The following is a 114,920-nucleotide window of genomic DNA, read 5'->3' as shown; positions in this document are numbered from 1 at the left end:
CTGATCTTCATCAGCCACGACCTCAACCTCGTGTCGAGTTATTGTGACCGTATTCTGGTGATGAACACCGGCAAGATCGTCGAGGAATGCAAGGCGGGCGAATTGCGCAACGCCGTGCATCCTTATACGCGCGGGCTGATTGCCGCCATTCCTCGGCTTGATGAAACGCGTGATGAACTGCCCGTTCTCGACCGCAGCGCATGGGTGGCACAATGATCGCGCTTTCCCTCACGGATCTCGATATTTCCTATGGCGAGACGCAGATCACCCACGGCATCAGCCTCGACATCGCGGAGGGTGAAAGCTTTGCGCTGGTCGGCGAAAGCGGTTCCGGCAAGTCAACGGTCCTGAAGGCGATTGCCGGGCTTGCTCCGCAATGGACCGGCTCAATGACCGCTTTCGGCCAACCACGCAGCCACGGCATCGACCAGCATTTCGCCCGGCATTGCCAGATGGTGTTTCAGGACCCCTACGGCTCGCTGCATCCGCGCAAGACCGTCGATGCCATCCTGAGCGAACCACTGGCCATCCATGGTATCGGCAATCAGAACGGCAGGGTCGAAGACATTCTTATGGCGGTAGGGCTCGATCGCAAATTCCGCTTCCGCTATCCGCACCAACTATCCGGCGGTCAGCGCCAGCGCGTGGCCATCGCCCGCGCACTGATGCTTGAACCCAAGCTTCTGCTGCTGGACGAGCCGACCTCGGCGCTTGATGTCTCTGTTCAGGCTGAGATTCTCAACCTGCTGAAGCGTCTGCGCCGCGAACAGAACCTCACCTTCCTCATGGTGACCCATAACCTGCCCGTCGTATCGTTTCTCTGCGACCGCCTGGCGGTGATGCGCCATGGACGGATCGTTGAAATAGCCGATGTGACCGAACTCAAGCGCGGTGCGCTCAAGCAAACCTATTCGCGGGAACTGATGGATATCAGCGTCGCGCATGCCGGTTGAAATTGACATTCCCAAGGAAATGAAAATGACACATGATGAAATAGCAACTGCATTGGCCGAGTTTGATGCACGCATTGCCAATGATACGCAGGCTGATGGACCCTGGCAGGCGCTGCAAGTGCTCTCACAAAAGCTGATCGGCGCGAAATTGTTCACCATCATGACCGTCGACATGAAGAACGAGCTGGCCCGCCGCGAATACACCTCCGATGCCGAGAGCTATCCGGTGTCCGGCACCAAGCCGATCCACTACGACCGCTGGTTCGACACGGTGCACAAGGACAGGCAGTCATTCGTTGCCAATACGATTGCCGACATTGCCACCGTGTTTTCCGATCATGAAACGATCTGGGCGCTCGGTTGCGGCTCGGTCATCAACATTCCCGTGGTGATTGCAGGCGAGCTGCTCGGCACCGTCAATTGCCTTGATGTCGAACACCACTACACGCCGGAACGGGTCGAGCGCTCCAAGCTGCTGGCCATTCCGGCCAAGTTGGCATTTCTTGCAGCCAGCAAGGCAGCATAGGAACCATCCAGTCATTCCTGCCCGAGTAATCAGCGGGCAGGAATGACGGCCGTTGCCTCGATCTCAATCAGGGCGCGGTCTTCCAGCAGGGCAACAACCTGTACCAGGGTCATGGCCGGATAGTGCCGGCCGAAGACACGGCGGTAAGCTTCGCCCAACCGCTTCTGTTCCGCCACGTAGGTCTTCTTGTCGGTGATGAACCACGTCAGCCGTACGAGATCGGTCGTCTCAGCACCCGCACTTGCCAGCACATCGGCAATGTTGCGCATGGCCTGCTCGGCCTGCTCAACGAAATCATCGGTCTCGAACATCTGGTCCTTGGTCCAGCCGATCTGTCCGCCGACAAAGATGACCTTCCCCTCGGCTGCCATACCGTTCGAATATCCCTTTGCCGCTGGCCAGCCCTGCGGATGTATGATCTCTGCCATTCCGGTTTCCTACCTGATTTCTCTTTGAGCCGCGTCCTGTGCCTGACGCTATTGCTGATATGCCTTGCGCAATTGAAAACGCTGTATTTTCCCCGTAGCCGTCTTCGGCAGCGCATCGAGGAATTTGATGGAGCGTGGATATTTGTACGGCGCTATGACCTGTTTGACGTGGTCCTGCAAGCGCTTGACCGTTTCGTCACCGGCCGCAACATCGGCCCGCAGCACGACATGGGCCTGGACGATCTGGCCGCGCTCCTCGTCGGGAGCGCCAATGACAGCACATTCGCTGACATCGGGATGAGCGAGCAATGCCGCCTCCACTTCCGGACCGGCAATGTTGTAACCGGCAGAGATAATCATGTCGTCGGATCGGGCGGCAAAATGGAAATAGCCATCCTCGTCCTCAAAGAAGGAGTCGCCGGTCAGGTTCCAGCCGTCGCGCACATAATTCGTCTGGCGTTTGTCCGCCAGATAGCGGCAGCCAATGGGCCCGCGTACAGCAAGCCTGCCAATCTCGCCGCGCGGCATTTCCTGCATCGCCTCATCGACGATAACGGCCTGATAACCGCTGACCGGCTTGCCCGTCTTGCCCGGCCCCGAATCCTCCAGCCGATTGCTGATGAAGATGTGCAGCATTTCCGTTGCACCGATGCCGTCCAGCAGCGGCTTTCCCGTCTTCTGCATCCATGCTTCGTAGATAGGCGCCGGCAGTGTCTCGCCCGCCGACACTGCAATCCGCAGCGAGGAAAGGTCGGCGCCCTCGTTCATCGCCTGCAGCATGACCCGATAGGCGGTCGGCGCCGTGAAGCTGATCGTTGCCTTGTAAGTCTCGATGATGTCGATCATCTTGGGCGGGGTTGCCTGTTCCAGCAGGGTCGCCGCTGCGCCGAACCGCAGGGGAAAGATAGCCAGTCCACCAAGACCGAAGGTGAAGGCGAGTGGCGGCGATCCCACGAATATATCATCGGGGCGAACACCCAGCACTTCCTTCGCATAGCCATCGGCGATGATCAGAAGATCGCGGTGAAAATGCATCGTCGCCTTTGGCTCGCCCGTGGTGCCCGATGTGAAGCCAAGCAGCGCAACATCGTCACGGCCGGTCCTCACCGCCTCGAAACGCACGGATTTGTCGAGCGCGATCCGGTCCAGTTCCGCCTCGTGATTGGCCGTGCCGTCAAAGCCGACAACGCGTTTGAGGAATTGGCTTGTTTTCGCGCAGGTTTCCATGTCTTCCAGCAGACGCGTGTCGCACAAAGCAAGGGATATCTGCGCCTTGTCGACAATCTGGGTGAGTTCGCCGACCCGCAGCATCGGCATGGTATTGACGACGACGGCACCGACCTTCGTCGCCGCCAGCCAGCAGGCAACCATGGCCGGATTGTTGGCGGAGCGGATGAGAATACGGTTACCCGACTCAACGCCGTAATTTTCCACCAGCGCATGGGCGATGCGGTTGGTCCAGTCTGTCAGTTCCTTGTAGGTCCGGCGGCGGCCATTGCCGATCAGCGCCGTATTGTCACCGAAACCCTTGGCCACCATCGCGTCGGTCAGTTCCACGGCAGCGTTCAGCCATTCCGGGTACTGGAAATTATCCATCAGCAGTTCCGGCCATTCCTCGAACGGAGGAAGATTATCCCGCGTAAAGTGATCCGTATGCGCCGATGGTCCCAACATTCGCTTTATCCCCTTGCAAGTTCATGCCTTGCGATGATTATTTTTTGTACGTCCGACGCACCTTCATAGATGCGCAATGCCCTGATTTCCCGGTAGAGGCGCTCGACGACACTGCCTTTGCGCACGCCATCGCCGCCATGAATCTGAACCGCCTTGTCGATCACGCTCTGCGCGCGGTCCGTGGCATAGAGCTTGGCCATAGCGGCTTCCCGGCTGACCCGTTCAGCGCCGCTGTCCTTCAGCCACGCCGCCCGGTAGACCAGCAGCGCGGCCGCATCGATATCCAGCGCCATATCGGCAATATGCCCCTGCACCATCTGCAACTCGGACATCGGCGCACCAAAGAGGTGGCGGCCATTGGCCCGCTTGACCGCTTCCTCGAGCGCCCGGCGGGCAAAACCCAGAGCGGCCGCAGCCACAGTCGAGCGGAAAACATCAAGCACCGACATGGCAATGCGGAAGCCCTGCCCCGGCGAACCGATCAGCGCGGATGCCGGTATCCGGCAATTGTCGAAGACCAGCCGCGCCAGCGGATGCGGCGCGATAACTTCAAGACGTTCGGCAATGATCAGGCCCGGCGTATCCGCAGGGACGACGAAAGCAGAAATGCCCTTGGCACCCTCCCCCTCGCCGGTGCGGGCAAACACCGTATAGACGTCGGCAATGCCTCCATTGGAAATCCAGGTCTTTTCGCCGTTGAGGACAAAACTGTCCCCATCACGCACGGCCGACAATTCAAGATTGGCGACGTCGGATCCAGACTGCGGCTCACTGAGTGCGAAGGCTGAAAGCGCCTTGCCTGCCCGCGTTTTCGCGAGCCACTCCTGCTTCTGCATATCGCCTCCAAACAGGGAGAGCGCGCCGGTGCCGAGCCCCTGCATGGCAAAGGCAAAATCCGCCAGACCGTCATGCCGCGCCAGCGTTTCACGAATGATGCAAAGGCTGCGCACGTCGAGCTTGCCACCGGCAACAGGATCAACTGCAGTGTGTTTGAGAAGACCGGCCTCTCCAAGCTTGGCAACCAGCCCTCGGCAGGCATCATCGACATTCTCGTGATCAATGTGACCTGTATTGTCGGTGGCCCATTGCTCCACCTCATCGGCAAGCTGGCGATGGATATCATCGAAGAAAGGCCATGAAAGGAAGCTGCGATCAATCATCTCAATCGCCCTTGAACACAGGGATCTGATGCGCAACGAAGGCATCATAGGCCCGCTGGAAATCCTGGGTCTGCATGCACAGGGCCTGCGCCTGGGCTTCCGCCTCGATGGCCTGATCGATCGACATGGACCATTCCTGGTTCAGCATCGTCTTGGTCATCATATGGCCGAATGTCGGCCCGTCGGCGAGCCGCCTCGCCAGTTTCAGCGCCTCGTCGTCCAGCGCTTCCGCATCGACAATGCGGTTGTAAAAGCCCCAACGCTCGCCCTCTTCGGCGGACATGCTGCGCCCGGTGTAAAGCAGCTCAGCTGCCCGACCCTGACCGATGATCCGTGGCAGGATGGCACAAGCACCCATATCGCAGCCGGCAAGTCCGACGCGCGTGAAAAGAAATGCGGTTTTGGCTGCGGGCGTTGCAAGACGCAAGTCAGACGCCATGGCGATGATGGCTCCGGCCCCCACGCACACACCGTCTACGGCAGCGATAACAGGCTTGCCGCAATGCACGATGGCCTTGACCAGATCCCCCGTCATGCGGGTGAATTCGAGCAGGCTCTTCATGTCCATCTTCAGGAGCGGTCCGATAATGTCATGCACATCGCCGCCCGAGCAGAAATTGCCACCATTGGAGCCGAAAACCACAGCCTTGATGTCATCCGCATAGACGAGCGCGCGAAAACAGTCGCGCAGCTCGGCATAGCTGTCGAACGTCAGCGGGTTCTTGCGCTCCGGCCGGTCGAGCGAGACCACAGCAATGCCGTCTGTGACACGCCATTTGAAATGGGTCGCCTTGTAGTTTGCCATCTCACGCATCGTGTTCCCCCTCGCTGTACAGTCCTTGCGCATGCTCGATTGTATCCAGCGTGGCGAGAAGCCCGGCCGAAATATCCGTCGGCAGACTGCCGAAAATCTCGTTGATCCAGAGCTCATGGGCGGCCGCCATCCGGGCGAACTCATCCCGGCCCCGCTGCGTCAGCCGGACCAGCATGGCGCGTTTGTCGCCCGCAACAGGCACCCGCAGCACCGCGCCATCTGACACAAGCCGCTCGATAATGCCGGTGACATTGCCGTTGGAAACCCTGAGCGCCGAGGAGAGCTCGCTCATTTTCAGCCCTTCCTCGAAGCGGTAGAGCGCCGCCATGACATCGAAACGCGGCAGGGTCGTATCGAACTCGACCCGCAGGTTTTCGCGCACGACCGCCTCGACGTGTTTGGTGGCCTTGAGCATTTTCAGCCAGACGCGCAGGCTCTGTTTCACGCGCTCGGGCTCCGGTTTGCGGGAGGCGGATGGACTGGTCTTGCTGCTCATATTTCGCCTCCTGAAACGGATATTGCCTGCCCTGTGACCGAGCCGGAATGCGGCCCGCACAGCCAGAGCACCGTCTGCGCAATCTCCTGCGGCTGGATCAGCCGTTTCTGCGGATTGGATGCAACAAGCGCGGCAACGGCGTCCGCATGGCTCTTGCCGGTTTTCTGCATGATGGTTTCAATCGAACGCTCGAGCATGGGCGTCTCGGTGAAGCCGGGACAGACAGCATTGACTGTCACCCCGGATTTCGCCAGTTCCAGTGCCAGCGACTGCACCAGCCCGATCACGCCGTGCTTGGCTGCGGCATAGGCCGCCACATAGGGATACCCCTTCAGGCCCGCCGTTGAAGCGATGGCAATCAGCCGCCCGCCATTCTTCGCCAGCATGTCCGGCAATCCATGCTGGAAGGTCAGGAACACGCCGGTGAGGTTGAGGTCGATCTGGCTTTTCCATGTTGCAAGGTCAAGCTTCTGGAATGGCGTGCTGATGGCCGACCCGGCATTGGCTATGGCGATATCAAGTGGACCAACATTGCTGCGGATACGATCAAATAGCTGGCGGGACGAGCCTTCATCAGTGACATCGACGACGATCGGAATAATGCGTTCTGATTGTGCCGCTATCTCATTCAAGGCATCCATCCGGCGCCCCGCGATCACCACCCGGGCTCCCTCATCAGCCAAGGCAAGCGCGATTGCAGCGCCAACCCCGGAACCGCCGCCGGTGACCAATGCGACTTTGCCTTGGAGTGACCGTGTCATCTACGCGCCCTCGATGGGAGCGATGACTTCGGCTCGCTCAGCCAGCCGGTACATCTGGTCGCGTCCGGGATAATAGGGTTTTGGCCAGGCCACGCCCTTGTCACCCAGCGCCACGGCCGCATGCAGGGTCCAGTACGGATCGGCCAGATGCGGGCGGGCAAGGCAGACAAGATCGGCACGGCCCGCCAGCAGGATGGAATTGGCATGATCCGGCTCATAGATATTGCCGACGGCCATGGTTGCCATACCCGTCTCGTTGCGGATGCGGTCCGAGAAAGGCGTCTGGAACATGCGGCCATACACCGGCTTGGCGTCTATCGAGGTCTGTCCGGCCGACACATCGCAGATATCGACACCCGCCTCCTGCAATAACCGCGCGATATCAACGGCATCCTGCGGAGTAATGCCTTTCTCGCCTACCCAGTCATTGGCGGAAATGCGCATGGATATCGGTTTTCCCGACGGCCAGACGAGACGTACCGCCCGGAATATCTCCAGGGGATAGCGCATGCGGTTTTCCAGAGACCCGCCATAGGCGTCCGTGCGGTTGTTCATGACGGGTGTTATGAACGACGACAGCAGATAGCCGTGCGCCGCATGGATTTCCAGCATGTCGAAACCGGCCCGGTCAGCCATTTCGGCCGATGCCACGAACTGGTCCCGCACACGATCCATGTCCGCGCGGCTCATCGCGGTGGGGATCTGGTTGTCCGCTGACCATGGCAGATCGGACGCTGAAAGAACCGGCCAGTTGCCGTCAGGCAGAGGCACGTCCGTTCCCTCCCATCCAAGGCGTGTCGATCCCTTCGCCCCGGAATGGCCAAGCTGGCAGCTGATCTTCGCTTCGGTTTCCGCATGGATGAAATCGACAATCCGCTTCCATGCCGCTTCGTGCTCCGGCGTATACATGCCGGTGCAGCCGGGCGTGATCCGCCCTTCCGGACTGACGCAGGTCATCTCGATGGTGACCAGACCCGCACCGCCCTTGGCGCGCTCGCCATAATGCACGAGATGCCAATCACCTGGTGTTCCGTCAACGGCCTTGTACTGCGCCATGGGCGAGACCACGATGCGGTTCTTCAATGCCATGTCGCGCAGCTTGAAGGGTGCAAACATCGGTGCGCGCTGCGTTCCCCTCTTCGCCCCGGACTTTTCCTGAAACCACGCTTCGGCGCTTCCCAGCCACGTCCTGTCGCGCAGCCGCAGGTTCTCATGGCTGATGCGCTGGGAACGCGTCAAAAGCGAATAGTTGAACTGAACAGGGTCAAGATCGAAATAGCGCTCGACCTCCTCGAACCATTCGAGCGAATTGCGCGCTGCCGACTGCAGGCGCAGTACCTGAAGCCGCCGTTCGTCCTCGTACTTGGCAAATGCGTCCTGAACGGACTTTTCCGTGTGGAGATAATTGGCAAGGGCAATCGCGCTTTCCAGCGCCAGCTTCGTGCCGGAACCAATGGAGAAGTGTGCGGTGGCTGCCGCATCGCCAAGCAGGACCACGTTGTCATGGGACCATTTTTCGCACAGCACGCGCGGGAAACTGATCCAGGCGGAACCTCTGATATGGTTGGCATTGGTCATCAGCGCGTGACCGTCAAGGTATTTGGCGAAAATCCGCTCGCAGACTGCGATCGACTCCTGCTGGCTCATGGCGCCAAAGCCGAATTTATCCCAGGTTTCCTGACTGCATTCGACGATGAAGGTCGCCGTATCAGCATCGAACTGGTAGGCATGCGCCCAGAGCCAGCCGTGTTCGGTTTCCTCGAAGATGAACGTGAAGGCGTTGTCGAATTTCTGGCGTGTGCCAAGCCAGACGAACTTGCATTTGCGTGTATCGACCTCTGGCTTGAAGTGCGTCGCAAATGTTGAGCGGGCACGCGAATTCAACCCGTCAGCGGCAACAACCAGATCGTAATCCTGCGCAAGCGCGGCGATGTCTTCAACAGATGTTTCAAACTGCAGCGTTACGCCAAGTTCCCGTGCTCGGTTCTGCAGCAGCATCAGCAGCGTCTTGCGCCCGATGCCGCAAAAGCCGTGGCCGGTCGACACCGTTTCGGTCTGCTTGAAGTGAACGGCAATATCGTCCCAATAGGCGAAATGTTCGCGGATCGCATCGGCGCTCACGGGATCGTTGGCAGCAAGGTTGGATAGCGTTTCACTTGAGAGAACCACACCCCAGCCGAATGTGTCGTCGGCCTTGTTGCGCTCGATAACCGTGATGTCGTGGCCGGGATCGCGCAGCTTCATGCTGATCGCGAAATAGAGACCGGCGGGTCCTCCTCCAAGACAAGCGATCTTCATCAGGCACACTCCCGTTTGACCTTGCTCATGGTGTCACCGCATCAAAATAATTTCAAGCATGAAATTTCAAGCTTGAATAATTTCCAATTTATGGGGATAGTCAATTCAAGCGGAACAAACTGCAGGGGGGATGCGATATGGAAAACTATATCCAAACCGATGTGAAGGATGGTTACGCCATCCTGACATTGACACGCCCCGACGCACGTAATGCACTGAACACCAGCATGCTCAAACAGCTGGCAGACAGCCTTTCACGCTTTGACCGCGACCCCGAAATCCGCACCATCATCCTGACAGGCGCCGACGGCAATTTCGCGTCAGGCGCTGACATCGGCGAGATCGCCGACAAGACCGCCGTCGATGGCGTGCATGATCTGCGCCTCCATGCGTGGGACGCCATCGCCAAAGTTCGCAAGCCGCTGATTGCAGCTGTCGAGGGCTATTGCCTCGGCGGCGGATTTGAACTGGCACAGCGCTGCGACCTGATCATTGCTGCCAACAATGCCACATTCGGGCAGCCGGAAATCCGGCTCGGCCTCATTCCCGGTGCTGGCGGTGTCCAGCGATTGACATCGCTTCTCGGAAAATCCCGAGCCATGCGGCTGCTTCTGACAGGTGAAACACTCACCGGTGCCGCTGCGTTCGACTGGGGGATAGCATCGCACAGCACGCCTGCCGGAGAGAGCCTTGCGATGGCGAAGGATATCGCCGCCAAACTTGCCAAAGGCGCACCGCTTGCCCAGCAGTTCATCAAACAGGCGGTGCTGACGGCTCTGGAAGATCAGAATGCCCTGGCGCTGGAACGCCGGTCGTTCGAGCTGCTTTTGTCGACCGAAGACAAGGCCGAGGGCATTGCGGCCTTCCGCACCAAACGCCAACCCGAGTTCAGGGGGCGCTAGCGTGGACAACCCGGTCAACATCGCAGGCGTTGCCGGTGCAGGCACAATGGGCCGGGGGATCGCGCATCTGCTCGCGCGATCCGGCATAAAAACCATACTCTATGATACGCAGGAAGGTGTGGCGGCCAAGGCAAAAGCTCTCATTCTTGCCGATATCGACCAGCGTATCGCCCGCGGCAAATCCACGGAAGGTGAGCGCGACGCATGCGCCCGAAATATCAGGATTGCCGGGACCTTGCAGGATATGGCGCCTGCACATCTCGTTATCGAAGCCATCGTCGAGACGCTGGACGCCAAGGCGACGTTGTTTCAGGCACTGGAGTTGATCTGCCCAGAAAATTGTCTGCTGGCCACCAACACCTCTTCCCTTTCCGTTGAAGCCATTGCACGCACGATCCAGCATCCGCAGCGCTTTGCCGGACTGCATTTCTTCAACCCCGCACCCCTGATGAAGCTGGTGGAGGTCGTCGCGGGTCCGCAGACGGAAGCGAGCGTGACGGAGCGACTGTCCGTCCTCGTGAAAACCTTGGGAAAGCAGGCCATCGAGGTGCGTGACAGTCCCGGCTTCCTCGTCAATCGTTGCGCCCGGCCCTTTTATGGCGAAGCACTCCAGATGCTCGAAGACAGCGTTACCGACGCCGCAACCATCGACATGTGCCTCAAATCGTCAGGCGGTTTTCCGCTCGGACCATTCGAGCTGATCGATCTCGTCGGTGTGGATATCAACCTCGCCGCGACAACGTCCGTATGGGAAGGTTTTGACAAGTTGCCGCGTTTCAAACCGTCGCCTCTTCTCGAAACCATGAAGACTGAAGGCAGGCTCGGACGGAAAACCGGAAGCGGCTTTTTCACTTATCCGCGTCAGGACAATGAGCTGGCTGGCGACAGTCCCATATCCACTGTTAAGGCGCTGAAGCGGCAACTGGAAACGCGGACAGGCGTGGCGGTGCATCTCAGTGATGGGCGCACGGCCCGCGAACTGTCCATGGACAGCCGACAGCCGGTCATTGTGCTGGACCGGCAGACCGGCAATTGGCGCGGTCCCGTTTCACTTGCCTTTGCACAGCATGATCTGCGCAACGCCGACATTCAGTCCATCGCGCTTCAGGCCAAGTCATTGGGTGTTGAACTGCACGAGGTGACGGATACGCCGGGTCTCGTATTTTTGCGCGTGGCGGCCATGCTGATCAATGAAGCAGCATTCGCCTTCGGGCAGGGACTGGCCACGGCGGATGGCATCGATACGGCGTTGAAACTCGGCCTGAATTTCCGCCACGGTCCGCACGAGATGCTGCAGGCGCTGGGGATAGCAGCAATCACGAGCACGCTGGAGCGCTGCAGCACAATCCATCCTTCCGGGCGATATGATCCATGCCCGGCTTTGACCAGCTTTGCGGAGGAGCAAACAGAGCGAAGTTAGTTGGAACGGACACTTGCATCGCGGATCAATTTGGAATTGAGATGAACCATAAAAATAAGGGGAACGACGCAATGAAAAGAATAGCAGCAGCGGCATTGATGGTTGGCTTGACCTTTGCCGGTCAGGCCATGGCAGAACCCGTCAAGATCGGCATGATCACGACATTGTCCGGCGGTGGTGCAGGTCTTGGCATCGATATACGCGATGGCTTCCTTCTCGCCATCAAGGAGTCCGGCAACAAGGATATCAAGGTCATCGTCGAGGACGATGCGCAGAAGCCGGAACTCGCCGTGCAGATCGCCGACAAGATGGTCCAGAGCGAGAAAGTCGACATTCTGACGGGCATTGTCTGGTCGAACCTTGCCATGGCCGTCGTGCCTGGAGTTGTCGGCCAGGGCACGTTCTACCTGTCGACCAATGCCGGCCCGTCAGCGCTTGCCGGTGCCAACTGCAATCCCAACTATTTCAATGTGGCCTACCAGAACGACAACCTGCATGAAGCCATGGGCAACTATGCCAATACGGCAAACTACAAGAAGACCTTCATTCTTGCGCCGAACTATCCAGCGGGTACGGATGCACTGACCGGTTTCAAACGCTTCTACAAGGGCGCGCTGGCAGGCGAGCTGTACACCAAGGTCGGCCAGACCGATTATGCCACCGAGATCGCGCAGATCCGCGCATCGGGTGCCGACTCCGTCTACTTCTTCCTGCCCGGCGGCATGGGCATCGCCTTCATGAAGCAGTACTCGCAGTCCGGTATTTCCACGCCTGTCATGGGCCCCGGCTTCTCCTTCGATCAGGACGTGCTCGGTGCCATCGGCGACGCGGCCATCGGCGTGAAGAACTCGTCGCATTGGTCAAAGGATCTCGACAATGCGGCCAACAAGAAATACGTGGCCGCTTTCAAGGCCGAGTACAAACGTCTGCCCTCGCTTTATGCGACACAGGGTTATGACACGGCCAACCTGATCCTCTCGGCAGTCGCCAAGGCCAGCGTCAAGGACAAGGATGCGTTCCGCGCCGCGCTCAAGGAAGCCAAGTTCGATTCCGTCCGCGGCAAGTTCAAGTTCGGCAACAACAACCATCCGATCCAGGACATCTATGTGCGTGAAGTGATCAAGGAAGACGGCGTTCTCACCAACAAGATCGTCGCCACCAGCTTCACCGATCATCAGGATGCCTATGCGGCCAGCTGCAAGATGTGAACGACAGACGGGCGCGCGGGCGGAAAATCCGCGTGCCCCTTACACCTGTGATCGTCTCATCGGATTGGATTGAACCTTGTCGTCGGCCCTCCTCATCGAACAAGCCCTGAACGGCCTGCAGTTCGGCGTCATGCTGTTTCTGATGGCTGCCGGATTGACGCTGATCTTCGGCGTCATGGGCGTAATCAACCTTGCCCATGGCTCGCTCTATATGGTCGGAGCCTTCGCCTGTGCGGCGGTCGCGGCCTATACCGGTTCGTTCTGGCTCGGTCTGGTGGCAAGCCTCATTGCGGCAGCCGCCGCCGGAGCCATTGTCGAAGTCACCGTGATCCGGCGTCTCTACAACCGGGATCATCTGGATCAGGTTCTCGCAACCTTCGCGCTCATCCTGATCTTTTCCGAGGGCACGCGCTGGGTTTTCGGCTCCTTCCCGCTTTATCTCGATATTCCGAAAGTATTGCAGGGAGCCATAAGTCTGCCGGGCGGCGCGCAATACCAGCTCTACCGGCTTGCCATCATCGGCGCCGGTCTCGTGGTCGCCATCGGACTCTATCTCCTGATCGCAAAGACACGGCTCGGCATGCGCATCCGCGCCGGTGAATCCGATCGCGAAATGATCAGCGCGCTCGGCGTCGATATCGCTTCGCTCAACACCATTGTCTTTGCCCTTGGCGCAGCACTCGCCGGTCTGGCAGGGGCGCTTGTCGGTGCACTGCAATCGGTGCAGGTCGGCATGGGTGAACCGGTTCTCATCCTTGCCTTCGTCGTCATTGTCATCGGCGGCATCGGTTCCATCAAGGGTGCGCTGGCCGGAGCCATTCTCGTTGGCGTGGTCGACACGATGGGACGTTTTCTGCTGCCGCAGCTTTTCACCCTGTTCATGCAGCCGTCACAGGCGGCAACAGCGGGTGCGGCCATCGCCTCGATGCTCATCTATATCGTCATGGCTTTCATTCTGGCAGTGAGGCCGAAGGGTCTCTTTGCGGTCAATGCGTGAGGGGCGAAATGGCTGATCGCGAACGCCTTGTAAATATCACCCTTGCCTTGATTGTGCCGGCCTGTGCCCTTGCCGCCTATGGCATGGGCGAGCCATTCTACGTGACACTTGCAACCCGCATTGCCATTCTCGCCCTTGCCGCGACGGGACTCAATCTCGCGCTTGGCCTCGGCGGTTTGGTCTCCTTCGGCCATGCGGCTTTTTTCGGCATTGGCGGCTATGTCGCCGGTATCTTTGCCACCCATGCCTTCAACCAGATACCTCTGCTCGTGTCACCCGTCACGCTGATGGCAACCAACCAGATGCCCGTGATCTGGCTTGTGAGCGCTGTCGTCGCTGGTCTGGTTGCCTGTCTGATCGGCCTGATCAGCCTGCGCACCTCAGGCGTCTATTTCATCATGATCACCCTCGCCTTCGCGCAGATGATCTACTACTTCGCCATTTCATGGCCAGCCTATGGCGGCGAGGACGGCCTGTCCATCACCGTGCGCAATGGCTTTCCCGGCCTGAACACGCTTGATCCCCTGAATTTCTTCCTCATCGCCTATGGTCTGCTCCTGCTCGCGCTGTCCGCCTTCTCGCAGCTCAGGGACTCGCGCTTCGGCGCAGCATTGCAGGCCACACGGCAAAACGAAGTGCGGGTGGCATCCATCGGCATCCGGCCGCTGCGCATCCGGCTTGTCGCCTTCATCATTTCGGGCATGATCACTGCCATTGCGGGCGCGCTGTTTGCTGACCTCAACCGCTTCGTCGGTCCGTCCATGCTGTCGTGGAGCATGTCGGGCGAACTCATCGTGCTGATCATACTGGGCGGCACCGGCCGCCTTTTCGGGCCTGTAGCCGGAGCCATTCTGTTTGTGCTGTTCGAATTTGCCCTCGGCGGGTTGACGGAGCATTGGCAGCTCTTCCTCGGCCTCATTCTCCTCGCCGTCGTCCTGTTCGGGCGCGGTGGTCTCGTTGGTCTCCTCGCCGGGAAAGTGCGTCATGGCTGAACCCATTCTCAGTATCCGGAACCTGTGCAAATCTTTCGGCGCCCTGAAGGCAACGGACGATGTCAGCCTTGATCTCCATCCGGGCGAAATCCATGCGCTGATCGGGCCGAACGGTGCGGGGAAATCAACACTGATCCACCAGATCGCCGGGACGCTGAAACACAATAGCGGCTCGATTCATTTCATGGGTCGTGACGTCTCGGCATTGGGCGTTTCGCACCGCGCGCAACTGGGGCTGGGACGCACCTTCCAGATCTCGTCGCTGACACCGGAATTTTCGGCGCTGCGCAATGTCATGCTGGCCGTGCAGGCCAATCAGGGTTCCAGTTTCCGTTTCTGGAAACCCGTGATGGCCGATGCGTCGCTCAAGGACACCGCGCGGGATGTGCTTGACCGGGTGGGATTGCTGGAGCGGGCCGACATACCCAGCGCCGAGCTTTCCCACGGCGAGCGGCGGCAGCTGGAAATCGCCATTGCGCTGGCACTCGGTCCCAAAGCCTTTCTGCTTGACGAGCCGATGGCAGGCATGGGGCCGGAAGGCTCGAAACGTCTGACCGCATTTCTCGACACGCTGCGGCACGAGGCACCGATCCTTCTGATCGAACACGATATGGATGCGGTCTTTGCCCTCGCCGACCGTATTTCGGTGCTGGTCTATGGCCGCGTCATCGCCACCGGCTCCGTCGACGACATCCGCCGCAATCCACTGGTGCGCGAAGCCTATCTCGGGGAGAGCGTCTGATGCTGCTGGAACTGGCCGGGGTCGAGACATTCTACGGTGCGTCACAGGCGCTTTTCGGCGTCGACCTTGCGATGCGGGAAGGCGAAGCCGTTGCGCTGATGGGCCGGAACGGCATGGGCAAGACGACCACCATCCGCTCGATCTTCGGGCTCTCGCCCCTGCGCCACGGCACGGTCCGTTTCGCCGGCCATGATATCTCGTCGGCAAAGCCCTATCGTATCGCCCGGCTTGGTCTGGGATTGGTGCCGGAAGGGCGGCGCTGCTTTCCCAACCTGACGGTCGCGGAAAATCTGCTGGCTTCCGCGCGAAAGGGATTCTGGACCATCAAAGAGGTCAACGCGCTCTTCCCGCGTCTGGCCGAACGGTCCGGGCAATATGCCAACTCGCTGTCGGGCGGCGAGCAGCAGATGCTCGCTGTCGGGCGCGCCCTGATGACCAATCCGAAGCTGATTGTTCTCGATGAAGCAACGGAAGGCCTTGCACCCGTTATCCGACAGGAAATCTGGAAGGCCATCGCTACATTGAAACAGCAGGGCCAGTCCATTCTCGTCGTCGACAAGACCCTCTCCGAACTTCTGCCGGTGGCCGACCGCTGCTTTGTGCTTGAGCGGGGCTGTACCGTCTGGAGCGGTGTACCGACTGAATTGACCGCTGCAATTCAGGATCGCTATCTTGGCGTCTGACGGCCTCCCCCGACGGGAGGCCGCACATATCATGTCTTACGCACGGCCCTTCCAGCCAAGCAACCGCATGGCATTGGCCGTGACCAGCACCGTCGCGCCCGTATCGGCGAGGATCGCCGGCCACAGACCGGTCAAGCCGATGATGGTCGTCACCAGAAAGACAGCTTTCAGTCCGAGCGCAACACCGATGTTCTGGCGGATATTGCTCATGACTGTTTTCGACAGGTCGATCATGTTGGCAACATCGATCACCCGGCCATGCAGGATTGCCGCGTCGGCGGTTTCAAGCGCCACATCCGTACCGCCGCCCATGGCAATACCGATGTCGGCAGCGGCAAGCGCCGGAGCATCATTGATACCATCGCCGACCTTGGCCACGGTCAGACCGGAGCGCTGCATCTCGCCGACGATCCGCTGCTTGTCCTGCGGCAGGAGTTCCGCCCTTGGCTCGATACCCAGCTTGGACGCGATGGCCTCCGCCGTACGACGATTGTCGCCCGTCAGCATCACAGCCTTGATGCCCTGCTCCTTGAGCACGGCAAGACCACGCTCCGCATCCGCCCGTGGCTCGTCGCGCATGGCGAGCAATCCCGCAAGCTTGCCCTCGACAAGCACGACGGAAACCGTCTTGCCCTGATCGTTGAGCGCTTCGATGGCCGCCGTCTGTTCCACGCTGAGCGGTGCTGTCTCGGCAACCGCCTGCGGGGAGCCGAGGAAGATCGCCTTACCGGCAACAGTGCCCTCGACGCCCTTGCCCGAAACGGCCTTTGCCGCGGTCGACGGAAGAACTGCAATGCCATCGGTCTTTGCCCTATCGAGAATGGCCGTGGCGAGCGGATGGCTGGAACCGGTTTCGAGTGCAGCAGCCAGCGACAGGATGTCCTTTTCCGGCATACCGAATGACACGATATCCGTGACCACAGGCTTGCCTTCGGTCAGGGTGCCGGTCTTGTCGAAGGCAACCGCCGTGATCTTCCGGAAGGTTTCAAGCACGGCGCCGCCCTTCATCAACAGCCCGCGCCGCGCACCGGCGGAGAGGCCGGCCGCAATGGCAGCAGGCGTCGAAATGACCAGCGCGCAAGGGCAACCAATCAGGAGAATAGCGAGACCCTTATAGACCCATTCGCTCCAGATACCGCTCATGAACAACGGGGGTACGACAGCGACAAGTGCCGCGACAACCATGATTGCAGGCGTATAGTAACGGGAGAAACCGTCGATGAACCGTTCAGTCGGCGCTTTACTTTCCTGTGCCTCTTCAACCAGACGGATCACGCGGGCAATGGTGTTGTCGCTCGACGTCGCGGTGACGGCGATCCGCAGGACGCCGTCGGTATTAATGGTTCCGGCGAAAACCGGATCACCTGTATTCTTGCGCTTGGGCGTGCTTTCGCCCGTGACCGGCGCTTCGTCGATCTCGCTTGTTCCCTCGGTGATGTCGCCATCAGCAGGAATACGATCGCCCGGCCGCACGAGAATGATATCGCCGACGGCCAGAGTATCGGCAGGAACTGAAATGGTGTTGCCGCCACGCTCCACCAATGCCGTTTTGGGAACGAGATCGGCGAGCCCCTGAATGCTGGCCCGAGCACGGCCCGCGGCAACACCTTCAAGCAGTTCACCGATCAGGAACAGGAAGACCACGGCCGCCGCCTCTTCACCCGCACCGATGAACACGGCGCCAATGGCAGCGATGGTCATCAGCATTTCGATGGAGAACGGAGTACCCGAACGCGCCGCCATCAGCGCCCGGCGGGCGATGGGAACAAGCCCGACAAACATCGCCACGACAAAAGCCCAGTTGGCGATATCAGGATAAAGCTTGCCGACACCATAGGCCACGATAAGGGCGACGCCACTGATGATGGTCAGAAAGCCCTTGCGGCTCTGCCACCAGCGGGCGGGCTTGGCACTTTGCACGGGAACAGCGGCTACAGCCGCGCTTGTGTCTGCATGTGTATGAGCATGTCCAGAGTGATCGTGCCCGCCATGGTCGTGATCGTCGTGATCATGGTCTGCATGGGCGTGACCGGCATGGTTATGATTGGCATGATCATGACCGCAGCATGACGGAGCCGCCGCAGGGGCAGCGCCTTTGGCGGCCAGCGGTGAAACCTTGTAGCCAAGGCCGTTCACCTTTTTCTGAAGGACACCGAGGTCCGCCGTTTCATCGTGTCTGACGGTCATCGTGCCCGCTGTCACCGAGACGGAAATGTCCGCCACACCCGGCAGGCGGCGCACGGCGGTATCGATCTTGGCTGCACAGCTTGCACAGTCCATGCCCTCGACCCGGAAGCGGGTCTGCGTTGGCGCTGCTGTCATGATTCAACCTCTCTTGACTCTGTTGACGGCAACGCTACATGCTCTAGTGACTAGAGGAGCAAGTGGAATGTTGAAAGAAATTTCAATTGGTGAAGCAGCCAGGCGCAGCGGTGTCAAAGTACCGACCATCCGCTACTACGAGCAGATCGGTTTGCTCGCAGCCCCTTCGCGGACGGACGGCAATCGCCGTCATTATGAAGAAACGCATATTCGCCGGTTGGCATTCATCCGCCATGCGCGGGAACTGGGTTTCGAAATCGACGCCATCCGCACCCTGCTGCATCTGCAGGATGATCCCAACCAGCCCTGCGAAACCGCTGATGGTATCGCCAATGCGCGGCTGGTCGAGATCGAGCAGCGCATCCGCAGTCTGAATGCGCTGAAGGCCGAGCTGGAACTGATGGTCGAGGGATGCAGGCATGGCCGCGTTGCCGAATGCCGCGTGATCGAGATCTTGGCCGACCACGGCAAATGTGCCCATGCCCATCATTGAGCTGCGGTCCGTGGACCGCAGCCATGTTCGCAAGTCCTGTTCCTAAAGGACCAGCAACGGCGTCTTGCTCGGAACGCGATCATACAGATCCATCACGTCCTGATTGAACATGCGCACACATCCCGAGGATGCTGACTTGCCGATGGAGTTCCAGTCCGGCGATCCGTGTATCCGGTACAGCGTATCGACACCGCCCTGGAATATGTAAAGCGCTCTGGATCCCAGCGGATTGCTGACCCCCGGCGGCATGCCCTGCCGCCATTTCTCCAGCTTCGGATCCCGCGCGATCATGGCTGACGGCGGCGTCCAGGTCGGCCACTTGCGTTTCCACTGGACGATGGCGCGACCCTTCCAGGAGTAGCCCTGACGGCCAAGCCCGACGCCATAGCGCATGGCCTTGCCGTTTTTCAGAACCAGATAGAGGAACTTGTCGACGGTATTGATGACGATTGTGCCGGGCTTTTCACCCGTCGGATCGTCGACGATCTGCCGCAGGAATTTCTCGTTGACCTTGGCAAAGGGTATCGCCGGCAGTTTGTAGCCGTCCTCTTCCACCGCCTGATACATGCTGACGTAATCGGGCTTTGCCGGAGCTGTTGCGGCAACCTCAACGGGCGCAGGTTTGTCTGCCGGCAAAGCGTCTGGCGAACCTGCAAGATCAAGCGACTGATTGGGCAATTGAGCGCAGGCTGCGACGGCGGAAACGCCAAGGAGCGACAGGCCGGTCAGGAAAGACCGGCGCGAAACAAGGGAGGACATTCTGTATGCTTTCAAACGATGGGATAGGCAGGGCGGACAGGCGGTCGTGGTTACCGCTTGCCCCTATTCTTTGAAAACCGATCACGGCAACCGTGTGTCAAAAACAAGGCATGACGTAATGTCTGTGGCGCTGTTGCATTATGATCACAGTATATATCAGGATGTAAACTACCGTGATTAACACGCCAGCCTAGTCTTTCGTGCTGCCCTCCCACGTCCCGTGCGAGATGCCGGGCTGTTTTTCCATATAGGCGATAACCGCATCGATCTCGGCCGGATCAATGGCCGTGCTCACCAGCGTGGCAACAATCTCCACGGTCTCGTCATCGCCCTGGTCAGTGATCTCGACATCGCTGACGGGATAGTCTGCATCCTCCAGCTGCTCGACCAGAAGATCGCGCATGGCGGGCATGGCCGCGCGAGTGGATATCAGTTTGACCTCGTAGGTCGCTTCCGCCGCCTGCTCGCTGATGGGAATGCGGTTGATGACATTGACCAGCGGGCGCAGCAGCGTGTTTCCGGCCAGAACGAATACTGTCAGCAATGCCGCTTCGGCAATCATGTCCGTTCCCGCGCAGGCTCCCACGGCCGCGGAACACCAGAGCGTTGCTGCGGTGTTGAGACCGCGCACATTCATGCCCTCTTTCATGATGACGCCCGCACCGAGAAAACCGATGCCGGAAACCACGTAGGAGATGACCCGCACCGCTTCCGTCGTCCCGGCAATCCGCTGTGCCAGATCAACGAACGCCGCTGCACCGATGGCGACAAGCACATTGGTGCGCAGCCCGGCGGTCCGCTGCCGGTACTGACGCTCGGCACCGATCAGCGTGCCGAAAATGAAGGCGGCGACAAAGCTGATGGTTGTATCGAGAAAGGGATAGAGATCGAATGTCTGTATGAATTTCATGGTATCACCGCAACTGGCCGGATGCGCCAGCCTAACACTTCCCCGGTTAACAATGATGACAGTCCTACCCCATCTGCCGCGCAAACGGGGTATTGGCTGTCATCACAAGACAGGCGGCTCGGCACAGCATGTCGCCCTCCGGGCTGTCTGCGCCATAATCCGCGAGGGAACTTGCCTCACCCCGCAACGATTGCTCCATGCTTCGGGCTATGATCACCGGTATGCCTTTCGCCCGGGCGTGCTGCACGAGTTCCTGCAGATGCCTTCCGCCGGGAAATGCAAGCAGCGCATCGGGGCGGCTGTCTTCCAGCATGAACCCGTTGCGCTTTGCATCGGCCTGCTTGCCCAGCAATGACCAATTGGCCGGATAACGAACGATGTGCACATCGTTCTGCCGGGCCCAATCTTCGGCGGCTGAGCCGATTGCCGGCAGGCCGCCATGGATGAGGACAGTGACCGGATATTCCGCATGGATCCGGTTGAGTTCGCTGAGGATGGAGGCCGCAGCATCGAAATGCCGGCCACCCGAAATTAAAAGGCGCATGATTGAGCTCCTTGCTATCTGTGGTTTGAGAAGATGCCGTGAACTACCAGCGCGCTCGGCGCAGGAGCCGGATGGCCGCGTGATTGCAGGAGGATGACCAGCGTATGAGGCGCCAGCTCTGCTGCCGGTTCAGCACGCCCCGGCGGTGAAGCCTCGCTGCAAGCGCGAACAGCCCATGTCCGGTTACCGCAAGAAACCAGCAGACCCACCGCAGGACCTGATCTTTCAGCCAGGAGCGGCGTGGCTCCGGACGTTTCGAAAGCGAGCGGCGTTTGGGCAGGCCACCCCATGAACCATGGGGTGTCTTCCCCGATTGAAATTGAAGAATGAAAAAATTCGTGACCATGGCAGATCTCCTCTGGCGGTCTTTCGGAACGGGAGGATAACGGGCGGCCGATGCCGCCCGTTGCTTGATGACTTAGAACCACTGGCCGAAGCGGCGGATGTAGACAGTCTTCATCGTCTGGGCGACGACGCAGTAGCTGAGCAATGTTGCCGCCAGCCATGGGAAGTAGCTCCAGGGCAAGGGCTGCAGTCCGACCAGCGTGCCGAGTGGCGAGAAGGGAACGTAAATTCCCAGCCCCATGACCAGCATCGACATCAGCAGAACCGGCAGAGCGGCCGTGCTCTGGATGAAGGGGATCTTCTGCGTGCGCAACATGTGCACGACCAGTGTCTGGGACAGAAGCCCCTCGATGAACCAGCCGGACTGGAACAGCGACTGATGCTCTGGCGCATTCGCCGCAAACACGTACCACATCAGGGCATAGGTCGTGATGTCGAAGATGGAGGAAGTCGGTCCGATCCAGAGCATGAAGCGACCGATGTTCCTGGCATCCCACTTGCGTGGCTTGCTCAGGAATTCCTTGTCCATCTTGTCCCACGGCAATGCCAGCTGCGAGATATCGTACATCAGGTTCTGGATCAGCAGGTGGATCGCCAGCATCGGCAGGAACGGGATGAAGGCACTGGCCACCAGCACGGAGAACACATTGCCGAAATTCGAGCTGGCGGTCATGTTCAGGTACTTCATGATGTTGCCGAACGTCTCGCGGCCCTTGACGACCCCTTCTTCGAGAACCATCAGGCTCTTTTCAAGCAGGATGATATCGGCCGACTCCTTGGCGATATCAGCACCGCTGTCGACGGAGATTCCCACATCCGCATCCCGCAATGCCGGAGCATCATTGATCCCGTCTCCGAGAAAGCCGACCGTATGGCCATTGGCCTGCAGGGCCTTGAGCACACGCGACTTCTGCAGCGGTGTCAGCTTGGCAAAGACAACACGCTCTTCCACCAGCAGGCGCAATGCACTGTCATCCAGTTTCTCGATATCGCGGCCGAGCAGCGGTATACCCGCATCAAGCCCGACCTCGCGGCAGATCTTGGCGCTGACAACCTCGTTGTCACCGGTCAGCAGTTTGACCGACACCCCGTGTTCCGCAAGCGCGGCAATTGCCGGCCCAGCGGTTTCCTTGGGCGGATCGAGGAAAGTCAGGAAGCCCTCGACAATCAGCTCGCTTTCGTCGGCGATGCCGTATTGCGCCTTGGTATCCCCCGAGGGGATTTCCCGCGTCGCGACCACCAGAACACGGAAGCCGTCCTCATTGTAGGAACGGGCGATGGCGACCAGTGCCTTGCGGCCTGCATCATCAAGGGCGCGGATATCCTTGCCGTCCCGCATGCGGGTAGCGATACCAAGCATTTCTTCCACGGCGCCCTTGCAGACCAGCAGGTGCTCACCCGCCACTCCCTCGACCACCACCGACAGCCGCCGGCGGATGAAATCGAACGGCAGCTCATCGACCTTGCGATAGAAGGCTGCCGATCGCATGGCGTCGGAAGTTGCATCGGTGAAGCGCAGCACGGCCTGATCCATCAGGTTCTTGACACCGCTCTGGTGATGGCTGTTGAGCCAGGCAAGACGCAGGACATTCTCGTCACGCTTGCCATGCACGTCGACGTGATGCTCCAGGATGATCTTGTCCTGGGTCAGCGTGCCCGTCTTGTCCGTGCACAGAATGTCCATTGCACCGAAGTTCTGGATGGCGTTCAGGCGCTTGACGACAACCTTGCGCCGGGCCATGGCAACGGCGCCCTTGGCAAGGTTGGACGAGACGATCATCGGCAGCATTTCCGGCGTCAGACCGACCGCCACGGCCAGAGCGAACAGCAGGGCTTCAATCCAGTCGCCCTTGGCAAATCCGTTGATGAGGAACACCACCGGAACCATCACCATCATGAAACGGATGAGAAGCCAGCTGACGCTGTTGATGCCCCGGTCAAACGCCGTCTGTGCCCGTGAACCGACAATCGACTTGGCAAGCGAACCGAAATAGGTGCGCGATCCCGTTGCCACGACCACAGCCGTTGCAGTGCCGCTGACCACGTTGGTGCCCATGAAGCAGATGTTGGGAACGTCAAGCATGTCGGTCTGGTCGGAGGCAACGCCCAGCGCCGACTTTTCGGCAATGGCTCCCAATGTGTCGTATTTCTCGACTGGAATGGCTTCGCCCGTCAGGACTGCCTGACTGACATAGAGATCGCGCGATTCGATGAGCCTGATATCAGCCGGGATCATGTCACCAGCCGATAGCCGGACAATATCGCCGGCAACCAGTTCGCGCATCGGGATTTCGAGCGTTTCCGCCGGCATCGTGGCACGGTTTCTGCGTAGTACCGTTGCCGTGGTCCGGACCATGGCTTTCAGCGATTCAGCAGCCTTGCCGGAACGATATTCCTGGACAAAACGCATGATACCGCTGGCCAGGATCATGATTGTCAGAATGATGACCTTGGTCGGATCGGGAGCATCGCCGCTCTGCATCGGAAGCCAGCAATCGGTGAAAACGCTGATAAGGCCGAGGATGATCAGCACCATGATGAAGGGGTTTCTGAAAGCCGTCATGAACTGGATCAGCGCATGCGGGCGTCGGTCATGTGCGACCTCGTTGGCACCGTCCTTGGTCAGACGTTCCATCGCATCGCGGCTTGTCAAACCGTCACGATGGCTTTTGACGTTGGCGAGGGTGATGTCGATATCGTTCTGTGCTTCCCGCACAGCCCGCATGGATAGCTTGCGGCTATCTTTCTTCTCCGCATTCAGCGCGGAATTCTTGAGAATGACGTTCATTTTCTGGTCTCCTGCCGCAACGAGCGACAGCGACACCAGCTCCGGATCACCTGAAATTCAGGCGCAGAGGACCGTGCCGAGCCGTCGCATTCGCGGTCGGTTGTGTTGATTTTGATTTTTGGGACAGCCCGCCGCGCTTGCCAGTCACCGGCAGCACGGCGGGCCTACTAGAATAATCGTCCATGGAATACTCCTTCATTGACGTTGGCGGCGCAAAAGCGCGGGCAAAACGTTTGAGGAAACCAGCCGTCAGACCATGCGGCCCGATTGATACACGGCCAGTACCATCCCCAGTTTTTCAACGGGGGACAAAGCCGGTGCGGGCGGTTCATTGTCGGCATGCCAATGCATTTCAAGCCGGCCGTTCACCGGATTGACCCGCCAGTCTGCATGCAGATTGGAGAACAGGTGTTGTTTTTCAGGAGCAGCGGAAACACTGTTCCGCTGCATGGCAAGCCGCCCGCGAGCGCGGTTGGCGAAGGCGCGAACGCCTGGAAGAGTTGCGAACGTGATGTTCATGGCTCACCTCATTGACCGGAATTGATCCGGCCTGGGTGAGCGACGGCGGAGCTCTAAGCTCTAACGTTGCTCATCCGGTGTACCGGATCGAGTCCTGCTCGTTAGTTGTATCAAGCGCCCGCGCTCCCGCATCAACGGCAGTCAGGGCGCAGCTAGATTTGCTGTCCATCGTCTTCTTTGTGATTTGAAAAATGACCCGGGTAACCCGAGCAAAACCCCGATACGCCTGCCAATCCCGGGTGTCAACCGGAAAGGTTCGGCAGCGCATGCTTTGTGACGGGAAATTGATCAGCAGAGGTAGCCCTGGTGTCCGCGGTGACCGTTTTTATATAAAGTGGATAAAACGGGTTAGCTTACGCGGCATCCCTATGGTAATCCCTCCCGAACCATGTCCTTCGAGCTGAAACAGCCCTTGGCTCCATCCACGCGTGTACCATGATCAAACGTTTTTTCGCTTACTACGCACCCTATAAGGGGCTCTTCGCGCTGGATTTCTCCTGCGCTGTCCTGTCCGGCCTGCTGGAACTTGGTTTCCCGATGGCTGTGCGCGCGTTCATCGACGTGCTGCTGCCCAGCGAAAACTGGACCTTCATCCTTCTGGCTGCTGCCGGTTTGCTGACCGTCTATCTGCTCAACACCGGATTGACCGCGGTTGTGGTGTACTGGGGCCACAAGCTTGGCATCAACATCGAAACCGAAATGCGCCGCAAGAGCTTTGACCATCTGCAAAAGCTTTCCTTCCGCTTCTACGACAACCACAAGACGGGCCACCTTGTCGCCCGCGTGACCAAGGATCTGGAAGAGATCGGCGAAGTGGCCCATCACGGACCGGAAGATCTGTTTATTGCGGTCATGACCTTCATCGGTGCGTTCCTGCTGATGTTCTTCGTCAATCCGCATCTGGCGCTGCTGACCCTGATGATCGTCCCGTTTGTTGCGTGGGTTGCCAGTCGCTACGGCGGTCGCATGACCCGCAACTGGCAGAACCTCTATCGCCGCGTGGGTGATTTCAATGTCCGCATCGAGGAAAATGTCGGCGGCATGCGTGTCGTCCAGGCATTCGCCAACGAGGATCACGAACGCGATCTGTTTGCCCATGACAATGCCCGCTATCGTGAAACCAAGCTCAGTGCCTATCGCATCATGGCGGCAAGCACATCGCTGAACTACATGAGCATGCGCCTGATCCAGCTGATCGTCATGATCGCCGGCAGCTACTTCGTCATAACAGGCAGTCTGTCGAATGGCGGCTTCGTCAGCTTCCTGCTTCTGGTGGCAGTGTTCGTGCGGCCGATTGAAAAGATCAATTCGGTGATCGAGACCTATCCTAAGGGCATTGCCGGTTTCAAGCGCTACACCGAGCTGCTCGACACCGAGCCGGATATTGCCGACCGCCCTGACGCCTCCGATATCAGCGGGCTGAAAGGCAACATCCGCTATGACAAGGTGAGTTTCGGCTACACAGCCGACCGGGCTGCTCTGCGCGATATCGATCTTGAGATCACAGCTGGTGAGACAGTCGCATTTGTCGGCTCGTCCGGTGCCGGAAAGACAACATTATGCTCGCTGCTTCCGCGCTTTTACGAAGTGAATTCCGGCGCAATCACCATCGATGGCATCGATATCCGTGACATGACCCTCGCCTCGTTGCGCAGCCAGATCGGGGTCGTGCAGCAGGATGTATTCCTGTTCGGCGGCTCCATCCGCGAGAATATCGCCTACGGCCGCCTTGATGCATCTGATGAAGACATTGCCCTCGCCGCCCGCCGTGCCCGGCTGGATGAAATGATAGCCGGTCTGCCTGCGGGACTGGAGACGATCGTGGGCGAACGCGGCGTCAAGCTTTCCGGCGGCCAGAAACAGCGGCTCGCAATCGCGCGCATGTTCCTCAAGAACCCGCCGATTCTCATTCTCGATGAAGCAACATCGGCGCTCGATACGCAGACAGAGCGCGAAATTCAGGCATCCCTTGCCGAACTGGCGCAAGGCCGCACAACTCTTGTCATTGCACACCGTTTGGCGACGATCCGCAATGCAGATCGTATCGTCGTGGTTGATGATGCCCAAATCCTGGAACAGGGCAGCCATAGCGCATTGCTGCACGCAAACGGCGCCTACAAGCGGCTCTATCAGGTCCAGTTCGGCGACGCGGGTGCGGAAATCCTGCTTGACCAGGTGAGCGGAAAGGTCTGATCCCGCCTCGGGACCGGAACTGCGAACTTTACAGCACGGGTCAGAAAAGTATGCTCCAATGGCGCAGTGCTTTGGGAGGAGCGATTGATGATCACGGAAAGCTATGTTCACGGTGCGAGCAATCAACCACTGATCGGCGAAACGATCGGACGGCACTTCGATCATATTGCCGGGCGGTTTCCGGACCGGCCGGCGCTTGTGGTCCGCCATCAGGACATACGCCTCAGCTACGCCGAATTGCGGCAAAGGGTCGATACGCTGGCAGCCGGCTTCATCGCCCTTGGCCTCAAACCCGGTGACCGTATCGGCATCTGGTCGCCTAACAATCTTGAGTGGGTCCTGACCCAGTTCGCCACCGCCAAGGCCGGTCTCATTCTGGTGAACATCAATCCCGCCTATCGCTCGCACGAGCTTGAATATGCCATCAACAAGGTCGGCTGCGCCGCCCTGATCCTGTCTCCCGCACTCAAGACAAGCAATTATCTTGATATCCTGCGCGAGATCGCCCCGGAACTCGACACCTGCGCGCCCGGCGAACTCAAGTCCGGAAAACTGCCGACGCTGCGAACCGTCATTCGTTTGGGCACAGACAAAACGCCCGGGATGCTCAACTTCGCCGATGTCGAACAGGCAGCCACCGCGCAGGCTATCGAACAACTGCACGCTTTGGCAGCCGTGCTGCAGTTCGATGACCCGATCAACATACAATTCACCAGCGGCACGACAGGCAGTCCCAAGGGCGCGACGCTCACCCATCACAATATTCTCAATAACGGCTTCTTCATCGGCGAAGCCATGCGTCTGACGGAAATCGACCGCCTCTGCATTCCGGTGCCCTTCTACCATTGCTTTGGCATGGTGCTCGGCAATCTGGCCTGTCTGACCCACGGCTCCTGCATTGTGATACCAAGCGAGGCATTCGATCCGCTGGCCGTCCTGCAGACGGTGGAGGCCGAAAAGTGCACCGGTCTGCATGGCGTGCCGACCATGTTCATTGCCATACTGGGCCATGCCGATTTCAAAAGCTTTGATCTCAGCAGCCTGCGCACCGGTATCATGGCAGGCTCACCCTGCCCCATCGAAGTGATGCGCAAAGTCATACAGGACATGCACCAGAGCGAAATCACCATCGCTTACGGGATGACGGAAACCAGCCCGGTGAGCTTCCAGAGTTCCGCCACGGACCCGCTCGAGCGGCGGGTTTCAACGGTCGGGCGCATCCATCCGCATGTCGAGGTCAAGATCATCGATACGGATGGCGCGATTGTTGCTCCGGGGGTTACGGGTGAACTACTGACACGCGGCTACAGCGTCATGCGCGGCTATTGGGGAGATGATGCCAACACCGCTGCAACAATCGATGCCGCCCGCTGGATGCATACGGGCGATCTCGCGACCATCGATGCGGGGGGCTATTGCAATATCGTCGGGCGCATCAAGGATCTGGTCATTCGCGGCGGCGAAAACATTTATCCGCGTGAGATCGAGGAGTTCCTCTACACACACCCCGGCATCGCTGATGTGCAGGTCTTCGGCATTCCCGACAGCAAATACGGGGAATGCCTTTGCGCCTGGATCAAGGTACGCGCCGAGTCCAGTCTCAGCGAGCACGAGGTGCTCCAGTTCTGCAAGGGCAAGATCGCGCACTATAAGGTTCCGGGACATATCCGCTTCGTCGAGGAATATCCGATGACCGTGACAGGTAAGGTCCAGAAGTTCATCATGCGGCAGGCCATGATCGATGAACTGGGCCTCATGGAGGCGAAAACCGCCTGAACGGTTCACGCCGCCCAATATCCGTACCACCTACTCCGCAGGATGCGCTGCTGCAGGTCCTGTGGATGGTGTTCCGCGTTTGTGGAAAACCTTGCGCCACAGGTTCGCCGAACCGCGCGACATATCTTCCATGTAGAGGAAGATCACCGGTGTGATGAACAGCGTGAGTATCTGCGAGGCAAACAGGCCACCAACCACGGCCACACCAAGCGGCTGGCGCAATTCCGAACTGGCGCCTGCGCCGATAGCAATCGGCAGGGTCCCCATCAGCGCAGCAAGCGTGGTCATCATGATCGGACGGAACCGCACAAGGCAGGCTTCGCGGATCGCATCATGCGGCGTGTCGCCCGCCCTTTGCCGCACAAGGGCAAAATCAACCATCATGATCGCGTTCTTCTTGACGATGCCGATCAGCATCAGCATGCCGATGATCGCGATCACACTGAGATCGAAACCAAAGAGTTCGAGCGTCGCCAGCGCACCGGCCGCGGCGGCCGGAAGACCCGTCAGAATGGTCAGCGGATGGATGAAACTCTCGTAGAGAATACCGAGCACGATGTAGATCGTCAGGATGGCCGCAATGATCAGCAGCCCCTGATTGGAAAGCGCCTGCTGGAACACTTTGGCGGTACCGGTGAAGGTCGAGGCAATCGAATCCGGGACATTCAGTTCCGCCTTTATCTTGTTGATTTCTTCCACGGCCCTTCCCAGGGCGATGCCCTGCGGCAAATTGAAGGAAATCGTCACGGCGGGGAGCTGGCTCAGCTGGCTGACCGCGAGCAATCCAGCCCGCCGCTCCACATGCGCAAAGGCAGAAAGCGGAATGAGCTTGCCGGTGGTGGTTGAGCGTATCTGCATCTGGTCGAGCTTGTCGGTCGTCCAGGGAATGGACGGGTCCAGCTCGAGAATAACCTCATAGCTGTCGCCCGTAGAAAAGATGGTCGACGCCTGATTGGTTCCAAAAGCGTAATAGAGCGAATTGCGCAACTGCGTCGAGGTTATGCCCAATAAACGCGCCTTGTCGGCATCGATTACCAGATTGGCCTGCAGCGCATTGTTCTGCAGATCACTCGTCACGTCGGCAAAATATTGCCTGTCCTGCTGCAGGGCCAGCAGGTATTTTTGCGACCAGGCATAGAGGTCGTCCGCGTTGATACCCTGCAAGACGAACTGATATTGCGCGCGTGATGACGTGCTGCCGATGCGCAGGTTCTGAATGGCGATCGGGTAGCTGTTGATGCCGGGCACTTTGGCGAGGGACTGGCGCAGATCCGTCAGCAATGGATCGAGCGCGAGGCGTTCGGATTTGGGCTTCAGCTCCACGAAGAAACTGCCCTGATTGAGACTGGCAGAGTTGAATCCACCGCCGATGGTCGATGCCACATGCGCGACATAGGGCTTGCTCATCAGAACGTCGGCGACCTGTTTCTGCAATGCCACCATGGCGTCGAAGGAGATATCCTGCCGCGCTTCGGTCGAAATGGACAGCTGGCCGATATCTTCGGTCGGGAGGAAGCCTTTGTCGATCGAGGAAAAGAGATAGAGCGTCGCAATAACCGTCAGAAGAAAGACACCGAGAACAACAATACGGAACTTCAGGCAGATGTCGAGCATGCGCCGGTAACCATCAAGCACCGCATCGAAAACCCGCTCGGTGAAGGGCTTCTTTCCCTTCCCGTTTTCATGCGGTATGGCAGGCATATGACTGCACAGCATCGGCGTCAATGTCAGCGAGATCAGCGCCGAAGCCACAATCGCCACGGTGACGACGACGGCAAATTCGTTGAAGATGCGGCCGACGACACCCCCCATCAGCAGAACGGGAATAAAGACCGCCACAAGGGAGGCGGTGATGGAGACGATTGTGAAGCCGATCTCCTCGCTGCCCTTGAGCGCCGCTTCACGCGGCGACATGCCCTCTTCAATATGACGGGATATGTTCTCCAGCATGACGATGGCGTCATCGACCACCAGACCGACCGAGAGTGTCAGGCCCAGCAGTGAAATATTGTCGATGGAAAAGCCGAAGACATACATCACACCCAAGGTAGCAATCAACGACAACGGCACGGCGACGGTCGGGATAAGCGTTGCCGCGATCCGCCGCAGGAACACGAAGATCACCATCACAACCAGCCCAATGATCAGGACGAGCGTGAACTGCACGTCCGTCACAGCTTGCCGGATCGATGTCGACCGGTCATTGAGCACGTTGAGGCTGGTGGAAGCGCCAAGCTCCTCGGCAAATTTCGGCAGCATGGTGCGGACGCGATCCACCACATCGACCGTATTGGCGCCGGGCTGGCGGAAGACGGCGAGCACAAGCGCCTTTTTGCCATCATAGCGGCTTTCCGTCTGGGTATTGGCGACGGAATCGACGACGCGCGCCACATCGCCCAGACGGACGGGTTTGCCGTTGGGAGATGCGATCAGGATCTGGCGGAACGTATCGGCGTTCTTCGATTGCGTATCGGCTTCAATCGCCATCTGCTGCGTGGGGCTTGTCAGCGTACCCACGGGCGCAATGGAGTTGTTGTCAGCCACGGCATTGGTCAATTCATCAATGCCGATACCACGTGCCGTCATGGCATTGGGATCGACCTCGATGCGCACCGCGAACTGCTTGGCGCCAAACACCTGGACTTCACCCACGCCGTCCACTGTAGACAGCGACGGTGAGATCACCTGTTCGGCATAATCGTCCAGCTTTGACAATTGCGCCGTGTCACTCTGCAGCGCCACGAGCAGGATGGGGGCATCGGCGGGATTAGTCTTGCGATAGCTCGGCGGCGTCGTCATGTTTGCCGGCAGCTGCTTCAGCGTTCGCGCGATCGCCGCCTCGACGTCGGCCGCAGCCTGATCGATGTTCCTGTCGAGCTCGAATTCAATGGTGACGCGCGTCTGACCCTGCGTGCTGGTCGCGCTGATCGTTGAGACAGATGGAATGGTGGCGAACTGTTTGATCAGCGGCGTCGCAACCGCATTGGCCATGGTGTCAGGTGCTGCGCCCGGCAACTGGGCGGAAACCGAGATAACCGGGAAATCCACCTGCGGCAGCGCGGCAACCGGCAGGAACTGATAGGCAAACAACCCGGATGCTGCCATCGCCACAGAGAGAAGGATTGTTGCGATGGGCCGGCGGATGAAGATTGCGGATATGTTCATTGAACGGTATCCGTCTTGATCGGATCCGGTACGCCGGTATCAGCGGCGGAAAGCGCGGGAGCAGTATTGTCCACGTCGGCCACGGTTTCGATCACAGTGGACCCGTCCTGCAGGTGCAGCTGACCATCGATGACGACATGGTCGCCGGATTTCAGACCTGCGGTGGTCACGGCAGTATCACCAACGGTTTCCACCACGGTCACCGCCTGTTTGGTGACCTTCTTGTCGGCACCGACCACAAATGCGAATGTCCCGTCATTGCCCTGCTGAATGGCGATGAGGGGAACGGTCACCGCATCCTTGTGTGTGCCGATTTCCACCGTGGCAGTCACATATTGACCCGGCCAGAGCGCGCCGTTGTCATTGGCCACATCTGCCTTCAAGACGATGGTGCCCGAGGCCGTATCGACACTGGAATCGACAAAATTGAGCGGACCCGATGCCACAACATTCTTGCTGCCCGGAACCTTGATCAGGACATTGAGCGGATGGTCCTTCATTGCGTCCCGCAATGTCGGCAGATCGCTTTCGGCGACCGTGAACGATACACGCAGCGGCGCCATGCGGGTGATTGTCAAAAGGCCGCTACCTGTATCAGCCATCCGCACCAGATTGCCGACAGATGTATTGACCACACCGACACGGCCGTCGATCGGGGCTTTTATGGTCATGTAGGAGAGCTGCACTTCATCCGCCTCGATCTGGGCGGTGTCCATGGCAATCGACGCCTTCAACGCATTGACAGCAGCGAGGGCCTGATAGGCCTGCTGCTGTGTATCGATTTTGCGGTTTGACAGGGCCTGGGCGGCAATCAGATCCTGATTGGCGGAATCAAGATTGGCCTGATCCTTCGCCAACGCCGCCTTGTCCTTGTCGATCGTCGCTCGGATCGTCCGGTCATCAAGCTGGAAAAGCACGTCACCGGTCTTGACCATCTGGCCGTCCTTGACATCGGTTGCCATGACCACGCCATCAGCCTGCGGGCGAATGACAACCGTATCAATCGGCTCGATATTGCCCACGACCGTCTTCGAAATGGGTACGTCCTCGGTCTTGGCTGTGGCTGCGACGATCGAAGGAACGGCTGCAGACCGTCCTTTACCCGAACCTTTGCCCGACGATGCCGTGGCGACTGTCGTCGGGCCCTTGCCAGCCGGCGGGGTATTCGAATGGGGAAAGAAAAACATATAGCCGAGCCCGGCCAATACAACGAACGCGACCAAAAGACCCAGACGTTTCACTGCACACTACCTCCAGGGCAGAGCCCATTAGCCAAACAACGTGTTTGGCTATCGACTTTCTCACCTTCCTCCGATCTTGTCGAATGACCATTTTGTCATGTTTGCTGCCATGCACACGACGATCCTCATGGAGTGAGAAAGCAGGCTGCAACCGCAGAATATCATTTCCTCAGCATTGAGGAAAATAAGGCAAACAGTGCATCGGCTACCGGTTTTGGGTCCTGAGCGCCATTCTCGATGGCGTCGTCAACGGCGCCATGAAAACCCTGGTAGACAACAACGGACACAAATTCGATATCCTGCACCGTCCACGCGCCATCTCTTGCGCCTGCCGCAAGCAGGTCAGCCAGTTGCCCGACAACCGCATTCTTTTCCGCCCTGTATCGCATCCGCCGCCCATGCTGATGAAAAACCACGTCGTGGAGCTTGTATTCGGCCAGATAGATGGACACGCCCGAGATCAGCCATTGCTTCAGGCGGGCCACGTGATCGCCAGCCGGACAGGTTTCGACAGCCGCACCGACACGATCAAGAAACCCTTCAGAAAATGCTGTCCGCAGCGCTTCCAGAATCTCGTTCTTGGTGGAGAAGTAATGATAGAACGTGCCCTTGGCCACGTCAGCTCTGGAGGTGATGGATTCGATCGTCGTCGCCTCTATTCCCTGCTCGATGAACAAAGTAGCAGCCGCGTCCATCAATTCCTGACGTCTGACTTCCGAGGGCTTGGTTCTGGGTCTGATGGTCTGTTTCATCATATTCCTTTGCCGCAGCGCCGCAGGACAATCAACAACTTCCGGTTCGCGCATCCATTTCCTATCACAGAAGGATAAGGAGAAAAAGAAATTTTAGAATTATTCTACAGTGACTTAACTGTATTGACTGACTGTCGGTCAATTGGTAATCAGCACTCTGCAACAACACGGGTGTCGACATCATGAGCAAATACCGCCGTCCTGCACTTATCCTTACAATCTATCTCGGAACATTCATCGCAACGCTTGATATCAGCATCGTCAATGTAGCGCTGCCGCAGATCCAGACAGCATTGCAGACCGATATTGGCGGTTTGCAATGGGTGGTTGACGCCTATGCCCTGTGCCTTTCCGCTTTCATTCTTTCCGCTGGTCCGATCGGGGACCGCTATGGTCGGAAACTTTCCTGGCTGATCGGTGTCAGCGTCTTCATTGCCGGATCGGTGCTTTGCGGCATTGCGGAAAACCTGACGGTCCTGCTCATCGGTCGTGCCATCCAGGGTGTGGCGGGAGCGCTGCTCATTCCCGGTGCCCTTTCCATTCTTGTCCATGCTTTTCCCGATAAAAAGGAACGCGCTCACATCATCGGCGGCTGGACGTCGTTCACCGCAATCTCGCTGATCATCGGACCGATCCTCGGCGGCGTTCTCGTTGAAACATCAGGATGGGCCAGTATCTTCTTTATCAATGTCCCGATCGGACTTTTTGCGATCGCCATCGGCATGTGGGCCATCACCGAAAGCGCCCATCCGGAACATGCAGCGCTTGATCCTCTGGGTCAGATCACCAGCATGATTGCTCTTGGTCTGTTGACGTTCGGCCTCATCACGGCCGGCGGGGCCGGCTGGAGCAGTTGGGAGACCATTCTGCCCCTGCTGGGCGCAGCCATCGCATTCGTCGTCTTCCTGGGCGTGGAGCGCCGGGTTGAACGGCCTCTTCTGCCTCTTGGCCTGTTCCGGAACGTCGAGTTTTCGATGATGAATGCCACCGCCTTCATGATCGGGTTTTCGACCTTCAACAATGTGTTCTTCCTTTCCCTGTTTTTCCAGCGCGCGCAGGGCATGTCCCCCGCGGAGACGGGATTGCGAATGGCACCGGAATTTGTCGCCATGGGTGCCGTTTCGATTCTGTCGGGCTATCTCTGTGCAAGGCTGGGAACGAGGCAGATCATCGTAACTGGCTGTGCGATCATAGCAGCATCTCTGATCCTCATGGGTCTATTTGCTGCAGGCATATCCTATCTTTATCTGGCGTTCCTGCTGGCCGCAATCGGGATCGGCATGGGATTGGTCGTCCCAGCAAGCAGTGCAGCACTGATGGCATCGGTTCCCGCACAACGGTCGGGCATGGCATCGGCAACCATGAACGCCATGCGGCAGATGGGAATGACCGTCGGCATCGCACTTCTCGGGTCGGTCATGAGCAACCACGCGCTCTCTTCCCTCACCGCCCGGCTCCAGGAAACCGGTTTGGACAACGCAACAGATATCGCCGAAGCAGCCATCATCCGTCACGACCTGACAGGCAGCAGCCTGCCTGTCGACACGCTCGGACAGCTTGCCGGTATATCATTCGCCGGGGGCATCGAACTCGCCATGCTCGGCGCAGGCGGTGTTGCCGTATTCATTACGCTGGCGCTGGTTTGCACACACTATGTCAAACAGCCGATCCGGAACTCGTTGCCCGGACAGGCGCCGGAGGAAAAGCCAGTGACACAATAGAACCGGATGCAATCAGCACTTGAAGCCGACCAAGCAATGCGCGTACTCCTATCGTGAGAACGAGGGGGTACCATCATGCTGAACCATGCGGGGATTTTGGCGGCGTTACGCGCAGTTGCTGTTTGTCTTCTGGTCGCGCTGCCCGGTGTTTTCATCGCCAGCACCGAGGTCGCCGCCCAGACCGCGCCGGAGACTGTCACCATCATCCTGCAGCGCGGCCAGAGCGAAACCGACATCAACAATACGTTGCGGGCAGCCTATGCCAGCGGCCGCAACGTGGTGGTTCGCTGGGAAGATCCTGCACCGGCAGGGGCAGCCGCACCGGCGTCTGTCCCTGCAAAGGCACCAGCCGCTCCAGCGAAACAACAGGGTACCCCCCTCGATCAGGCGGAAGTGCTGGCAAACGGACTGCTGGATTCGTTCAGCATGGGACTCTCCGTCGGCATAACAGGGATCGGCCATATCGCTGAACTGCCCTTCATGATGGACAAGGGTCTGCAGAACCAGGGCGGGGACTGGGGCCATGTCACGCTCGTTACATTGGGCGCCCTCCTTGCCGCAGCCGTCGCGGGCTGGATCGCATTCCGGCTTGGCACCGCACTCATCGTGCGTCCGATCAGCCAAGATGCCGATCTTGTCCACCGAGCGCGCGGGTCTTTTGCCCGCACACTTCGCGATGTCGTCGCCATCTGCGCCTTCATCGCCGTCGGACACGTCGTCATCAACGGATTGACTGTCATGTCGCCGATGGCCTCCCACCTCTCGGTTCGGCTGTTGCATGCGGCGGGGCTGACGCTAATCTACGCGGCTGTCGGCAGGCTGTTCCTGTCTCCCGGTGATCCCCGCGCCCGGCTTCTTCCCATCAACAATCCGCAATGGCATTTCCGCATGCTGGTCGCCTACGGTCTCATCGGGGCTGTCATCGGCCAGCTGGTGCGGCTGTCCGTGGAAAGCGGCGTAAGCCGCAGCGTCACCGAAGGCTGGTTCCTGATTGCCGCAACCGTTGTGACCCTTCTGAAGCTCTGGTGGTTCATCGGTGGCCGCACGGATATCGTCAACGTGTTCGCCGGATCGTCGCCGACGATGACACGCAAGATGATTGCGAGCGCACTGCCGGCGTTTCTGTCGCTCACCGCCATCCTGATCTGGGTCGTCGGCTGCATGGCGGCAAGCTCGCCGCAGCGGGCCCATTGGGGCGAAGCCGCCGGTGCAACCCAGGTCATTATTCTCCTGATCCCGATCATTGCCCTGGGCCTGCATGCACTGATTGAGGCGATGCATGAGCGTCATCACAACGAGAGCCATTTGCCCCCTCTGGTCCGGGCATTCATCGCCGCCATCCAGACTCTGGTGGCTGGTGGCATATGGCTTCTTGGCCTTTACATCATCGTGCGCCTGTGGACCACCTACCTCGATGAGAGTGGCTACTCCATGCTGCTGACGCTGATCACCGGATTGCTGCGGGTCAGTGTCGCCATTGTCGTCGGCTGGGCGATCTGGAGTTTCCTGCGTCACTATTTCAGTGCGCTGGCGCCCACCTCGCGGCCGCTGCTGCCGGGACAGGAGGATACTGACGGCACAACGCGTACGGCAACGGGGCGCCTCTCGACAATCCTGCCGCTGATCCGCGATCTCGCCTTCGGTGCAATTGTCGCCATCACCGCGCTCGTGGTGCTCTCCTCGCTCGGCATGGACATCGGGCCGCTGCTGGCCGGTTTCGGCGTTCTCGGACTGGCCATTTCCTTCGGCTCGCAAACACTGGTGAAGGATGTGGTCTCGGGTATTTTCTTCATCGCCGATGATGCGTTCCGCACGGGGGAATATATCGATACGGGAAAGCTCAAGGGAACGGTCGAGCGCATCACGCTGCGATCGCTCCAGCTGCGGCACCAGAATGGCCCTGTTCACACCATTCCATTCGGGCAGATCCAATCGGTGACGAACTACAGCCGCGACTGGAGCACGATCAAGTTCGAACTGCGCTTTGACCGCGACACCGATCCGGAAAAGATCCGCAAGACGGTCAAGAAGGTTGGACAGGAGATGCTGGAAGACCCGGAACTGGGCAGCGAGTTCCTCGTGCCACTGAAATTTCAGGGCATTCAGGACATCACTGAAAACTCGATGGTCGTGCGGCTCAAATTCACCGCCAAACCGGGAAACCCGTCGCTGATCCAGCGCGAGTCGATGAAACGGCTGCTGGTCGCCTTCCGTGAAGCGGGTCTCATGCTTGCATCCAACGCGGTCACGGTGCGCTCTGGGACCAATGATGCCGCTGGTGCCGGTGCTGCAACCCAGATCGCTCTGGAAAAAGCTGCCGAACTCGCTTCTACACAGGCCGCTGCCAAGGCAGGCTAGGTATCAGTGACCGGGCGAGTCGTCGTCCGTCTCGGCTTCCCCGGCTTCGCGGTCGAAGGCCTTCTGCCATGCAAGAATTGTCTCGGCGCGTTCATGATCGCCTTGTGACCGGGCAAAGGCCAGTTGCTGGCGCAAACCAACCCGCAGGGTCGAGCGCTCAAGCCGCGTTGCCGGCTTTTTAAACGCCGAGCACGGCGTCCCGTCGCTGATGGCGGTTACCATCCGCTTCTTCAGTTCCACCGCTTCGACAGGAGCATAGGCTATGGCACCGAATGTCCCCATGCTCCAGCTGGACTGCCAGAGCGCCATGTGTTTCGTGAGGAGCACACGCAGCTGATCCATCACCGTTTCCCTGCTGTATCATGTGAAGTGCCGACGAGAGCCACAGGCTGGACAATCAGTCCCTGTGCGGTCTTCTCGAGATAGGTCTCGACCCCATAAATCCCGCGCATGTGATCGACGGTCAGCACGTCAGCGGGAATGCCGTCCGCCACGATCGATCCTTCGTGGATCAGCACAAGCCGCGTGCACCAGCGGGCGGCAAGGCCGAGATCATGCAGCGAAACGACAACCGAAGTGCCTTGGCCCACCATATTCGCCAGCGACTGCATGAGAGCGATCTGATGCGCCGGATCGAGGCCCGCCGTCGGCTCGTCCGCCAGCAGCAGCGCCGCATCCTGTGCAAGTGCCCGCGCAATCAGCACCCGTGCCCGCTCGCCGCCGGACAGTTCCAGCGCCGAGCGATGGCGAAACGCCGCAATCTCCATGCGCTGCATGGCGCTCTCGACGAGCGCAACATCGTTTGCGCCAGGTCCGGAGAACCCGCGCAAATGGGGGGTGCGCCCGAGCGCTACGAGATGTTCCACCGACACGGCCCAACTGATTTCCCTGTCCTGCGGCAGATAGGCGATGTGTTTGGCCCGCTCGCGGAGGCTCAGCCGGGAAGCAGCGGTTCCGGCAATCCTGATCCCGCCTGATGACGGGACGAGGCCAAGAACGCTTTTGAGCAATGTGGATTTGCCTGCACCATTGGGACCGATCAGGCCGATGAGTTCACCGGCCCCGACATCCAGCGAGATATCGTGCAGGACGCGTCGCGTTCCGAGTGTGACATGCAGGCGGGAAAGGTTGAGGAGGGTCATGACATTCCCCTCCGCGTGCGGAACACAAGCCAGAGGAAGAACGGTGCGCCGATGATCGCCGTCAGCACACCGAGCTTCAAATCGCGGTCGGGCGCAATCAGGCGCGCCAGAATATCCGCACCCAGAAGCATCGAGGCGCCGCCAAGCGCACTGGCTGGAAGCAGGCGCGAAGGCCGGGCACCCACAAGCGGGCGCAGGACATGCGGCACGATAAGGCCGACAAACCCGATGGCACCCGCAACCGCCGTCGCCGCACCGACGGATGCCGCCGTGCCCAGAATGGCGAAGAGCTGAACCCGTTTGATGTTGATGCCCATGCTGGCCGCCGCATCGGGTCCGAGCGTCAGCGCATCAAGCGAACGGCCAAGGCTGAACAGGAGTACCCAGCCCATAAGGATGAATGGTGCCGCAAGCTGCACGTGCAGCATAGACCGGTCGGTCAGCGACCCCAGCATCCAGTAGACGATCTCCATCGCGGCGAACGGATTGGGCGACAGGTTCAGTGCCAGTGTCGTCATCGCCCCGGCAAAACTCGATACGGCGACACCGGCGAGAATGATGGTCAACGTGCCGGCACTGCGACCGGCCAGTGCCTGTACCAGCAGGACCGCAAGCACGGCGCCTGCGAGCGCCATCAGCGGCAGGGCAAGCGGAAAGGCCAACGACAGGCCGGTATAAATGGCAATCACTGCGCCGAGCGACGCCGATGCGCTGACCCCGAGAAGGCCGGGTTCCGCCAGCGGATTGCGCAGATAGCCCTGCAGCACCGCACCGGAGAGCCCGAGCGTTGCGCCGATCATCAGGCCGAGCAGCGCCCGCGGCAGCCGTATTTCCCGCATGACAATCACGATGGCATCGCCCTGCCCCATCAGCAGGGCGCGGATACTGTCCGACGTGCCGAGTGCTGCGGGACCAACAAGCAGTGACGCCACGAACATGATGCAGGTCAAAAGCGCGAGGCCCAGCAGCAGAAGACGGAAATGATCTTTCATTTGTGGCTTTCCCGTTGTGCCGCATCCGACAGCAGCTTGACGGCCTGCGCCGTGAACGGTGCGCCGCATATCCAGTATTTGTCGGGCACGTCGATGAGATCTTTCCCCTGCAGCGCCGCCCGAAATGCCGGATGCACCTGTGCCTCATAGGCAAGGGCGGGAGCCGGATAGGCATCGTGCGCGGCGATCAGATCCGGCTTCGCCATGACCAGCTGTTCGAGGGACAGTTTCTGCGTGCCCTGCAGACCAAGCTTTTCGCCGAGATTGTTCAGCCCGGCGCGGTTGACAACCTCACCGGCCAATGTATCGCGGCCTGATGTAAACTGGTTGGCGTAGTAGAGCGCGATGGTGGGTGTCTTGGCACTCCTGGACGGAACGCTGGCCAATGCCGCATCCATGGCCTGCAAAAGCTCTTCCGCCCTGGCATCACGTCCCAGAAGGGTGCCCATCCGGCGCACATTGGCACGGATATCGTCAAAGGAGGATTCCGGCTGGAACTCTTCCACGCGAAATCCCAGCCGCTTCAGAATATCGACCGTTGCCCGTGTGGTGTATGTGCCGCTCAGGATGAGATCCGGCTTCATCAGGAATATCTCCTCCGCCAGACCATGATTGGTGACAAAGGGTGCGGCCTCTTCAGCAAGAACCGAAGCGGCGGGATCTTTGGCAAGGTGGGACACGGAATAGAGCTGCCCGTCGGACGCCATAAGCATCGCCAGCTGATCGGTGCAAAGGTTCATCGAGACGACGCGCTTCGGCGCCTCGCCTCGTGCCGGATGGGCAGCCGCGAACAGTGCGATGGCGGTTGCAAGTCCCGCCATGCCATTCATTACAGTCCATCGGCTTCCCCGCTTCACCCTTCAGAAACTCCCCTTCAATCCGACAAAGGCGGTCCGGCCCGGCGTGTTGAAGCCAAAGACCTCCTGATAATCCTCATCAAACAGGTTTTCGATCCGCGCATAGGCTTCAATCTTGTCGCTGAACTTATAGCTGCCACCAATATTGACCAGCGTATAGTCCTTCAGGGTTACCCGTGACGGAAGAGGCGGTGTGAAAGCCGTGTCCTGCATCTTGCCGTTGAACGTCACCTCGCTGAAAACGCGGGCCCGATCCTCATAGAACGTATAGGCAGCATTGAGCGAACCGGAATGTTTGGGCCTGCGTATCTCGATCTCGCCGTCCGGGTCCTTCGCATCCGTATAGGTGTAGCTCGCAGTCGTGGTGAAACCGCCGGTGAGATTGAGCGTTGCGGCGACTTCCACACCCTGGCGCTTGCTTCGCCCATCCTGATTAATCGGCGTGTAGCGGAAATCCGGCGTTGCGATGCTGGTGATCTCGTCGGTGAGATTCTGCTGGAAATAGGTCACATCAACCACGAGCTGCTCGTCGAAGAAGCTCTGTTCGACGCCGAAATCCCAGCCAAGGCTCTTTTCCGGACGCAGATCCGGATTGCCCTTGTAGGACGAGGGGATATAGCCGAACTGCTCGTAGAACGATGGATTGGTGATGCCCGTTCCGACAGAGCTGTGCAGCCTCGTCCCCCAACCCGGAATTTTCCAGGCCGCCCCGAAACTATAGGTCGAAGCGTCCTTGAACCGGTCATTGGCGTCATGGCGGACCGCAGCATTGAGATAGAGCTGGTCGAAGAATTCGCCCCTGTATTCGCTCACCAGAGAATGCGTCGTCCGGTCATGTTTCTCGAATTGCGACGCGTCGAAATACGGGCTGGCGAAATCCGCATCCGCAGGCCTTTGCCGGAAGGTCTCCCGCTCGCCCTCATAGCCCGCCGTAATCTGGTGCTTGGCATCGGCAAAGGCAGGTGTTTCAAACTTGTAGATCGCCTGATAGGTGCCGGTCAGCCGATTGCCCTCGTTGCCGGATATATATTCATCGTGCTTGAGATAATCGCGCAGCGTATTGGTGTCGCTGATCCGTGCCTTCTGAGTCAGGGCACCATCAAACGATGTCCAGGTGATACCGAGAGAGCCAAGCAGTTCCTTTGTGGTCGTCTGGTCGTCACCATCGACGACAAGTCCCTGAAAGGGCGTTCCGTAGCCGCCATCGAGATCGAGGTCGCTGCGGCGGTTGACGTAGCGGAAGGTGCCGTCCACAACGATATCGGGCGTTATGTCGACCTTGAACTTGCCATTGATCGTTCCGTTTTTATCGCCGTCCTTCTCCGAACCGAAATTCGAGATGTTGAAACCATCGTTCTGGCGATAGGACCCCGACAGGGCAAAATCGTAATTCTCCGCCCCGCCCTGCAGCAGGACATTGCCGAGCCACGTTCCATCCGTGCCCGCCTCGGAGCGCCCGCTGATCTTGAACCCGTCACGCGTGCCACCCTTGGTGATGATATTGACCACGCCGGCCAGTGCGTTCGAACCCCAGAACGCGCTTTGCGGCCCACGCAGGATTTCGATGTGATCGACATCGGCCACCTGCAATCCGCCGAAATCGAATTCGCCATTGCCCGTCTCGCTGGCTTCCACACCGTCGATCATGACGAGAAGATGGTTGGCTTCCGCACCGCGCACCCGCACCTGCGTCAGCCCGCCATAGGAACCGGCACGGGAAACGGCAAAGCCGGGAACCTGGCGCAGGGCATCGGCCACATAGCGTGTCTGGTTCTGCACGAGTTGTTCCCCCGTGATGACCGTGTAGGCCCGGCCCGATTTCTCCGCTTCGATCTGCGATTGTCCGAGATTGATATAGATGGGATCGAGCGTGATCGATCCGTCTGCCCCCGTTTGGTCCTGCGCGACGGCAACACCGCCCGACAATATAAATACAGCCCCAGCAAAACCTGTTTGCTTCAACATGACGCCCCCACGGCATTGGAGACGCCAAGCATCTCCTGCGATTACGACCGGACCGCGGACTGGAAGGGCAACAGGGGGATTGCAATATTCAACCTGTAATCGCTCCGTCACGCGGCAACACTTTTTCAAATGTCACCGCGACGAGCGACCGCGCCAGAACACACCCCGTGTTCGAGCTGGGTGACCGGAACGGGCAGGTCTCCTGACTTCCGGATCAAACGCTGATCTTCCGCCTTCCCAATCACGCATAAGCGTTTTCAGTGGCATTATGGAAGACCGCTCACCGGTTACAGTTGCGGGGGCAGCCACGGATTAGGCCCCTCATTGGGTCATCCTCACTGTGTTCCCTTTTCATCCGCTTTTGATCGCGGAACCAATTCCACATTCTGGATAGCAACCGCACCCGAAGCGGTCAACGATCAGTTCCGGATAATTTGCTGAACTGCCTTGCAATATCAGCCATTGCATATTCCGCCCAGCCGATTACATAAGGCTCGCTGGCGTAAATCCGGCGGTTCCGGCTGGCATTTGCCCCGGGAGAATGATTTGAACGGTGAATGGAGCAACGCCCGGCTCTCTTTCATTTTTGTTGATAAGACGTATCGAACGAGAGACCCAGGGATGACTGCATCATCGTCAGCGACCGTCACGGCGGCAAATACCCATGAAACGGATGACGTTTCAGCACCGATCGCATTTCCTATTCCCGACAATGTGTACGCGGAAACCGTAACCGAAGTGCGGCATTACACTGACCGGCTGTTCCGTTTTCGCATCACCCGCCCCGCAAGCTTCCGCTTTCGTTCGGGCGAATTTGTCATGATTGGCCTGCCCAATTCGGAAAAACCTGTCTACCGCGCCTATTCGATCGCCAGCCCTTCCTGGGATGAGGAGATCGAATTCTTCTCGATCAAGGTCGAGAACGGCCCGTTGACGGAACATCTGCAGAAGATCAAGCGCGGCGACACGGTACTCCTGCGCAAGAAGTCGACGGGGACATTGGTTCTCGATGCGCTTCTTCCGGGCAAGCGGCTATACATGCTGTCGACCGGAACTGGTGTTGCGCCTTTTGCCAGCCTGATCCGCGATCCGGAAACCTATGAAAAGTTCGAAGAAGTCATTCTGGTCCAGACCTGCCGGGATATCGCCGAGCTGAAATACATCACCGAAATGGTCGAGGGCATCAAGGATGATCCGCTGATCGGCGAGTTCGCTGCCGACAGCCTGCGGCTCTACACCACGACGACACGCGAAACATTTACCCATATGGGCCGGATTACCGATCTGATGCAGAGCGGCAAGATGTTCAGCGATCTGGGCCTGCCGCCTCTCGATCCAGCAACCGATCGCGGCATGATCTGCGGCTCAATGCACATGATCCATGACACGAAGGCCATCCTAGAATCCTTCGGCCTTGTCGAAGGTGCAAACAACAATCCGTCGACCTATGTCGTCGAGCGAGCTTTCGTCGGCTAGAGCCTGCCCATACAATCCCGCTGGAATATCGTACCCGGTCTCCTTGAGACCGGGTATTTTTATTATGCGGCGTGCCTCACTGACTTGTGACACTCTGCCTCTTCTAAAAGATGAGTCCACATGCTATGTGTGTATCTGTTATAAGCATCCTTATGAGTTTCAAAACCCCACATCATGGACAATAAGCCCACACTTGGCTTTCTGCTGCACGAGGTCGCGCGGCTGCTGCGCAAGCGATTTGAACAACGTGCAAAACATCTCGGCCTGACCCGGTCGCAGTGGCAAACCCTTGCCTATCTGGCGAAGAACGAGGGGATTCATCAGGCCGGATTGGCCGAAATCCTTGAGATCGAACCGATCACGCTGGTGCGTATTCTGGACAAGCTGCAGGAACGGAACCTGATCGAACGACGGCGGCACCCCACCGATCGCCGTATATGGCTGCTTTTTCTGCGTGACGAAGCGCGGCCGCATGTGGCCGATATGGGCGTCATTGGCGATGCCACCCGATCCGAGGCCCTGTCTAATATTTCAGACGAGGACCGCGAGCACCTTATTCGAACTCTAACCCTTATGAAGTCCAATTTGATCGATGCCTGCCAGACACCGGTCGATGACAGGAAGACACATCATGGCTGACGGATCTCCAACCTCCCGCACTCCCGCCAATTCAGATCAGGCTGCCGCACCGGAGCGCACGGCGCCCATGCTGGAGAAAGCCGACGCGAACAGTGAAGCGCCCGCAGCGACCCGGGTCAACGAACCGGTCCCGCTGCCTGACATCGCCCCGCCCAAGTCACGCCGCAGCCGCACGCGGTCCATTCTTTTTGCCGCGCTTCCCATTGCCCTTATAGTCGGCGGCTATTTCTACGTAACAGGCGGACAGGTCATGTCCACTGATAACGCCTACGTGCAGGCGGATGTGGTTGGCGTTTCGACTGACATATCCGGACTGGTCACATCTGTTGACGTGCATGACAACGAGACCGTCAAGCAGGGTCAGATCCTGTTCCGTATCAATCCTGACGTGTACCGCATCGCCCTTGAAGGCGCCCAGGCGCAGCTCGGCACGGTTCGCAACCAGATCCTGAACCTGCAGGCGAGCTACAAGCAGACACTGGCCGAAATCGCCCAGGCAGAGTCCGACATTCCCTTTTATCAGAAGACCCTGCAACGTCAGGCGGATCTGACCAACACGGCCGCTGTCTCCAAGGCAACCTATGATCAGGCCAAACACGATCTGGATGCGGCGCAGCAGAAGGTCGACGTCGCCAAGGCGCAGGCCGCGACCACGTTGGCACAACTCGGTAACAATGCAGATCAACCGGTCGAGCAGAATCCATCCTATCTTGCAGCACAGGCAACCGTGGACAAGGCCCAGCACGATTTCGATGCAGCCACGGTCCGCGCGCCGTTCGATGGCGTCGTGACCAATGTGAGTTCACTGCAGGTCGGCGCCTATCTGCAGGCATCGCAGGCCGGCTTCAGTCTCGTTTCAACAACCCATATGTGGGTTGCCGCCAGCCCGAAGGAAACCGAACTGACCTATGTCAAGCCGGGCCAGCAGGTTACCGTGACCGTCGATACCTATCCAGGCGTTGAATGGAAAGGCACAGTGACCAGCATCAGCCCTGCCTCCGGCTCCAGCTTCTCGCTGCTGCCCGCTCAGAATACAACCGGAAATTGGGTTAAGGTTGTGCAGCGCATCCCCATGCTCGTCAGTATTGACGATATGGCCGGGAAGCCGCCGCTCCGCGTCGGAATGAGCGTCACCGCCGGGGTCGATACCGGCCATGCGCGCGGTCTGCCGCATTTCCTGCAATCCCTTTTCGGCAGTAAGGATCATGTCTAACACAGTAGCACTGCCAGGGGTCGCGCCCGTTGCCAATCGCGGCGCGATAACGGCCTGTGTCATCCTCGCCGTGATCATGCAGGCGCTCGACACGACGATCGCCAATGTGGCACTGCCCTATATTCAGGGCAGCGTCTCGGCCAGCGCCGATCAGATTAACTGGGTCCTGACATCCTACATCGTGGCTGCCGCGATCATGACACCGCCATCCGGCTTTCTGGCCGCACGGTTCGGCCGCAAGCGCGTGCTGCTCACGGCCATTGCCGGATTTGTCGTTGCGTCGGTGCTGTGCGGCATCGCCCAGTCGTTGCCGCAGATCGTCGCCTTCCGGCTTCTGCAGGGCCTGTTCGGCGCCTCGCTCGTTCCCCTGTCACAGGGCATCCTCCTCGACATCTATTCCGTCGAGGAACGCGGCTCCGCCATGGCACTTTTCGGTGTTTCCGTCATGGTCGGCCCGGTGCTTGGACCTGTCATCGGCGGCTGGCTTACCGACAATATCAGCTGGCGCTGGGTGTTTTACATCAACGTTCCCATCGGCCTTCTCGCCTTTGCCGGCATTGTTGCCTTCGTCACCGAAACCGGGCGCGAGCTCAAAGCCAAGCTTGACTGGTTTGGCTTCGGAACGCTCAGTCTTTCCATTGCCGCGCTGCAGCTCTTTCTCGACCGGGGCGAACAGCTTGACTGGTTCTCGTCAGGCGAAATCCAGCTGGAAGCGCTGGTCTGTTTCGGCGCATTCTATCTGTTCCTCAGCCATACCTTCACGGCCGAGCGTTCCTTCGTCAATCCGAGGCTGTTCCTCGACCGGAACTTTGCCGTCAGCATGTTCTTCATCTTCATCGTCGGCGTGACCTATCTCGCCTCGCTCGCCCTGATGACGCCCTATCTGCAGACGCTCATGGGTTATCCCGTCACCACGGCGGGTATCGTCATGGGCCCGCGCGGCGTCGGCACGATGGTGTGCATGTTCATCGTCGGCCGCCTCATCGGCAAGGTCGACACCCGGTTCCTGCTGGTGCTCGGCCTCGGGCTCACCGCCTGGGCCATGTATGACATGACCGGCTGGACACCTGACGTATCGCAATGGACCATCGTTTCGGTTGGTTTCATCCAGGGTGCGGGCCTCGGCTTCCTCTTCGTGCCATTGACGACGATTGCCTTTGCCACCCTGCCCGCGAGCATGCGCGGCGAAGGCACCGGTCTTTACAATCTCTCGCGCAATATCGGTTCCAGCGTCGGCATTTCCATCGTCACGGCGCTGATCGTTGAAAATGTCCAGACCAACCATGCCTCGATTGCAGCCTATGTCACGCCGTTCAACCACGCCTTCAACGCACCTGTGGTGATGCAGCATCTCGATCCGCTGAAAGCAGCGGGCCGCGCTTCCCTCGACAGCATGATCACCCTGCAGGCAACGATCATCGCCTATATGGATGACTTCAAGCTGCTGATGCTGATGTCGCTCGCAGCCATCCCGCTCGTCTTCCTGCTGCGCAAGCCCGCGGCAAGCGTCGCACCGCCGGAACACGCGGTAATGGAATAAGACAAGGGCGAGCGATCCAGCGGGTCGCTCGCCCTCATTGTTGGACAGAACCTGTTTTTACCGCGCTGGCGGCGCGTACATGAGACCACCGGCATTCCACAGGGCGTTGATGCCCCGGTCAATCTTCAGCGGACTGCCTTTGCCCAGATTGCGGTCGAACATCTCACCATAATTGCCCGTTGTCGAAACAACGTTGTAGATCCAGCGCTGATCAAGACCCAATGGCGCACCTGTATCCCCCTCGGCGCCAAGAAAGCGCTTGATGGATGGATTGCCGGATTCCATCTGCTTGGCAATGTTCTCTTTCGTGATCCCAAGTTCTTCCGCTTCGATCAGCGAGAACAGGGTCCAGCGGACGATGTTGAACCAGCGGTCATCCCCCTGGCGCACAGCCGGTCCGAGTGGCTCCTTGGAAATAATCTCGGGCAGCACCATGAAAGCATCGGGGTCGGACAGGGTCAGCCTCTGGGCATAGAGCGCGGAAGCATCTGTTGTATAGACATCACAGCGCCCATTGTTCAGGGCGACAATAGTTTCATCCGGCCGTTCGAACGAGACGATCTCATAGGTAATGTTGTTGGCCTTGAAATAGTCGGCGACATTGAGTTCGGTCGTCGTGCCGGTCTCCGTGCACAGCGACGCGCCGGAAAGCTCTTTCGCGCTCTTCACCCCCAGTGACTTCTTCACCATGAAACCCTGCCCGTCATAATAGGCGGTGCCAACGAATTTGAGCCCCATGCTGGTATCGCGCGACAGCGTCCATGTGGTCTGGCGCGACAGAAGATCCGCTTCGCCGGATTGCAGCGCCGTGAACCGGTCCTTGGTGGAAAGCGGGATGAAATTGACCTTGTCGGGATCACCGAAGACCGCCGCAGAAACCGCGTGGCAGAAATCAACGTCAAAGCCGATCCATTTGCCCGTGCTGTCCGCATTGGAAAAGCCGAGAACGCCCTGGCTGACGCCGCAATTGACGCGGCCGCGTTCCTTGATGACCGAAAGCGTATCGGCTTTGGCGGGGGTGACGGTAAAGGCTGCCGATGCGAGCAGCAAAGCCAGAAGTGCAGTCCGTTTCATGATGTTCTCCCTTATTGTGATTAAATAAATCTTCCCGCCGCCGAGCCCGTCCCCGGCGGTTCTTCCTTCTCTTCGGTTTCCGGTCACTGGTTCGACAGGACGTCGGCGAACGTGTCCTCCAACACGTCGACGAGATAATCGGCATTGGCCCGGCTGAAGATCATCGGCGGGCGCAGCTTGAGGATATTGTCGTGCGGCCCTTCCGTTCCCATCAGGACACCGCGTTGCTTCGCGCCGTTGTTGATGGCGCGGGCAATCTCCGTGGCCGGATGCTTGGTCTTGCAGTCCGTGACGAGCTCGATACCGAGGAAGAGTCCCTGCCCACGCACATCGCCGATGATGTCGTAACGGGCTTTCATTTCCTCGAACCGCTGCAGCAGATAGTTTCCTGTATCCAGCGCGTTCTGCCGGAGATTGTCGCGCTCGATCACGTCAAGCACGGCAAGGCCCACGGCACAGGAAACGGGGTTGCCGCCGAATGTATTGAAATATTCCATGCCGTTGTTGAACGAAGCGGCAATCTCGCGCGTCGTCACCACAGCCGCCATGGGATGGCCATTGCCGATAGGCTTGCCCATGGTAACGATGTCAGGCACGACACCTTGCGTTTCGAATGCCCACCAATGGCTGCCGACGCGGCCGAAACCGACCTGGACTTCATCGGCCGCACAGATGCCGCCGGCGGCGCGCACTATCGCATAGACTTCCCGGAGGTAGCCATCCGGCAGGAACACCTGACCGGCGACGCTCGGGATGGACTCGGCAAGGAACAGGCCGGGGGCCTTGCCCGCCTTGCGCATCCGTTCGATCTGCTCGGCGACACTCTCCGCATAGCGACTGGCAATCTCGTCCTGCGCCCAGTCGGAAGGCGCCCGGTAAGGATCGGGAATGGTAGCCTCATAGACATGCGGCTTGCGGCCCTTGCCGCCTTTGCGCTTGTACTTGTAGGGGCTGAGATCGATCAGTTCCTGCGTCGTGCCGTGATAGGCCCAGTCGAGAACAATCGCCTCCTCGCGGCCCGTATGCGCCCGCATCATCCGCAGCATCAGGCTGTTGGCCTCGCTGCCCGAACAGGCGAATGTCGCAACCGTCAGGTCACCGGGCAACGTGGCGGTCAGCCGCTCCGCATAGGTGACGATATTGTCGTGCAGATAGCGCGTGTTTGTGTTGAGCAAGCCCGCTTGCCACGACAGGGCCCTGACCACATCTGGATGGGCATGGCCGAGATGGCAGACATTGTTGAAGCAATCGAGATAGGCCCGACCACGATCATCGATCAGCCAGACGCCCTCACCGCGCACGAACTTGATCGGCTCCGAATAGGACATGGAGAGGTTGGGGAGGAGTGCGTTGCGGCGCGCCGCAACGATGGCATCCCTGCTGCGCCCGGTCTGCTGAAACGTCTCGCGCGGCAGCCCGATAAAATTGGCCGGATCGGGAAAGAGCTCGCCCCAGACCGGGAGATAGCGCGCTTCGCCGACGCCAAGTATGTCCGTGGCCGACAGTGAGGTATCCACCGACAATTGCAGATGGAGATGCGGTGCCCAGCCGCCATTTTCCGCAGGCGCTCCCATTTCACCGACGAGATCACCCGCTGCGAGCACATCGCCGGGGCGCAGCCGCGTCATAGCTTCATGGCCGAGATGCCCCCACAGGGTTGCAAAGGGCGGACAGCCGTCCGGCGCATGTTGGAGTTTGACAAGACAGCCATAGCCCAGCGGATCGGGTTCGATAACGACTTCCGCCACGATTGCCGCGATAGGAGTGAACAGTTTCGTGCCTGCCGCCATGAAGAGATCAAGCCCGAGATGACGGGTGCGTCGCTCCCCGGCAATGAAACGGGATTCGAACATCGGGCCGGTGTAGACGGAACGTTCCTCGCCCCACGGGCCGATACCGAGCGCGATACCGTTTTCGTCGCAATAGGCATCCCACCACGCGGTTGCCTTGTCAGGCCGTTGGGCAGCGGACGAGACGGTCATGGCATTTTCCGGATCGCCGTAGGGAACCAATGCTTTGACCAGCATGGCTGGGTGCCGGGCAAGCACAGGCGCGAAGCTTCGGTTGTTGCGCTTGATCCAGTCGGCCACCGCCTTCGCCCCGCCAGACGCATCATATCCGCAGGCATGGCGGAAGATCGCCGTGGCAAAGCCGCGATTAATCGCATCGAGACGCCGCAGCAATGCCCATGCCGGGGCCTCGCTGATGGCAAGATAGGGATTGTCGCCGGTCTTGTCCTTGCGCAGGGCCGACAGTGTGACACTGGTCACGAGCCGCATGGCGATCAGGTCGAACAGCAGGTCCAGTTCCTGTTCCTGCAGGGGATATTCCGCATGGAAACCCGCAACGATGGAAACTGCCGCGCCGATGGGATCATCGAGGTCAAGAATGGAATAGGCACAGGCCACCGCAACTTCGGCGATCAGGATGCTGTGCAGCGCATCGCCAAAATCGATAAGGCCAGCAATCTCGGCGGGATTTTCCGGATCGACCAGCACATTCCAGTCATTGGCATCATTGTGAATGATGGCGGCGCGCAAAGATGGCAGGCGCGGCGCGACATGCGTTTCGAACCGGTCGATGAACCGGCCGAGCAATGCGCGATCTTCGGCGTTGTCGATATGATTGAGCCGCAGGCGCGACAACCCCGCCGCGCGCATATCCCAGTCAAACGTACGAAGTGCACCCGGATGCATGAACCCCTGCATCGCCTTGTCCAGCCGTCCGAGCATCCCGCCAAGGTTGTGCAGAACCGCCGGAGTGCGTTCGCGTTCAGCCAGCGGATCGCCGTCCTGCCACGACACCATGCGGATGAAATGCCGTTCGCCGGTCCGGGATTGAACCTGTACCAGCACCTGACCGTCCAGCGACCGGCGCAATCTGGGCACCGGCAAGTCTGATGCATTCGCCTCCAGATGATGCAGCAGCGCGGTCTGGAAATCGCTCTGATCCTTCGGCTCGCTGGAATTGACGGCTTTGAGGATCCAGATCGAGCCGTCGGAGGACTCTATCCGAAAATTCTGGTCGCGCTCGCTGGCGAGAGAACTGATCCGGCCGTCGATACCAAAATGCGCCTTGGCAATGGCAAGCGCTTCGGTATTTGAAAATGACGGTGCCGGATGGGATAGATTGATCATACGTCAGCTCCTTTTCTCCGGAGCTTGGCACGGGCCTCAAAATCGGGCATCCGTTAATCCGCCGGTTTGACCGTCAGAAAGACGGCCAGAACCGGCATTTGGTCGGGGGAGAGAAGAGGGCAATGAAGGAACTCGATGAAAAGGACCGCAACATTCTGAGCATCCTGTCACGGGATGCCAAAATTCCGTTGAAGACACTGGCGGGAAAGATCGGTCTGTCGAGGAGTGCAACCAGCGAGCGCATTCTCTTTCTGGAAAAGTCCGGCGTCATCCGCGGCTATCGTGCTGATATCGGACACCTGAACGAGGGCGTGATCTCGGCCTTCCTTCTGATCAGCCTTGTGCGCACTCCGGCGCTCGGAGTGCTGGACCGGCTTGCCGCCCATCCGGAAGTCCGCCGCGTTTCATCGGTCAGCGGCCAGCTTGATCTTATTGTCGAGGTTGAAGTGCCATCGATGAATCATCTCAATACGATACGCAACACGGTGGCATTGCTGGAGGAAGTGGATGACGTCACCACATCCATCATCCTGCGCCGCGACATCGACCGGCTGGGCGGCGAAACGGAGGGATGATCGCTGCCCCGCCTCACTCTTGGAGGATCAGGCAATCTCTTCGGCCAAACGGGATACCGGCTTTTGGCGCAGCCGCGCATACTCCATCGTGTTCACAAGCGTATTTGGCGAACAATGATGAGGTATCAAGATGAACATTTATCGGAACTATATTGCCTGGCGCAATGCGCGCCGCACCATTGCCGAACTCAACACTCTGCCGATCGATCAGCTGGTCGATCTGGGCATCGATCCCCTGAGCCATATTATCGGCATGCCCGTCCGGTCGTATTCGGGCAGTCAGCGGGAAAGAGGCTGACCGACATCACACGGCCGCGCCGCTCACAGCCAGAGACTGGACAGCGGCATGGCGTGGAGTTTTTCGCCAAAGGGCGTTATCCGGTCGTGGTCATGCAAAACGATGCCATGGACAAAGCGGTCACCGACAGCCTCCTGCAGCTGGCGCAGCCCGCGCAGATCCTGCTGGCGCACGGTGGCCGCCGCCTTCACCTCAATGCCGATAACCCGCCCTCGCCTGTCCTCGATGACCAGATCGACTTCATCCTGGTCCTTGGTCCGGTAATGCGAGAAGGTCAGACGGCGGTCTGACCAGGCCGCGAGCTTGAAGATTTCCGACACGACAAAACTTTCCAGAATCGGGCCGAACCGGGAGCGATCGTTGAGCACGTCCTCCGCATCGGTGTCCCTGAGGGCACCGAGCAGGCCCGTATCGAGAAAGTGCAGCTTGGGCGTCTTGATCAGTCGCGTCAGGCGATTGGTTGACCAGGGCGGCAAGGTGCGCACGAGAAACAGCCGTTCGAGAATGGCGACATATTTTTGTGCCGTCACACTGGAAAGGCCAAGCGCTGCACCGAAACTGGAATGGTTGGTCAACTGGCCCGCATGTTCGGCCAGCACATCGAGAAGCCGTGGCAGGCGGTCCAACTGGTCGATATTGGCGATATCCCGGACGTCCCGGTCGAGAATGAGGGAAACATAGTCTTCAAGCCATGCCCTGCGGCGCCCCGCCGTTGACCGGCGCACGACTTCGGGATAGCCGCCGCGCAGCACGATATCCGTCAGGGCTTTTCCGGTGACCGGTTCCGCTGCCAGTTGCAGATCATCCCCCGCAAACAGCCGGTCGAGAAAATTGCCCGATGTTCCCGCCAGTTCACATTGCGCAAACGGCAGCAGCGGTATGACCGCCATGCGTCCCGCCAGTGAATCGGCAATGGCGGGAACCGTGGCAAGATTGGCCGATCCCGTCAGCAGGAAGCGCCCCGGCTCCTGATCCGTGTCGACGCTTTCCTTGATGGCCAGCATCAGTTCCGGTGCGCGCTGCACTTCATCGATCACCGCCCGTTTCAGACCACGAACGAACCCGACGGGATCCGTGCGGGCCGCCTGCAGGGTCGCAGCATCATCCAGTGTCAGATAGGGTCTGTCGGTCCGGGAGAACTGGCGGGCGAGCGTTGTCTTGCCCGCCTGACGCGGACCGGCGATCAGCACCACGCGTGTGTCTGACAGGGCGGTTTCAACGTGGGGTCTGACACGTCTCTCGATCAGACCGTTTTTTTCAGGCAGGGAATCACTCATGCGTCCATTCCTAAATCAATTGCCGTCTGATTTAAAGTGAATAGACGTCTATTTTTAATTACATCCGCGATGCAATACAGGCGAACGAGCGGCGCTTCAGCTCGGAACAGGCCGCGCTTGCGGCCTGCGCATCGCTGAAACCACCAAACCGGACGCGAAAGCGCTTGGCTGCGGGTTCAATATAACCCTTGGCCTCGGGCAGAATTGAACGGACCAGCTTATCCGCCTTGCCAAGCAGCCGGTTGGCATCGGCGCGCGTGTCCACGGCGCCGATCTGGATATTCCACTGGCCGCTTGTCTTCAAAGGCTGCAGCCCGCCGTCGCCCTGTTCGATACTGGATTCATCAATAAGTTCGGCAATGCCGGGTGCGCGCTGCGGTTCTGCTTTGGCAATTCTGGCCGACCTGCTGGCGGCCTGGGGAATAGGAACCGCAGCGGCATTGGCGACAAGGTTGCTGCCGCGCTTGGAACCATCGCTTGCAAGCGGCATGTAGCGGGTCAGAAGCTCTGCCATCCGGTCATCCCGCGACCGGCCGGTTTTGCCGCCGAGAACAACACCGACAATGTGCCGGTTGCTGTCAGTGAACGATGATACCAGATTGAAACCCGAAGCGTCGGTATAACCTGTCTTGATCCCGTCAACACCGGCATAGCGGTACATCAGATTGTTGTGGCCGTTGATCTGCTTGCCGCGGAAGACGAAGGACCTCTGCGAGAAAAGACCATACTCCTTGGGGAAATCGCGCATGACGGCCACGCCCAGCGTCGCCATGTCCCGTGCCGTTGTCATCTGCCCCTTCTCCGTCAGACCGGATGCATTGCGGAACACCGTGTTTCTGAGGCCAAGCTGCCGCGCGCGCAGAGTCATCTGCTGTGCAAAACGCGCTTCCGACCCGGCAAGATGCTCGCCCATGGCGGAAGCCGCATCATTGGCAGAGAGGATAATCATGGCATTGACGGCTTCGCGCACGCTGAGCGTATCGCCGCCCCGCATCCAGAGTTTCGCCGGAACTTTCCGGGCAGCATTTGCCGACATGACAATGCGATCATCCCACTTCAGCTTGCCTTTGCGGATCGCCTCGAACGTCAGGTAAAGCGTCATCATCTTGGCCAGAGAAGCCGGTCCGTGCGGGGTGTTTGCTCCGTCCTCCCCCAGAACCTTGCCGGTCGAGACGTCGAGAACCAGCCACGGCTGCTCAGCCGCCTGCGCCATATCGGCAGATCCTATGGCAAGGCAGCCGATACAGGCAACCAGAGCCATTCTCAAACGGGGCAAGACGGCCTGATAAGCAAAACCGAGCGACATTCCGGTATCTCCATTCGAAACGCGGGCGAAGGGCGCAATTCAACTGATTGGCCAACTGACTGGGTATGTGCTGAGACTACCGAGACCGAGGTTGATAAGATGTAAATAATTATGGTGAACGGGAGAATGTTCACCACTTATCAACCAGAAATTGCGGCCGCTTTTCCCCCCTTCACGGTTTCCCGCAACGCGATGACGTTCATCGAATTGTCATTGGCTTGAAACGTAGCTGTCACAGACCAAGCCTAAGAAGACCCCGCACCCGGTCCGGTTGAATTCGACCTGCTCCCGGCAATGCATGCGCACCCCATTGTCCAATTTTGAAGAGAGATATCCCGTGCGGATCATCCAGATCACCGACACTCACCTCAGCCCTTCCAAGGCCCATTTTAATGCCAACTGGTCACCTCTGGCCCAATGGGTCGCGGATCAGAAGCCGGATCTGGTGGTGCATACGGGCGATCTTTCCATCGACGGCGCCGACATCGAGGATGATCTGGCTTTCTCTGCCGGATTGCTGAACGAACTACCCGTCAAGGTTCTGAGCCTGCCCGGCAACCACGATATTGGCCATATGCCCGGCAGCCCGCAGCCCGTCAGCGCGACCCGCATCGACCGCTGGCGCGCGGTGATCGGGCCGGACCGCTGGATTCATGACATGGACGGCTGGCGGCTGGTGGGCCTCAACAGCCTCATTCTGGGCAATGACAGCCTTGAAGAGGAAGAGCAGTTCGATTGGCTCGAAGATGCGCTCGCCGAGGCGGAGACACGCCGCATCGCCATCTTCGCACACAAGCCGCTGTTTGTAGATGCCGCCGACGAAGGTGAGACGGGCTACTGGAGCGTTCGTCCTGCGCCGCGCAGGAAGCTTCTTGACCTTATCGAAGAATATGATGTGGCTTTGCATGCGAGCGGCCATCTGCATCGCGCATGGCAGGGCATGCACAACAATACGAGTCTTGTCTGGGCACCGGCTTCCTCCTTCATCGTCGGGGACATGGAACGCGACATGCCCGGCGAGCGCATTCTTGGCGCGGCAATCCATACGCTGGCCGATAGGGCCGAAACAGAAATCGTCGAGATCAACAGCCTGTCCCGCTTTGTCCTCGATGACGTCATCGAGGAAGTCTATCCACGTGCACGCATAGCGCAGGCACCGGAGACGGCCGCATGAGCGCGTTTGCCCTCAGGAATATTTCGAAATCCTATGGCACGAACAGCATTCTGAACGATGTCAGCATTGAGGCTGAGGCCGGCGAGTTCATCGCGCTGGTCGGGCCATCGGGCTGTGGCAAGAGCACGTTGCTGCGCATTGCCGCCGGTCTCGATCACGGCGATGCCGGCAGCATCTGGATGGGTGATCGCGAGATCACGGCGGAGCATCCGGCCGATCGCAATGTGGCGATGGTCTTCCAGTCCTATGCGCTCTACCCGCACCTGACCGCCGAGCAGAACATTGCGGTGCCTCTGGCCATGCGGAATCTGTCCACCCTGCAGCGCATGCCCTTTCTGGGTCGTTTCATGGCAGGCAGAAGCACCACCCAGGCGGCTATCAAACAGCAGGTACTGGCCACAGCAACCAGTCTCAAGATCGACCATCTGCTTGACCGCAAGCCCGGACAGATGTCCGGCGGCCAGCGCCAGCGCGTGGCATTGGCACGAGCGCTCGTGCGCCAACCCGGCGTTTTCCTGATGGACGAGCCGCTTTCCAATCTCGATGCCAATCTGCGCGTGCATACCCGCGCTGAAATCGTTGATCTGCACCGGCGCACCGGCGTGCCCACCATTTACGTCACGCATGACCAGTCCGAAGCCCTCAGCATGGCCGACAGGGTCGCCGTGATGATGGGCGGCAGGGTATTGCAGTTTGCGCCGCCCGCCGAGATCTATGACAACCCGCGCCATATCGAGGTGGCAAAGTTCGTCGGCAGCCCCCGCATCAATATCATCAATGCCACGACCTCGGATGATGGCGCGGTGTTCTTCGGTGGCAAAGCAGTGGTCAATGGCGTCACCGGGCCGGTTGGAACGCTGGTTCAGCTGGGTATCCGGCCGGAGCGCATCAAGCTCAAGCCGCACGGCGCCAAGGGTATCGCCGCCACGGTCTCCCGGCTGGAATTCCTCGGCTCGGAAGTGCTGGTGACGACTGAAGTCGACGGTGTTGAAGACGGTCTTGTCGTCAAGGCTGCACCCGTCGACGTCGTGCATCTGAGCGCCGGCGCACCGGTTACGCTTGTGATCGACAAGGATGCCTGTCTCGTCTTCGGGCAGGACGGGCTGCGTGTGCCACTGCGGGCACCGGCAAAGGTCAGCGTCGATGCGTGAGATAGCGGTGTCCGGCCCTCTCCCTGCAGATCAAACCACGGCCCGGCAGGCGGCCATCCGCGCCGCCAGAAGGGAAGAGCGGGTAGCGTGGCAGCTGGCCGCTCCGGCGATCGTGCTCATTATCGTCCTGATACTGCTGCCGACGCTCGCCGTCTTTGTTTTCAGCCTGACGAATTATGAACTGGGCTATGACGATTTCCAGTTTGTCGGCCTCGACAATTATATCGAACTGTTCGGTGACCGGACTTTCCTCATTTCACTCAAGAATACCGCCGTCTACACGGCCATCGTCACACCCTTTTCCGTGTTCATCGGCCTCGGCGTCGCTCTGCTCATCGAAAGCGAAACGCGTGGCCGGGCCTTCTTCCGCACCGTATATTTTCTGCCCGTCGCATCGTTGCTCGTGGCCATGGCCACAGTGTTCCAGTACCTGCTGCATCCAACCATCGGCCCAGTCAATGCCATGCTGTCCATGCTTGGAATTGCCGGTCCCAACTGGCTTGGCAGCAGCAGTACCGTTCTCATCAGTCTGGCGATCATCGGCATCTGGCAGTCCGTCGGTTTCAATATGGTGCTGTTTCTCGCGGGCCTGACGGCTATCCCGCGCGAGCTTTATGCTGCAGCGGAAGTGGACGGCGCCAAGGGCAGCTGGGAACGTTTCCGGCTGGTCACGTGGCCAATGCTCGGGCCAACGACTCTCTTCGTGACAACCATCAGCGTGATCAATGCGGTGAAGGTGTTCGAGACGGTCAAGACATTGACAGAGGGCGGACCGAACAAGAGTTCGGAAGTGCTGCTGTGGACCATCTATCAGGAAGGCTTTGTCTATCTGCGGGTGGGCTATGCCTCCGCCATGACAGTCATCTTCCTCGCGTTCCTCATCGTGCTGATGCTCGTGCAGTACCGGGTTCTCGACAGACGGGTGCATTACACATGAGAAACACCGCCCTCTTCTCCATGCGCAACCTGCGCCTCGGCATCCTGTCCGCCGGAGCGCTTGTCTTTCTGGCACCCTATATCTGGATGATTTCCACGGCGGCTAAATCCCGCGAGGAAATCTTCTCCTCCTCGCTCACCCTGCTGCCGCAGCACTGGGCGCTGTGGGAGAACCTTGCCAAGGCTTTCACCCGGGTCCCTATGGGCCAGCTCCTGTTGAACGGCCTGATCGTCTGCGGCCTCATCTTCTTCTTTCAGGTTGTTATCGCCATTCCCTGCGCCTATGCCATGGCCAAGCTGAAATTCCGTGCGGCGCAAACCATGATGACGCTGGTCATGCTCGGCCTGCTCATCCCCATTCATGCGACCGCCCTGCCCATCTATGTCGCCCTGAACAAGGCCGGCATGCTGAACAGCTATTTTGCCCTCTCGGCCCCGTTCTTTATCTCGGTCTTCGGCATCTTCCTGTTTCTGCAGTTCTTCCGCGCCATGCCGGATGACCTCATCTCGGCCGCCCGGCTGGATGGCATGTCGGAACTCGCCATCGTCAACCGGGTTATCGTTCCCAATGCCTGGCCTGCCGTCACAGCCTTTGCGATCTTCTCCGTGGTTGCACACTGGAACGACCTCTTCTGGCCGCTCATCGTCATAACAGGCACCGAACGGGCGACACCGCCCTTGGGTTTGTTGTTCTTCCGGGCCGCCGAAGCTGGCGACGATTACGGGGCGCTGATGGCCGCAACACTTATCATCACCCTGCCGCTCGTCGCAGCGTTCCTGCTGGCACAGCGGCGTTTCATCGAAGGCATCACCCTCACCGGCCTCAAAGGCTGACCATTCCCAAGACCAGGAGATAATTATGAACTTCTTCCGAAAGACGATTGCGGCAGCCGCGATCGCCACCGCGTTCACTGTTCCCGCTTCGGCGGAAACGACGCTGAACGTGCACTATCCGATGCCCGGCTTCTTCAAGGACGTGATGGATGTGATCTCCAAGAAGTTCATGGAAGAAAACCCTGATATCAAGATCAGCTTCGTCAGCCCTTCAGCCACGTATGAGGAAGGCATCCAGACGATCCTGCGGCAGGCCGGAACAGCCGAGATGCCCGATATCACCTTCATCGGCCTCAACCGTCTGCGCATGATTGCCGAGCGCGGCGTCAACGTTGATATGAAGCCGCTGATCGCCAAGGAATCCGACATGGCAGCTCAAGGCTTCAGCGATAGCATTCTCCGCCTCGCCCAGGTCGGCGGCCAACAGGTTGGCCTTGCCTTCGCCACATCGAACCCGATCATGTATTACAATGCCGACCTCATCCGGCAGGCGGGCGGCAATCCCGACCAGCCGCCTAAGACCTGGGACGAGGTGATTGCTCTTGGCGCCAAGGTCAAGGCGCTGGGCAACGGCAATGACGGCATCGACTTCCGCTGGCAGGGCGATGACTGGATGTTCTCTGCCCTGCTGTTCGGTGCCGGTGGCACCATGCTTTCGCCCGACGAAAAGAAAGTCGCTTTCAACGGCCCGGAAGGCATCGCTGCCTTCAACCTGATCAGCCGTCTGGTCAAGGAAGGCGGCATGCCCGTTCTGACGAAGCAGGCGGGTGAACAGGCCTTCGTTGCCGGCAAAGTCGGATTCACCTTCCAGACCACCGGCGCCTTGCGCAACACGATCAAGAATGTCGGCAGCAAGTTTGACCTGCGCACCGGACCGCTGCCGCTGCTCAATCCGGAAAAAGGTCATCTGCCCACGGGCGGCAATGCCGTCGTCATCCTGACCAAGGATAGCGCCAAGCAGCAGGCCGCATGGAAGTTTGCCAAGTTTGCCGCCGGGCCCTACGGCGCTTCGGTCGTGGTTCCCGGAACGGGCTATGTGCCGAACAACGAACTCGCGGCAAAGTCACCGGAATATCTCGCCGATTTCTACAAGCAGAACCCGCTGTTTCAGGCCGGACTCAATCAGATGAACCTGATGATCCCCTGGTATGCTTTCCCCGGCACGAACGGCGTCAAGGTGACACAAACCATCGTCGACAACCTCTCACGTGTTGTCGAGCAGTCCGCCACGCCGGAGGAAGCCCTGAACAGCGCTGCCGACGAAGTTCAGAAACTCCTGCCGCGCCGCTGACATCTCACCAAGAGAGGACGAGCGCTCTGTCAACCGGATGGGCGCTCGTCCCTTTTCAGCATAACGGTTTTGCAATAGTTTTGGACTTATACCATCAAGGACAACTGCCGGTAGAACTGTGTCTCCACGACACAGGCTCGCGCCGATCTATCAATCCTTGCTGGACCAACCATCGATGCCACCAACAGAATCCGGCCACAAGACGGAAAAGCGTATTGAAGAGCGCAAGCGCACACGCCTGCGCTCGGGAAAGCTTGCAACGCTTGAGGGCCAGTTTCTGACGGAATGTCATTTCCACAATATTGCCGGCGGCGGGGCCCGCATCCGCACAGTGACCCCTTGTTCCATTCCCAATCGCTTCTGGCTGTTCGACGATCAGCATCGCGGAGCGCTTATGACTGAAATCGTCTGGCACAAGGACGGAGATTTCGGCGTGCGCTTCGTAGAAGATGCGCATGTGCCGCCTCTCAGCGAGGCTGTCCTCAGTGCACTTGCCGGAAAATACTATTCTTTATGATGTGAATTATGGAGCTGGAGGCGTCTGGCGCGGCAGACCTTTGGTGTTCTGGTCGCGGATTTCCTTGGCCGTGATATAATTGAACTGCTCGACAAGCAGATCGCGCACCAGCGGTTCGGGAAATTTTGCATTCACACCGTCAATTACGGATTGTTTGACACTGGCAAATTCCACCTTCTGCACATCTTTTACATCGGAAAAATGCCCGTAGAACTGGCGGAAAACTTCATCATTGATGAACGGAGCGACAGGTACGGTGACCGAGGCTTTCACGCGGCTGTCCAGCGTATAGCCGAGCTGCACCACGATATAGCCTTCAACCGAGCCATCCAGAATGATCGGAACACTGAAAACATCCGTCTTGCCGAAATCGAGCAGGTCCTTGCTCTGCGATGAAACGGCTGCCGTCGCTGAATTCTGCCACACGGCAAAATACAACGACCCCAGCGCGACGCCGCAGATCCACAGGCCGATCAGGACGATACGGATCATGCGCCCTGCCCGTTCCTCATCTGCTGGGCCGTGTAGGTGCCATCGGCTTCCTGCGTTTCAAGCGCATCACGGATGAGACCTGTCAGCTCCGTCACGGCGCGCAGGTGCAGCTTGATGGCGTCGCAGTTGCGGTCCAGTTTCTGGCGCAGCGCATCCAGCACCGGCTGGAGCGATTTCAGGGCCGGTATTCCGGCGGTTTTCGCGGCCTTGTTCATCGCCTTGTTGAAATCCCGCAGGCCGCGGCTCTTGTGCGAATTGATTTCTGCAAGATCGATTGTTTCGCCGTCAAGCAGCAGTTGCGTTTCACGCTCGACCACCTCTTCGAGACGCTTGATCGCAAAGAGGACAGGTTCGAGCGCCGGCTCGATCTGGGATTCAAGCGGCGCATGTTCGATCACAGCGCCAAGCTTTTCGTTATCGTTGACTACATCCATATTCATTTCCTCCAATCCTGGCGGCCTCAGCCCTGTCCGGTTCCGTCAACAGGTTTCGTCGTTTTCAATTGCTTGTGAATGAGTTGCCGTTCGATCTGGTACAAAATGACATTTGAGTCCTGTTTTTGAGTGGAACTGTCTGAGATCGGGGCAGCGGACGCTTCGCTCGCTGCCGCGTTCTTCGCTTTCTGCGCGCTTTGCTGTTCCAGCATCTTCGCCACGCCGATGCCGCCGGCGTCGGCCATTTTCTTGGCCACGGCCTCCGACATCATCGACTTCCAGTAATCGCCGGCAATCCCTTGACCGAACACGGCCTGATTGTCGCCGGTAAACATGGATTCAACAAAGGACTGCAGCATGAATGATTCAAATTTCTTGTAGGCCGCATTTGGTGCGCTTGGCGCACTTGTACTTCCGATGGAAACCGTCGGGGTACCCGCCTGCTGTATGGATGCAAACGTCTCGCGCGAAAGCCGCGTCTGGGCTTCCACCCGGGCCGAGGCAAGACTGCGAAGCTTCTCGACTGAAGCCCGCAAGGTTTCCGGATCTGCTGCATTGGCAACATCCAGCACCAGATCGGAAGGTGGATTAATGGCCATCAGTCATTGTCCCATCGTGTGTCATGCGTCGTACCTTACCTGTCCAAACTTACGGGAGGCTTGAGCCGCCAGCGATTGTATGGATGACATATTCCTCGATTTCTTCAGCCGCCGCGATTCGCTCCATGTCCTGCTCGAGCTGGCGGAGCCGGTCACGCAGGATATCCAGCGTGCGGGAGACCATCAGCAGATTGCGTTTTTCAGACACCATTTGCCCGGACAGGTGAGCCTGTTTCGCCTTGTTCGTTTCCAGCCGTTTCATGATGAGATCGGCGGGAACAATACCAGCGCCGCTTTCGAAGCGGTCATCCTGCATGCGGAACAGCGCCGCGTTCTCTTCGTCGATCGCCTGCGATTGCGCCGTCAGCCGGGACAGTTCCATCTCATGCCGGGCCTTTGTCAGGCCCTGCAATTTGATCATCCCCTGAAGCGACGTGCGTGACCCTGATCTGATAGCCATGTCAAAAGTTCCTGAGGTAGCTGCCGGTCTCGCTGGTAAAGAAACGCAGTAGATCCGGCATGCTGAAATAGAGCAGCATCAACCCGCCCGCGAGCACGAACGGCATGGAGATGAAATAAACAGGGATCGTCGGAGTCAGCTTGTTGATCAGCCCAACCGCAATATTGACGACGACCGCAAAGACAATGAACGGCGCCGCGATGCGGATGGTGCTGAAGAAGGCCCTGGACAAAGTATCGGTCAGATTGACCATGGCGGTGGCGGGCTGGAAAACCCCGTCCACCGGGATCGCCGAATAGGACGACAGCAAGGCGCGCAACACTTCAAGGTGCAGGTCCGTCACGAAGAACATGAGCAATGCCGAGAATGTGACGATGGTTGCAATCGCCGCCTGTGGCTCCTCGGATTCGATGCCCGCCCCCGGAGCGCCGGAATAGCCGGTGGCCATGGCTATGGTGTGGGCCATGAACTGTAGGGCCCAGAAATACATACGCGCCAGAATGCCGATCATCGCACCGACAATGGCTTCGATAACGATGATGCGCATCAGCACCAGAGGCGCCGCACCGGCTGCGGGCGAAACCTGCCCGAGCACGAGCGGTACCACCATCAACGAACAGGCCAGAGCCAGGAAAAGCCGTATCTGCATCGGAATGCGCGGACTTGATATGCCCGGCATGATCAGCAGGCACGACCCGACACGGGCAAAGACCAGAAGGGCGGCGATCACCATGTCGCTGAGCGCCAGATTCTGCGGCATTCGTCAAAGCCTCACGAAATCGTTCCGAGCGACCGGACTTCGACACCACGGGCGATCTCCACATGGGACAGTACGGAAAGCGTGGCAAACAGCCTTTCGATGATCATGCGGATATAGGGACGCGCTTCCGGCGATGCGACGAGAACAAAGCGCTCGCCGGCATCAAGATGCTTGCGGATTGCGGTGCTGGCTTCGGTACCGAATTGTTCCAGCAGACGCGGGTCGATATCGAATTCGGTGATGTCGCCTTTAGCGTCCCGCTTGAGGCTCTGATGGAAGACCATGTCCCAGCGGTTGCCGAGGCGCAGGACGCTAAGCACGCCATTATCGGCGAGATCGCCGCAGATCTGCTGCGACATGCGCATGCGGACGTGTTCGACGATCATTTCGGAACGGCGGATATGCGGCGCCACTTCGGCGATGGCTTCCAGAATAAGGTTGAGGTTACGGATCGACACCCGCTCCGACAGTAGCAGCTTGAGCACGGCCTGCAGTCCCGAATAGGAAAGATGGGCAGGACAGATATCGTCCAGCAGTTTGCGGTATTCCGGACCGAGCCGGTCCAGCAGCGCCCGCATATCCTTGTAGGACAGGAGCTGTGCCAGATTGTTGCGGACGATTTCGCTCAGGTGCGTCAGCAGCACCGAGAGATTGTCGACGGTCATGTAGTTGTCGCGCTTGAGGTCGGCTGCAAAAGTTTCCGGTACCGAATAGGCCTTCATGCCGAATGCGGGCTCCCTCACCTCTTCACCCGGAATTTCGGGGATCGGGCGGTCGCCGGGAATAACCAGAATTTCGCCGACGCGCAGTTCCTGCGAGACAACCACGGTTCCGTGAATCTTGATGCGATAGACCTTCGGCGGGATCAGGAAGTCGTCGGTTACCTTGATCTCCGGAACAACGAAACCGTACTCGGTGGCAAATTTCTTGCGCATCTTGTTGACCCGGTGCGCAAGTTCCAGCTGCGAAGCCATCAGGCGGGTAGACAGCTGCTTGCCCAGGCAAAGCTCGATCTGCGCCGTTTCAAGCGATGCGCGGACGGAATTGCGGTCTTCATCCTCGGCTGCTTTCCGCTGCTGGACCTGTTCCGCCAGTGCTGCAGCTGCCACGCGCGCAATCTTGCGCGGGACCGAGATACCGATCGCCACAAGACCGAGCGCCAGAATGAAAAAGGGAAAGGCCGGCAGACCGGGCAGGACACCCAGGACGAACAGCAGGAGCGCTGCCACGAACAAGGCCTTGGGATAGGCGCCAAGCTGGCCGAAGACCGCCTTGTCGGTGGAGCCGCGCGTACCGCCCTTGGAAACCAGCAGGCCTGCGGCCAGCGATACGATCAGCGCCGGGATCTGCGTGACCAGGCCGTCACCGACGGAGAGCTTGGTGAAGACATCAGCCGCCTGGCTGACTTCCATGCCGTGCCGGGTGACACCGATAATGATACCGCCGAAAATGTTGACGGCGGTGATGATGAGACCGGCAATGGCATCGCCGCGCACGAATTTTGACGCACCGTCCATCGAACCGAAAAAAGCGCTTTCCTCTTCCAGTTCGCGGCGGCGGTGCTGCGCCTCCTTCTCGTCGATAAGGCCGGACGAGAGATCCGCATCGATGGCCATCTGCTTGCCGGGAATGGCATCAAGCGTGAAGCGTGCGCCCACTTCAGCGATACGCGTGGCACCCTTGGTGATGACGAGAAAATTGACGATGACCAGAATGGCGAAGACCACGAGGCCGATGACGAAATCACCGCCCATGACGAACTGCGAAAAGCCGTGGATCACCTGTCCCGCTGCCGCATAGCCTTCATCGCCATGGGTGAGGATAACGCGGGTCGTCGCAATGTTGAGCGACAGACGCATCATGGTGGCAATCAGCAGCACCGTGGGGAACGCGGAAAAATCGAGCGGGCGCTGAATCCACAGCGATACCATGAGAATGAGGACCGAGAGAGCGATGGAAAATGCGAGGCCGATATCCAGCACCATCGGCGATACGGGCAGAAACAGCACCGTGAGGATGATGACAATGCCGAGTGCCAGGCCAACATCGCTGCCGGTCAGATAACCCTTGTCTCCCAGTTTCTTGACGGCGACCTGTTGCACGGCATTCTCCTATGATCCGCACGAGCATAGGGAGCGAAGCTTACGCGAAGCCAAAGCGGCCGCGATGGGCATTTTCCATCATTGGACAGAGCGAAATCCGCATTTCGCCGTTGCCACGCCCACCTTTGCGTCTGGCCATTGAAAGAAGAGAATGACGGGCGGTCCTTTGAACGCGGGTCTTGGGTATTCTGTATGCTATGCTTGCGATCCAAGGACCACCCGCCCCGACGATTTTACGTTTCCGCCTGTTCTGCCTTGTCATCCGGCTGCTGCGCCAGATGAAGAGAACAGCTTCAGCGAAACCTCCCCGTCCCATGGGTTTTCTCCCCACGAGGCCGAAGCGCCGATCCTTTCCCGACTTTCGAAAGTTTCCGGAAGCATTCCCGCCGGAAAGGACACGATGAGAATACGCGAGGATGAGAAGTGTTGGATAAGTTGGTGTGTTTTTCTTACGAAGGGCAAATCTGATGACCAATTCACCCCCCTCTGCCCTGTCGGGTATCTCCCCCGCAAGGGGGGAGATCAGCCTTCATTAATATTTCTGGCAATTTGCAATGTTGAAAATAGCGCGAAATCTTTGATGTCAATGTGATCTCCCCCCTTGTGGGGGAGATGCCCGACAGGGCAGAGGGGGGTGAGAACATCTCGTTCTTGCACAACAAGCGTGCGTGGTTCACCCTCGATGCTCAGAAGCCCTTTTCGATCCGCGAATAGGTGAGCAGAGTCAGCGTATTGATCTGCGAACCGACAAAGGGAGCCGTCAACGCCAGTACGGCCAGAATGACGATGATCTTCGGCACGAAGGTCAGCGTCACTTCCTGGATTTGCGTCAAGGCCTGAAACAGCGCGATGATGACGCCGGCAAGCATGGCCGCGCCCACCGCCGGACCGGAAGCGACAATCACCGTCCAGATAGCCTGGTTGATGATGTCGAGCGCATCGGCCTCATTCATGATTGGCTGCTGGCGATCAACTGATGACGATGCCGGCGGTGATTGGCAACTCGGCTCCACCCTTCAGCTTGGCAATCATGCCATCGCTGTAGATCTTGACCGATTCCACCACACCGGTGATCTTGCCATCAGCGCTTGTAACAGTCCGGCCGATGATACCATCTGCCTGCGACAGCGAAGCACTGGCCAGGATCTGATCCAGTTTCTGATTCATCAGCGTCGATTGCTCGACATTCGAGAACTGGGCGAGCTGTGCCACATAGGCGGTGCCGTCCATCGGTTGTGTCGGATCCTGGTTCTTCATCTGCGCGACAAGCAGCTTCAGAAAGGACTGATAGTCGACACTGGGACCGTTCGCCTTGGGCGAGTCCGATGTGTTGCCGGTTGACGATCCGACGAGAGGAGTGGTTGTCATGCGATTGCCTCCGGCCTGTTTGGCTGGTCCGAATGGGGGGGATGATTGGAGTCCGCATCGCCGGACAGGATCTGGGCTTCCAGCGGATAGAGTACGCGTATGGCTTTGAGCGCCTCGAACACCCGGTCGTTGCAGACGATTTCGTCGATCAGCTTCAGCTCCTTGAGCATCTGCTGGTTTTCAAATGTTGCCAGCAGGTTGCCCAGCATGCGCTTGAAGGCGATGTTTGCTTCATGCCTGATGAGCGGATTGATCAGCATGATCTGCGCCGCATAATAGAGCTGGCGCAGCGGGGTTGTCGTTTCATTCGCCTGCAGGACGTGGCTCTCGAGCAGAAAGGTCACATCGTTCAGGAGTTCAAGGGAAACCTTGCGGTCCGCACTCAGAATAGCGCCGTTGATGTAGACCTTTTCACCGGCACGCAATGTAATTTTCATGATGTTCAGATCCCGTCACGAATGGTTCTGGTGATCTCGATAATGCCGTCATAATCGGATGATCTGCCCTGGCGGATCTCTTCAAGCTCCTTGAGGATATAAATGCCTATCGAAATCAGCGAAGCGCGCAATTGCGGCGGCAGGCCGTTCTCCGGACTGCCGAGGTCTTCGATCACAATCACCCACAGCCGGGATGTAAACTGCATCGCCTCTATGCCTTTGAAGGAATAGTCTCCTTCGTCGCGCGCGTCCTCCAGCATCATGATCGACTGGTCGAACAATGAGCGTTCACGTTCCTTGGCGCTCGCCGCGCCGTCGTCCATGATGTCGTTGTATCGGGCCTGGTACATATGTCTTTCCGGTATCGGCATGAGCGGGCGCGGGAACCGCAGCCGTTGCGATTATTTCAGGTAATTGAGCAGGCTCAGGCTCTGCAGCTTGACGGTCAGGGCATAGGAAGCCTCGATCTGTGTGGTCAGTGCAGTCACCCGGTTGGCGGCCTCGTAAGGATCAACGGCTTCCATATCGAGGACCGAACTGTTGAGAACCTTGATCTGAACAGTCAGGCGGTCTGTCGCATCCTTGGTTCGAGCCTGTGCGTCGCCAAGGAAGGACTGTGCGCCCGTGAGCGACGAAATGCTCTGGGTCGTCGTTGAGATTGCCTTGTCCATGACGGCATCGAAGGCGCCCTGGTTCAAACCGATATTCGAAAGCTCGGCCACCATGGTGTAGCTCATGGCCAGCTGTCGGAATCCGGCATTGTTGGCACTGACCGAGGTTTCAGCCAGTTCACTCGGCGCGATGCGGCTTTTGACCAGGGTATCGGAAGCTGATGACCAGTTGGTCGACCAGGAACCCGCGCTGAACTGCGCTGTCATGGTCGTATCGAGAAAGGTCTTCATCTGGTCCGCGGTGATGTTCTTCACCTGCGGATCGGTCATGGGAAAACCGAACTGAGTCTGGAAGGCGTTCTGGATCGCGGCGCGCGCCGGGTTGCCATCCGCATAGTAATCATCCATCGGCTGAACATCGGTGTTCACGCCGGCAAATACATACTCGCCATTGTAGTTTGTGTTGGCCAGACCTGTTGTGGTCTGCAACCCGCTCTTGGCCTTGTCTGCGGCAACGGAATGACCGTCGGTCGAGCCGCGCAGGGCAGTGACGGTGCCAAGAAAATCGGTTGCACCCTTGACGAGATTGCCGAGGGCATTTTGCGAAGTCGTCATACGCTGGCCAATGAAATTGTTCGTCTCGGTCAGAACCGTCAATCGATCATATTCCTTGCGCAGGGAAATTGACTGGCCGGTGCGGCTGCCGAGCGCGAGGCCGGTATCGGAAATAAAGCCGGTCGTAGCCTCTTCCTTCGCCTTGATAAGATCCGCCTGTGCCTTCGCCAGAATATTCCGGGTCGAATTGGCCAGCATGTAGGATGAAATGGACTGGGTTTTCATCGCTATTTCACCGCGTTCAAGAGTTCGTTCAGCATGGCGTCCACCGCGGACAGAATCCGGGCCGACGCCTGATAGGAATGTTCAAGCTCGAGCATCGATTGCATCTCGACATCGATATTCACACCGGATGCATTGGAAATTGCATCCTCCGCCCGCGAGGCCAGTACACCGTTATAGGTGTTGGTTTCAGTCACAGACTTGCGCTTGGTTTCGAGTGAGCTGATCGAGGCGGCGGAATAATCCACAAGGCTCAGTTGCCCGCTGATGCCGGCATCCGCATCGTAGCTGCGCGGGGCGTTGATGGCACCGATCAATCCCTGCAAACGGGCAGAATAACCGGCCGATGCCCCGGTATTCTGAACATAGTCCGGGTTGGCCGGATTGGTGCCGCCATCGCGCAACAGCGTCGGGCTGCCACCTTCCGACAGAATATAGGCCGAGGAAACCTTGATCGTTCCGGCTATACCGGGCGAGATCGTGGCGTCCGCGGGCATGGCCGGTGCCCCGGAATAGGTGAAGAGCCCTGGAATATCTGGCAGAGTAGACGGCGTTTTCTGGTCTTTTTCAGCAAACATGCCGACAAGACTGCGCGCGACTTCATCAAGCTGCTTCTGGTATGCAGGTGCGGTCTGATCGCGCAGCTGCATCAGTCCGCTCAGGCGACCGCTACCGTAAGGCTGCTGAAATGTATCATGCGACAGCGGCACACCATCGACATAGACCTGATTGCCTGATGTACCCGCCGCGAAGGCAGCTGTCGGCGTGAAGCTGACCGTACGAGGCGATCCTTCAAACAAGGTCACGCCGGACTCGGCGAAAATCACCAGATCATTGTCGCCGCGCACCATTGTCGTGATGCCGATCTCGCCGGAGATCTCCTTCAAAAGACCATCGCGCTGGTCAAGGAAATCCGACACGTCAGCACCGGACCGCGTTCCGTTGATCACACGGTTGTTGACGGTTTCAAACTTTGCCAGCAGCGCATTGATGTTCTTGACGGAGTCATTGATGTCGCTGTCGGCATCCTGCCGCAGTTTCTGAACATCGTTCGTACCCTTGTTCAGGGCATTGGCAAGGTTGATGGCCTTGGAAACCGCCGCTTCGCCGACAGAGTTATTGCCCGGCTGCGATGCGTATTGCTGCAGCGAGTCGCGCAGGTCGCCCAGCAGAGCACTTGGCGAACCCGACGCATTGTTGGCGGAGTAAATGCCCGAAAGCCGGTCAAGACCGCTTTTCATGGTATCGGACGCACCGAGCTGGCTGTTCGTCTCGATGTATTTCGAAAGAAGCGCGTCGTCGGCTGAACGGCTGACTGACAGATAGGTCGATCCGTTGGGACCACTAACGACTGAACCAATACGACGCGTGAAATTGGGATCGTTGGCACCCGCAATATTGCGGGATACCAACGCTGTCTGTTTCGACGTCGTCGTCAGAGCACTCTGAGCGGTAAGGAGTGCCGAGCTTAATGACATGCCTTAGGTCCAATCAACATTTGGGATGCTACCTCTTCAGATTGACCAGCACGTCCATCAAATCCGCACCGGTCTGGAAGACCTTGGAATTGGCCGTGTAGCTTCTCTGCGCTTCAATCATCTCAGTCAGTTCTTGTGCGATGTCCGCGTTCGATTCTTCCAGAGCCCCTGAAGTCAGGGTTCCGAAGCTGCCCTTGCCGGGTGTGCCAAACTGGACATCACCGGATTCGGCGCTGGTCGCATAGACGTTGCCCGACAGAACAAGAAGATTATCGGGACTGGGAACATCAGCCAGCGCAATCTGGTAGATCGCGCGCTGGGCGCCATTCTTGTAGCGCGCAACAACAGTACCATCGGCAGCGATGTCGACATTCTCGATCGGGCTCGGCGTGCTGCCGTCAATCTTCGCCTCGATCGGCGTGTAGTCGCCTGCCAGCTGTTTGGTGGCGGACATGTCGATCTCGAGCATCTGGCCATTGGGAATCTGCACCGAGAGGGACTTGTCTCCAGACGTCATCTTGCCGGTGACGCCATCAAAGGTGAAGCTTTCCGTTTTCATAGCGGCTTTTGAATAGGGGAAGCCCCCGCTGGCTGCAGCGTCAGCCTTGTTGTAAACCGTCGCTTCCCACGTGGCATTCTTGGTGACCGGATCTTCACCCGTCTTGGTGAAGTAAACATCGAGGACCACCAGGTTGCCGAGATTGTCAAAGCTCTGCAGCGATGTCTTGGCGGTGTATTTTGCCGTTCCGGCCGTATTGGCAGCCGCATTGGATGGCAGGTCAGCGGCGTCAATAACGGCTGAGCCGGCTGGCAGGTTGGCCGTGAACGTGCCCTTGCGGCTCGGATCAGCGACAAGGTCATTCTGCTTGACGTTGATCTTCTCAAGTCCCTGATAGCCATTGATGACCGAATTGGTCTGGCCATTCACAATCGGATTGCCCATGAGGTAATAGCCGGCCGCATTAACCAGATTGCCCTGCGCATCCGGGACGAAGGAACCGGCGCGTGTCAGGTATGGTGTGCCGCTGCTGTCATTGACCACGAAAAAACCATTGCCCTTGAGCGCAAGATCAGTCGATGACGTAGTGAAGCGGAGCGAGCCATCATCGGAAATGTGATGGCGGACAACTGTTTCCACACCGCCGGAATTATAGGCGCCACCGGAGCTTGGCAGAACCAGCGAGGAAAACTGCGTGCTGGCACGCTTGTAGCCGGTGGTGCTGGAATTCGCGATATTGTCCGACACGGTCGATAGGCGGTTGGCCTGGGCATTCATGCCCGATACACCCGTCCGCATCATTCCATAAAGGCTCATTTCCGTCTCCTTGCGCCATGATTCCGTTCAGGATCGTAACCCTGCGATGCTTGCGTGAACCTGACGCCCTGAATGCCTTGAGATATCTTTGTTCTGGCTGCCCCGCCGCCAGCGGAACAGCAGGAGGTGATCAATCGAGATTGATGCAGTAGCCAAGGAAACGCTTGGAATCGATCGGATCATGACCGAGCTGTTCCCGCAGCTTCTTGCGAAGTTTGCTGATGTGACTCTCGACAACACTTTCCTCGACTTCGCTGTCGAAAATGCCGTAGATCGCGCTGAAGATCTGCGCCTTGTTCAAGCGGCGCCCACGGTTGGCGATCAGGTATTCCAGAATACGGCGCTCGCGGCGCGGCAGCGAGAACTCGGCGCCATTGACCTGCGGATCGCGGCCATCGGAGAAGACACGGATCGGACCAACCTGCGTGCCGGTATCGCCACTGCCGTTGCCGTAGCGGCGGCGGATCGCATTGATCCGCGCCAGAATTTCGCGGACGTGCATCGGCTTGCGGACCACATCGTCAACGCCCGCCTGGAACAGTTCAAGCGTGTGTTCAAGCGATTGCGTTTCATTGACCGCGATGACCGGTGCCGAGCAGCGTTCACGAATCTTGTGGGGAAACTGGCTGCGGTTGGCACATTCCCCTATGAGAAACGCTTCCACCGCCATAATATCGCTCTGCTGGACGGTAGAAACCCAGTCTCCGAAATCGTCGGGAGCGAACCCTGTTGTTGTAATGCCCTCACGGGCGAACCACGCCGAATACCCACTCGTCACCAGACTTCTTTCGTCGACGACTACAATCACGACCCCACCTTCCGAATCAGTAAAAACCCCACACAACACACACGTAGCGGGGTCGGTGACTCGCCGACAATCCCCAACAAATTGACCGCAATTTATTGGGAGTCTGAAATGGGGATCTTCGTGGGGAAACAGAGACGGAGCGAGAGACGACTCGCATGCTCAAATGTTTATACGGCACATCTTAACCAAAGATGACCAAGCGAACAAATTCACGTTTTATTACCGAAGATTAACACGGTCACTTATCACAGAACATTCGCGCCTTCTGCGTCCAGTTTCCAAAGCCGGAAGCCACCATATTTTCTATTACCCGGCAAACATACTGCTTCTGCGCCGGGTCATTGTTGGGACCCGCGTGATAGCGCGCAACCGCCATGGTCCAGTTGCCTTCGCGCGCCCGGAGCTGTTTGAGAAAACGCGCCGCATAATCCACGTTGGTTGCAGGGTCCAGCATGGCACTCACGGACGGGAATGCACTTGCATGAAAATAGTGATTGATCTGCATGCAACCGAGGTCAATCAGCTTGGCACCCTGTTCATGCGCCTCGTTGAACTTCACCACAGCCGCCGCGGCTGACGGCATGAAGACCGCCTTGCCTTCGATGTTCATGGCGTAGGGTTGCAAAGATTCCTTATGCCCCGTTTCGGTCAATCCGACGGCATAGAGGATGCCGATCGGAATGTCGTATTTGCTCGACGCCCGGTGCATCTCGCGCTCACAGAGATTATCCGCGCGAACAGCTTGTGCAATGAACGGACTGCTACACAACCAAGCCGCGAGAAGGATTGCGATCCGAAACGGCTCTGGCAGTCCTGTCGTCACGCTCATCGGCCTTGGTGTCTCCAAAATGCTGCTGGCTGGAAGAGCGATCGCCCTGCGCTCCCTGTGAACCGGAATTGGCTTGACCGCCCGGCCTGCTGCCGGGCTGCTGATCCTGGCCCGTCGAAGCCTGCTGGCCTGACTGGGTATTGGCGACGGTGGCTGTGCGATCCACAACCGAGATGGTGACAGACGAGCTATCGTCAGCCACCCCTGCCCGCTGCAGGGCCTTGCCCAGCGCTTCATGGTCCCGTGCGAGATGTTCCGCCGCCGCCTTGCTTTCGGCCACAAGCTGAATGTGCATGCCCTCTCCGGTCAGCCTCAGCCGGGCGGTAACCGTACCGAGCTCGATGGGCTGCAGCTGGATCACCAAAGTCCGGGCGGCAGTCGTGCTGTGGTCCGATATGATCTGGACGTCGGTGATCGGAGAATGGCTCTGCGGCGCCGGTGCCGCTTCGGCAAGCGTGTCAATGGTGATGCGCGCGTCAGCGGATGGCGCGGCGGACATCACAGGCACAGGATTGCTCGCCGCCGGTGTGATAGCCTGTTCCGGGGCTTGCCTTGCACTGGCGCGCGCCTTGGGTGCAATCGTATCGGCCGATTGAATCTCGACAGGTTGAGGCTGCGGCGCGTCCGGCTTCGCCGGCTGAGGCTTGGTCTCGGTGTCTGCAACGACCTTGGTATCCGGATTTCCGGAGGCAGCAGCTTTGGCATTCTTATCAATCATCGGCAAGGCTGTGATCGGTTGCTCATCAGCGTTTTCGATCACTCCGGCTGCCTTGTCGTCAGAGATCTTCGCATCAAAACTCTGTGCCCGTACGGGCTTACCCTGCTGTGGCTGCTCGCCCCCACCGGTCTGCCTCTGTCTTTCCAGAAGCTGTTCCAAGGCGAGAATGGACTGGCCGAACATGGCCTGCACGGATGGTCCTGCGTTTGCCGTGTCCTTATCCTTTTCCGATTCCGGATCATCCCTGATTTCCGGAACATCTTCCCCAGCGATCATATCACTGGCCTCGACAGGCAGACGCAGCGGCTTCACATCCAGCATGGACTGGAAATCGGGAACGTCTTCCTTGCCCTTGGCGGCTTGCTTGACGGGAAGACGATGGCCCTTGCCGCTATCGGCGACAATTGCGTCCTTGAGGGATCTGGCAGGCATATCAGGTCCGATGGTCATTTCTTGGCCTTCCCCAGGAGCGCATCAATAGCGTCGAGTTTCTTGCGTGTCTCATCAATCATCGGATCAACCGTTGGCTCAGGTTTCGGCGTATCGATCTTCACTTTCGCACCGGCGGTTGCAGAACCGGTTTTCACAACGCTTTTCTGCGGCGTATCCATCGGCTCGACAGAAGGCTGTTGGAGGATGCTGCCCCCCATGGCCGTTGCTGCTTCCAACAGTTTGACGTCACGATCATGCAAGCGGTCCTTCTGCAATTCCGACAGCATTTTCATCGCGTCCGTGGTCTTGTCCGTGCCGACATTGCTGATGCCGAAATAAAGCCTCGCCTGCGTATCATCGGCTTTCAGCGACTGCGCCAAAGCTTCGGCTTTCCCCGACATGAACCGGGCGCGCTGCATATCGCCGACAACGATCGCGCCACGCGCTATGCGCAGATAAAAGGGCAAACGGGCACCGGTCCAGGCCAGAGACGCCATCTCCTCGATCTCGTCATCGCTGATCTTGTTCTTGAGCACCATGATCGCATCGACAAGCTGCCGGAAAAAATCTTCCGAATAGGGCGACAGGGCAAAGCGCTGCAGATAATTGCGTGCGAGCAGCCTGACCTTGTCCTTGTCACCGAGATTGGCCGCCATCATCAGGCCGCGCCGCAGCGCCGCTTCCTCAAGCAAGGTGCCCGGTGCAGTCAACCGGATGTAATCCAGACGCTTCAGGGCTGTCGGCGCATCGATGGCGGCCAACTGGGCCGCCGTCACCAAAGATATGGACGCAACGAGCTCGCTTGGAACATCCGGCGGCAGCTCGCCGCTGAAGTTGTCGACAATGCCGAGCGGATTGCCATCCGCATAGGCCAGCGAGCCGGCAACGAGTTTCGGGCTGATGGACTCAAGCTTCGTGGTCATCAGGATAGTGCGGACGACCTGGGGATTGCCGCCGTTGAGAAGGTAAATCAAAATGGCATAGGCGTTGGCTGGCTTCTGCCAGACCTCCGGTTTGGTGGTCTCGAGCTGCCCGGCAATATGGCCAAGTACCCGGTTGAGCATCGGCAGAGCTTCAGGTTTGCCGGAGGCCACCTGATCCTGCAGCATGCGCATGGACCGCACCAGAAGATAAGGCTCCGGCGATGGCATATCGGCACGGGCAATACCAAGCGGCAAGCCCACAAAACCGATCAGAAGCCATCGCAAACGGGAGCCCCACATCATCTGCTGGCCGTTTTCAGGAAGATGTCGATACGCCGGTTCTGGGCGGCATAGGGGTCTGACGGCACTTTGGGATCACGATCCGCATAGCCTTCGACACGCAGGATACGCTTGGCATCAAGCCCGCCCCTTGTCAGCATGTAATAGGCCATATGCGCGCGTGCCGATGACAGGCGCCAATTATCATAGGTATCACTTTTGAAGGGGCGCGCATCCGTATGGCCGCTGATGATGACTTCACCCTTGCGCCCCGCGATGATCTTGCCGATCTGGTCGAGCACCTGCACGACGCGCTTGTCGGGCTTGGCCGATCCGATGGCGAACATGCCGTAATCCACCTTGTCGGTCAGCTGGATCATGACACCGTCTTCGGTTGGAACCACCGTGATATCGGGGGCCTTCTCATCGGTCGCCGCACCGGTTTTCTTGGAAATCTCTGCGGCGAGTTCGCGCGCGGACGCAACCTGCGCGGCATCGGGTTGCTTGTCACCCTTTGCCGGATCAACAGTTACGCCAGTTTCAGTGGGCTGTTTGGCATTTGCCGAATCCGCACCCTTTGTCTCGGCTGATCCTGCCTGAGCCCCGTCCTTGCCATCGATACCGGCCACTCGCTTTTCCAGCTGTTCCTGCGAAGGCGGCGGAACTGCCGGACTGTCCGTCAGCGGAAAGAGATCATCCTCCACATGCGTGGACCAATAGTTTGGATTGAACGGATCGCGATAGGCGTCGCCGCCTTCGGCCCCTGTTGATGGACCTGCATTGCTGGAACCGCCGTCACCCTTGGCCGACCGGTTCTGCAACACACCGGAATCGGTGGCGATTTCCGCAAGGACCGCATAGGGATCCTTGAAAATCTGCCGCTCTTCCGTCTCCGGTTTGGACTGCTGATCCTTTTCGTTACGGGCACTCTTGGTTTCCGCATCGGTGGAATTGGGCCGCTCGAAGCGAACCTTGCCTTCCTGGTTGTCCGTCGCCTCTATACCCTTGGGCCGCGCTTGCCTGTCCATCAGCTTGACAGGGTTGAAATAGCTCGCCACTGCTGCCTTGGTTTCCTCGTTTGCCGCATTGATCAGCCACATGACCAGAAAGAAAGCCATCATCGCGGTCATGAAATCCGCATAGGCGATCTTCCAGACGCCGCCATGGTGGCTGTCCTCGCCATCGTTGCGGCCGCGCCGGACGATAACGATTTCGCGGCGGGTTTCAGGATCGATATTCATCGGGTTGTATCCTTCACCGCATCAATCAGATGACCAAGCCGCGTCTCGACAACCACGTCATCGAGCCTCATCGACAGTTCCGACTGGTCCGATTGCGTGAACGTGAAACGCATGAGATCAATATCCGGCTGTCTACGCAGAGCATCGAGCAGATGTGCCGGGCCGGAGATGTCAAGCAGCACCGCTTCAAGCCCCTTCGTCAGCCGGTCCACTTCCGTGGCAAAGCCCGTGACCGCGCGATCACGCAAATTCTTTTCAACCAGAGGAGCAAGGACAGTTGCAAGACTGCTGGAGAGTTGTGCCGATACGACGGACAATCCCTCTCCCAGCTGTTCGAACATGCGCGTTCCGATGCGTTGCATGAAATCCGCTTCGGCACCTGCCAGCTGCTCCTGAAATTCACGCTCCAGCCGCAGCCTCTCCGCCTCGAAAAGAACCGCTGCTTCGGACTGGCCTTCAGCACGACCGAGCTCGAAGGTTTCCTTGATCTTCAGCTCGATATCGATGAGTTCGACAACATCTTCCGGCGCCGTATCACTATCGCCCGGATCGGCGCGCTCGCGCGTTGCGGCCGCAAAGACCGTTATGCGGTCATCCGGTACATGTTTCGGCGTGAAATCCGTGAGCACGCTGGCAATGGATCGCGCCATATCAAGCTGCCTCGTGAACCCATTGTTTCAGGATCGCCGCGACACGCTCTTCATCCATCTCGATCATCTGTTCCAGCCGGTTCTGCGCCGGGACCCGCATGCGGCGCCGGAGCTCGCTCAGGTCGTCATAGGGCAGGCTCTGCTCGGAATTGGCCGCCAGCGCCGGTTGGGGCCGTGCCGCTACCGTGAAATCGGGCACCGCTACATCCGTGCCTGCGGCAAGCTGCAGCGCATCCTGCGATTTACCCATTTCACGCATCAGCGGCCGCACACCGAACCACAGGATAAGACCGACGGCGACTATCAATGCGGCGGCATTGACGAAGCTGCCCGCCTGCCGGGAAATTGTCTCCGAGAGCGGCGTTGCGGCCGGTTGCAGTTGTTCGTCGGTTGCTTCCATGAAGTTCAGTGCCGTCACGGTGATGACGTCGCCGCGTTTCTGGTCAAGGCCAGCAGCGGTCGCAACCAGTTCTGTGATCTTGGCGATCTGCTGTTCGACAAATTTGTCTGGTGCAGGCGTCACACCGGCGGTTGCCAGCAACCGTGCCTGATCAATGACCACGGCAATCGACAGACGCTTGATCTGATAGCTGTCACTGACCGTGGAGATCGTCTTGGAATTGACTTCGTAGTTGGTCAGTTCCTCACGCTTGTCGGTCTTCTCAGTGGAGCTGTCGCCGTTCTTGCTCTGGATTTCTTCCTGCGGGATGTTCTGCTCGACGCCGGTCGCATTATCGCTCTTCGAATTCTTTGAATCGCCGCTTTCGCGGACCACACGCACGGAACGCTCTACCCGCGATTCCGGATCGAACACCGTTTCGTTTGTCTGGCGCTTGTCGGTATCGAGGGCAACCTGAACGCTGGTCTGGAAATGACCAATGCCGAGATAGGGCGCCAGCGCCTTGCGGATATTGTCATCGACCGACGCCGAAACGTTCTGTTCCAGCGTAGCGGACATCACGGCACCCGCGCTGGACCCGTCATCCTTGGATGCAAGCAGGCGCCCGTTGGTGTCAAGTACGGTGACTTCCGATGGGGTGAGTTGCGGCACAGCGGCCGCCACAAGCTGGCGGATCGATTGCGCGGACTCAAACGAGAAGCCGCCCTCGGTGCGGATCACGACCGAGGCGGACGGTGCCTGATCACCACGGCGGAAGCTGCCCTTTTCAGGCAGAACGATGTGCACACGAGCGGCCTTGATGCCGCGGATGGCCTGGATGGTCCGGGAGATCTCGCCTTCCAGCGCGCGAACCCGGGTGATTTCCTGCATGAACGACGTGAGGCCGAGCGAACCCATATTGTCGAAGAGTTCATATCCGGCATTGTTACTGGTGGGCAGGCCTTTTTCCGCCAGATACATGCGGGCCTGATCCGCCTTGCCGAACGGCACGAGAACCGAGGTTCCATCGGACTTGACGTCAAAAGGGATGCCCGCTTCGCCGAGCGCCATGCCCATACGGTTCACATCATCACGGCTGAGGCCGACATAGAGCGTCTCATATTGCGGACGATTGAGGTAAATGCTGGAGACAAGAATGGCGCTGAACAGCGTAACGCCAACGATGGCGAGCCCGATGAGACGCCTGGCACCAAGTTTTTTCATGGCGCCCAGAAACTGCTCAAGAGACTGTCTGATATTCTTTTCCATTAATGCCCACCACGCTTGCGTCGTGTCACCATAGAGATCGAAGCTTGCGCGAAGTTCGCACCAAAGAAAAAGGCCACGCACGAGGCGTGGCCCAGGTCAGAACCGATCCCGAGGGATCGTCATCCTTAGCTGCGGAACAGCTGCTGGATGCTCTGGTTGCTTGCATTGGCGATCGACAGCGCCTGAACGCCGAGCTGCTGCTGAACCTGCAGAGCCGACAGACGAGCCGATTCCTTGTTCATGTCAGCATCGACCAGCGTGCCGATACCACGATCAACAGCGTCCGACAGGGCGCTGATGAAGGACTTCTGGCTGTCGATACGGGTCTTGGCAGCACCGAGCTGTGAAGCGCCGGAAGCGAGGCCCTTTGCAGCAGCTTCAACACCGGTCAGGATGTCATCAAGTGCCTTGTTGTCGATATCGGCGCCCGAAACGTTGATCGTCAGAATCGATGTCTGGGTCGTGACAGGTGTTGCAGCGGCGTTGGTGACAGCAAACTGCTTGTCGAGAATGCCTGTCTTGGTCGTTGCAGTGCCGCCAGTGTCGACGAGACGGGTATTTGCCAAGGCAACGTCAATCGAACCAGTGGTTACTTTGCCTGTCGAATCACGGGCATAAGAAGCAATCGTGCTGAAGTTTGCCGTTGCAGGAGCGCCGTCCAGGGCCTGATCTGTGGTGAGCAGGTTGGAACCGGCATAGGAAGCGCCTGCATTTTCCTTCAGGGCGCCAATAGCCGAATTGATCAGCAACTGGTTCTTGGCACGATCTTCGGGGCTGGCGTTCTTCGAGGCCAGAACGAGGTTCTTGATTGTGTTTACAGAATCAATCGCTTTGTTCATCGCCGAATAAGCCGTATCGATTTTTGCGCTGCCAAGACCAAGAGCGTCCTGGATAACGGAGTTTGCACCATTGTCCGAACGCATGGTCGTTGCGATCGACCAATAAGCAGCGTTGTCAGAAGCTTCGGAAATCTTCAGGCCCGTAGCAATACGGTTCTGAGTGGTTGCGAGATTCTGGTTGGTAACGGAAAGTGTCTGAAGCGCGGTCATTGCTGACGCGTTTGTAAGAATGCTGGCCATAGGAAAAGCCCCTATAAAAGATACATGTGATGGGGACATGTCGGATTAAAACCGACCTAACAGTGCGGCATGATGCCTGTAACCGAAGCGGTCACCTGTTATGAGCGTTATGACTACGACTTAAATGTTACAGTTTCAATAAGGTTCAAGATTAATTTTTTCCTCATGGTTACGAAAACGAACGTATCAGGCTGCCAACCAGAATATTCCAGCCATCGATGAGCACAAAGAACAGAATCTTGAACGGCAGGGACAGCACGGTCGGCGGCAACATCATCATGCCCATGGACATGGTGAGTGTCGCGACGATCAGGTCGATCACCAGAAATGGCAGAACAATCAAAAAACCGATTTCGAAGCCGCGGCGCAATTCGGAGATCATGAAAGCCGGCACGAGAATACGCATGTCGACGGCCTCGTTGGCCTTGGTACGGAACGACTCATCCGCCAGATCCTCGAACAGCCGCAGATCCTTGTCCCGCACCTGCCGCAGCATGAATTCCCGGAACGGCGTGGTGATCTCACGGATCGCGACATCCTGTGTGATCTGGTTGTTCACGAGCGGCTGAACGCCATTTTGCCAAGCCCGGTCAAACACCGGCGCCATGACATAAAAGGTCATGAACAGGGCAAGACTGATCATGACAAGATTGGCCGGCGTTGTCTGCAGTCCCAGACCGGCCCGCAGCATGGAAAAGGCGATGGCAAAGCGGGTGAAACTTGTGGCCATGATCAGGATGCCGGGCGCGATGGAAAGCACCGTCAGCACCGCCAGCATCTGGATGATCTGGCCGCTGGTGGACGCACTGCCCTGCGGGATCAAGCCATCGAGAATCGATGGGGTCTGGGCCATGGCAGTGCCGCCCAGCACGAGCAGCAGCAGGGGTGTCAGAAGACGCCGTTTCATTCCATCACCAATGCCCAGATGTACACTTTCTCGATCTTGCCTTCGGAACGCATGCGCGCCCGCTCCTGCAGATCCATGCGCAGATATTCAAGTCCGGCCGCACCACGCAATTGCATGAGGTTCACGGTTCGCAGGAACGCCATGAAGTCACCGGCTATCGTTGCCGCAAGTTCGTCGGATATCTTCTCACCGGGTTTGGCCACGACACCGGCTTCAAGTCTGATCCAGACATCCTGCGGAATTTTCACATTCGTCAGGATAGGCTTCAGGGCGACAACGTTGCCGGACGGCATGTCCGCCGAGGCCGGACGGGACTTGTCAGCGGATGCAGTGCCCTGCCCGGCGGGAACACTCAGCCCAAGCTGGCTGCCAAGAAACCAGCCGCCCGCCGCCGCGACCAGCGTAAGCACCACGACCGCAGCGATCAGCGCCACACTGGACGGTGCTTTCGGCGAGGGTGTCGTGTCTTCGGCGAGCGTGCTCATATCGTTCAGATCGGTGCCACGGTATCGAGGACCTGCTGGCCCCAGGCCGGCTGCTGCGTTTCGCTCTGGCGGCCGCGGCCGCCATAGGAAATGCGTGCCTCGGCAATCTTTTCGTAGGAAATGATATTGTCGCCGGAAATGTCGCGCGGACGCACGACACCCGCAACGTTGAGAACACGCAGTTCATAATTGACGCGGACTTCCTGCGAACCCCGGATAACCAGATTGCCGTTCGGCAGAATGTTCGTGACGATGGCCGCGACCTTCAGCACAATCTTTTCGGAGCGTTCGATCTTGCCTTCACCCTTGGTGCGGCTGTCGGAATTGAGGTCCAGATTGCCGCCGAGATCACCTCCCGAGATACCGCTGCCACTGATATCCGCCTTGCCGCCATAGACCGAAGAGGCGACACGGGAACGGCTGTTCTTGTTGTCAAACTTCGCTTCTTCGTTGATGGCGATACTCACGGTGAGCACATCACCCGGATTGGTCGCACGCGGGTCCCGGAAAAAGCCGGCTGCACGGTCCTGCCACAGCGAGTAGCGCTTGGGCTGCGGCTGCGTCGGATAATAGGATGGATCAGACACGCTGAACGTCTGACCGACGCCTGCACCCACCGGCGACATCTGCGGCGCACGGTTGAGATCACGAAAATTGTCGGCACATCCAGCCAGAGTGACAGCACTGGCGATGGCAAGCAGGGATGCCGCTTTTTTCATTGCGCGGTTCTTTCTTTCGTGGTGACCACACGCGATCCAACGATCACACGGGCGAGCCGGGAGGATTTTTCCGCCGGCATTTCATTCAGGATAACGCTTGAGATACGGGGATTGAGCTTTAGCAGGAGCGCTGCGGCTGGTTCATCGCCCATCAGCGCCATTTGTGCCGCCGCAGCGTCCGGACGCATCTTGGAGATGATGCCGACCAGGGAGTCTTCCGCCTTGTCGATGAACTCATCGCGACGTTTCAACCAGACCTCATATTCCTTGCGCTTGGCTTCCAGCTCCTGAATGCGGCTGTCAATGTCCACCCGCAACTGCTCCAGTTCACGGGTCTGCATGGCGTAGCGCGCATCAGCGGCCTTGTCGGTGATATTGGTGCAATAGCGATCAATTTCCTGCCCGGTCTCATCCTTGGGCGCAACATCCTGCGCCCAGCCGAAGGAGGGCACCGCGGATATAGCCAGTGCGCAGACCAGAGCTGCAGCGAACCTTTGACGTATCGTCATCCCTGTTCTCATTGGACCACCAACTCTGCGTGCAATGCGCCCGCAGTCTTGATGCCCTGGAGGATGGCGATGATGCCCTGGGGTTTCACACCGATCTGGTTGAGACCCTTGACGAGGCTTTCGAGATCCGTCCCGCCCAGCATGCCGATCTTCGACGTCTGCTGTACCTGGATATCGGTATTGGGTTCGACCGCCGTCACGCCGTCGCTGAAGGGTTCCGGCTGGACAACCGTTGGTGTCTCGGTGACCCGGACAGACAGGCTGCCATGGCTGATGGCAACGCGCGATATCCGCACTTTCTCGCCAATGACGACGGTACCGGTGCGCTCGTCGACGACCACGCGCGCTACCTCGTCCGTCGGCACCGGAAGACCTTCGATTTCGGCGAGAAAACGCGCTGCCGTCATGTTCTTCGGTTTGCGCAGGCGGATCGATTTCGCGTCACGTTCTTTCGCCACGGGCTGATTGTAGCGGCGCTTGGCAAAAGCGTTGATGGTATCGGTAATGCGCACAACGGTCGTGAAATCCGGCTGACGCAACTCGACAACGAGTTCACCTTCCTGACCAAAATTGCCTGCGACTTCCTTTTCGACCAGCGCGCCGTTGGGAATACGCCCGCTGGTGGGTACGCCCTGCGTCACCGTTGCTGCTTCACCCGACGCGGTGAAGCCGGAAACAATCATATTACCCTGCGCCGCCGCATAGACCTGCCCATCCGCACCGGCCAAGGGGGTCATCACAAGTGTGCCGCCTGAAAGCGAGGTTGCGTCGCCAAGCGAGGAAACCGTCACATCGATCCGTGATCCGCGCCCGGCAAAGGGCGGCAGATTGGCGGTGACAATGACCGCTGCAATGTTCTTGGCACGCGACGTACCAGCGGGTGGGCTGATACCGAGATTGTCAAGCATGGCGCGCATGGACTGTTCGGTGAAAGGGGCATTGCGCAAGCTGTCGCCCGTACCGTTCAAGCCGATGACGAGGCCATAACCGACAAGCTGGTTTTCACGCACGCCCTGAATGGTGGCTATATCCTTGAGCCGGGCAAGAGCACCGCCCTGACCAAGCGGGGATGCCGGGCCACCCCAGCGTCCGTCGTCAACTTCCTTCTGCCAGGCGGCCTGCGCCTGACCGGGGGTCTTGTAACCCTTCTCATTGGGAGCGGATTCGCCCGCATGCACCGCGGACGTGGCAAGCAGGGCAAGCAAGACTATTGCGAAACGCCGCATCATTGCATGCCCACCTGAATGCGGCCATCGGCAAGAATGGTACCTGACACGGTGATGCCGCTGTCGAGATTGCGAACCTTGATGAAATCGCCGACGCGCCCTGCTTCAAGCGGTGTACCGCGCGCGGTGATAACCAGCGAACCTGTATCAAAGATCAGTACGGCAGGGACGCCGCGCTGGACCATGTCAGGCTCGTTGACGGCCGTGAGCAGGATGGGTTGTCCCGGCAGCAATGTCCGGCGCGATACCTTGCCGACGAGCTGGTCGGGAGACAGCACATACTGGGCAGCCGCGCTCGCCCGGATGGTAAAGTACTTTTCCGTCAGGCCTGCATTGCCGATGGTCTGGCCGGGATAGATGATCTGCGAGGGCACCAGAAAGGCGATCCGTTCGGCGCGGGCGGCAACGGAAAAGACCAGCGCGCACAAGCCAAGTGCCAGCACGCGGATGGTCCAGTTCCAGATGATCTTTGCCGCCGTCATGATTGTCCTCAGCGCAGGTTCTTCGATACGACAGATGCCATTTCGTCAGCGGCTTGAATAACTTTCGAGTTCATCTCGTAGGCACGCTGGGCCGTGATCAGATCCGTGATTTCCTTGACCGGATCGACGTTCGAATTTTCCAGATAAGCCTGTTTCAAAGTAGCGAAGCCCGGATCGCCCGGCACGCCGACGACAGGATCACCCGATGCATCGGTCTGCTTGTAAAGATTGCCCCCGAGCGGCTCGAGACCGGCCTCGTTGGCAAAATTGGCAATGGTCAGCTGACCGAGATTGACGAGGGGCGTCTGGTCGGAGAGCTTGGCGAAGACCTGTCCCGATTCGGTGATTTTGACCTCGATGGCATCGGTCGGCACCACGATGTTCGGCTCGACCTGATTGCCATCCAGCGTCACCAGTTGCCCGGTCGCATTGGTGTTGAATGCACCGGCGCGCGTATAGAGCGTTTCACCGGCAGTGTTCTGAATCTGAAACCAGCCACGACCGGTCAGGGCCACGTCAAACGGGTTGCCGGTCTGGTTGAGACCGCCCTGAATGTGCAGGTTACGCACGGCGGATGTCTGTACACCGAGCCCAACCATGGCGCCTTCGGGAATGATGCTCTGGTTCGCCATATTCGGCACGCCGGCGCTGCGTTCGGTCTGATACAGCAAGTCCGAGAACTCAGCCTTGGCACGCTTGAATCCGGTCGTGTTGATATTGGCGATGTTGTTGGCAATCACTTCCAGATTGAGCTGCTGGGCATTCATGCCGGTTGCAGCAATGGTGAGCGCTTTCATTCTGATTCCTTAAATCGGCATACGGCTGATTTCGAGATAGGCCTGGACGATCTTGTCGCGGATGGCGATGGCCGTCTGGAGCGATTTTTCCGCATCCATGACGGCATTGACCACGTCTCGCGTCGGTACATCACCTGTCATGCTTTTGAGCGAAACCGCTTCGGCATTTTCAAGTTTGCCGGTGACCGATCCCGTCAATTGCGACAGGATATTATCGAAGGAAGGCTGCCCAGCCGCAGCCGCAGGAGAAGATGTGCCCGGCAGGGAGGTCTGGTTTACCGTTTCCGACAACTTTGAAAGAGCGTTGCGGGTGGAAACACTGAGAAGCTGGTCTATCATCAGGAGTTCCTTAAGAGATCGACGGTCATGGCAATCAGCTCGCGGGCTTGCTTGACCACCTGGAGATTGGCTTCATAGGATCGGTTGGCTTCGCGCATGTCAGCCATTTCCACGACCATGTTCACGTTGGGATATTTGACCATGCCCTTGGCATCGGCCGCCGGATGGCTTGGATCGTATTCTTCCATAAAAGCGGAGACGTCGTGGCCAACCTCGGCGATGCGCACGGTCTCTACCCCGGTGCTGCGATCAAGCTCGGTGGCAAAGGAAACGGTCTTGCGGCGAAACGGATCACTGCCGGCCGTCTTGCCCGTCGACTGCGCGTTCGCCAGATTCTCGGAAACGATACGCAGGCGTGTCGACTGGGCGGAGAGACCTGATGCAGCAACCTTGAGTGCCGCCTGTAGCGGATCGGACATCTGGTTCAACCCTTCACTGCCGACAGCATCATGCGGTGAAACGCTTTCACAATGCTGGTATTGAGGGCAAATTCCCGGTTGATTTCGCCCGATTTGACCATTTCGCCTTCGAGACTGACCGTATTCTTCGAATGGTTCTGTTCGGTCCCTTTATCCGTGCGCAGAGCGGTGGCAGCGATACCGGACGCATTGATTTCGAGATGTTTCGGATTTGTTGCGGCCATAGTCAGCTGCGTCTGCTCCAGCACATCCTTGAAAGGCTCGACGTCCCGGGCTTTGAAGCCGGGCGTATTGGCGTTGGCGACATTGCCGGAGACCGCGGCCTGCCTGACGGATAGCCACTCGGCCTGACGTGATGCCAATTCGAATAGATGAATCCCCTGCATGTACCTGCCTCGCGCCCAACCAATCAACTGGTGCCAGTCTATGCGGTCAATCTTGCGTGAGACTTGCGGCGCCGCCAGTTTCGGAACTTCTGACCGTGCGATGAGTCATTTGCTCAATTCGTGCGGCTGATCACTTCCCCGTCGGATGTCTTGATCTGCCATGCCCCGGCCGACGTGCCGCGTTCAATCGCTACAAGGGTGCTTCCATCGGGCAAAGGTGATCCCTTTTCGACGAACCAGTAGCCGCTGTTGTCTTCGATCATCACCAGACCACCAACCACTTCGCGCACAAGAAAAACGGGTTTCTCCGGGAAAGGCTGTTTGCTGGCGGCATTGATCCCCGCAAGCCGGTCGCCGGTCAAAGCCGATGTGGTGGCCGTCGTCATCGGATCAAGCGCGCCATCCCTCGTCTTTGACTGGGGAGTCTCGCTGCCATTGTTCTTGCGTACAACCTTCTGGTTTGACCGGTCGAGCGGATCACGAACGGCTTTACTCGCCATTTCCGGTTTGGGCCGTGCTTCCAGAATGTCGTAATACATGACAAAGGGCAGGATGGCGCAGATGATGGCAAGGAAAAAGCCCGCGCCCTTGATATAGCCGTCGAAACGCTTGTCGCGCTGGCGTGGCGGTGTTTCCGTTGCCGCGTCGCCTGCGGCCGGTACGTCAGCAGATTTCTGTTTTGTCATGCCCCCTCCTTTGGCCGGAGTGCCGCTGCAAGATCGCTATAGGGATCCATTGAAAGCGGCGTGGCCGGTGTTTGCTGCATAGCGTCATAAATGCGTGGTACCAGATGGACGGCCTGGTCGAGCAGGGGATCACTCCCCGCCTGATAGGCCCCGATCATCCGCAGATCGCGGGTCTCTTCGAAACGGGCAATCAGACCGCGCAGGCTGGTGACGAGTTTTGCCTGATCGGCCGACCAGTTGTGCTGCGCCAGTCGCGAAATAGACCCGAGAATATCCATGGCTGGGAAACGGCCTTGCGCGGCGATGCTGCGGTCGAGCACGATATGTCCGTCCAGTGTGCCGCGGATTGCGTCGGATACCGGGTCATTGTGATCATCGCCATCAACCAGAACCGCATAGATGCCAGTGATTGTCCCGCCATTCCCCGATCCGGGCCCGGCCCGTTCAAGCAGGCGCGGCAACTGGCTGAAAACACTCGGCGGATAGCCTCTGGACACAGGCGGCTCGCCTGCGGCAATCGCGATTTCGCGCGCCGCATGGGCAAAGCGTGTGATGGAATCGACGATGAGAAGAACATTGTCGCCGCGATCACGGAAATACTCGGCAATCGCTGTCGCGGTGTTCGGCGCGAGCCGCCGCATCATCGGGCTTTCGTCCCCCGTCGATACAACGGTAACAGTCTTGCCAAGCTTGCCAGCCATGGTGTCTTCCAGCATGTCACGCACTTCGCGGCCGCGTTCACCCGTCAAGGCCAGAATAACCGTGTCAAAATCCGTTGCCTTGGTCATCATCGCAAGCAGTGTGGACTTGCCGACACCGGATCCGGCGAAAACGCCCATGCGCTGGCCGAAGCACATGGGTGCGAAGACATCGACCACGTTCACGCCCGTGCGCAGACCAGTTTCGACACGGCTGCGGTTCATTGCGAGCGGTGCCGCACAATCGACTGGCTTTGGATCGTTGCCAGCCGTCAGCAACCCCTTATCGTCGAGCGGAAGGCCAAGGGCATTGATCACCCTTCCCTTCCAATCGGGCGCGGGTGCAATGCGGAACGGTCCTTCGGGAAAAACCGGTGTTCCGAGCGAGGGCATGATCCGGTCATCAAACGGCTTGACCAGCACCTGCGATTGCCCGATCCGCACCACTTCGGCGGGATGTAACTGATTATCACTGCGGATGGTCACCATATCCCCAAGCTGAGCCCGCTCCGAAATACCACGCACACCGATTGCCGAGCGCGATACTTCTGTCACATAACCACCGATGGCCACAGGGGCTGGAGCTGTCATGACCTGCGAGACAAGCCGCGCCAGCGCCTCGAGACTTCCCGTCCCGCTGCTCATTGACGGCAGGGCTGCTTCCAGATCCTGCATGCTTATCCGGCCAGGTCAGAAAGATGGCGCATCAGGTTTTTGATCCGAGCGTCTTGATGGCTTCGGAAAATGTCCCTTCATTGCCGCGCAACAAGGCATCCACGCGTTCAAACGCCCGGGTGACACTCATTAGCCGGGTCATCTCACCGATCGCATCGACGTTCGAGCCTTCGATCGCGCCCTGAAGGACACCAGCGTGGGGGTTATCGATAACGGGCTGCGCCGCGACACTTGGAATGATGGCTGAATTGTCGAAATAGGTCAGCTTGGCATTGGGGTTGATCGTGAACAGCCCGATTGAACCCAACTGGCGTTTGTTCTGATAGACCGCGCCGTCCGCGGAAATCTCCGGCGGACCGCCATTCGGATCGATCACCAGCGGCTGGCCGCCGGCATCAAGAATGGGATATCCCTTGATGGAAAGAAGTTCGCCCGTCGTCGACATCTGCATACGCCCGTCGCGGGTGAAAACCTGTCCGGCCGGTGTCTGCATGGAAAACCACACATCGCCCTTTGCGGCCATATCAAGGGGATTCCCGGTCTGCGTGATCGGGCCTGCCTCTGTCTTGATGTAACTCTGTCCGGCGGAAACGAAGCTGGAATCCTCCGCGGCCTTCGACACCATGGTTTCAAATTTCATACCCGTGGCGCGAAAGCCCGGCGTCGACATGTTCGCTACATTATGCGCGAGCGCATCCAGACGGCGCTCCAGCGATATCTGCGACGACAACCCGACATAGATCGAATTTTCCATCAGCGGCCCCCAAGCTTGAACGACTGCAAGGTGGCCAGGATACTTTGTGAAATGCCAATGGTCATACTTCCCCCGATAAGCAGCGAAGGAGCGGTGGAGGCCGTCGACGGATTGTTCATTTCGTACATGGCGGTGAAGCGGGTAATGAGTTTTTCCAGCTTGGCAGGGTCCTTCAGGGACGCAAGGTCAATCTTGTCCTCGACCATCTTGGCCTGACGGTCGATATCCATGTTGGATGTCTGTGTCGGGATGGAGAAGGTCGTCTGGAAAACCTTCAGCAGCGCCTTGTCGCCAAGGATTTCATAGGCATTGGTGATTGTCGGAGCCTTGCGTGCGAAGTAGAGCGCAAGCCGTACGCCTTCATTGTCCTGTCCGGCCTCTTTTTCCAGTGTTTGCCGCGCATACTTGTCGGTCACGGGCTTCAGCACAGCCGGATCGCTGGTCGCCTTGTCGCCGAGCTTGGCAAAATCGAACGTTGTCGCAAATTCAAGGTAACGCTTGTCGGTCAGCTTGCTGGCGAAGCTGTCCTTGCCGGTGCCTTCCGTGAGCACTTTGCGGATAAAAGCCTTGGCGAAGGTCATGTCCTCAAGGCCCATGGCTTTCATGGCATATTTATAGAGACGATCATCTTTCATGAAATCGTCGATGGTTTTCACGTTGCCGATATTCTTCAGATAGTAATCCGTATCGCGTTGAACCGCAGGTTCCTTGGCCACGCGGGTCAAAGAGCGCGTCAGATCCGAAGAGATCAATTTGTAGCTTGTCATCGTATTGATCATTTGCACCGGCACTCCCACAGCTTTCCCTTATCTTTGCCAAATCAAGCTTGCCTGAAGCTGTCCGCCCGTTATCGCCCGGTCATGACCCTGTCTGTGCCTGCAAGGTTCACGCAAGCCGCACTTGATAGTGCTCCATTGCTGGCAATATTTGCAGGAGAGTGCATTGGGTATCCTTGTTGGACTTGTTGTAACGATGGGGTGTCTCCTTGGCGGCTTCATTGCCATGGGCGGGCACGTCAGCGTCCTCATGCAGCCTTGGGAGTTCGTCATTATCGGCGGCTCCGCACTTGGCACCTTCCTCGTCGCCAATCCTTTTTCAGCGGTCAAGGATACGGGCCGTGCCTGCATGGAAGCCTTCACCAACAAGGTTCCCAAACAACGCGACTACCTCGATGTGCTGGGCGTGCTCTATGCATTGATGCGCGAGCTGCGCGCCAAGTCGCGCAACGAGGTGGAAGTCCACATCGACAATCCGAACGATTCGCTGATTTTTCAGGCATTCCCAAGCGTGCTCAAGAACCACGATCTTACCCAGTTCATTTGCGACTATTGCCGCCTGATCATCATCGGCAACGCACGTTCCCATGAGATCGAAGCTCTGATGGACGAGGAAATCCATACGATCTCCCGCGACAAGCTCAAGCCATATCATGCCATGGTGGCCATTTCCGAAGGTCTGCCGGCGCTCGGCATCGTTGCCGCCGTGCTCGGTGTCATCAAGGCCATGGGCGCCCTGAATGAATCTCCGGAGGTGCTGGGCCACCTGATCGGTGCTGCACTGGTCGGCACCTTTGCCGGTATCTTTCTTTCCTATGGCGTGGTCGGCCCGATTGCCACCAAGATCAAGACGACGCGCGAAAAGCAGAACCGTCTCTATATGATCGTCAAGCAGACACTGCTTGCCTACATGAACGGCGCCCTGCCACAGATCGCTCTCGAGTATGGCCGCAAAACGATTTCGGCCTATGATCGCCCATCCATCGATGTGGTCGAGCAGGAAACGATTTCGACCGTCCCGATGCAGCAGGCGGCATAGGCTGAAAAATGGATGTCGAGGCAGAACAGAAAAGACCTGATGTACTGGCAGAAAGCATCCTGCGGGCTGCCGGTATGTCGGTGGATGATCTCAAATCGCTCGAGACCGTCTTTCGCGACCTCGCAACGACCTTTGCCGGCAAGATAGCCAGCCAGACCGATGTGGCCATTTCAACGGAATTCGTCCGCATGGAATCCATCGAGAAGGACGCCATTTCAAGCACGTTGCTGCGTTCCGGGCTTATTGGAACGGTGCAGGTCGTCAAATGGGGATCAAGACTGCTGCTCGCCGCCGATCGCGCCTTTGTCGACTGCGGCATTGATGCACTTTTCGGCTCCGGCGCAAGCCAGGAAAACCCGCCACACCGGCCGATGACATCCGTCGATCTGGGTGTGGCCCGGCAGATATTCTCGGATGTGACCTCCTCGCTGGATCACATGTTCTCAGGTGGTGGCGAAGGCCTGTTCCAGATCGCCGAACTGACGGAGGCCGCACATTTTGCCGCTGCTTCCGTCAACGATACGCGAATGATCTGCTGCACCATGCTTCTGAAGGTCGGCGGCCACGGCGGTCAGATCATCATCATGATGCCTCGGTCGAGCTTCCGCCCGATGCAGGATGCGATTGCACGGATGTTGCAGCAGCCGGCACATCACTCTGATCCGACCTGGGCGAAGAAGCTGCGCCTCGAGGTCAGCCGCGCCCATATCGACATCGAAGCCTTCATTCAGCAGGGCTCCATGACACTGGAGCAGATTGCCCTGTTGAAACCGGGCCAGGTGCTGCAGCTGCCGAAGGATGCGATCAATCAGGTGCGGCTGCGCAGTGGCAAACAGGCGCTCTACAAGTGCCGCCTCGGCAAGACCGGAACCGCTTTCACCGTACGTATTACCGACCCGATCAATGAAGAGGAGGACCTGCTCGATGAGCTTGCTGCTGGCTAATCTCATTTCTCTTGCCCTGATAGCAACAGGACTTGCGGTCTTCTTCGTCGCCTTGCGCAAAGCCAACCGGCTGACAGCCATGAGCCACGCCATGGCACAGCAGGTGGCAGGTTCCGCCAGAAGCCTCGAACAGGCGCTGCTCTTCCTGCAAAACGAGCGCGAGACCTGTCGTGACGAAAGTGTGCGTCTTGAAGCCACGCTGAAGGATTCCGATCGTGCCCGTTCCGAAATGACCCGCACCATTCATTTGGTCGAGCGGGCCAAGAACGAATTCAAGAACAATGTGCATCCTTTCCCGGCGACCGATGCCGGCCAGCGGGTGACCGCTTCCGTGCCTTTTGCACAGCCTGCCGCGGGTGTACCGGCCGCAGCGCCCGCGCGCAGCGAGCCGTCCACGCCGGCAAAAGTCCTGCCCGTTTTCGTCAATCGCATCGTTCGCAGCGCTGATGTGGCGAACATCGTCCTCTAACCCAGTTTGAACCGGATTCATCCCATGGCCATTTCCGACAAGAATTCCATCGAAGACGAGCTCAACGAGGCAATCGAAGATCTCAAGCGCGACGAGTCCCAGCCCAGCCGCAAACCTGCGGGATCAAAGCCCAATATCGATCTCATCATGGGCATTCCTGTTGACGTGCAGGTTGTTCTCGGCAGCACTTCAATGCCGGTCGCCAACCTGATGAAGCTTGGCCGGGGTGCGGTAGTGACGCTCGATAAACAGATCGGCGACCCGGTTGATATCGTCGTCAACGGCCGGGTGATTGCCCGCGGTGAAGTGATCGTCCTTGAAGATGACTCGTCACGCTTTGGTGTCAGCCTGACCGAAGTGATCGGCAGCGGCAACTAGAACACACTTCTTTCGCATACCCTTAAAAACACGAGAAGCCAGACCGCATGAGCGATCAAGAAACACCTCAAGGTGAAAACGCCATCCAGGACCTCAGCGGCCCGGAGAAGGTGGCAGCATTGCTTGTGGCAATCGGACGGCCTTCCGCATCGCGGCTTCTCAAACATTTCAATGCCGATGATCTGCGTTCACTTGCCGGGCATGCGCGCAAGCTCGAGCCGATTACACCCGGTGACTTCGAAGAGCTGGTCAAGGAATTCGAGAACGCTTTTGCCGATGGAGCCCCCGTTTCCGAAGCCGGAATGCGCTTCGAGGGCTTGCTGCGCGAGACCCTGTCGGCCGAAGAAGCCAGCGCCGTCATCGAGAACCGCCGCCCGGAATTGCTGACACAGGAATCCGTATGGGATATCCTTCCGCGCATTTCGCTCGACGTGCTCCAGACCTATCTGACGACGCAGCACCCGCAGGTGACAGCCTATGTTATTTCACGCCTGCCATCCGACATTGCCGCTCGCCTGCTGATCAGCTTTGCGCCGCAGGAGCGCGGTGCAATCATCCAGCGCACACTGCATATCCGCAAGGTCGGCCCGTCGACAATTGCGATGCTGGAAGGGATCCTGCAGCGCGAGATCACCGGCAAGGACAATGCAGGCTCGGAAAAGAGCCACCACGGAACGGTTGCCAATATCATCAACCAGCTGGAAAAATCGGAGATCGACGAGTTGCTCGCCGGCCTTACCGAACTCGGCGCCGAAGATCTTGCCAAGATCAAGGCCAAGCTCTTCACTTTCGAGGATATCGTGCGCATATCGCAGCGGGCGCGCCTCATCCTGTTCGATGAAATCCAGACCGATGTGGTCACCTCCGCATTGCACGGCTGCGAGCCGCGCCTGCAGGAGCTCATCCTCCAGTCCCTGTCGACCCGTGGCCGCCGCATGGTTGAGACTGAATTGTCGAGCCAGACGAACATCAACGCCAATACGGTGACGGAAGCACGCCGCTCCATTGCCCGCACGGCAATTGCCCTGGCCGAACGCGGCGATATCAAACTCGAGCCGCAAGAAACTGAAGCATGATCGGCGGATGCTGCTAGTGGAACGAATTTGACATTCGCGTCCCACTCGGCATCACGCGGAACAAGCGAATGCCACATTGAAGGTTCCACCAGAACGTCACACTTGCTGGTGGTCCTCTGATTCTGACATTGGCCAAACTGGCTCGTATCAAAGGGTTGCAAATGTCAGAATCGGACCACTAGAGCATGTCAGACGATGCTGACAAAGAGAGCAAAACCGAAGAGGCAACTGAGAAGAAAATCAGTGATGCCGTCGAAAAGGGCAATCTTCCCGTTTCGCGTGAAGCTCCCATTCTCGCCTCCATCGTGGCATTTCTCGTCATCATGGTGTTCGTTGCCGTCCCGAGCGGATCAAAGCTGGTCGCATTTCTCTCGGCGCTTCTCGACAAGCCGGAGGAATGGCGCCTGAACAGCGCGCAGGACGCCCGGCAGTTGTTTGGTATCGTCGGCATGGCTGTCGGCGCGGCATTGCTCCCCGTTTTCATCATCATCCCCACGGCGGGTATTCTCGCGTCGGTCCTGCAAAATGCGCCGCGCGTGGTGTTTGACCGTATTCAGCCTCAGTTCTCGCGCGTATCCATTGCCAAGGGCTGGTCGCGTATTTTCGGATCGACCGGACGGGTAGAGTTTCTGAAATCAGTCTTCAAGTTCGCAGCCGCCAGCATCATCGTTTTCATGATGTTCTTCCGCAGCAGTCATTTCTTCGTCGATACGATCATCACCGAGCCCAGTCAGCTGCCCGAACTGATCCGCAACAACATTACCCGGCTTCTGGCATCGGTGACGATTGCCGTAACGGCACTTGCAGCGTTCGACCTTGCCTGGGCCCGCATTCACTGGCGCAGTGAACTGCGTATGACCAAGCAGGAAATCAAGGACGAATACAAGCAGGCGGAAGGGGACCCCCTGCTGAAGGCAAGACTACGCTCGCTTGGCCGCGACAGGGCGCGCCAGCGTATGATTGCCTCGGTCCCGACCGCCACGCTGATCGTCGCAAATCCGACACACTTCTCCGTTGCTCTCCGCTACAGTCCGGCGAAAGATCCAGCACCTATTGTGGTCGCCAAGGGGCAGGACCTGATTGCCCTCAAGATCAGGGAGATCGCGGAGACGAATGATATACCGGTTTTCGAAAACGTGGCACTGGCACGCGCACTGTATAAGCAAGTTCAAGTTAACAACGCCATCGCCCCAGAATTCTACAAAGCAGTGGCAGAACTGATCCAATTCGTTAATGTACGACGTAAATAATAAAACTGTTTCCAATCGGATAAGCAGCAGATGAAGAGAACTCAATATTCGGTTGCCCGGGTCGATATCATTTCAAGCCATCTGACGGAGGTCATTCAGGATCTTCGTCTTGTCGATGTTGCTGACTATATTGCCTTTGTACGATGTGAATTGTTCGGCAACATTGCGGATATCGTCAATTCCGCGACGGAGCTGACATTCTATCCGGAAACGTTGACGTTCGGTCTCGGCGGCGAGTATGCGCTGGACTGGAACACACCGCCCAAAGTCATGCTCGACCTGGAATTCAGCAATATGGGGGTTAACGCCTATTTCCGGCTGACGCTGTCTTCTGAAAGTACCGAAATTGACCTGCACCATGTGCGCTTTGCCGAAACGGGCCATACGCCCGCAGAGAATACGGCATTGCTGGCTCAGGCTTTCGAAAACGCGCGCCTGCCGCAATTGTCAGCCTCAGCGCAGGCCTAGAGCCTTTTCTACAAATAGGCCTTGGCAACCGTAGGTATGTCGATCACTCCAAGTGCAAGAGCAGTTGCAACGGTCGACGTTCTGTTGGAACAGCCGAGCTTGTTCTTGGCATTCTGCAGATAGGTGACCACTGTCCAGCGCGCGATGTTGAGAATTTCGCCGATCTCGCCATCGGTTTTGCCATTCGCAGCCCAGAAAAGGCAATCAATCTCACGCTTTGTCAGAAGGTTGGCAACGATCGCGGCCAGCGCCGGATTGCGCGTGCCATGCAGCGCATTGTGAATGCGTGCCGATGCCACCGACAAAAGCTTGCGCCTGTGGTCGATAAATTCGCTTTGATCTCCCTCCGCGACATCGAAGCTCAGGAGCGTGATCCCGCGGAAGCCAAAAGCATTCGTCGCGCAGATTGCCAAATGCAGATTGCCGAGACCGCGCCGCTCGCCGTCCTTGAGATAACGCTTCACGGTGAGAGAAAGTGTTGTGTCGGCACTCAGATTACGGATCGTTCCGGGTGCATCAGCACGGGGCGGAAACAGATTCATGCCCTGCATCACCGGATCAATCTTGTAATAGTCCTTGGCAAGGTAGCGTAACATCCAGCTGACCGGATAGGTCATGAGCAGCGACACATTCTCATCGACCACGTCACTGCCCGGCCGAGGCTCGGGATGACCCACATGAGCTACATAGCGGCAGTCTGTCTGCTGCTTGACTTCGCGCAGCATTGCCAGCGTGTCGGAAGCTACCGCATCCTTGAACAGACCCTTCTGGAAATCGGGGAAATGCGTCAGTTCGAGCAACATCGGATACAAGTCATTCCTCTTCGCCTGCAAACTGCGGGCTTCCGCAACGGTAGTCTTGTGGATTTCAGATAGCTTTTAATTTCAGTGAATTAAATAGCGTGTTCATGCTCGCACGAGACCCGCAGGCAGACAAGACGATGAACAATTGTATTTGCACTTTTTCACATATTTGCTGCAAAAAAACAATTTTTGGTTGTTCACCTAGATACAAATCTGCCTGCAATCTGTGATTGTCAGTAACAGTTGCACCAAACGCTGAACGAAACATCATTCTTGGCGTAACTCTATTCAAATTTTCGGGCATTTTACCTCAAGAACCGGTCATAAGAGTGAGTCGCTCTGAAGCGCACCTGCACAAACACAACCTCTGCGAGCACGCCCCATACCGCATCTGATGCGGATTCAGGAAAATGTTCGACCAGTCAAACGCTCCTTCTTTTGTGCCGTCCGCGCTGACCCGTCGCCTGTTTCCGTGCAATGTGCTAATTGCCTTTCATGGCTGCAACCTCAAACGACAGTTTTTTTGACACACTTCCTGTCTTCGTCGAGTTCGAAGGCGTGGCGGATGCGAACAATTACCGGCCGCTCCCCGGCGACTGGATGCTGGCGGTAGCCGATATTGTCGGATCAACGAAAGCCATTGAAGCCGGGCACTACAAGGCGGTGAACATGGCGGGAGCCAGCGTGATTTCCGCCCTGCTGAACGCACTTGGCAGGCGGGATTATCCCTTCGTTTTTGGCGGCGATGGCGCACTGGTCGCAATTCCCGCGTCGGCCACCGCACAGGCGCGCGAAGCACTCGCCTCGGTTCAGGCCTGGGTGCAGGATGATCTGCAACTGACGTTGCGTGCAGCGCTTGTGCCCATGAGCGACATCAAGGCTCAGGGTCTTGAGGTGCGGGTGGCGCGATTCAGCGCCAGTCCGGATGTCTTCTATGCCATGTTTACCGGTGGCGGCAGCAGTTGGGCCGAAGCCCAAATGAAAGCCGGCAAATATTCTATTGAAGCTGCGCCGTCAGGAGTGCGCCCGGACCTGACTGGCCTTTCCTGCCGGTGGAATCCCATTCAGGCTCGTAACGGTGAAATCCTGTCGATTATCGCCGTTCCGGGCGATGCCGGGGCCACTGCGCCGTTTCAGGATCTTGTAGCGCAAATTATCGCCATTGCTGCGGAACAGAATCGCGGCTCTCACCCGCTGCCGGCGGAAGGACCGCCCATTTCATTCAACACGAGCGGTCTTGAAACCGAGGCGCGCGCCTCTGCCCCCAAAGGCAAGCGCTTCCTGCGCAAGATTGCGATTCTGGCTCAAATCGCCCTGACCGTTGCGCTGGACAGGCTGGGCCTGCAAGCCGGCAATTTTGATCCTAAACAGTACAAGCGCGACGTGGCGCAGAACTCGGATTTTCGCAAGTTTGACGATGGCCTGAAAATGACGATCGATATTGACGCAGGCAGATTGCAGCGCATCGAGACCCTGCTGGAAAAAGCCGCGAAGGCCGGGATTGCCCGCTATGGTCTGCACAGGCAGGATACGGCTTTGATGACCTGTTTCGTTCCAACGCCCATGTCGCGCAATCACATGCATTTCATTGACGGAGCATCCGGCGGCTATGCCATGGCGGCAAGCAATCTCAAGGCCAAATTGTCCTGATCTCGCAAATGCCTGTTTCTGACCGGGGTTTGATATGCCCCCGGCGGCCAGCGCTCTATGATTTGACGATGTGCTCCGCGGCGAGGCCAAGCTTGGTGAAAATGTTGCGCGTATCGACAATCAAGGGCGACCATTTGGCCAGTGAGGCATAGTCAACACCATCATGATCAGTGGACACCAGTATAGCATCGTAGGATTTCACCGTTTTCTCATCCAGAGGCACAGACGCTCGGCCTTTCAGCGCCATGTACTCGCGGGTTGAGGGTATCTCGCCGACAAACGGATCATGGTAATCCGCCCTGCCGCCGCGTTCCTCGATGATCTCAATCAGGCGGAGCGACGGGCTTTCGCGGATGTCAGGCACATTCTTCTTGTAGGCAAGCCCGAGAACCAGAACGCGTGAGCGGCTCAGCGCCTTGCCCAGCCTGATATCGAGCGCTTCGGCAAGCTTGCCGACCACATAACGCGGCATGGCCGAGTTGATCTCTCCAGCAAGTTCGATGAAGCGGGTGGGCAACTCATACTCACGCGATTTCCACGTGAGGTAGAAAGGATCAATCGGGATGCAGTGCCCGCCCAACCCCGGACCGGGGTAGAAAGGCATATAGCCAAAAGGCTTGGTCTTCGCCGCTTCGATAACTTCCCAGATATCGATCCCCATCGCCGCGTAGACAGTCTTCAGCTCATTGACGAGCGCGATGTTCACGGCCCGGAAAATATTCTCGGTCAGTTTGACCGCCTCAGCCGTTGCATTGGATGAAACCGGGACGACGGTCTTGACCGCTGCGCCATAGAAAGCCTGCATCAATTGGCTGGCTTCTTCGCCGTCACCTGCAACGATTTTCGGTATCGTCGATGTCTGGAAATCGCGATTACCGGGATCTTCACGCTCCGGCGAAAATCCGAGGAAGAAATCTTTGCCGGATTTCAGGCCGGTCTTTTCAAGAATGGTCTTGACCACATCATCGGTTGTGCCGGGATAGGTCGTCGATTCAAGCACGACCAGCTGGCCCGGCCGGAGTGTCAAGGCGATCGAGCGGCAGGTTGCCTCGACGAAAGACAGATCGGGATCGCGGTGCTTTGTCAACGGCGTCGGTACGCAGATGACAATCACATCACATTGGGCGAGTTGTGTGAAATCATTCGTGGAACGGAACCTGTCCTTCGACATCTCCGCCATAAGCGCAGCGTCAGTGACCGCCTCGATATAGGACCGGCCCGCGTCGAGGGCGACAATTTTCTTCGGATCGATATCAAATCCCGTTACGGAAAATCCGCTGCGGGCAAGGGTTATGGCCAGTGGCAGCCCCACATAGCCGAGCCCGATGACGCCCGCATGGGCGGTACGCACGTCGATCTTGCTGGAAAGGTCCTGGAACGGGGAGGAGGAAATGGCCAAGGCGATCTCTTCTTTGCGGGCACACCGCGCGAAACGGGTGCGATTGAGGGCGCACGAAGGCCCGGAATTCGTCCCGGTTTAGATGGCTGCTCCGGGCACTGCTGTCAAGCAAGAGCCCCTCTACCGCACCCCTCACAAACAGTTGATGAGACCAAAATTCCGAGAGAGCCCCATCCTGACAGGAGCCTGTCAGGAGACCTGCCGACAACGTGCATTATCCTGCCGTTCGCTATTGTTTCAGATCCATGACATTCCCATTTCAGCAAAAGAACGAAAACGAAAATCGACAGAGGACCATCCGCCCAGTCATCCGCTTGAGCCATACCGGAGAGGCAACACAGGCTGGCGCCCCTGCTGTCAGCGTTGACACCACTCTCCGGTTCGCCCATCCTGTCTCCGTATCTGCTTGTTTTGGGTATGATTTTCTTGTGCCCGGTCGATCGCGGAACGATGTCTTGATCTGGTGCGTGATCCGCAAGAACAAGGACGAGTGATGAGCACGCAAACTGACGTATCCGCCATACTTCTCGATAAAGTCGCTGACTGGCTCACACGCTCTTCCCTCGCCGGTGAAAATCTTGAGACAATCGTGCGCGGGTTTTGTGAACGTATCGCGGCTGCGGGTCTGCCCATTGCACGCGTCCACCTGACATTCTCCATGCTGCACCCGCTGTATGATGCGCTTGGCTTTACATGGCAGCGTTCAAGCGGCCTTGTGGTTGAAGGTTACAGGCATACGCCGGGGGAAAAGCCTGAACGCTTTCTGCTGAGCCCCTATTACTATCTTCTGTGCAACAATCTCGAGCATGTCCGCCGCCGCATCGACACCGATGGTCCAAACGAATTTCCGATTTTTGAAGAGCTGCGAAAAGAGGGCGTGACGGACTATCTCGCCTTTGTTCAGCCATTCAGCGGCGAGTCGACACAGGGCATGATGGGTTCCTGGTCGACAGACAGCAGTGCGGGTTTCAGCGAAAGCATGATCGGCGCTCTCCTGAAACTGCAAAACCACCTCGCCGTTGCTGCCAAGATGGCTGTTCTCGGCAAACTTGCCGACAACATGCTGTCAACGTATCTCGGCGGCAATGCCGGCAAGCGCGTCCTTAACGGCCAGATCCGTCGCGGAGATGGCGAAACAATCCGCGCCGCGCTTGTCATGGGCGACATGCGCCAGTCGACCATGCTTGCCGAAAAGGAAGGCCGCCAAGCTTATATTGACACATTGAACCATTTCTTCGACGCGATTGCAGCGCCGTTCAATCGTGGTGGCGGTGAAATCCTGAGCTTCATGGGCGATGGTTTTCTTGCGGTCTACCCCTGCGGCCGGCACAAAGACCCATCAAAAGTGGCCTGTCAGGCCGCTCTGTCAGCCGTATTCAAGGCACAGGCGCGTGTGGCCGAGCTTAATCGCGAACGGCGCAAAGACGGCCTCAGCGACATTCGCTACGGCATAGGCCTGCATGTGGGCAACGTTATGTTCGGCAATGTCGGCCTGAAAGACAGGCTGACCTTTTCCGCCTTCGGCTCGGCGGTTAACGAGGTTCAGCGGCTGCAGGGCCTGACCAAGAAATATTCGCGTGAAGTCGTCGCCAGCCAGGCGTTTGCTACCTATTGTGGCGGTGAATGGACCACGCTGGGTGAAGAGAAACTGCGGGGCGTCGGACAAAAAGTTACTGTTCTTCTGCCGAAGCAATCCGTTACAGTTGCGCCGGAAGACGCTTTCGACGAAGTTGCCTATGATGGCCTGTCCGAAGCAGAGCAGGTCATGCTCCTGCACCGGGATGCGAAAATTCAGGATCAGAGGCCCCTTCTGGAGAAATTCATGCAATGAAGCGAAAGACCGTCCTGATGGCTGCCCTGGCTGCGAGCGTGAATCTTTCATCCCATGCGGGCGCCGAGCCAAGGAGCGACGTGCTCATTGATGGCTTCGATGGCAAGGATTTTTCTCCGACAGGCGGGCTCTATTACCGGAAGAATTTCGAACAGAGTGCAGGAACGGTTGAATTTCAATCAGAGGTGACGCGGACCGGAGCCGGGGCACTCAAGCTCAGCGTCAAACCCTTGTGCCCGGGGACAAAGCACAATTGCAGCGAACGGGCGGAGATCTGGGAAAAGACCGAAAAGCGCGTGCCCTATAATCAGGGTGTCTGGTACGGTTTTGCCGTTAAATTTGCCGATCCGATACCCAGTGACGACCACCGCTATCTGATTGCCCAATGGAAACGCGAGATCGGCCCCAAGGCGGTCGGGGATTTCAGTCCCTTTCTCGCGCTGCGCCTCAACCAGGGCAAACTGTTTGCCACGATAGAAACCAACTACATCGCCCCTCCAAAGGCGAAAGGCACAAGCACCGTCAAAGCGTGCGGCGACGGTCAGACTCCGGTCTGGTTGCGCCCGGACACCAACCAGATGCGCGCGCTTGTTGCGACAGACTCAACCTGGACACCGCAGGATGGAAAGCAGTTCAACACCTGCACCAATGCCATTGAGATAACCGATCGCGGCAACAGACTGCCGACGCCCGGTTCCGGCTGGATCGACTTCGCCATCTATACCAAGCCCGGACCGGACGGTTCGGGCCATGTCGAAATTTTTGCCAACAACAAATGGATCGTGACGATCAAGGGCCATATCGGCCACGCTGACAAGGGACTTGGCAAGAATCAGTACTTCAAATTTGGCCCCTATCGCGCTGCCGATGACAAGGAATGGGCGCTCTATTACGATGATTTCCGCCGGTCGCCCCGATGCGAAGATGTAATGGATGCGCAATTCTGCCCGGTCCTCTAGGGCATTTTCCGGCCGTATTGGTTGGAAAACGCCCAATACCGATACGCCAAGTGTCCGGTTGCAACAGAATCCCCTCAGGCGGTAACTCGGTGTCATCCGCGTGTGACCTAGCTAGACTCACTCTATATCGTGCGATAGTCTGACCCCTAATGGGCGACAATAAAAACGCTTTGGGGAATAAAAAACTGGCATGACGTCGGGGTCTGATCTGTTGCGAATCGAGAATCTCGGCATTTCGTTTTCGATGCTGGGTGGGCGTATGCATGTCGTCAAGGGCGCGAACCTGCGCATCCTTCCGGGGAAGGTGACGGCGCTGGTTGGTGAGTCCGGGTCGGGAAAATCCGTTATCAGCCAATCGGTTATGGGTATTCTGCCCAATACCGCCGCTGTGACGGGAAAAATCCTGTTCACCGATCCCATAGATGGAAAAACTACAGATATTCTGCAGCTGGAACGCGATGGGCCCGATATAAGAGCCCTGCGCGGCAGCCGCATGGCCAAGATATTCCAGGAGCCCATGACCTCGCTGTCGCCGCTCCACACGGTCGGCAATCAGATCAGCGAAGTCCTGGCAATCCATACGCAGGCAACCAAATCCGAACGCCGCACGCAGACCGAGGAAATGCTTGGCCTTGTCGGGTTTTCCAACCCCAAACGCACCTATGACATGTACCCGTTTGAGTTGTCAGGCGGCATGCGGCAACGCGCGATGATCGCCATGGCCCTTATCTGCCGTCCTGCCCTGCTGATCGCCGACGAACCGACAACGGCGCTCGACGTGACCATTCAAGCGCAAATCCTGGAATTACTGCGCAACCTCCAGCACAAGCTCAATATGGCCATGCTGCTGATCACCCACGATCTGGGTGTTGTCGCCAACATGGCCGATGAGGTCGTCGTCATCTACCACGGCGAGATTATGGAAGCCGGCCCGGTCGACACGATTTTCCGCAATCCGCAGCACCCCTATCTCAAGGGCTTGATGGCGGCTATACCGCATTTTGACATGAAGCCGGGCGAGCGCCTGAAGGCACTGCGCGAAGTGCCGGTTAACTCGGGTGCATTGTGGGGCAAGAAAAAGCACGAGGAGACGGCTCCCGAAGTCCTTTTGTCCGTACGAAATCTTGTAAAAACCTATGGCATCCGCAAATCAGGCCTTTTTGGCAAACAGGATCACACCCGCATCCGCGCCGTCGACGGTGTCAGCTTCGATATCCGGCGTGGCGAATGCCTCGGCCTTGTCGGCGAGAGCGGCTCGGGGAAAACCACCGTCAGCAAGATTCTGATGCGGGCGATTACCCCGGACAGCGGTTCCGTCACGTTTGACGACGGCAAGGGCAAACTGGACGTTCTGGCCGCACAGGGATCCAAACTTATGGAACTGCGGACCAAGATCCAGATGGTATTCCAGGACCCGGTTTCTTCGCTGTCACCGCGTATGACGGTACAGAATATTCTCAGTGAACCGCTGGAAATTCATGGACGCGGCGACAGGGCATACCGGCTGGAGAAAGTGCGTGCACTGATGCAGGCTATCGGCCTCGACCAGCGGTATCTCAACCGCTATCCGCACAGTTTCTCCGGCGGGCAGCGGCAGCGCATCGGTATTGCGCGCGCGCTGGCGCTCGGACCGCAATTGCTGATCTGCGACGAGCCCGTCTCGGCGCTCGACGTTTCGGTTCAGGCGCAGATTCTCAACCTTCTCAAGGACTTGCAGAAGGAACTTGGTTTGACCTACCTGTTCATTTCCCACAATCTTGCCGTTGTCGACTACATGGCAGATCGTATCGCGGTGATGTGCGCCGGCCGAATTGTCGAAATTGCTCCGCGCGAAATCATCCTGCGCGACCCGGTTCATCCCTACACGAAGGCCCTTCTGGCAGCAGTGCCTTTCCCGGATCTCGACCGCCCCCTCGATTTCAAGACGCTCAAGGCCAGCGGCGCCTCGGACCAGCGCCTTTGGGGCCCGAAGTTCTCCGGCGGCGAAGAAGAAGACACGCTTTCTCCAGCCGACCTGGGCAATGGACATCTGGTGCTGGCACGACGCAATGTCGACATTCGGGAACTACGCTCTTGGTAACGCGGCGAACTGTTTTGGGCGCACTCGCCTCTGCAATGGTTCCGGTCACGGTCAGGGCCGCTGATCACGATCGCGAGCCGGAATTTCTGGCAGACCGGTTGCGCGCGACAAGCCTGCCTCCCCTCGCCCAGCGTCTGCCGAAGCGGCCGAGGATCATCAACCTGAAAGAAATGGGCCGTATGCCCGGGCAGTATGGTGGTACGGTGCGCACCATTATCGGCAGCCAGAAAGATATCCGGTTCATGACCATCTACGGCTATGCCCGGCTGGTGGGTTATGATGAACACCTCGTTCTGCAACCGGATGTGCTGGAATCTTTCCAATCGGAAAACGATACCGTTTTTACGTTCACGCTTCGCGATGGTCACAAGTGGTCTGACGGTTCAGCACTGACTGTTGATGATTTCAGCTACTGGTGGAACGACGTTCTCCTGAACAAGGATTTGACGCCTGGCGGCGGCTCCCTGATTCTGCGCGTCAATGGCAACCTGCCCCGCTTTGAGGTCGTCGATGCGCTGACAGTGCGTTATTCCTGGGATGCCCCCAATCCGGATTTCCTTCCCAGTCTGGCGGCTCCGCAACCTCTGGTCCTTGTTGGACCATCCGTCTATCTGAAGAAATTCCATCAGGACTATCAGGACAAGTTCAGGCTTCAAGCCTTGATGAAGGAAAACCGGGTCAAGAAATGGGCCGACCTTCACATCAAGATGGCGCGGCAGTACCGTCCGGAAAATCCGGAGCTGCCGACATTCGATCCCTGGAAAAACACCACGACGCCGCCAGCGGAGCAGTTCGTTTTCGAGCGCAATCCGTTCTTTCATCGTGTTGACGAGAATGGCCGGCAACTGCCCTATATCGACCGCTTTATCCTGAACATCAGCTCTTCGTCGATCATACCGGCCAAGTCGGGTGCGGGGGAAAGCGACCTGCAGGCAACCGGCATCGATTTTGCCGATTACACCTTCCTGAAGGACGCGGAAAAACGCTATCCGGTGAAGGTCGATCTCTGGAAGATGACCCGTGGTTCGCGCGTTGCCATATTGCCCAACCTGAATTGCGGTGATGATGGCTGGCGGGCGCTGTTTCGCGATGTGCGTTTTCGCCGGGCGCTCTCGCTCGGCACCGACCGGCACGAAATCAACATGGCGGTGTTTTACGGGCTCGGCACTCCCAGCGCCGACACGCTCCTCCCCGAGAGCCCGCTTTACAAACCGGAATACGCCAACGCCTGGATCGACTATGATCCGGAGCAGGCCAATGCTCTTCTCGACGAGATGGGCCTGCAGAACCGCAATGATGACGGGGTACGTATTCTACCTGATGGCCGTCCCGCCGAAATCACCATCGAAACGCCCGGCGAAAGCACGCTTGATACGGATGTGCTTGAACTTGTGACGGATCATTGGCGCAAGCTTGGCATCGCCTTGTTCACCCGCACGTCGCAGCGCGATATCTTCCGCAGCCGCGCCATGGGAGGACGCATCATGATGTCGATCTGGTACGGCATGGACAATGGTGTGGCGACGGCGGACATGAATCCGGGCCAGTTGGCTCCAACGATGGACGATCAGTTACAATGGCCGCTTTGGGGCATGCATTATCTTTCCGCCGGAAAGCAGGGAACAGCGCCCGACTTGCCCGAAGCGGTGCAATTGACGGAGCTTCTGGGCCAATGGCAGAAGTCCGCGCATATGCCGGAACGAACGGAAATCTGGCACAAGATGCTGGCGATCTATACCGCGCAGGTGTTTTCCATCGGTCTGGTCAACGGAACGCTTCAACCCATCCTGCGCTCGTCACGCTTGCAGAATGTACCTGACAAAGGTCTCTATGGATTCGATCCCACCTGTTATCTCGGAATCTACATGCCTGACACCTTCTGGCTGAACGGAGGGCAGTAATATGTTGCGGTATATCCTATGGCGCATCGCGGCAATGATCCCGACGCTGCTGATCATTTCGGCGCTGGTGTTTGTCATCATCGAGTTGCCGCCCGGGAATTTCTTTGAAAGCCAGATCGCCGAACTGCAGGCTCAGGGAGAGACCGTCAACCTTCAGGAGATCGAAGAGCTCCGCCATCAGTACGGCTTCGATCAGCCTCCGGTTCTGCGCTATTTCCACTGGCTTGGCGGCATGCTGCAAGGGGACTTCGGTTATTCGTTCGAATATCAGCTGCCTGTCAGCGATGTTGTCGGTGACAGGCTGTGGCTGACCGTGCTGGTCTCCTTCGTCACTATTCTCGTGACGTGGATCCTGGCTTTCCCCATTGGCATGTATTCGGCAACGCACCAGTACAGCTGGAGTGATTATGGCCTGACCCTGTTCGGTCTGCTGGGCATTGCCATTCCCAACTTCATGCTCGCGTTGATCCTGATGTATTTCGCCAATATCTGGTTCGGCACGTCCATCGGTCATCTGATGGATCAGAAATATCTCAGTGAGCCCATGAGCTGGGAAAAAGCACGGTCCATCCTCGCCCATCTGTGGATTCCGGTCATCATTGTCGGCACTGCTGGTACGGCGGGCATGATCCGGCGGTTGCGCGCCAATCTGCTCGATGAGTTGCAGAAGCAATATGTGATGACGGCAAGAGCCAAGGGACTGCATCCCTTTCGCACTCTGGTCAAATATCCGCTGCGTATGGCCTTGAACTTTTTTGTCGCCGATATCGGTTCAATCTTGCCTTCGATTATATCAGGTGCGGAGATCACCGCTATTGTACTTTCGTTGGAGACAACGGGCCCGATGCTGATCAAGGCATTGCAAAGTCAGGATATGTATCTCGCCGGCTCGTTCCTTATGTTTCTTGCATTCCTCACGGTCATCGGCGTGCTCATATCCGATATCGCGCTGGCCTTTCTTGATCCACGCATCCGCTTGCAGGGCAGGAGCACGAAGTGACGACACAGCTTCCCCTACCCGGCGCTCCCCTGCAGCACTATGTCTCGACGGCACCATTCGATCCGATGTCGATCGAGGTCATGACCGATGCACAGGCCAAGGTCCATCTTGCCTCGCAAGCGCGGCTGATGTGGTGGAAATTCAAGCGCCACCGGCTTGCCCTCGCATCCGGAATTTTCCTGCTCCTGCTCTACGGTATGATTCTCATTGCCGAGTTTCTGGCACCCTATAACCTGCACACACGAAATGTTGATTTCATCCACGCCCCGCCACAGCGGGTGCGGCTGTTTCATGACGGAAAGTTAATTGGACCATATGTCTATGGTCGTGAAATGAAACTGGATATGGAATCGCTGAAACGCGTATACACCGACAACAAGAACGATGTGCAACCGCTGCGCTTCTTCTGCCGCGGCGATGATTACCGTTTCTGGGGCGCGGTGGCGACAAATGTTCATCTGGTCTGCCCGGCCAAGGATGGGCAGATGTTCCTTTTGGGAACCGACCGGCTGGGCCGAGACGTGCTCTCCCGCATCATCTACGGTGCGCGCATTTCGCTGACCATCGGTTTGATCGGTATCACTATCAGTTTCGTCCTCGGCATCATCATCGGCGGACTTGCCGGATATCATGGCGGTTGGTTTGACCTGCTCGTCCAGCGCGTCATCGAGGTGTTGCAATCGCTGCCTAGTCTGCCCCTATGGATGGCTCTGGCCGCCATCATGCCTGTGACGTGGAGCCCGATTCTCATCTATTTCGGTATTACCCTCATCCTCGGCATGCTCGACTGGACGGGCCTTGCGCGAGCCGTACGGTCCAAGATTCTTGCTCTGCGCGAGGAAGATTATGTTCTCGCAGCCCAGTTGATGGGAGCAAAAAGCGGACGTATTATCGGCCGTCACCTGGTTCCGGGCTTCATGTCACATCTGATCGCTACGGCAACCATATCCATTCCGGGCATGATTCTCGGTGAGACCGCTCTGAGCTTTCTCGGCCTCGGTCTCCGCCCGCCGATCACCAGTTGGGGAATTCTTTTGACTGAAGCCCGCAGTGTCAGCGTGATCGCATTCTATCCATGGCTGCTATTTCCGATGATTCCGGTCATTCTTGTTATTTTGGCGTTCAATTTTCTGGGAGATGGGTTGCGCGATGCCGCCGACCCCTACAGATAAGTGGGAAGTTGACAGACCAATGAATTTGCATTCTCCCAGCCGTCCCGAATGTGCTGTGCAGTTGAAGCTGCTGCAGCAATTCGTCTCCAAGAGGTTTTGACCATGATGCGGCGTTTTGAAGATGCTCGGATCCTGATGTATAGCCACGATACTTTTGGCCTCGGCCATTTGCGCCGCTGCAGGACCATCGCCCACTCGCTCGTCGAGGATTATCGCGGCCTGAATATTCTGATCATCTCCGGCGCCACCATCGCCGGGGCATTTGATTATCGCGCGCGGGTTGATTTCGTGAAAGTTCCCAGCGTGATCAAACTGCGCAACGGCGAGTACACATCGCTTGCCCGCCACATCGATCTGCATGAAACACTGAAAATGCGCCAGTCGATCATTCGGCATACTGCGGAAACCTTTCAACCGGATATTTTCATCGTCGACAAGGAACCGATGGGCCTGAAGGGTGAGGTCGAGGAAACGCTGGCCTATCTCAAGTCACGCGGCACCACGCTCGTTCTTGGTCTGCGCGAAGTCATGGATGCACCACATCTGCTCGAAGCTGAGTGGAAAAAAGCCAACGTGATGCAGAAGATCGACCAGTATTACGACAATGTGTGGGTCTATGGCCCACCAGATTTCTACGATCCGCTGGTGGACCTCGATGTACCGGCCGGCGTACGCGACAAGATGGAATTTGTCGGCTTTCTGCAGCGCAGCCTGTCACACGACAAGGCATCGGTGCATGTTCCTGAAGGAGACTACATACTGGTGACGACCGGCGGTGGTGGCGACGGTGCCGATCTGGTGCACAATGTCATCCATGCGTATCAGCAGGACCCGACGCTGACGCACAAGGCCTTCATCGTGCTCGGCCCCTACATGCCCGCCAAGCAACGGGCAAAGCTGGTAAAAAAGGGCGGAAAAATCCCCTATATCGAGGTCATTGAATTCGACAACCGCATGGAAGAGCTGATTGCCGGTGCCAAGGCAGTTGTGGCCATGGGCGGCTACAACACCTATTGCGAGATTCTGTCCTTCGATAAGCCTGCGCTGATCGTCCCGCGCATTCAGCCGCGTGAAGAGCAGTTGATCCGGGCGCAGCGCGCATCCGAGCTTGGTCTTGTCGATATGCTCCTGCCGGAAGAGGCGGAAGATCCCCTGCGTCTTGCCGAAGCACTGAAGCGCCTGCCGGATCGTGCGCCGCCCTCCAAGAGTGGCAAAGGCGAAGGGATGCGTCTGGAGGGCCTTGTCCACATCTCCAAGATTGTCGGCGACTGGCTGGATGAACGCCAGCAGCAGCAGCCGTTGGCCGTTGCCGAATAAAGAGACCGCCTTGTCCATACGCCGTAAAACACTTGTGGTGCTGAAGGGTTATCCGCGCCTGTCGGAGACCTTTATTGCGCAGGAACTGCTCGGCCTGGAGCGCGCCGGGTTCGATTTGACGCTCATTTCCATGCGCAAACCGACGGATAAGAAGCGGCATCCCATCCACGACGAGATCAAGGCCCGGGTCGTCTATCTGCCGGAATATCTGCATGACGAGCCCCTGCGGGTGCTACGGGCGTTTTTCGCGGGCTGGTCGAAGCCGGGCTTCAAACCACTGCTGAAACGCTTCTGGGCCGATCTGCGCCGTGATCTCACACGCAACAGATTCCGCCGGCTTGGACAAGCGCTCGTCCTCGCCCATGAATGGCCGGATGCCGGTGAGTGGCTGCATGCGCATTTCATTCACACGCCTGCCTCGGTGACTGCCTATGCGAGCATCATGACGGGGGTGCCGTGGACCTGTTCGGCCCATGCCAAGGACATCTGGACCTCGCCGGACTGGGAACTGACGGAAAAGCTGGCGGAAGCGCGCTGGAGTGTCACCTGCACGCGTAGCGGCTTCGAGCATATGCGCGAGCTGACCGACCGCAAGGAACAGGTTCATCTGAGCTATCATGGCCTCGATCTGGCGCGGTTCGGCCACTTCACCACGACGCGATCCAGCCGCACCGGATCCGATCCGGCTGATCCCGTGCAGATTTTGAGTGTCGGCCGGGCCGTGGAAAAGAAGGGTTACGATATCCTGCTGCATGCGCTCGCTTCGCTGCCCGCCACCCTCAACTGGCGGTTCATCCATATTGGCGGTGGTGATCAGCTGGCAAAACTGAAGCCTCTGGCGCAGGAGCTTGGCATTGGTGATCGCATCACCTGGAAAGGTGCCCTCGCGCAGGAAGAGGTATTGGAGCACTACCGCAGCGCCGATATTTTCGCGTTGGCATGCCGGATTGCAGCCGATGGCGATCGCGATGGCCTGCCGAACGTTCTGGTGGAGGCTTCAAGCCAGAATCTCGTCTGCATTTCCACTGACATATCCGGCGTGCCGGAACTGCTCACGGACGGGGAGAATGGTTTCGTCGTTCCGCCGGAAGATCCGCAATCCCTTGCCAACGCGTTGGCGATTGCCATTCGCGAACCGGAACTGCGCCATCGGCTGGGCAATGCCGCCGAGCGGCGGGTACGCGAACACTTCGATCACAATTCCAGCATCAGACAACTGACGCACCTGTTCGAAACGGAGTGGCAGAAGACCCAATGACGGCACCGCGTGTCTTCTTTTACGTCCAGCACCTTCTCGGCATCGGTCACCTCGCCCGCGCCAGCCGCATTGCCTCGGCTTTGGCTGCGGACGGATTTGACGTGACCGTCGTCACCGGCGGGTTGGCTGTCCCGGGTTTTCCCGGCCCTGACGTAAAATCCGTCGCCCTCCCGGCCGTCGTGGCAAACAATGCCGGCTTTTCGGGTCTCGCGGATGAACGCGGCAATCCGGTCGACGAGGGCTTCCTCCACCACCGCCGTGACCTGTTGCTGCAAGCATTTCATGCGGCACGGCCCGACATTGTTATCGTCGAAGCCTTTCCTTTCGGCCGACGGCAAATGCGCTTTGAGCTGCTGCCCCTGCTTGATGCCATCGCCACCGCATCCCCGCGACCAAAGCTGCTGACATCGGTGCGTGATATCCTGCAGGAACGCACGAAACCCGGACGGGACGCGGAAACCGTAGCGCTGATCAAGGCGCATTTCGACCACGTGCTTGTCCATGGCGACCCGGATTTCGTTACGCTACCCGAAACATTTCCGCTTGCCGCCGACATTGCCGACAAGATCATTTACACCGGTTTGGTCGCTGCACCCGTGCCGGCACCCCCTGCGGATGCTTTCGAGATTGTTGTTTCGGCTGGCGGCGGTGCTGTCGGCCTTGATCTTGTCCGTTCCGCTGTTGAAGCAGCACGGACCTCCCGCTTTGCCGGTCGATGGTGCCTGATCACCGGCCCGAACCTGCCGGATGAAGACTTTGCGGCACTCTCGGACCAGACGCCTGACAATGTGACACTCGTGCGTTTCCGCAAGGACTTCCCGTCCCTGCTCGCAGGCGCGGAATTGTCCATATCACAAGCCGGGTACAACACGGTCTGCGACGTGCTCCGGGTACAATGCCGATCTATCCTCGTGCCTTTCACTGCTGGCGGGGAAACGGAACAGACTGTCCGCGCAACACGTCTCGAAGAGCTCGGACTGGCGGTTGCCCTGCCAGAGAGCGGTCTCAATGCCGAAATACTCGGTGAAGCTGTCGATCGGGTACTGTCACGGCCAAAACCGGGCCATCACACGCTTGACCTCAATGGCGCGCACCGTACGGCAGAGATATTGCGGGACCTGCTCTGAAGCATCGGCCATGGCATGCAGTCTCCATTGGAACAGAAACAGCACTCCGCTCGTTTCAGGTGATCGACGGAGTATTCGCTATGGCACCGCATACCTTCTGGAAGGGCTACCTGAAACTGTCGCTGGTCACCTGTCCCGTGACGATGATGCCAGCCACCACCGACAATGAAAAGGTTCGCTTTCATACGCTGAACCGCGCAACAGGCAATCGTGTGGTCAGCGAGTACATCGATTCTGTCTCGGGCAAGACTGTCGAGGATGACGAACAGGTCAAGGGCTACCAGCGAGGCGAAGACGAATACATCATGCTGGAAGACGATGAGCTGCAAGCAATCGGTCTGGAAAGCACCCGAACCATCGACATCGACGTTTTTGTTCCACGCGATAGCATTGAATGGATCTGGTACGACAAACCGCATTATCTCCTGCCCGACGATCCTGTTGGCGAGGAAGCTTTCTCGGTGATCCGCGATGCGATGGCCGCCACGAAAACGGTCGGTATAGCGCGTCTTGTTCTCTATCGCCGCGAACGCGCGGTCATGCTGGAAGCAAGAGATAAAGGCATCATCGTCTGGACCCTTCGCTATGGCGATGAGGTGCGCACTGAGGACGAGTATTTCGCGGACATCAAGACCGCCAAAACGGAAGCGAAATCGCTCAATCTCATGACGGAGCTGATCAAGGAGCGTACAAAGCCGTGGGATGCGTCCATGCTTGACGACCCGGTGCAGACGCGTCTGCTGGATATTATCAGCGCGCGGAAAAAGGGGCGGAAAAAGCCCCCCAAGGTGGAAGCACAACCGGAGCGTCCAAGCAACGTCGTCAACATCATGGATGCATTGAAGAAAAGTCTTGCGGCCGAAAGCAAGGGCTCAAAGAAGCGCTGATCACCTGTCAGCGCACTTTGCCGCCGGGCTTTACCGAGGGTAATGGTCGTGCCGCTTTGCGGAAATCTTTCCACGGATCACTTGCCAGTGCGTCCAGACGCGTGACGGCGTTGCCGACGGTGAAATAGGCGGGACCAATGGATAGATCGAGTTCATTCCAGGCAAGCGGCATGGAAACGGGAGCACCGGAACGTGCCCGGGTCGAATAGGGCGCAACCGCCGTCGCCCCTCTCTGATTGCGCAGATAGTCGATGAGGATTTTTCCCTGCCGTTTCGACTTTGTTACTGTGGCGACATAGCGGTCCGGATCATCCGATGCCATGGCATCGGCGATTGCCTTGGTGAAGGCTTTGACCGTTGGCCATGGCGTCTTCGGCTCGAGCGGGGCGACCACATGCAACCCCTTGCCACCTGATGTCTTGACGAAGGACGCCAATCCGGCCTGCTTTAGCCTGTCCCGCGTTTCGAGCGCAGCATCAATCACGCGCTGCCACGCGACATCGGGTCCCGGATCAAGATCCATGATGATCATATCAGGACGTTCCCAGTTGGCGAGCGTGGAGCCCCATGGATGGATTTCCAGCACGGCCGACTGGACCAGTGCTATCAGCCCATCAAGATCCTTGATGCTGATCAGCGGTTCGCCCGCCTTGTCCTTCGGGTCCTTGACCAGTTCGATATGCGCATTCAGGCCCTTCCAGGCATGCTTCTGGAAAAACAACTGCCCGTCAATGCCGGAAGGCCCCCGCAACAATGCCAGCGGCCGGTCTGTTACAAAGGGCTGGATACGGGGCCAGACCTCCGTGTAATAGTCGGCAAGCCCTTCCTTTGTAACACCCGTATCCGGCCAGTAGATACGATCGGGATGGGTGAGTGCGATAGTGCTCTTCGGCTGTTTGGCAGTGGCAGTCATTTTGCGCGTTTCCCTGACGACTTCCGTTGCTATCTTGTCTTCCCGCAGGCCGCGAAACGAGGCATGGCGCAGGCTTCCATCGGCAGTCCACCCGCGAAACTCCACTTCCGCAACACGGTCTGGCCTGACAAACCGGATGTTCCGGCTCTCGAGCGCGTTCAGCTTTTCTGCAAAGGGACTGTCCTGGGCTCGAAGTCCATTGAGCGTATGAAACAGCTCTTCCGCTGAACTTGTGGTAAAACCGGTTCCAACGCGGCCCACATGCTCGAGCTTGTCCCCGGCATAGACGCCAAGAACCAGCGACCCG

Annotated in this window: 109 protein-coding genes and 1 riboswitch (2 of these 110 running past the window's edge); of the genes, 45 read left to right on the top strand and 64 right to left on the bottom strand. The window is 58.3% G+C overall.

Annotated elements, in window-relative coordinates; all coding sequences use genetic code 11:
- The 3 genes in view from FHW16_RS17495 to FHW16_RS17485 are tightly spaced (at most 25 nt apart) and all read left to right on the top strand, a layout consistent with a single transcriptional unit that may run on beyond the window.
- Positions 1-216, top strand: the end of a protein-coding gene (locus FHW16_RS17495) for an ABC transporter ATP-binding protein (protein ID WP_182550511.1). 621 nt of this gene lie to the left of the window's left edge; the window shows 216 of its 837 coding nt (coding positions 622-837); its start codon lies off the left edge, out of view; the stop codon is at positions 214-216.
- Complete coding sequence (locus FHW16_RS17490; RefSeq protein ID WP_182550510.1) at positions 213-953, top strand: ABC transporter ATP-binding protein; 741 nt, start codon at positions 213-215, stop codon at positions 951-953. The genes FHW16_RS17495 and FHW16_RS17490 overlap by 4 nt, the downstream gene beginning before the upstream one ends.
- A 25-nt stretch (positions 954-978) precedes the next feature.
- Positions 979-1,479, top strand: coding sequence for a GAF domain-containing protein (locus FHW16_RS17485; RefSeq protein ID WP_182550509.1), 501 nt, complete (start codon positions 979-981; stop codon positions 1,477-1,479).
- A gap of 29 nt (positions 1,480-1,508) precedes the next feature.
- On the opposite strand, the gene FHW16_RS17480 is transcribed toward FHW16_RS17485, so the two are convergent.
- The 7 genes from FHW16_RS17480 to FHW16_RS17450 are packed head-to-tail and all read right to left on the bottom strand — an operon-like array spanning position 1,509 to position 9,110.
- The gene (locus FHW16_RS17480; protein WP_182550508.1) at positions 1,509-1,907 is read right to left on the bottom strand and encodes a RidA family protein; all 399 of its coding nucleotides are present in this window, start codon (positions 1,905-1,907) and stop codon (positions 1,509-1,511) included.
- 48 nt (positions 1,908-1,955) lie between these two features.
- The gene (locus FHW16_RS17475) at positions 1,956-3,581 is read right to left on the bottom strand and encodes an AMP-binding protein (RefSeq protein ID WP_182550507.1); all 1,626 of its coding nucleotides are present in this window, start codon (positions 3,579-3,581) and stop codon (positions 1,956-1,958) included.
- A gap of 5 nt (positions 3,582-3,586) precedes the next feature.
- Positions 3,587-4,741: an acyl-CoA dehydrogenase family protein gene (locus tag FHW16_RS17470; protein ID WP_182550506.1), complete on the bottom strand. Its 1,155-nt coding sequence runs from the start codon at positions 4,739-4,741 to the stop codon at positions 3,587-3,589.
- A gap of 1 nt (position 4,742) precedes the next feature.
- Positions 4,743-5,555 (bottom strand): enoyl-CoA hydratase family protein, encoded by an 813-nt coding sequence (locus tag FHW16_RS17465; RefSeq protein WP_182550505.1) that lies wholly within the window; start codon positions 5,553-5,555, stop codon positions 4,743-4,745.
- Positions 5,548-6,051 carry a MarR family winged helix-turn-helix transcriptional regulator gene (locus FHW16_RS17460; RefSeq protein WP_182550504.1) on the bottom strand — a complete coding sequence of 168 codons (504 nt, stop codon included), beginning with the start codon at positions 6,049-6,051 and terminating at the stop codon, positions 5,548-5,550. Before FHW16_RS17460 ends, FHW16_RS17465 begins: the two co-directional genes overlap by 8 nt.
- Entirely contained in the window at positions 6,048-6,812 is a 765-nt protein-coding gene (locus FHW16_RS17455) for an SDR family NAD(P)-dependent oxidoreductase (RefSeq protein ID WP_182550503.1), read from the bottom strand. The genes FHW16_RS17460 and FHW16_RS17455 overlap by 4 nt, the downstream gene beginning before the upstream one ends.
- Positions 6,813-9,110, bottom strand: a complete 2,298-nt coding sequence (locus tag FHW16_RS17450) for a bifunctional salicylyl-CoA 5-hydroxylase/oxidoreductase (RefSeq protein ID WP_182550502.1) — start codon at positions 9,108-9,110, stop codon at positions 6,813-6,815.
- 137 nt (positions 9,111-9,247) lie between these two features.
- On the opposite strand from FHW16_RS17450, the gene FHW16_RS17445 reads away from it, so the two are divergent.
- The 7 genes from FHW16_RS17445 (at position 9,248) to FHW16_RS17415 (ending at position 16,054) form a co-directional block, all read left to right on the top strand.
- The gene (locus FHW16_RS17445) at positions 9,248-10,012 is read left to right on the top strand and encodes an enoyl-CoA hydratase-related protein (protein ID WP_182550501.1); all 765 of its coding nucleotides are present in this window, start codon (positions 9,248-9,250) and stop codon (positions 10,010-10,012) included.
- A 1-nt stretch (position 10,013) separates the two neighbouring features.
- Positions 10,014-11,432, top strand: coding sequence for a 3-hydroxyacyl-CoA dehydrogenase NAD-binding domain-containing protein (locus tag FHW16_RS17440; RefSeq protein ID WP_182550500.1), 1,419 nt, complete (start codon positions 10,014-10,016; stop codon positions 11,430-11,432).
- A gap of 71 nt (positions 11,433-11,503) precedes the next feature.
- On the top strand, positions 11,504-12,640 hold the full coding sequence (locus FHW16_RS17435; RefSeq protein ID WP_182550499.1) for an ABC transporter substrate-binding protein: 1,137 nt from the start codon (positions 11,504-11,506) through the stop codon (positions 12,638-12,640).
- 76 nt (positions 12,641-12,716) lie between these two features.
- Positions 12,717-13,637 (top strand): branched-chain amino acid ABC transporter permease, encoded by a 921-nt coding sequence (locus tag FHW16_RS17430; RefSeq protein WP_182550498.1) that lies wholly within the window; start codon positions 12,717-12,719, stop codon positions 13,635-13,637.
- 8 nt (positions 13,638-13,645) lie between these two features.
- A complete protein-coding gene (locus FHW16_RS17425; protein WP_182550497.1) occupies positions 13,646-14,629 on the top strand; it encodes a branched-chain amino acid ABC transporter permease in 984 nt (327 codons plus the stop codon).
- The gene (locus FHW16_RS17420; protein ID WP_182550496.1) at positions 14,622-15,371 is read left to right on the top strand and encodes an ABC transporter ATP-binding protein; all 750 of its coding nucleotides are present in this window, start codon (positions 14,622-14,624) and stop codon (positions 15,369-15,371) included. The genes FHW16_RS17425 and FHW16_RS17420 overlap by 8 nt, the downstream gene beginning before the upstream one ends.
- Positions 15,368-16,054 (top strand): ABC transporter ATP-binding protein, encoded by a 687-nt coding sequence (locus FHW16_RS17415; protein ID WP_182550562.1) that lies wholly within the window; start codon positions 15,368-15,370, stop codon positions 16,052-16,054. The genes FHW16_RS17420 and FHW16_RS17415 overlap by 4 nt, the downstream gene beginning before the upstream one ends.
- Positions 16,055-16,090: 36 nt before the next feature.
- On the opposite strand, the gene FHW16_RS17410 is transcribed toward FHW16_RS17415, so the two are convergent.
- On the bottom strand, positions 16,091-18,376 hold the full coding sequence (locus FHW16_RS17410; RefSeq protein WP_182550495.1) for a heavy metal translocating P-type ATPase: 2,286 nt from the start codon (positions 18,374-18,376) through the stop codon (positions 16,091-16,093).
- Between the two features lie 70 nt (positions 18,377-18,446).
- On the opposite strand from FHW16_RS17410, the gene FHW16_RS17405 reads away from it, so the two are divergent.
- Positions 18,447-18,869, top strand: coding sequence for a MerR family transcriptional regulator (locus tag FHW16_RS17405; protein ID WP_182550560.1), 423 nt, complete (start codon positions 18,447-18,449; stop codon positions 18,867-18,869).
- A gap of 42 nt (positions 18,870-18,911) precedes the next feature.
- On the opposite strand, the gene FHW16_RS17400 is transcribed toward FHW16_RS17405, so the two are convergent.
- The 6 genes from FHW16_RS17400 to FHW16_RS17375 all read right to left on the bottom strand — a co-directional run bounded on the left by FHW16_RS17400 (position 18,912) and on the right by FHW16_RS17375 (position 24,734).
- Positions 18,912-19,628, bottom strand: a complete 717-nt coding sequence (locus FHW16_RS17400) for a L,D-transpeptidase (protein ID WP_182550494.1) — start codon at positions 19,626-19,628, stop codon at positions 18,912-18,914.
- Between the two features lie 190 nt (positions 19,629-19,818).
- Entirely contained in the window at positions 19,819-20,538 is a 720-nt protein-coding gene (locus FHW16_RS17395) for an MgtC/SapB family protein (RefSeq protein ID WP_182550493.1), read from the bottom strand.
- A gap of 64 nt (positions 20,539-20,602) precedes the next feature.
- Positions 20,603-21,082 (bottom strand): DUF2493 domain-containing protein, encoded by a 480-nt coding sequence (locus FHW16_RS17390; RefSeq protein ID WP_182550492.1) that lies wholly within the window; start codon positions 21,080-21,082, stop codon positions 20,603-20,605.
- 43 nt (positions 21,083-21,125) lie between these two features.
- Entirely contained in the window at positions 21,126-21,428 is a 303-nt protein-coding gene (locus FHW16_RS17385; protein ID WP_182550491.1) for a hypothetical protein, read from the bottom strand.
- A gap of 72 nt (positions 21,429-21,500) precedes the next feature.
- Positions 21,501-24,215, bottom strand: coding sequence for a magnesium-translocating P-type ATPase (gene mgtA / locus FHW16_RS17380; RefSeq protein WP_182550490.1), 2,715 nt, complete (start codon positions 24,213-24,215; stop codon positions 21,501-21,503).
- 249 nt (positions 24,216-24,464) lie between these two features.
- A complete protein-coding gene (locus tag FHW16_RS17375) occupies positions 24,465-24,734 on the bottom strand; it encodes a hypothetical protein (protein ID WP_182550489.1) in 270 nt (89 codons plus the stop codon).
- Between the two features lie 435 nt (positions 24,735-25,169).
- Between FHW16_RS17375 and FHW16_RS17370 the strand changes: the two genes are divergently transcribed.
- Both FHW16_RS17370 and FHW16_RS17365 read left to right on the top strand, forming a co-directional pair.
- Entirely contained in the window at positions 25,170-26,927 is a 1,758-nt protein-coding gene (locus FHW16_RS17370; protein ID WP_182550488.1) for an ABC transporter ATP-binding protein, read from the top strand.
- 87 nt (positions 26,928-27,014) lie between these two features.
- Positions 27,015-28,703 carry an AMP-binding protein gene (locus FHW16_RS17365; RefSeq protein ID WP_182550487.1) on the top strand — a complete coding sequence of 563 codons (1,689 nt, stop codon included), beginning with the start codon at positions 27,015-27,017 and terminating at the stop codon, positions 28,701-28,703.
- Between the two features lie 30 nt (positions 28,704-28,733).
- Here the strand turns inward: FHW16_RS17365 and FHW16_RS17360 are convergent, their stop codons facing one another.
- The 3 genes from FHW16_RS17360 to FHW16_RS17350 all read right to left on the bottom strand — a co-directional run bounded on the left by FHW16_RS17360 (position 28,734) and on the right by FHW16_RS17350 (position 33,864).
- Entirely contained in the window at positions 28,734-31,868 is a 3,135-nt protein-coding gene (locus FHW16_RS17360) for an efflux RND transporter permease subunit (protein WP_182550486.1), read from the bottom strand.
- Positions 31,865-33,109, bottom strand: coding sequence for an efflux RND transporter periplasmic adaptor subunit (locus FHW16_RS17355; RefSeq protein WP_182550485.1), 1,245 nt, complete (start codon positions 33,107-33,109; stop codon positions 31,865-31,867). Before FHW16_RS17355 ends, FHW16_RS17360 begins: the two co-directional genes overlap by 4 nt.
- A 161-nt stretch (positions 33,110-33,270) precedes the next feature.
- On the bottom strand, positions 33,271-33,864 hold the full coding sequence (locus tag FHW16_RS17350) for a TetR/AcrR family transcriptional regulator (RefSeq protein ID WP_182550484.1): 594 nt from the start codon (positions 33,862-33,864) through the stop codon (positions 33,271-33,273).
- Between the two features lie 179 nt (positions 33,865-34,043).
- Here FHW16_RS17350 and FHW16_RS17345 point away from each other — a divergent pair, with 179 nt between their 5' ends.
- A complete protein-coding gene (locus tag FHW16_RS17345; RefSeq protein ID WP_182550483.1) occupies positions 34,044-35,582 on the top strand; it encodes an MFS transporter in 1,539 nt (512 codons plus the stop codon).
- 75 nt (positions 35,583-35,657) lie between these two features.
- On the top strand, positions 35,658-37,940 hold the full coding sequence (locus tag FHW16_RS17340; protein WP_182550482.1) for a mechanosensitive ion channel family protein: 2,283 nt from the start codon (positions 35,658-35,660) through the stop codon (positions 37,938-37,940).
- A 3-nt stretch (positions 37,941-37,943) separates the two neighbouring features.
- Here the strand turns inward: FHW16_RS17340 and FHW16_RS17335 are convergent, their stop codons facing one another.
- Genes FHW16_RS17335 through FHW16_RS17315 form a run of 5 tightly spaced genes read right to left on the bottom strand, consistent with a single transcriptional unit; the run spans position 37,944 to position 42,896 of the window.
- Positions 37,944-38,282 (bottom strand): hypothetical protein, encoded by a 339-nt coding sequence (locus tag FHW16_RS17335; RefSeq protein WP_182550481.1) that lies wholly within the window; start codon positions 38,280-38,282, stop codon positions 37,944-37,946.
- Positions 38,282-39,082 carry an ABC transporter ATP-binding protein gene (locus FHW16_RS17330; RefSeq protein ID WP_182550480.1) on the bottom strand — a complete coding sequence of 267 codons (801 nt, stop codon included), beginning with the start codon at positions 39,080-39,082 and terminating at the stop codon, positions 38,282-38,284. The genes FHW16_RS17335 and FHW16_RS17330 overlap by 1 nt, the downstream gene beginning before the upstream one ends.
- Positions 39,079-40,074 carry a FecCD family ABC transporter permease gene (locus FHW16_RS17325; RefSeq protein ID WP_182550479.1) on the bottom strand — a complete coding sequence of 332 codons (996 nt, stop codon included), beginning with the start codon at positions 40,072-40,074 and terminating at the stop codon, positions 39,079-39,081. The genes FHW16_RS17330 and FHW16_RS17325 overlap by 4 nt, the downstream gene beginning before the upstream one ends.
- Positions 40,071-40,895, bottom strand: coding sequence for an ABC transporter substrate-binding protein (locus FHW16_RS17320; RefSeq protein ID WP_246711816.1), 825 nt, complete (start codon positions 40,893-40,895; stop codon positions 40,071-40,073). Before FHW16_RS17320 ends, FHW16_RS17325 begins: the two co-directional genes overlap by 4 nt.
- Positions 40,896-40,934: 39 nt before the next feature.
- Positions 40,935-42,896 carry a TonB-dependent receptor plug domain-containing protein gene (locus FHW16_RS17315; RefSeq protein WP_182550477.1) on the bottom strand — a complete coding sequence of 654 codons (1,962 nt, stop codon included), beginning with the start codon at positions 42,894-42,896 and terminating at the stop codon, positions 40,935-40,937.
- 175 nt (positions 42,897-43,071) lie between these two features.
- Positions 43,072-43,289: riboswitch (cobalamin riboswitch) on the bottom strand.
- Positions 43,290-43,517: 228 nt separating this feature from the next.
- On the opposite strand from FHW16_RS17315, the gene FHW16_RS17310 reads away from it, so the two are divergent.
- From FHW16_RS17310 to FHW16_RS17295, 4 genes are all read left to right on the top strand, one after another.
- Positions 43,518-44,372 carry a ferredoxin--NADP reductase gene (locus FHW16_RS17310; RefSeq protein ID WP_182550476.1) on the top strand — a complete coding sequence of 285 codons (855 nt, stop codon included), beginning with the start codon at positions 43,518-43,520 and terminating at the stop codon, positions 44,370-44,372.
- Between the two features lie 174 nt (positions 44,373-44,546).
- Positions 44,547-45,011: a MarR family winged helix-turn-helix transcriptional regulator gene (locus FHW16_RS17305; protein WP_182550475.1), complete on the top strand. Its 465-nt coding sequence runs from the start codon at positions 44,547-44,549 to the stop codon at positions 45,009-45,011.
- A complete protein-coding gene (locus tag FHW16_RS17300) occupies positions 45,004-46,224 on the top strand; it encodes an HlyD family secretion protein (RefSeq protein WP_182550474.1) in 1,221 nt (406 codons plus the stop codon). The genes FHW16_RS17305 and FHW16_RS17300 overlap by 8 nt, the downstream gene beginning before the upstream one ends.
- Positions 46,217-47,764 carry an MDR family MFS transporter gene (locus tag FHW16_RS17295; RefSeq protein WP_182550473.1) on the top strand — a complete coding sequence of 516 codons (1,548 nt, stop codon included), beginning with the start codon at positions 46,217-46,219 and terminating at the stop codon, positions 47,762-47,764. Before FHW16_RS17300 ends, FHW16_RS17295 begins: the two co-directional genes overlap by 8 nt.
- Before the next feature lie 57 nt (positions 47,765-47,821).
- Here FHW16_RS17295 and FHW16_RS17290 read toward each other — a convergent pair whose 3' ends face one another.
- Together FHW16_RS17290 and FHW16_RS17285 are read right to left on the bottom strand one after the other, a co-directional pair.
- Entirely contained in the window at positions 47,822-48,838 is a 1,017-nt protein-coding gene (locus tag FHW16_RS17290) for an amino acid ABC transporter substrate-binding protein (RefSeq protein WP_182550472.1), read from the bottom strand.
- A gap of 83 nt (positions 48,839-48,921) precedes the next feature.
- On the bottom strand, positions 48,922-51,975 hold the full coding sequence (locus FHW16_RS17285) for an aminotransferase class III-fold pyridoxal phosphate-dependent enzyme (protein WP_182550471.1): 3,054 nt from the start codon (positions 51,973-51,975) through the stop codon (positions 48,922-48,924).
- A 122-nt stretch (positions 51,976-52,097) separates the two neighbouring features.
- On the opposite strand from FHW16_RS17285, the gene FHW16_RS17280 reads away from it, so the two are divergent.
- Positions 52,098-52,550: an Lrp/AsnC family transcriptional regulator gene (locus tag FHW16_RS17280; RefSeq protein WP_182550470.1), complete on the top strand. Its 453-nt coding sequence runs from the start codon at positions 52,098-52,100 to the stop codon at positions 52,548-52,550.
- A gap of 130 nt (positions 52,551-52,680) precedes the next feature.
- On the top strand, positions 52,681-52,848 hold the full coding sequence (locus FHW16_RS17275; RefSeq protein ID WP_182550469.1) for a DUF1127 domain-containing protein: 168 nt from the start codon (positions 52,681-52,683) through the stop codon (positions 52,846-52,848).
- 23 nt (positions 52,849-52,871) lie between these two features.
- On the opposite strand, the gene FHW16_RS17270 is transcribed toward FHW16_RS17275, so the two are convergent.
- A complete protein-coding gene (locus FHW16_RS17270) occupies positions 52,872-54,125 on the bottom strand; it encodes an ATP-binding protein (protein WP_182550468.1) in 1,254 nt (417 codons plus the stop codon).
- Between the two features lie 58 nt (positions 54,126-54,183).
- Complete coding sequence (locus tag FHW16_RS17265) at positions 54,184-55,392, bottom strand: serine hydrolase (RefSeq protein WP_432652045.1); 1,209 nt, start codon at positions 55,390-55,392, stop codon at positions 54,184-54,186.
- Between the two features lie 376 nt (positions 55,393-55,768).
- Here FHW16_RS17265 and FHW16_RS17260 point away from each other — a divergent pair, with 376 nt between their 5' ends.
- The 6 genes from FHW16_RS17260 (at position 55,769) to FHW16_RS17235 (ending at position 61,334) form a co-directional block, all read left to right on the top strand.
- Positions 55,769-56,605 carry a metallophosphoesterase gene (locus FHW16_RS17260; RefSeq protein WP_182550467.1) on the top strand — a complete coding sequence of 279 codons (837 nt, stop codon included), beginning with the start codon at positions 55,769-55,771 and terminating at the stop codon, positions 56,603-56,605.
- Positions 56,602-57,756, top strand: coding sequence for an ABC transporter ATP-binding protein (locus tag FHW16_RS17255; protein WP_182550466.1), 1,155 nt, complete (start codon positions 56,602-56,604; stop codon positions 57,754-57,756). The genes FHW16_RS17260 and FHW16_RS17255 overlap by 4 nt, the downstream gene beginning before the upstream one ends.
- Entirely contained in the window at positions 57,749-58,693 is a 945-nt protein-coding gene (locus tag FHW16_RS17250; RefSeq protein WP_182550465.1) for a carbohydrate ABC transporter permease, read from the top strand. Before FHW16_RS17255 ends, FHW16_RS17250 begins: the two co-directional genes overlap by 8 nt.
- The gene (locus tag FHW16_RS17245; RefSeq protein ID WP_182550464.1) at positions 58,690-59,526 is read left to right on the top strand and encodes a carbohydrate ABC transporter permease; all 837 of its coding nucleotides are present in this window, start codon (positions 58,690-58,692) and stop codon (positions 59,524-59,526) included. Before FHW16_RS17250 ends, FHW16_RS17245 begins: the two co-directional genes overlap by 4 nt.
- A 25-nt stretch (positions 59,527-59,551) precedes the next feature.
- Positions 59,552-60,817, top strand: coding sequence for an ABC transporter substrate-binding protein (locus tag FHW16_RS17240; protein WP_182550463.1), 1,266 nt, complete (start codon positions 59,552-59,554; stop codon positions 60,815-60,817).
- A 175-nt stretch (positions 60,818-60,992) separates the two neighbouring features.
- Positions 60,993-61,334: a PilZ domain-containing protein gene (locus FHW16_RS17235; RefSeq protein WP_182550462.1), complete on the top strand. Its 342-nt coding sequence runs from the start codon at positions 60,993-60,995 to the stop codon at positions 61,332-61,334.
- Between the two features lie 6 nt (positions 61,335-61,340).
- Here FHW16_RS17235 and FHW16_RS17230 read toward each other — a convergent pair whose 3' ends face one another.
- The 35 genes from FHW16_RS17230 to FHW16_RS17060 all read right to left on the bottom strand — a co-directional run bounded on the left by FHW16_RS17230 (position 61,341) and on the right by FHW16_RS17060 (position 90,695).
- Positions 61,341-61,826: a hypothetical protein gene (locus FHW16_RS17230; RefSeq protein ID WP_182550461.1), complete on the bottom strand. Its 486-nt coding sequence runs from the start codon at positions 61,824-61,826 to the stop codon at positions 61,341-61,343.
- A complete protein-coding gene (locus FHW16_RS17225; RefSeq protein WP_182550557.1) occupies positions 61,823-62,260 on the bottom strand; it encodes a flagellar protein FlgN in 438 nt (145 codons plus the stop codon). The genes FHW16_RS17230 and FHW16_RS17225 overlap by 4 nt, the downstream gene beginning before the upstream one ends.
- 26 nt (positions 62,261-62,286) lie before the next feature.
- Positions 62,287-62,859 (bottom strand): rod-binding protein, encoded by a 573-nt coding sequence (locus FHW16_RS17220; protein ID WP_182550460.1) that lies wholly within the window; start codon positions 62,857-62,859, stop codon positions 62,287-62,289.
- A 49-nt stretch (positions 62,860-62,908) separates the two neighbouring features.
- Positions 62,909-63,319, bottom strand: coding sequence for a hypothetical protein (locus tag FHW16_RS17215; RefSeq protein WP_182550459.1), 411 nt, complete (start codon positions 63,317-63,319; stop codon positions 62,909-62,911).
- 1 nt (position 63,320) lies between these two features.
- Positions 63,321-64,079 (bottom strand): flagellar biosynthetic protein FliR, encoded by a 759-nt coding sequence (gene fliR, locus FHW16_RS17210; protein WP_182550458.1) that lies wholly within the window; start codon positions 64,077-64,079, stop codon positions 63,321-63,323.
- A gap of 11 nt (positions 64,080-64,090) precedes the next feature.
- A complete protein-coding gene (gene flhA / locus FHW16_RS17205) occupies positions 64,091-66,181 on the bottom strand; it encodes a flagellar biosynthesis protein FlhA (protein ID WP_182550457.1) in 2,091 nt (696 codons plus the stop codon).
- Between the two features lie 686 nt (positions 66,182-66,867).
- Positions 66,868-67,134 carry a flagellar biosynthetic protein FliQ gene (locus FHW16_RS17200; protein ID WP_182550456.1) on the bottom strand — a complete coding sequence of 89 codons (267 nt, stop codon included), beginning with the start codon at positions 67,132-67,134 and terminating at the stop codon, positions 66,868-66,870.
- 16 nt (positions 67,135-67,150) lie between these two features.
- A complete protein-coding gene (gene flgD, locus FHW16_RS17195; protein WP_182550455.1) occupies positions 67,151-67,549 on the bottom strand; it encodes a flagellar hook assembly protein FlgD in 399 nt (132 codons plus the stop codon).
- Positions 67,546-67,986 carry a flagellar biosynthesis repressor FlbT gene (flbT, locus tag FHW16_RS17190; protein WP_182550454.1) on the bottom strand — a complete coding sequence of 147 codons (441 nt, stop codon included), beginning with the start codon at positions 67,984-67,986 and terminating at the stop codon, positions 67,546-67,548. Before flbT ends, flgD begins: the two co-directional genes overlap by 4 nt.
- Positions 67,987-67,991: 5 nt before the next feature.
- The gene (flaF, locus tag FHW16_RS17185) at positions 67,992-68,336 is read right to left on the bottom strand and encodes a flagellar biosynthesis regulator FlaF (RefSeq protein WP_182550453.1); all 345 of its coding nucleotides are present in this window, start codon (positions 68,334-68,336) and stop codon (positions 67,992-67,994) included.
- Positions 68,337-68,387: 51 nt separating this feature from the next.
- Complete coding sequence (locus FHW16_RS17180; protein ID WP_182550452.1) at positions 68,388-69,437, bottom strand: flagellar hook-associated family protein; 1,050 nt, start codon at positions 69,435-69,437, stop codon at positions 68,388-68,390.
- 2 nt (positions 69,438-69,439) lie between these two features.
- The gene (flgK, locus tag FHW16_RS17175; RefSeq protein ID WP_182550451.1) at positions 69,440-70,912 is read right to left on the bottom strand and encodes a flagellar hook-associated protein FlgK; all 1,473 of its coding nucleotides are present in this window, start codon (positions 70,910-70,912) and stop codon (positions 69,440-69,442) included.
- Between the two features lie 28 nt (positions 70,913-70,940).
- Complete coding sequence (locus tag FHW16_RS17170) at positions 70,941-72,227, bottom strand: flagellar hook protein FlgE (RefSeq protein ID WP_182550450.1); 1,287 nt, start codon at positions 72,225-72,227, stop codon at positions 70,941-70,943.
- Between the two features lie 130 nt (positions 72,228-72,357).
- Positions 72,358-73,035 (bottom strand): flagellar transcriptional regulator FtcR, encoded by a 678-nt coding sequence (gene ftcR, locus FHW16_RS17165; RefSeq protein ID WP_182550449.1) that lies wholly within the window; start codon positions 73,033-73,035, stop codon positions 72,358-72,360.
- Positions 73,036-73,273: 238 nt separating this feature from the next.
- Positions 73,274-73,864 carry a transglycosylase SLT domain-containing protein gene (locus FHW16_RS17160; protein WP_182550448.1) on the bottom strand — a complete coding sequence of 197 codons (591 nt, stop codon included), beginning with the start codon at positions 73,862-73,864 and terminating at the stop codon, positions 73,274-73,276.
- The gene (locus tag FHW16_RS17155; RefSeq protein WP_182550447.1) at positions 73,797-75,032 is read right to left on the bottom strand and encodes a flagellar hook-length control protein FliK; all 1,236 of its coding nucleotides are present in this window, start codon (positions 75,030-75,032) and stop codon (positions 73,797-73,799) included. Before FHW16_RS17155 ends, FHW16_RS17160 begins: the two co-directional genes overlap by 68 nt.
- The gene (locus tag FHW16_RS17150) at positions 75,029-76,222 is read right to left on the bottom strand and encodes a chemotaxis protein MotC (protein WP_182550446.1); all 1,194 of its coding nucleotides are present in this window, start codon (positions 76,220-76,222) and stop codon (positions 75,029-75,031) included. The genes FHW16_RS17155 and FHW16_RS17150 overlap by 4 nt, the downstream gene beginning before the upstream one ends.
- A 14-nt stretch (positions 76,223-76,236) precedes the next feature.
- The gene (locus FHW16_RS17145) at positions 76,237-77,457 is read right to left on the bottom strand and encodes a MotB family protein (protein ID WP_182550445.1); all 1,221 of its coding nucleotides are present in this window, start codon (positions 77,455-77,457) and stop codon (positions 76,237-76,239) included.
- Positions 77,454-78,107, bottom strand: coding sequence for a hypothetical protein (locus tag FHW16_RS17140; protein WP_182550444.1), 654 nt, complete (start codon positions 78,105-78,107; stop codon positions 77,454-77,456). Before FHW16_RS17140 ends, FHW16_RS17145 begins: the two co-directional genes overlap by 4 nt.
- 1 nt (position 78,108) lies before the next feature.
- Entirely contained in the window at positions 78,109-79,755 is a 1,647-nt protein-coding gene (gene fliF, locus FHW16_RS17135; RefSeq protein ID WP_182550443.1) for a flagellar basal-body MS-ring/collar protein FliF, read from the bottom strand.
- Positions 79,756-79,880: 125 nt separating this feature from the next.
- On the bottom strand, positions 79,881-80,834 hold the full coding sequence (locus tag FHW16_RS17130) for a flagellin (protein ID WP_182550442.1): 954 nt from the start codon (positions 80,832-80,834) through the stop codon (positions 79,881-79,883).
- 169 nt (positions 80,835-81,003) lie between these two features.
- Positions 81,004-81,741 carry a flagellar type III secretion system pore protein FliP gene (gene fliP, locus FHW16_RS17125; RefSeq protein ID WP_182550441.1) on the bottom strand — a complete coding sequence of 246 codons (738 nt, stop codon included), beginning with the start codon at positions 81,739-81,741 and terminating at the stop codon, positions 81,004-81,006.
- Positions 81,738-82,226, bottom strand: a complete 489-nt coding sequence (locus FHW16_RS17120; protein WP_182550440.1) for a flagellar basal body-associated FliL family protein — start codon at positions 82,224-82,226, stop codon at positions 81,738-81,740. The genes fliP and FHW16_RS17120 overlap by 4 nt, the downstream gene beginning before the upstream one ends.
- A gap of 5 nt (positions 82,227-82,231) precedes the next feature.
- The gene (gene flgH / locus FHW16_RS17115) at positions 82,232-82,945 is read right to left on the bottom strand and encodes a flagellar basal body L-ring protein FlgH (RefSeq protein ID WP_182550439.1); all 714 of its coding nucleotides are present in this window, start codon (positions 82,943-82,945) and stop codon (positions 82,232-82,234) included.
- Positions 82,942-83,454 carry a MotE family protein gene (locus tag FHW16_RS17110; RefSeq protein WP_182550438.1) on the bottom strand — a complete coding sequence of 171 codons (513 nt, stop codon included), beginning with the start codon at positions 83,452-83,454 and terminating at the stop codon, positions 82,942-82,944. The genes flgH and FHW16_RS17110 overlap by 4 nt, the downstream gene beginning before the upstream one ends.
- Before the next feature lie 8 nt (positions 83,455-83,462).
- Positions 83,463-84,683, bottom strand: a complete 1,221-nt coding sequence (locus tag FHW16_RS17105) for a flagellar basal body P-ring protein FlgI (RefSeq protein WP_432652043.1) — start codon at positions 84,681-84,683, stop codon at positions 83,463-83,465.
- On the bottom strand, positions 84,680-85,162 hold the full coding sequence (gene flgA / locus FHW16_RS17100; RefSeq protein WP_182550437.1) for a flagellar basal body P-ring formation chaperone FlgA: 483 nt from the start codon (positions 85,160-85,162) through the stop codon (positions 84,680-84,682). Before flgA ends, FHW16_RS17105 begins: the two co-directional genes overlap by 4 nt.
- A gap of 8 nt (positions 85,163-85,170) precedes the next feature.
- Positions 85,171-85,959 carry a flagellar basal-body rod protein FlgG gene (gene flgG, locus FHW16_RS17095; RefSeq protein WP_182550436.1) on the bottom strand — a complete coding sequence of 263 codons (789 nt, stop codon included), beginning with the start codon at positions 85,957-85,959 and terminating at the stop codon, positions 85,171-85,173.
- Positions 85,960-85,968: 9 nt separating this feature from the next.
- A complete protein-coding gene (locus FHW16_RS17090) occupies positions 85,969-86,298 on the bottom strand; it encodes a flagellar hook-basal body complex protein FliE (protein ID WP_182550435.1) in 330 nt (109 codons plus the stop codon).
- Positions 86,298-86,717, bottom strand: a complete 420-nt coding sequence (gene flgC / locus FHW16_RS17085; protein ID WP_182550434.1) for a flagellar basal body rod protein FlgC — start codon at positions 86,715-86,717, stop codon at positions 86,298-86,300. Before flgC ends, FHW16_RS17090 begins: the two co-directional genes overlap by 1 nt.
- Positions 86,718-86,722: 5 nt before the next feature.
- Positions 86,723-87,103, bottom strand: coding sequence for a flagellar basal body rod protein FlgB (gene flgB, locus FHW16_RS17080; RefSeq protein WP_182550433.1), 381 nt, complete (start codon positions 87,101-87,103; stop codon positions 86,723-86,725).
- Positions 87,104-87,216: 113 nt separating this feature from the next.
- A complete protein-coding gene (locus FHW16_RS17075; RefSeq protein WP_182550432.1) occupies positions 87,217-87,789 on the bottom strand; it encodes a hypothetical protein in 573 nt (190 codons plus the stop codon).
- On the bottom strand, positions 87,786-89,162 hold the full coding sequence (gene fliI / locus FHW16_RS17070; RefSeq protein ID WP_182550431.1) for a flagellar protein export ATPase FliI: 1,377 nt from the start codon (positions 89,160-89,162) through the stop codon (positions 87,786-87,788). The genes FHW16_RS17075 and fliI overlap by 4 nt, the downstream gene beginning before the upstream one ends.
- A gap of 31 nt (positions 89,163-89,193) precedes the next feature.
- Positions 89,194-89,919 carry a flagellar basal-body rod protein FlgF gene (gene flgF / locus FHW16_RS17065; protein ID WP_182550555.1) on the bottom strand — a complete coding sequence of 242 codons (726 nt, stop codon included), beginning with the start codon at positions 89,917-89,919 and terminating at the stop codon, positions 89,194-89,196.
- On the bottom strand, positions 89,916-90,695 hold the full coding sequence (locus FHW16_RS17060) for a DUF1217 domain-containing protein (RefSeq protein ID WP_182550430.1): 780 nt from the start codon (positions 90,693-90,695) through the stop codon (positions 89,916-89,918). Before FHW16_RS17060 ends, flgF begins: the two co-directional genes overlap by 4 nt.
- Positions 90,696-90,858: 163 nt before the next feature.
- Between FHW16_RS17060 and motA the strand changes: the two genes are divergently transcribed.
- The 7 genes from motA (at position 90,859) to FHW16_RS17025 (ending at position 96,316) form a co-directional block, all read left to right on the top strand.
- Positions 90,859-91,731: a flagellar motor stator protein MotA gene (gene motA, locus FHW16_RS17055; RefSeq protein ID WP_182550429.1), complete on the top strand. Its 873-nt coding sequence runs from the start codon at positions 90,859-90,861 to the stop codon at positions 91,729-91,731.
- 8 nt (positions 91,732-91,739) lie between these two features.
- Positions 91,740-92,675, top strand: coding sequence for a FliM/FliN family flagellar motor switch protein (locus tag FHW16_RS17050; RefSeq protein WP_182550428.1), 936 nt, complete (start codon positions 91,740-91,742; stop codon positions 92,673-92,675).
- Positions 92,656-93,144 (top strand): BAB2_0123 family type IV secretion system effector, encoded by a 489-nt coding sequence (locus FHW16_RS17045; RefSeq protein ID WP_182550427.1) that lies wholly within the window; start codon positions 92,656-92,658, stop codon positions 93,142-93,144. The genes FHW16_RS17050 and FHW16_RS17045 overlap by 20 nt, the downstream gene beginning before the upstream one ends.
- A 24-nt stretch (positions 93,145-93,168) precedes the next feature.
- Positions 93,169-93,522, top strand: coding sequence for a flagellar motor switch protein FliN (fliN, locus tag FHW16_RS17040; RefSeq protein ID WP_182550426.1), 354 nt, complete (start codon positions 93,169-93,171; stop codon positions 93,520-93,522).
- A 47-nt stretch (positions 93,523-93,569) separates the two neighbouring features.
- Positions 93,570-94,598, top strand: coding sequence for a flagellar motor switch protein FliG (locus FHW16_RS17035; RefSeq protein WP_182550425.1), 1,029 nt, complete (start codon positions 93,570-93,572; stop codon positions 94,596-94,598).
- Positions 94,599-94,783: 185 nt separating this feature from the next.
- Positions 94,784-95,848, top strand: a complete 1,065-nt coding sequence (flhB, locus tag FHW16_RS17030) for a flagellar biosynthesis protein FlhB (protein WP_182550424.1) — start codon at positions 94,784-94,786, stop codon at positions 95,846-95,848.
- A 30-nt stretch (positions 95,849-95,878) separates the two neighbouring features.
- Positions 95,879-96,316 (top strand): hypothetical protein, encoded by a 438-nt coding sequence (locus FHW16_RS17025; RefSeq protein WP_182550423.1) that lies wholly within the window; start codon positions 95,879-95,881, stop codon positions 96,314-96,316.
- A gap of 8 nt (positions 96,317-96,324) precedes the next feature.
- On the opposite strand, the gene FHW16_RS17020 is transcribed toward FHW16_RS17025, so the two are convergent.
- The gene (locus tag FHW16_RS17020) at positions 96,325-97,119 is read right to left on the bottom strand and encodes a helix-turn-helix transcriptional regulator (RefSeq protein ID WP_246711825.1); all 795 of its coding nucleotides are present in this window, start codon (positions 97,117-97,119) and stop codon (positions 96,325-96,327) included.
- Between the two features lie 495 nt (positions 97,120-97,614).
- Between FHW16_RS17020 and FHW16_RS17015 the strand changes: the two genes are divergently transcribed.
- The gene (locus FHW16_RS17015) at positions 97,615-98,769 is read left to right on the top strand and encodes a DUF3095 domain-containing protein (RefSeq protein ID WP_182550421.1); all 1,155 of its coding nucleotides are present in this window, start codon (positions 97,615-97,617) and stop codon (positions 98,767-98,769) included.
- Positions 98,770-98,824: 55 nt separating this feature from the next.
- Here FHW16_RS17015 and FHW16_RS17010 read toward each other — a convergent pair whose 3' ends face one another.
- Entirely contained in the window at positions 98,825-100,162 is a 1,338-nt protein-coding gene (locus FHW16_RS17010; protein WP_182550553.1) for a nucleotide sugar dehydrogenase, read from the bottom strand.
- A 499-nt stretch (positions 100,163-100,661) separates the two neighbouring features.
- Here FHW16_RS17010 and FHW16_RS17005 point away from each other — a divergent pair, with 499 nt between their 5' ends.
- The 10 genes from FHW16_RS17005 (at position 100,662) to FHW16_RS16960 (ending at position 113,700) form a co-directional block, all read left to right on the top strand.
- Entirely contained in the window at positions 100,662-101,999 is a 1,338-nt protein-coding gene (locus FHW16_RS17005) for an adenylate/guanylate cyclase domain-containing protein (RefSeq protein WP_182550420.1), read from the top strand.
- Positions 101,996-102,958 carry a polysaccharide lyase gene (locus tag FHW16_RS17000; RefSeq protein ID WP_182550419.1) on the top strand — a complete coding sequence of 321 codons (963 nt, stop codon included), beginning with the start codon at positions 101,996-101,998 and terminating at the stop codon, positions 102,956-102,958. Before FHW16_RS17005 ends, FHW16_RS17000 begins: the two co-directional genes overlap by 4 nt.
- A gap of 190 nt (positions 102,959-103,148) precedes the next feature.
- Positions 103,149-105,038, top strand: coding sequence for an ABC transporter ATP-binding protein (locus FHW16_RS16995; protein WP_182550418.1), 1,890 nt, complete (start codon positions 103,149-103,151; stop codon positions 105,036-105,038).
- Positions 105,032-106,939, top strand: a complete 1,908-nt coding sequence (locus FHW16_RS16990; RefSeq protein ID WP_432652042.1) for an ABC transporter substrate-binding protein — start codon at positions 105,032-105,034, stop codon at positions 106,937-106,939. Before FHW16_RS16995 ends, FHW16_RS16990 begins: the two co-directional genes overlap by 7 nt.
- A 1-nt stretch (position 106,940) precedes the next feature.
- Positions 106,941-107,939: an ABC transporter permease gene (locus FHW16_RS16985; protein ID WP_182550417.1), complete on the top strand. Its 999-nt coding sequence runs from the start codon at positions 106,941-106,943 to the stop codon at positions 107,937-107,939.
- Entirely contained in the window at positions 107,936-109,111 is a 1,176-nt protein-coding gene (locus FHW16_RS16980; RefSeq protein ID WP_182550416.1) for an ABC transporter permease subunit, read from the top strand. The genes FHW16_RS16985 and FHW16_RS16980 overlap by 4 nt, the downstream gene beginning before the upstream one ends.
- Before the next feature lie 102 nt (positions 109,112-109,213).
- Positions 109,214-110,428, top strand: a complete 1,215-nt coding sequence (locus tag FHW16_RS16975) for a glycosyltransferase family protein (protein ID WP_182550415.1) — start codon at positions 109,214-109,216, stop codon at positions 110,426-110,428.
- A gap of 10 nt (positions 110,429-110,438) precedes the next feature.
- Entirely contained in the window at positions 110,439-111,686 is a 1,248-nt protein-coding gene (locus tag FHW16_RS16970; protein WP_182550414.1) for a glycosyltransferase family 4 protein, read from the top strand.
- Positions 111,683-112,813 (top strand): glycosyltransferase family protein, encoded by a 1,131-nt coding sequence (locus FHW16_RS16965; protein WP_182550413.1) that lies wholly within the window; start codon positions 111,683-111,685, stop codon positions 112,811-112,813. The genes FHW16_RS16970 and FHW16_RS16965 overlap by 4 nt, the downstream gene beginning before the upstream one ends.
- A gap of 80 nt (positions 112,814-112,893) precedes the next feature.
- The gene (locus FHW16_RS16960) at positions 112,894-113,700 is read left to right on the top strand and encodes a Ku protein (protein WP_182550412.1); all 807 of its coding nucleotides are present in this window, start codon (positions 112,894-112,896) and stop codon (positions 113,698-113,700) included.
- A 7-nt stretch (positions 113,701-113,707) separates the two neighbouring features.
- Here FHW16_RS16960 and ligD read toward each other — a convergent pair whose 3' ends face one another.
- A protein-coding gene (ligD, locus tag FHW16_RS16955) for a DNA ligase D (protein ID WP_182550411.1) crosses the window boundary here: on the bottom strand, positions 113,708-114,920 show its 3' end. 1,331 nt of this gene lie beyond the right edge of the window; the window shows 1,213 of its 2,544 coding nt (coding positions 1,332-2,544); the start codon falls outside the window, past its right edge; its stop codon occupies positions 113,708-113,710.

Origin of the sequence: Phyllobacterium myrsinacearum, from assembly GCF_014138285.1 — a bacterium.
Taxonomy (GTDB): Bacteria; Pseudomonadota; Alphaproteobacteria; order Rhizobiales; family Rhizobiaceae; genus Phyllobacterium; species Phyllobacterium myrsinacearum_A.
Note: the sequence above shows the minus strand (reverse complement) of the source record. Positions and strands in the feature narration are given on the sequence as shown.

What these genes read in the sequence shown, in the direction of transcription:
- FHW16_RS17490 (WP_182550510.1), top strand. Translation starts at nt 213, where the DNA reads ATGATCGCGCTTTCCCTCACGGATCTCGATATTTCCTATGGCGAGACG.
- FHW16_RS17485 (WP_182550509.1), top strand. Translation starts at nt 979, where the DNA reads ATGACACATGATGAAATAGCAACTGCATTGGCCGAGTTTGATGCACGC.
- FHW16_RS17480 (WP_182550508.1), bottom strand. Translation starts at nt 1,907, where the DNA reads ATGGCAGAGATCATACATCCGCAGGGCTGGCCAGCGGCAAAGGGATAT.
- FHW16_RS17475 (WP_182550507.1), bottom strand. Translation starts at nt 3,581, where the DNA reads ATGTTGGGACCATCGGCGCATACGGATCACTTTACGCGGGATAATCTT.
- FHW16_RS17470 (WP_182550506.1), bottom strand. Translation starts at nt 4,741, where the DNA reads ATGATTGATCGCAGCTTCCTTTCATGGCCTTTCTTCGATGATATCCAT.
- FHW16_RS17465 (WP_182550505.1), bottom strand. Translation starts at nt 5,555, where the DNA reads ATGCGTGAGATGGCAAACTACAAGGCGACCCATTTCAAATGGCGTGTC.
- FHW16_RS17460 (WP_182550504.1), bottom strand. Translation starts at nt 6,051, where the DNA reads ATGAGCAGCAAGACCAGTCCATCCGCCTCCCGCAAACCGGAGCCCGAG.
- FHW16_RS17455 (WP_182550503.1), bottom strand. Translation starts at nt 6,812, where the DNA reads ATGACACGGTCACTCCAAGGCAAAGTCGCATTGGTCACCGGCGGCGGT.
- FHW16_RS17450 (WP_182550502.1), bottom strand. Translation starts at nt 9,110, where the DNA reads ATGAAGATCGCTTGTCTTGGAGGAGGACCCGCCGGTCTCTATTTCGCG.
- FHW16_RS17445 (WP_182550501.1), top strand. Translation starts at nt 9,248, where the DNA reads ATGGAAAACTATATCCAAACCGATGTGAAGGATGGTTACGCCATCCTG.
- FHW16_RS17435 (WP_182550499.1), top strand. Translation starts at nt 11,504, where the DNA reads ATGAAAAGAATAGCAGCAGCGGCATTGATGGTTGGCTTGACCTTTGCC.
- FHW16_RS17425 (WP_182550497.1), top strand. Translation starts at nt 13,646, where the DNA reads ATGGCTGATCGCGAACGCCTTGTAAATATCACCCTTGCCTTGATTGTG.
- FHW16_RS17420 (WP_182550496.1), top strand. Translation starts at nt 14,622, where the DNA reads ATGGCTGAACCCATTCTCAGTATCCGGAACCTGTGCAAATCTTTCGGC.
- FHW16_RS17410 (WP_182550495.1), bottom strand. Translation starts at nt 18,376, where the DNA reads ATGACAGCAGCGCCAACGCAGACCCGCTTCCGGGTCGAGGGCATGGAC.
- FHW16_RS17400 (WP_182550494.1), bottom strand. Translation starts at nt 19,628, where the DNA reads ATGTCCTCCCTTGTTTCGCGCCGGTCTTTCCTGACCGGCCTGTCGCTC.
- FHW16_RS17395 (WP_182550493.1), bottom strand. Translation starts at nt 20,538, where the DNA reads ATGAAATTCATACAGACATTCGATCTCTATCCCTTTCTCGATACAACC.
- FHW16_RS17390 (WP_182550492.1), bottom strand. Translation starts at nt 21,082, where the DNA reads ATGCGCCTTTTAATTTCGGGTGGCCGGCATTTCGATGCTGCGGCCTCC.
- FHW16_RS17385 (WP_182550491.1), bottom strand. Translation starts at nt 21,428, where the DNA reads ATGGTCACGAATTTTTTCATTCTTCAATTTCAATCGGGGAAGACACCC.
- mgtA (WP_182550490.1), bottom strand. Translation starts at nt 24,215, where the DNA reads ATGAACGTCATTCTCAAGAATTCCGCGCTGAATGCGGAGAAGAAAGAT.
- FHW16_RS17375 (WP_182550489.1), bottom strand. Translation starts at nt 24,734, where the DNA reads ATGAACATCACGTTCGCAACTCTTCCAGGCGTTCGCGCCTTCGCCAAC.
- FHW16_RS17370 (WP_182550488.1), top strand. Translation starts at nt 25,170, where the DNA reads ATGATCAAACGTTTTTTCGCTTACTACGCACCCTATAAGGGGCTCTTC.
- FHW16_RS17365 (WP_182550487.1), top strand. Translation starts at nt 27,015, where the DNA reads ATGATCACGGAAAGCTATGTTCACGGTGCGAGCAATCAACCACTGATC.
- FHW16_RS17360 (WP_182550486.1), bottom strand. Translation starts at nt 31,868, where the DNA reads ATGAACATATCCGCAATCTTCATCCGCCGGCCCATCGCAACAATCCTT.
- FHW16_RS17350 (WP_182550484.1), bottom strand. Translation starts at nt 33,864, where the DNA reads ATGATGAAACAGACCATCAGACCCAGAACCAAGCCCTCGGAAGTCAGA.
- FHW16_RS17345 (WP_182550483.1), top strand. Translation starts at nt 34,044, where the DNA reads ATGAGCAAATACCGCCGTCCTGCACTTATCCTTACAATCTATCTCGGA.
- FHW16_RS17340 (WP_182550482.1), top strand. Translation starts at nt 35,658, where the DNA reads ATGCTGAACCATGCGGGGATTTTGGCGGCGTTACGCGCAGTTGCTGTT.
- FHW16_RS17335 (WP_182550481.1), bottom strand. Translation starts at nt 38,282, where the DNA reads ATGGATCAGCTGCGTGTGCTCCTCACGAAACACATGGCGCTCTGGCAG.
- FHW16_RS17330 (WP_182550480.1), bottom strand. Translation starts at nt 39,082, where the DNA reads ATGACCCTCCTCAACCTTTCCCGCCTGCATGTCACACTCGGAACGCGA.
- FHW16_RS17325 (WP_182550479.1), bottom strand. Translation starts at nt 40,074, where the DNA reads ATGAAAGATCATTTCCGTCTTCTGCTGCTGGGCCTCGCGCTTTTGACC.
- FHW16_RS17320 (WP_246711816.1), bottom strand. Translation starts at nt 40,895, where the DNA reads ATGGCGGGACTTGCAACCGCCATCGCACTGTTCGCGGCTGCCCATCCG.
- FHW16_RS17315 (WP_182550477.1), bottom strand. Translation starts at nt 42,896, where the DNA reads ATGTTGAAGCAAACAGGTTTTGCTGGGGCTGTATTTATATTGTCGGGC.
- FHW16_RS17310 (WP_182550476.1), top strand. Translation starts at nt 43,518, where the DNA reads ATGACTGCATCATCGTCAGCGACCGTCACGGCGGCAAATACCCATGAA.
- FHW16_RS17305 (WP_182550475.1), top strand. Translation starts at nt 44,547, where the DNA reads ATGGACAATAAGCCCACACTTGGCTTTCTGCTGCACGAGGTCGCGCGG.
- FHW16_RS17300 (WP_182550474.1), top strand. Translation starts at nt 45,004, where the DNA reads ATGGCTGACGGATCTCCAACCTCCCGCACTCCCGCCAATTCAGATCAG.
- FHW16_RS17295 (WP_182550473.1), top strand. Translation starts at nt 46,217, where the DNA reads ATGTCTAACACAGTAGCACTGCCAGGGGTCGCGCCCGTTGCCAATCGC.
- FHW16_RS17290 (WP_182550472.1), bottom strand. Translation starts at nt 48,838, where the DNA reads ATGAAACGGACTGCACTTCTGGCTTTGCTGCTCGCATCGGCAGCCTTT.
- FHW16_RS17285 (WP_182550471.1), bottom strand. Translation starts at nt 51,975, where the DNA reads ATGATCAATCTATCCCATCCGGCACCGTCATTTTCAAATACCGAAGCG.
- FHW16_RS17280 (WP_182550470.1), top strand. Translation starts at nt 52,098, where the DNA reads ATGAAGGAACTCGATGAAAAGGACCGCAACATTCTGAGCATCCTGTCA.
- FHW16_RS17275 (WP_182550469.1), top strand. Translation starts at nt 52,681, where the DNA reads ATGAACATTTATCGGAACTATATTGCCTGGCGCAATGCGCGCCGCACC.
- FHW16_RS17270 (WP_182550468.1), bottom strand. Translation starts at nt 54,125, where the DNA reads ATGAGTGATTCCCTGCCTGAAAAAAACGGTCTGATCGAGAGACGTGTC.
- FHW16_RS17255 (WP_182550466.1), top strand. Translation starts at nt 56,602, where the DNA reads ATGAGCGCGTTTGCCCTCAGGAATATTTCGAAATCCTATGGCACGAAC.
- FHW16_RS17250 (WP_182550465.1), top strand. Translation starts at nt 57,749, where the DNA reads ATGCGTGAGATAGCGGTGTCCGGCCCTCTCCCTGCAGATCAAACCACG.
- FHW16_RS17245 (WP_182550464.1), top strand. Translation starts at nt 58,690, where the DNA reads ATGAGAAACACCGCCCTCTTCTCCATGCGCAACCTGCGCCTCGGCATC.
- FHW16_RS17240 (WP_182550463.1), top strand. Translation starts at nt 59,552, where the DNA reads ATGAACTTCTTCCGAAAGACGATTGCGGCAGCCGCGATCGCCACCGCG.
- FHW16_RS17235 (WP_182550462.1), top strand. Translation starts at nt 60,993, where the DNA reads ATGCCACCAACAGAATCCGGCCACAAGACGGAAAAGCGTATTGAAGAG.
- FHW16_RS17230 (WP_182550461.1), bottom strand. Translation starts at nt 61,826, where the DNA reads ATGATCCGTATCGTCCTGATCGGCCTGTGGATCTGCGGCGTCGCGCTG.
- FHW16_RS17225 (WP_182550557.1), bottom strand. Translation starts at nt 62,260, where the DNA reads ATGGATGTAGTCAACGATAACGAAAAGCTTGGCGCTGTGATCGAACAT.
- FHW16_RS17220 (WP_182550460.1), bottom strand. Translation starts at nt 62,859, where the DNA reads ATGGCCATTAATCCACCTTCCGATCTGGTGCTGGATGTTGCCAATGCA.
- FHW16_RS17215 (WP_182550459.1), bottom strand. Translation starts at nt 63,319, where the DNA reads ATGGCTATCAGATCAGGGTCACGCACGTCGCTTCAGGGGATGATCAAA.
- fliR (WP_182550458.1), bottom strand. Translation starts at nt 64,079, where the DNA reads ATGCCGCAGAATCTGGCGCTCAGCGACATGGTGATCGCCGCCCTTCTG.
- FHW16_RS17200 (WP_182550456.1), bottom strand. Translation starts at nt 67,134, where the DNA reads ATGAATGAGGCCGATGCGCTCGACATCATCAACCAGGCTATCTGGACG.
- flgD (WP_182550455.1), bottom strand. Translation starts at nt 67,549, where the DNA reads ATGACAACCACTCCTCTCGTCGGATCGTCAACCGGCAACACATCGGAC.
- flbT (WP_182550454.1), bottom strand. Translation starts at nt 67,986, where the DNA reads ATGAAAATTACATTGCGTGCCGGTGAAAAGGTCTACATCAACGGCGCT.
- flaF (WP_182550453.1), bottom strand. Translation starts at nt 68,336, where the DNA reads ATGTACCAGGCCCGATACAACGACATCATGGACGACGGCGCGGCGAGC.
- FHW16_RS17180 (WP_182550452.1), bottom strand. Translation starts at nt 69,437, where the DNA reads ATGAAAACCCAGTCCATTTCATCCTACATGCTGGCCAATTCGACCCGG.
- flgK (WP_182550451.1), bottom strand. Translation starts at nt 70,912, where the DNA reads ATGTCATTAAGCTCGGCACTCCTTACCGCTCAGAGTGCTCTGACGACG.
- FHW16_RS17170 (WP_182550450.1), bottom strand. Translation starts at nt 72,227, where the DNA reads ATGAGCCTTTATGGAATGATGCGGACGGGTGTATCGGGCATGAATGCC.
- FHW16_RS17160 (WP_182550448.1), bottom strand. Translation starts at nt 73,864, where the DNA reads ATGAGCGTGACGACAGGACTGCCAGAGCCGTTTCGGATCGCAATCCTT.
- FHW16_RS17155 (WP_182550447.1), bottom strand. Translation starts at nt 75,032, where the DNA reads ATGACCATCGGACCTGATATGCCTGCCAGATCCCTCAAGGACGCAATT.
- FHW16_RS17145 (WP_182550445.1), bottom strand. Translation starts at nt 77,457, where the DNA reads ATGAATATCGATCCTGAAACCCGCCGCGAAATCGTTATCGTCCGGCGC.
- FHW16_RS17140 (WP_182550444.1), bottom strand. Translation starts at nt 78,107, where the DNA reads ATGGCGCGATCCATTGCCAGCGTGCTCACGGATTTCACGCCGAAACAT.
- fliF (WP_182550443.1), bottom strand. Translation starts at nt 79,755, where the DNA reads ATGGAAAAGAATATCAGACAGTCTCTTGAGCAGTTTCTGGGCGCCATG.
- FHW16_RS17130 (WP_182550442.1), bottom strand. Translation starts at nt 80,834, where the DNA reads ATGGCCAGCATTCTTACAAACGCGTCAGCAATGACCGCGCTTCAGACA.
- fliP (WP_182550441.1), bottom strand. Translation starts at nt 81,741, where the DNA reads ATGAAACGGCGTCTTCTGACACCCCTGCTGCTGCTCGTGCTGGGCGGC.
- FHW16_RS17120 (WP_182550440.1), bottom strand. Translation starts at nt 82,226, where the DNA reads ATGAGCACGCTCGCCGAAGACACGACACCCTCGCCGAAAGCACCGTCC.
- flgH (WP_182550439.1), bottom strand. Translation starts at nt 82,945, where the DNA reads ATGAAAAAAGCGGCATCCCTGCTTGCCATCGCCAGTGCTGTCACTCTG.
- FHW16_RS17110 (WP_182550438.1), bottom strand. Translation starts at nt 83,454, where the DNA reads ATGACGATACGTCAAAGGTTCGCTGCAGCTCTGGTCTGCGCACTGGCT.
- FHW16_RS17105 (WP_432652043.1), bottom strand. Translation starts at nt 84,683, where the DNA reads ATGATGCGGCGTTTCGCAATAGTCTTGCTTGCCCTGCTTGCCACGTCC.
- flgA (WP_182550437.1), bottom strand. Translation starts at nt 85,162, where the DNA reads ATGACGGCGGCAAAGATCATCTGGAACTGGACCATCCGCGTGCTGGCA.
- flgG (WP_182550436.1), bottom strand. Translation starts at nt 85,959, where the DNA reads ATGAAAGCGCTCACCATTGCTGCAACCGGCATGAATGCCCAGCAGCTC.
- FHW16_RS17090 (WP_182550435.1), bottom strand. Translation starts at nt 86,298, where the DNA reads ATGATAGACCAGCTTCTCAGTGTTTCCACCCGCAACGCTCTTTCAAAG.
- flgC (WP_182550434.1), bottom strand. Translation starts at nt 86,717, where the DNA reads ATGTCCGATCCGCTACAGGCGGCACTCAAGGTTGCTGCATCAGGTCTC.
- flgB (WP_182550433.1), bottom strand. Translation starts at nt 87,103, where the DNA reads ATGCAGGGGATTCATCTATTCGAATTGGCATCACGTCAGGCCGAGTGG.
- FHW16_RS17075 (WP_182550432.1), bottom strand. Translation starts at nt 87,789, where the DNA reads ATGACAAAACAGAAATCTGCTGACGTACCGGCCGCAGGCGACGCGGCA.
- fliI (WP_182550431.1), bottom strand. Translation starts at nt 89,162, where the DNA reads ATGCAGGATCTGGAAGCAGCCCTGCCGTCAATGAGCAGCGGGACGGGA.
- FHW16_RS17060 (WP_182550430.1), bottom strand. Translation starts at nt 90,695, where the DNA reads ATGATCAATACGATGACAAGCTACAAATTGATCTCTTCGGATCTGACG.
- FHW16_RS17050 (WP_182550428.1), top strand. Translation starts at nt 91,740, where the DNA reads ATGGATGTCGAGGCAGAACAGAAAAGACCTGATGTACTGGCAGAAAGC.
- FHW16_RS17045 (WP_182550427.1), top strand. Translation starts at nt 92,656, where the DNA reads ATGAGCTTGCTGCTGGCTAATCTCATTTCTCTTGCCCTGATAGCAACA.
- fliN (WP_182550426.1), top strand. Translation starts at nt 93,169, where the DNA reads ATGGCCATTTCCGACAAGAATTCCATCGAAGACGAGCTCAACGAGGCA.
- FHW16_RS17035 (WP_182550425.1), top strand. Translation starts at nt 93,570, where the DNA reads ATGAGCGATCAAGAAACACCTCAAGGTGAAAACGCCATCCAGGACCTC.
- flhB (WP_182550424.1), top strand. Translation starts at nt 94,784, where the DNA reads ATGTCAGACGATGCTGACAAAGAGAGCAAAACCGAAGAGGCAACTGAG.
- FHW16_RS17025 (WP_182550423.1), top strand. Translation starts at nt 95,879, where the DNA reads ATGAAGAGAACTCAATATTCGGTTGCCCGGGTCGATATCATTTCAAGC.
- FHW16_RS17020 (WP_246711825.1), bottom strand. Translation starts at nt 97,119, where the DNA reads ATGTTGCTCGAACTGACGCATTTCCCCGATTTCCAGAAGGGTCTGTTC.
- FHW16_RS17015 (WP_182550421.1), top strand. Translation starts at nt 97,615, where the DNA reads ATGGCTGCAACCTCAAACGACAGTTTTTTTGACACACTTCCTGTCTTC.
- FHW16_RS17005 (WP_182550420.1), top strand. Translation starts at nt 100,662, where the DNA reads ATGAGCACGCAAACTGACGTATCCGCCATACTTCTCGATAAAGTCGCT.
- FHW16_RS17000 (WP_182550419.1), top strand. Translation starts at nt 101,996, where the DNA reads ATGAAGCGAAAGACCGTCCTGATGGCTGCCCTGGCTGCGAGCGTGAAT.
- FHW16_RS16995 (WP_182550418.1), top strand. Translation starts at nt 103,149, where the DNA reads ATGACGTCGGGGTCTGATCTGTTGCGAATCGAGAATCTCGGCATTTCG.
- FHW16_RS16985 (WP_182550417.1), top strand. Translation starts at nt 106,941, where the DNA reads ATGTTGCGGTATATCCTATGGCGCATCGCGGCAATGATCCCGACGCTG.
- FHW16_RS16975 (WP_182550415.1), top strand. Translation starts at nt 109,214, where the DNA reads ATGATGCGGCGTTTTGAAGATGCTCGGATCCTGATGTATAGCCACGAT.
- FHW16_RS16965 (WP_182550413.1), top strand. Translation starts at nt 111,683, where the DNA reads ATGACGGCACCGCGTGTCTTCTTTTACGTCCAGCACCTTCTCGGCATC.
- FHW16_RS16960 (WP_182550412.1), top strand. Translation starts at nt 112,894, where the DNA reads ATGGCACCGCATACCTTCTGGAAGGGCTACCTGAAACTGTCGCTGGTC.